This is a genomic window from Aeromonas sp. S12(2024), from assembly GCF_041402305.1.
In the GTDB taxonomy this organism is placed as follows: domain Bacteria; phylum Pseudomonadota; class Gammaproteobacteria; order Enterobacterales; family Aeromonadaceae; genus Aeromonas; species Aeromonas veronii.
Genome location: NZ_JBGLRB010000009.1, coordinates 57672 through 158274, shown reverse-complemented (window position 1 = coordinate 158274; position 100603 = coordinate 57672). Strand labels below are relative to the sequence as shown.

Sequence of the window (100603 nt, the reverse complement as noted above, 5' to 3'; positions counted from 1 at the left end):
GGAAGTCGAGAGCTTGAGCGATACGCATAAAAAATCCGAAACCAATCAACAGGTTTCGGATTTTCACACAACAGAAGGATCGGTCAATGGATCCTTAACTGATCGGCATTACACCCGACGGGTGGCTCATTGCGTTCACCAATACCACAAGCCAGATCATTATCAGCCCCCGGACGCCACTGTAAGGGTCATCCCGATACTCATGCGGTCACCTCTGGCGAGTAGCCGCAAACCGGGGTGACCGGCCAGGTGGTGGGCATTGGCGGCGTGACTCTGGGGCTCCAGACAGACGAAGCCACTCCCCTCATCGGGCTGATAGAGCATCAGGAAGGCACACTCGCTTGAAACCAGCAGCCGCTGCTGGCGGGCAGGATGGTCAATCTCGGCCTGACCGCGCCAGCCGCCGTAACAGTGGTTGAGCCATCCTTGCGGGCGAGCCCACTGGCGAAAATCGAGATGGGGCGCCAGCCTGCTCGACCAGTCGATCGGCAGATGATCTGCTCCCTCTTGCCAGACGCCGCTCGCCAGAAAACGGATGCGGGTCTGCTCGTCGCGCCAGAAGAAGGGGTGAAAACCCGCACCGTAGAGACAGGGGATCTCCCCAAGATGGGTCAGGCTGATCCGCGCCACCAGGCTCGCCCCCTGCAGCCGATAGTCGATCTCCGCCAGATAGTGAAAGGGGCCATTCTGGCTGGTGAGCTGCAGGGTCACCGAGCTGTCGGTCAACGCCACCGGTTGCCATCGCTGTAGCCAGCCATCCCCATGCAAAAAGAAATCGGGATCGAGCTCGCTCGCGGGCAATGCACAGGCCTCTCCCCACAACTCAAAACGGTTGCCTGCGACCCGGTTGGCCAGCGGCAACATGGGAAACAGCGCGCTCTGGCCGGGATGCCAGGGCTGTGCCGGGTCCGTGTCGCGCAGCAACGGGCGCCCTTTGTCATCCTCCAGCCCCAGCAGGCAAGCCCCTTGTGCAGAGACCCGCATCCGAAGATGCAGGTTGCCGAATGTGTAAACCGTCATGCCGAGGCGCTCGCCTTGGTCGGCGTCAGTTCGACCTTGCCCTGGGCCAGTTGGGCTTCCAGTGCCTCCAGCGTCACCCCTTTGGTCTCGGGCACCTTGCGATAGATAAAGATGAGACCGGCAAAACAGATAAGGCCATAGAGCAGGAAGCTGCCCGCAGCCCCCAACCCGGCATTGAGCAGCGGAAAGGTGTAGGTCAGCACGAAGCAGGCGATCCAGAGCGCCAGCGTACCGGCCGACATCGCCAATCCGCGCACCCGGTTCGGGAAGATCTCCGAGAGCAACACCCAGGTGACCGGCGCCAGGGTCAAGGCATAGATGGCGATGGCCGCTAATACCAGCAGCAAAAGCCGAGACTCGACCTAACCAAGTGTCCGGATTTAGTTGACCACTACATTTTGTAAAAAACCCACTTTGTAGTTGGAGGATAGACTCATTTGTTTATGGTTGACGCGTATAATGCAGGCCAGAACAAGGCAACATTGTGGTGAGTTTTCAGTCTGGCTCATCAGGCACTCGCCTACCTCTCCCCAACTCCCCCCGTAAAAATATTAGAAATACCCATGAGTCTCTGGAAAAGTAGATTAAAAAACACCCAACCATGTTCTTCCTCTTTCCTGCTCATCAGGTATAATCCGCCATCTTTTTTTGCATCAGTGACCAGCGACCCCCTATGACTGTCAACCGTTTTGACCCCAGCTCAGACAGCCTGACGCCTGCAACCACGCAGGCTCAGCCATCGGACAACCAACCTGCCCAACAAGCGACTTCCAGCATTATTAGGTCTCACCACCCAAGGATTGGTTTTGTGAGCTTGGGTTGCCCCAAAAACCTGGTCGATTCCGAGCGCATCCTGACCCAGCTGCGTACCGAAGGGTACGATGTGGTGCCCAGCTATGACGATGCCGAGCTGGTCGTCGTCAACACCTGCGGCTTTATCGACAGCGCGGTGCAAGAGTCGCTGGAAGCGATCGGCGAAGCGCTGGCCGAGAACGGCAAGGTGATCGTCACCGGCTGCCTTGGCGCCAAAGAGAACCAGATCCGCGAGATCCACCCCAAGGTGCTCGAGATCACCGGCCCCCACGCCTATGAAGAGGTGCTGGGTCACGTCCACAAATATGTGGAGAAGCCGCAGCACAACCCCTTCACCAGTCTGGTACCGGCCCACGGCGTCAAGCTGACCCCGCGCCACTACGCCTATCTGAAGATTTCCGAGGGGTGCAACCACCGCTGCACCTTCTGCATCATCCCCTCCATGCGCGGGGATCTGGTGAGCCGCCCCATCGGCGACGTGCTGGCAGAAGCCAAGCGCCTGAAAGAGGCGGGTGTGAAGGAGCTGCTGGTGATCTCCCAGGACACCTCCGCCTACGGCGTCGATGTGAAACACCGCACCGGTTTCTACGACGGCATGCCGGTCAAGACCAGCATGGTCGCCCTGTGCGAAGAGCTGGCCAAGCTCGATATCTGGGTGCGACTGCACTACGTCTACCCCTACCCGCACGTAGATGACGTCATCCCGCTGATGCGCGATGGCAAGGTACTGCCCTACCTCGATATTCCGTTGCAGCACGCCAGCCCGCGCATCCTCAAACTGATGAAGCGCCCGGGTACCGTCGAGCGCACCCTGGAGCGGATCCAGAAGTGGCGCGAGATCTGCCCGCAGATCACCCTGCGCTCCACCTTTATCGTCGGCTTCCCGGGCGAGACCGAGGAAGATTTCCAGATGCTGCTGGACTTTATCGACAAGGCGGAGCTGGATCGCGTCGGCTGCTTCAAATACAGCCCGGTCGAAGGGGCGCTGGCCAACGAGCTGCCGGATCCGGTACCGGAAGAGATTCAGGAAGAGCGCTTCCAGCGCTTTATGGAGCTGCAACAGCAGGTCTCCATCCGTAAGCTGGCCCGCAAAGTGGGTCAGGAGATGACCGTTATCATCGACGAGGTGGACGAAGAGGGCGCCACTGGCCGCTCCTTTGCCGATGCGCCGGAGATCGATGGTCTGGTCTACCTCAACGGCGAAACCGGCCTCAAGCCGGGAGACATGGTCAAGGTGCGGATCGACGAATCCGACGAATATGACCTGTGGGCCAGCCTGATCAGCTAATTGAGGCTCTACCAGCCAAATGAAAAAAGCGCCTGCGGGCGCTTTTTTATTGGCTCAATGTCGCAGGCAAAACCGCTGGCCTAGCTCAGGTCATGCAGCGCCTTGCCAAGGGGCGGCGTGAGGCGCAAGTCAGAGAAGCGCACCGCCAGCCCCTGCCGCTCCGGGGTGCAGCACATCACCCCGATAAAGCAGCGCTCGCTTGGCGGGAACGGGGCGAGGCGCAGCAGCGGCCACACCTTGCCATCGGTGGAGTATTGCAAACGCAGGCAATCGGCCAGCCGGGTCAGCCGCAGCCAGAAGCGGCGCGGATTGCCAGTGAAAATACCGGTGGCCCAGTCAGAGCGCGGATTGGTCAGCACGCTGCCGAGCATCGGCTGGGCATCGTTGTACTCGATCCCCGCTTTCAGCCAGTGCTCGTCGTCTTGCAGCAGCATCAGCCCCGCCTGATCGTAGAGGGTGGTGAACTCCCCCTCGACGCAGACCTGAAAGGTAAACTCCCCCGCCACCTCGCAGCCATAAAGATGCCCGCTGTGGCGCTCGAAGCCATACCAGGTACTGCGCCAAAAATCGGTCTGCTGGTCCGTGACTACCTGCAAACCATCGTCTGTCTGGTGCCACTCGGCCGGTTCATTGAGCCAGCGCCACTGCGTCCCTTCCATCATCTCGTTCAACTCCTGTTGTCTTGCCACCAGCGACCCGCCTACTTGCCCTGCTTGAAGAGGATGGCGGTGAAGTGGCTCTCTTTGGTGCGCGGGAAGTAGCGATCCTTGTAGCACTGCTGCTCACGGCTCTCGCAATGCACCCCGTTGCTCAGGGTGTAGCTGCCAGGGTCGGCACCCTGCAGGTTCTTCTGCAAACGGCTGGCCGCCTGCTCCCCGAGATGGGCGCGGGTCAGGGCGATAGAGATCCCCTGCGGGTCGGCGCAATAGCCGCCCTTCTTGTCGCACACCACCTTGGCGGCGGGAGAGAAAACGGTCGGAGCCGCGTGAACGCCCCCGATTAGCAGCAGCGCCACCAGCGCAGCCGAGCGTTTGAACATAGTGTTACCTTGATAAACCTTGCAAATCAGGGCGTTAATTTATCACTCCGCCACCGTGATGGCGAATTGTCGGCCTACCCTGAATCCGCTTGCCACGCCAAGCCCACATAGAGGCTTGGCGCCAGGCGGGCCGCCACCGCTGCGGGGCTGGCTTATCGGGGGGCGAACATGTGTAATAGCCGCCTGTACAAGTCAGTCAAAGAGTCCGCCATGCAACTCAAACCCCTTCTCAAGGGGCGCTTTCAGCCCCACTGGCAGGCCAGCCACGATCTTATCGAACAGGTGGTCATCTCCTGCGTCACGGAGCGGCGCCTGATCCCCGAGGGGGAACCCCTGATGCGTCAGGGGGAGCTATTGCGGGATCTGGTGCTGGTGCCGGGCGGGCGCATCGCCATGGGCCACACCGCCATGAATGGTCGCCGCTTTCAGCTCGGCACCCTTGAGTGCGACAACCAGCTGTTTGGCGAGATGGAGTTCTTCACCGGCTACCGCTGCCAGCTCGACATCATCGCCGAGGAGCCGCTGGAAGTGGCCCGCATCGATGGCGAGCAGCTGGAACAGGCGCTGGTCGCCCACCCCAAGGTGGCGCTCTTCTTTGCCACCGCCATTGCCATCGACTATCAGGACACGGTGGATATCTTCACCTGCCGCATGCTCTACCCCATCAGCTACAACATCGCCCTCGACCTCTATCACAGCCACTGCCACGACAACCCGGTGAGCGGCTTTCGCAAGGGATATCAGGAGGCGGAACGCTTCGGCACCACGGACAGGGTCTACCGGCGGGCGGTGAAAGATCTGATGGACAAGGGACTGGTGGAGCGCGGCGAGGAGGGGTTGCAGATCCGCGATCTGGCGGGGCTCAAGGCCTTTCTGGAGCAGCCATAAATCGCGGGTATCAGTCGCCGCCTGAACAGCAACAAGCGGAACAGCAACAAAAAAGAGGGGCGGTCGATACCGCCCCTCTTGCTGTTTACTCTCCCGCTCAGGCCAGACAAGGCTGGGGCCGGGCCATGCGCAGCGACGCCACCAGCATGGCGAGGATCACGCCGTAGATAAGCGGGATGGCGTACATCACCGCCTGCAGGCCGATCACCTGCTCGAACAGGGCGCTGATGGCCGGGCTGAACATGGCCCCCGCGCTGCCGCTGATGAGGATATAGGAGACGTTCTTGCTCGACGCCTGACGCACAAACGACACCCCGTAGGCGATAAAGGCGTTGTAGAGCGCCGCGCAAACAAAGCCGTAACCGTAGGTGAGGTAAGGCAGCTGGCTCAGGTTGTCAGTGGTGACGATAAGCGCCGTCATCCCCATCGCCAGCGTGATGATCACCAAGAGGAAGGTGCGGATCGCAACGCGGGTCACGATAGCGGTCGAGACCAGCGCGCCGAGCAGGGCCGCCGTCCAGTACTGGGTGATGATATTGCCCGCCTCCTCGAAGGGGATGCCGAACTTGTTCTTCACGAACATGGGCGCCCAGGTGAGGAAGGTGTAGAGCGCCAGCATGCCGAGAAAGAGCCCAAGCCCGCCGCTGATGATGCCGAGGTTCCACTCCGAGTGCTCGTTGCCAGCGCTCTCGCCGCCCGCCTCGCAGCTGCGGAAGTTGGTCAGCACCGCCACCAGCATGGTCGCCAGCGCCACCACACCCACCGCCAGATAGCTCCAGCTCCACGCCATGGCGTGAGTCAGGGTGTAGGTAGTGATAAGCGGGAAGACCACCCCAGCCACGTTGAAGGTGGCATCCTGCACCACCAGCATGGTGCTCTGCATTCGCGCCTGCCAGATGCTCACCACCAGCGTCCCCGCAATGCAGAGCCCCACCCCGCCGCACAGGCCGATCACCGTCATGGCCGTCATCACCACATAGAGCGAGCCGGTCAGATGGAGCGAGGCCGCCGCCAGCGCGATCAGGCCATAGCAGAGCAGCGTCATCCGCTTGAGGCCCACCTTCTCGATGAGGAAGAAGGCGGCAATGGTGCCCGCCAGTGCCCCGCCGTTGAGCAGGGAGAAGATGGAGGCCACCTGATTGACGTCGGCGCCGAACTTGGCGGCGATGGGGTCAATCAGCATGCCGAACTGGGTCGCAAAACCGGCCATCACGAAGTTGGCCAAGAAGCTGATGGCAGTGAGGGAGAGCTTATTGTTCATATTGGATCTCTCTTGGGGTCAGGGTGCGTGCAGGGTTGGGCGGGCCGCGGCGCTTACAGCGCGGTGTGCAACGCCAGCTCGATCATCTGGTTGAAGGAGAGTTGCCGCTCTTCGGCAGTAGTCTCTTCACCAGTCAGACAGTGGTCGGAGACGGTCAGGATGGCGAGCGCCTCGATCCCCTGCTGATGGGCCAGCCCGTAGAGACCGGCCACCTCCATGTCGATGCCGAGCACGCCGAACTTCTCCAGCGCCGGAATGAGGTTTTCGTCCGGATCGTAATAGAGGTCGCCGGTGAAGATATTGCCCACCTTGACCGGAATCGCCTTCTCCTGCGCCTTGGTAAAGGCCTTGTGCAGCAGAGCGAAGTCGGCCGAGGTGGCCATCTGGTAACCGGCGCTGCGCTTGGCGTTGGTCGGGGAGTCGGTGCCCGCCGCCTGCGCCAGAATGACGTCACGCATCTGCACGTGGCGCTGGGTCGCCCCCAGACTGCCGATGCGGATGATCCGCTTGACCCCGAAGTCGTTCACCAGCTCGTGGGCGTAGAGCACCATGGAGGGGATCCCCATGCCGTGGCCCATCACCGAGATGCGCTGGCCGTTGTAGTAGCCGGTGTAGCCCAGCATATTGCGCACATTGGTCACCTCGCGCGCATCGGTCAGAAAGGTCTCGGCGATATAGCGGGCCCGCAGCGGGTCCCCCGGCATGATGACGGTCTCGGCGAAATCGCCCGGGTTGGCATTGATATGAGCGGTCATTATTGTTGTGCTCCAGTTTGACTCGTGTGGATGAGGGCATCCTAGCCCCCGCCCCCTCGCCCCTTGCAGGACAAAAGTCCTGTTGCCCCGATCGAGATCCCAGTTCCGGCAACTTCTCAAGAGCCGCCCCCACGAGCCCCCTTGGCCGCCGCTTGTCTGCCCCCGCACACCCCACCCCAACCCAGCCCTGCCCCTGCGGCAAGCGAGCCGTCACTCGCCCAGCGATAACGCCCCTGCACCCCAAAAAGCGCGGGGGGCCTGATGGCCCCCCGCAAACACACCGGATGAGAAAATGCCTTACTTGGCAGCGCTATCCTTCACGCACTTCTGGACAAAGCTGTTCTTGGCCGCGCCAGCCAGCTTCTTGTCGGCCGCCGCCTTCTCGCACTTGGCCGCCGGATCCACTGCCGCGCCCGTCTTCACGCACTTCTGGATAAAGCTGTTCTTGGCCGCTCCGGCCAGTTTCTTGTCGGCGGCCACCTTCTCGCACTCACCGCTCGCGGCGCCAGCGGCATCTTTCACGCACTTGCCGACAAAGCTGGTCTTGGCGGCGCCATTAAGCTTTTTGGCCGCGGCCTGCGCCTCGCACTGCAACTGGGCTGTGTCGTTGGCAAAGACCGGATTGGCCAGCAGCACGCTGCCGCAGAGCAGGCCGAACAGGATGGTACGCTTCATGGGAGATCTCCTCTCTATCTGGTGATGTGTTTGCATGGTCATATTTGCATGACGATGTGTTGCAAATGGCTGTGATTGCAACAGCTGATTGTTGCCGCAGATCCCCCGCCTCGCCAGCTTGGGAGACGGCGCAGAGGGCAACCATCGCCCGCACTATAGCGCCGATTGGCAGAGCTGGATTGCCCCCAGCCAGCCCTCCTCAGCGGCAAACCCGCGACCCTATTCCAACCCACACCTGCCAACCCCAATAGCATCAAGGGTCATGGGAATCCTGCCTCCGCCCACACCCTTTTATTGAGCCAGCGCAAAAAATCAGTCATTACTGACACTTACGTCACTTTTTGACTGGTGAGCACAGATTCGATTGGCTTAACATAGCCATCCGGTGCCTATTCATCAGTGATGGGTTGCTGCCCTCGCTGGTTAATGGAGCATATTGGAAGCTGTAATCCACGGGCGGTAGCGTGGGTTTTGCACAGTGATTTATGCATTGCGTAGGTTGGCGCTGAGCGCAGCGAAGCCCAACACGCGTGCCCTCGGTCAGTTGGTGCCCATTCGGTGCAATCGAACAGACTGGATATTTCCGGAAAGGAGAACCATGCGCTATCGCCGAGCAACAACCAGTGGGGCATGTTGGTTCTTCACCGTCAACCTGGCTGACCGAAAACAGGGTCTGCTGGTACGTCATATCGACCTGCTGCGCGAAGTGCTCCGCCACGTCAAACAGCAACACCCCTTCGAGATCATTGCCATGGTGGTGATGCCAGATCATCTCCATGCCATCTGGCAACTACCACCAGATGACCGTGACTATCCCATGCGCTGGTCTCTGATCAAGGCAGGCTTTTCAAGGGGCATTGCCAAAACAGAGCGGATACGGGAGAGCCGACTCAGAAAACGGGAACGCGGTATCTGGCAACGCCGTTATTGGGAGCATCTGATCCGGGATGACAAGGATCTGCAAGCCCATGTCGATTACATCCATTTCAATCCGGTCAAACATGGTTATTGTGCCAAACCTGTCGATTGGCCTTACTCGTCAATTCATCGCCATATCGCCGCAGGATGGATAACGCCAGATTGGGCCATTGATAGTGACTCGGGTCGGGAATAATCGGCTCGGAATGTGTTGTAGGTTGGCGCTGAGCGCAGCGAAGCCCAACAAACGGGATAGATTACTTTCCAAACAAGATGAATTTTGACCATATAAAATCAAAAACCTAATCTAGCTTTCTCGGTAAACGTTGGGCTTCACTTCGTTCAGCACCAACCTACGATATTTAGCCCAACAAACGTAATATCCAAAATGTTGGGCCAATATACGACTTTAAAAAACCTAAAATTATGAGATAGATAATGCAAATAAAAAGATTTATTGCGACTGATGTACATGATTATTTAAACTTTGATGCAGTCTTTAGACCTGACGTTAACTTTATCGCAGGTTTAAACGGAACAGGTAAAACAACTGCATTAATAATCATTATGTCCCTGCTGACACCAGACATTAAAAAATTAATGGCCATAAAATTTTCCACCGCACGATTACTAGTCGAAAACGATAAAAAAATATACGACATTCAGTGTGAGAAAACCAAAGGAGAAATTATTTTATCATGTTTGGTGAATGGTAAAAACGTAGGAACTTATAGGCGGAAAAATCTCGAATCAATCGATAAAGAATATCACATGTCTAGCTGGCTTGATCATTTCTCAGAGAACGATGCCCAAGAGGTCATTGAAACCATACAATCTCTGTCACCTCCTATATTTTTAAGCCTTGACCGACGGTTTATTAAAACAACAAGAGAAAGCAAAGTTTCTATGTCTGCCTTATTTGAAGGAAGGCAGAAAAAAGTAGATGCTGAACAGGATAGTTTAGATGAAGCCATCTCAATTATATCCAAAGCAGTCGCAAGAGCACAAATGAGACAGTCAGCTGTTGATGACTCACTTCGCAATGACATTCTCAAAAATGCATTAAAGCCATATTTAAATGACAGAGAAGCCTTTAAAATACCTAATGCAGAACAGATAAATACTCTCAGAGAAAAGCACAACGCAATAATAAGCACATTAAAGCAACTCAAAATACCTAGCGAAGATTTTGAAACTTTTTACACAAGTTTCTTTGAAAGAATTGTCTCATTATCAACAAATAAAGATGGTTCTATAAATATAGACACAGATGATAAAGAGCATATACAGATATTTTCAGAATGGGTCATTAATCAAGCCCAGCTACGGAAAATCAATGAAATATTCACTTTGATAGAAAGACATAATCGTACTAGGGAAAAAATATATGGCGACTTAAACAGATTTAAAAATCTAATAAACTGTTTTTTAAAAGAAACGAACAAAGAAATAATACTTGGCTACAATGAGCAACCCAAAATAATGATAAACAAACAAAAAAGAGAAATAGACATATTATCATCTGGGGAGTCTCAAATATTAATTATGCTAGCACATCTCGTTCTTAATAAAGGCTTGCCAAGAAATGGGGTTTTTATAGTAGATGAACCTGAGCTATCTCTTCACATATCTTGGCAAGACATGTTTGTCGAATCAGTTCAAGCAGCCAACCCAGACCTACAGATAATTCTTGCTACACACTCCCCTGCAATCATTGGGGGGCGCAACGAAATGTATATCCCCTTAAATGGAGGCTCTTCTCAATGAGATATGGGCTCCCTCAATGGTCATCGGCAGCTCTAAATAGTATTGGACTCCATTATCGCCCCTTACAAGACATTGAAATTTATGTAGAGGATAGTGCCTCTGAAGCTTTATATACAAAATTAATATCCAAAGTCTTAGAGTCAGGAATAAAAATTAAAAAAATAATTCCATTAAATGGTAGAGATAAGGTAGTAACAAGATGTAGAGAGTACAGTGATAAATTCCCAGCCATATTTGTTATTGATGGCGATTTCACAATAGCCTTTGGTGATGACGATCATCAGATGCCGCGGTTATTTCGGCATCACTTATACTGTATGGAGAACTATCTTTTTTGCGAAAAGGCTAGTATTGAATTACTACAAGATGCATCCGGCAGATTATCACCTGAAGATGCAAAAGAAATTTTAGAGTGGGATGGCTTTACAAAAAAAATCACGCCATCATTAACTGAGCTGTTTAAGTTTTTTGCTATCTCTTGGAAAGTTAGCCCTGAAGATGCAACCATTTCAATTGGATATTACAACCTTTGCGAGAAAATAAGCAATAAGTATGGCCATGAGTTATGCGAAGAGAAAATAAATAAAACAATTGCTGATATAAAATCAAAAGTTATTGAAATCATGGGTGAGGATGAGTTTCAAAAAACCTATGATTTAGTTTCTGAGAATATATCTAAGTTACGGATGCCATTAGATGCAGTTTCAGGAAAAGACTACTTATTAAAAGCGCTACGTGATCATCTGGCCAGAAAAGGAGCCAACTATCCTATGGATGATGGATTTAAATTTAAGCTTGCTCGATATTGTGATCATCAGCCACTTTTTGAGTTAAAAGAAGCCATTGAAAAGACAGTTAAAGAAGGCATCTATACTTATGCCTCACAATAGCTAAACTTGGAGCAGTAAATTATTTACAATCAATGCAATGGCTACAAATATAACTTGAACTTTCAAAAGTTGACAAAAATGTAGAAATAAAAATCCCCCATTACTGGGGGATTTTTTTTCTATCGATTATCTCAGCTAAGCGGCTTAGCCCACCAAAAACGCCCTTAACCGGGCAAACTCCGCTGGCAAATTAACAGAGAGCAGCGGCAGTTCGGCGTGCTTGGCCAACGGGCCGGGCAGCGGTACATCGAGATGCAGGATCTCGTCCACCGACTCCTTGAACTTGGCGGGATGGGCGGTGCAGAGGAACACCCCCACTTCATCCTCGGCCAGCTGTTCCCCCAGCAGATCCCAGGCAATGGCGCCGTGGGGTTCGCAGAGGTAATCCAGCTGGTGCAGGCGTTTCAGCGCATCACGGGTCTGGGCGTCGTTACGCATGCCGGAACCCAGAGTTTCCAGTGCCCAGCCTTTGCGACGGCACAGCTCCTCTACCCGCGGCCAGTTGTTGGGGCGGCTCACATCCATGGCGTTCGACAGGGTTGCCACTGTCTGGTGCGGCTCCCACTGACCGGTTTTCAGGTAGCGCGGCACGGTGTCGTTGGCGTTGGTGGCGGCGATAAAGCGCTTCACCGGCAGCCCCAGCGCCTTGGCGATCAGGCCCGCGGTGAGGTTGCCGAAGTTGCCGGACGGCACGCTGATGACCGCCTTGGCACGATCGGCTTTCGGCAGCTGGGCTACCGCTTCGAAGTAGTAGCAAACCTGCGCCAGCAGACGGCTGATATTGATGGAGTTGGCGGAGTTGAGACCAATGGCCTTTTTCAGCGCCTCGTCGTCAAAGGCCTGTTTTACCAGCGCCTGACAGGCATCGAAGTCGCCATCGATGGCGATGGTGCGGATATTGCCGCCGAGGGTGCAGAAGAGCTTCTCCTGCAAGGGGCTGATCTTGCCCTTGGGATAGAGGATCACCACTTCAATCCCCTCTAGCCCGTAGAAGGCGTGGGCCACGGCGGCGCCGGTGTCGCCGGAGGTGGCGGTGAGGATGGTGATCTTGTCATTTGTTCTGAACGCCGCGAGACACTGGGCCATAAAGCGGCCACCGAAGTCCTTGAACGCCAGGGTCGGGCCGTGGAACAGCTCAAGGGCATAAGTGTTGTCTTTCAATTTCACCAGCGGCGCCGGGAAGGTGAAGGCGGCGTTGACAAGCTCGCTCACCTTGGCGGCGGGCACTTCGTCCCCCAGCAGGTGGCTCAGGATGCGGGCAGAGCGCTCGGCCAGCGGCAGATCGAGCAGGGCATCCACATCGGCGAGCGGTTCGAGTTGTTCGGGGAAGAAGAGCCCCTGTTCGCGACCCAAGCCCTGACGCACCGCCTGCGCGAAGCTCACCTGTTCGCTGTTGTCCTTGATGTTGTAGAGATTCATAGCTCGCTTCCTGTTACCCGTACCCCGGCCATGTCCAGTTTGCAGACCCGGGCAAATCCATCTTCGTTCTGCACAAAATGTGCTTCCATCCAATCCTTCATCCGCTCGGCCTGCGCCAGATCCTTCATCACCACAAACACGGTGGGGCCGGAGCCGGAGATGCCGGTAGCAAGCGCCCCGTTCTGGGCCGCCTGCGCCCGCACCTCGGCAAAGCCTTCGATCAGCGCCGCGCGGTAGGGCTCGGCAATCACGTCTTTCAGTACGCTCGCCGCCAATCCCTCCTGTCCGGTGTAGCTGGCGTGGACAAAGGCAGCCAGGCGGCGGCCATAGGTGAGGCAATCCTGACGGCGATATTGGGCCGGCAAAATGGCGCGGGCGGCAGCGGTCGAAACCACGGTACCCGGGTAGCAGACCACCCAGTACCACTGATCGAACACCGGAATGCCCTGACTGATAACGCCATGCTCTTCCAGCACCAGCTGCATGCCGCCGAGATAACAGGGGGCGACGTTGTCGTAGTGAACGGAGCCGGAGATCTTGCCTTCCATCTCCCCCATCAGCAGCAGCATGTCGTGTTCATTGAGCGGCGCACCGTGGAAGGCGTTGAGCCCCTCAAGGGCCGCCACCACGCTACAGGCGCTGGAACCCAGACCCGAGCCGACCGGCAGGTTCTTCTCCAGCACCATTTCGAGCGGCTTGAGTTTAAGGCCGCGCTTCTCCAGCGCCTCGCCATAGGCGACCCAGCAGTCATGGAGGATATTCTTTTTCGGATCGTCCGGCAGCTTGTGGGCGTAGCGGCCCACGGATGAGAGGGCAAAAGGCACGTCAGCCGCTTTTACCTGCACCCGATCGCCCAAGAGGGAGCCATCCACGGGGGCGAGCGCCGCCCCCAGTACATCGAATCCCACACTCAGGTTGGCGCTGGAAGCGGGTGCGTAGGCAACGACACTGCCGCCTTCCGTCATATAAGAGGGGTACATGTCTGAACTCATGCTTATAGCTCCTGCTTCCAGTTCTGGGTGCGCAGCACGTCGGCAAAGACGCCCGCCGCAGTCACTTCGGTACCGGCACCGTAGCCGCGCAGCACCAGCGGGATCGGCTGGTAGTAGGTGGAGAAGAAGGCGAGCGCGTTCTCCCCGTCTTTGACCTTGAACAGCGGCTCGTCACCACCGACCGCCTTGATGGCGACCTTGCACTTGCCACCCTCGATGGAACCCACATAGCGCAGCACCTTGCCTTCACGCTGGGCCGCGGCGAACTGGTCACGGAACCAGCCATCGGCCTCCGGCAGACGGGCCATAAAGGCTTCCACATCGCCGCTGGCATCAAAGCCCGGCGGCAGTGCCTGCTCGACTTCCACATCGGAGAGCTCCAGCGCCATGCCCGCCTCGCGAGCCAGAATGAGCAGCTTGCGCGCCACATCCATGCCGTTGAGATCGTCGCGAGGATCCGGCTCGGTAAAGCCGTTGCTGCGGGCGATTTGGGTCGCCTCGGAGAAGGCCATCCCTTCATCCAGCTTGCCGAAGATAAAGGAGAGGGAACCGGACAGAATGCCGTCGAAGGCGCGCAGCTTGTCACCGGCCTTGATGAGGTTTTGCAGGTTCTCGATAACCGGCAAGCCAGCGCCCACGTTGGTTTCATAGAGGAACTTGCGGCGAGTCTGGCGGGCGGTGCGGCGCAGCGCCTTGTAGTAATCGAGCGAACCGGTGTTGGCCTTCTTGTTCGGAGTGACCACATGGAAACCGGCGGCCAGGAAGTCGGCATACTGGACGGCAACTGCCTCGGAGGAGGTGCAGTCAACGATCACCGGGTTGATGATATGGCTATCTTCCACCAGCTTTTTCACCCCTTCCAGCGAGAAGCTGTCGCGGGCTTCCGCCAGCTGTTCGCGCCAGTTGGCGAGGTTCAGGCCATCCTTGTTGACCGCCATCTGGCGGCTGTTGGCGATGCCGACCACGCGAAGGCCAGTGCCCTGCTCGGCCAGTACCGGTTGCTGGCGGGCGATCTGATCCACCAGCGCGGCACCGACGCCGCCGACCCCGACCACAAAGAGATCGATAAACTGCTGGCTGCCAAAGAAGTTCTGGTGGCACGCCTTGATGGCTTCCGCCACCTTGCGATCCCGTACCACCGCCGAGATGGAGCGCTCGCTCGACCCCTGCGCGATGGCGACGATGTTGATGGAGGCTTGCGCCAGCGAGGTGAAGAAGCGGGCCGCCATCCCCTTGCTGGTGCGCATGCCGTCACCGATCAGGGAGATGATCGCCAGATCGCTGATGATATCCAGCGGCTCCAGCAGCTGGTTTTTGAATTCGAGCTCGAACTCGCGCTCCAGCACCTTGCGGGTCTTGTCGCTGTCGTAGCTGTGGATACAGAAGCTGACGCTGTACTCGGAAGAGGACTGGGTGATCAGCACGATACTGACCCCGGCGCGGGAGACGGCAGAGAAGATGCGACCGGCCATGCCGACCATCCCCTTCATGCCGGGGCCGGAGACGTTGAACATGCACATGCCGGAAAGATCCGAGATGGCCTTCACTTTCAGGTCATCGTCGCCGCTCTCGGGGCCGATCAGGGTGCCCGGCCCTTGCGGGTTGAAGCTGTTCTTGATGAGGCAGGGAATATGGAACTGGGCCACCGGCGCGATGGTTTTCGGGTGCAGCACCTTGGCGCCGAAGTAGGAGAGCTCCATCGCCTCCTTGTAGGAGAGGGTTTTCAGCAAGTAGGCATCCGGCACCAGACGGGGGTCGCAGCTGTAACAGCCTTCGACGTCAGTCCAGATCTCGCAGCACTCGGCATCGACGCAGGCAGCCAGCACGGCTGCGGAGTAGTCGGAGCCGTTACGACCCAGCAGCACGGTCTCGCCCTTGTCGCTGCCACCGGTAAAGCCCGGCATCAGGTAAAGACAGTCGCTACGCAGCCCCTTGGCGGCAAAGCGCAGGCGGGAGGCTTCGATATCGACGTGGGCTTCCAGATAGCCGCCGTCGGTGACCAGCAGCTCTTCCGGTACGATCAGCTCCAGATCCAGACCGCGCACACGCAGCAGTTCGTGCATAAAGGCGATGGAGAGGTTCTCGCCACGGCTCAGGATGCGCGCCTGCACGTTGTCCGGGCAGAGGCCCAGCAGACGGATGCCCTGCATCAGCCGCTCCACCTGATCCAGTTCGCTGGTGAGACGGGCCAACAGCGCCTTGTCATCGAGCGCCGGATAGGCCGCCTTCAACCCGGCCAGCAGGCGGGAGAAGATGCCGTTGACTTCAAACAGGGTGGAACTGGCATCCATGCCGCGACTGGTCTGCTCCACCAGCGCCACCAGATGATTGGTCACCTTGGCAGGTGCAGAGAGCACCAGGGCTACCTGAGATTGGCCGTGGGTGTTGACCGCGATATCGGCCACCCGTAAAAAACGCTCTGCATCGGCCAGTGAAGACCCGCCAAATTTCAACACTCTCATCGCTTTCTCTCCCTGTAAATCTATGAAATTCAATCTAAAAACCAATCCAACAAAAAGGCCCGTACTGGGTGGGTACGGGCCTTTTTTGATTTCTGTGCTTGTTCGTCAGCGCATCAACCGGCCCCAGTGCCACCTGTGGTGGTACCGGTAATAATGGTGGTGGTGATGATGACGTTGGTGAATAACTGCATGACGAACACTCGTTGACGAAGCTGGCTTTTAGCAATACCGCGGCTGGCCTTGGGCTGTCAACTTAAACCTCTTTGCCAAGTTTGCGCGCAAGGTCTTTGCAGAGCAGGTGGAGCATGTTCAAATCCCGCTGCGGCAGCATGGGCACCCGGTCCATTACCCATTGATGCAGTTTTTCATCCTGCGAAACCCCGAGTTCACCCAGCAATTCCGCTGTTTTGCTTTTAAGCACCCGAACCTGCCCGGCGTTATCAAAATTTTCTGCTACCGCAGCGGCACCGTCGGCGTTCAGCTCATCCATCAGCTGACTCATCTCGTAGGCGTAGAGCATGATCGCCTGCCCCAGATTAAGGGAGGGGTAGCTCACCTTGAGCGGCAGATAACTGATGAGATCGACCTCGGCCAGCTGCTCGTTGGAGAGCCCCGACTCCTCGCAGCCAAAGACGATGGCTACCTTGTTGAGTGAAGGCTTGCTGCGGATCTGCTCGCGGATCTCCCCCGGCGTGAGGTAGTGCTGGTAGCGACCGCGCTCACGGGCGGTGGTGGCGATAACCAGATCCATGTCCGCCAGCGCCTCGGGCAGGGTATCGAACGCTTCGGCCTGAGTCAGGATCTCCTGGGCACCGTGAGCCACCCAGCTCGCCTCCTCCTCTTCGTGTACCCGGCTAGCCACCAGTCGCATGGCATCGAATCCCATGGTTTTCATGGCGCGGGCAGCCGCCCCCACGTTCGCAGGTCGGGCAGGTGCCACCAGGACAAAATAGAGCTTCATCGGGTTTCCTCACAGGCCGGACGGCCTCTCAAACAGACAGCAAACAGTCGCTAAACCATCACCAAAACAGGGGCGCAATCTACCGTTTATCCCCGAAAATTGCCACTTGAACAGACGTTTGAATGTTGCGATAGTGGCCAGACGTGTGAACAAATTACACCCAATCCTTCGCGCTATCGGCCCGACAGATCACAAGGAAGAGAGAGATGCAGCAGCCATTGGAACAGGCCGTCGCCGAGACTATCTTGCAACGCTTCGAGTCGTTTTACAGCCGGTTTCTCGAGATAACCCAGGGCAGCAAGAGCCGCTTCGAGAACAGTGACTGGCTGGGGGTGCAGCTCGCCGGGCGCGAGCGTATTCGCCTCTATGACCACCATGTGGGGGCCACCGCCAGCTCCATTCGCCAGATGATGGGGGAGCACCACGCCACCCAGGAGCTGCTCAAGCGGGTCAAAAGTGCCTTCAGCGATCTGCTGCCCCGTTGTGACAACTTCGAGGTGGCGGAGTCCTTCTTCAACTCCGTCTATCGGCGGATCTTTCGCCATCGCAATATCCGCGACGAGAACCTCTATATCCACCCCTTTGTCAGCCGTGGCGAAAAACCGGACCTGAGCGCCCTGCTGCGGATCTATCGCACCGATCTCGCCCATCTGCCGCAGACCTTGAGCCAGCTTTTGGGGGATTACAGCTTCACCCTCCCCTACGAGGACAAGCAGCGAGATATTGTCGACATCCACCGCCATCTTGCGGAGAACGGCCCGCAAATTATCCATGACGAGCCGTTTGCCATCGAGCTATTGAAAGAGGTGTTCTACCGCAACAAGGGGGCCTATCTGGTGGGACTGATCCGGGCCCGGGATCAGGTGTTCCCCTTTATCCTGCCCCTGCTCAGCACCGGCCACAGCATCTATGTGGATACCGTCATCTTCGAGCCGGATCTCGCCTCCATCGTGTTTGGCTTCGCCCGCGCCTATTTCATGGTTTATGCCCGCGAACCAGCACTGTTTGTCGCCTTCCTGCGCCAGATCATGCCCCACAAGCCCGATTACGAGATCTACAACGCCATCGGCTGCCAGAAGCATGGCAAGACCGAGCTCTATCGCCACTACCGCCACCATCTGGCCCAGAGTCGGGATCAGTTCATCATCGCGCCGGGCATCAAGGGGATGGTGATGAGCGTGTTCACCCTCCCTTCCTACGATGTGGTGTTCAAGGTGATAAAAGACGAGTTCACCCCGCCCAAGGATGTGAGCCACGAGCAGGTGAAGGCAAAATACCGACTGGTTAAACAGCACGACCGGGTTGGCCGGATGGCCGATACCCAGGAGTTCACCAACTTCGAGTTTCCCCTCGATCGCCTCTCGCCCGAGCTCCTTGCCGAGCTCAAGACGGTGGCGCCGTCGGCGCTCACCATCAGCGACGACAAGCTGGTGATCAAGCACCTCTATACCGAGCGCAAGATGATCCCCCTCAACCTCTATCTGGACAAGGCGGACGAGCAGCAGACCCGCCTCGCGCTGGAGGAGTACGGCAACGCCATCAAGCAGCTGGCGGCGGCCAACATCTTCCCGGGGGACATGCTGTTCAAGAATTTTGGCGTCACCCGTCACGGCCGGGTGGTCTTCTACGACTACGACGAGATCTGCTACATGACGGAGTGCAACTTCCGCCAGATCCCGCCGCCCCGCTACCCCGAGGATGAGTGGAGCGCCGAGCCCTGGTACTCGGTGGCCCCCAACGACATCTTCCCGGAAGAGTTCGCCACCTTCCTGCTGCAAAAGCCACAGGTGCGGGAGATCATGTTGCAACTGCACAAGGAGATGTTCGACGCCAACTACTGGAAGATGCTGCAGAGCAACATCAAGGTGGGGGTGTTCGAGGATGTCTACCCCTACCGGCGCAAGAAGCGATTCAAATACCAGCGCGGCGGCTGATCCCGCAGCGCCCGCGCACATCGCTGCAACGAAAACGGGGTGGCCAAAGCCACCCCGTTTTGCCATCCGCTTTGCGCCTTAACTGCCGCGACGGCGGATCACCCCCTCCTGCATGGTGCTCGCCACCAGCACACCATCGCGGGTAAAGAACTGGCCGCGCACCAGACCACGACCGCTGCTGGCACTCGGGCTGTCTACCACGTAGAGCAACCAGTCGTCGAAGCGGAAATCCCGGTGGAACCACATGGAGTGATCGATGGTGGCCACCTGCATATCCGGCTCCCAGTACGACACCCCGTGGGGCTGCAGCGAGGTGAGCAGGAAGTTGAAGTCGGAGGCGTAGGCCAGCAGGTATTTGTGCACCCGCAGATCGTCCGGCATCTGGCCATTGGCCTTGAACCAGACGTGGCGCACCGGATCCTGCACCGTCGGCCGAATAGGGTCGACCAAGGTCACCGGACGCATCTCGATGGGCTGCTCGCAGAGGATCTTGTCCCGCAGGGAGGCCGGGATCAGGTTCTCGTAGGGGCGCACCAGCTCCAGCTCGCTCTTGAGCTCCTCCGGCGGGGTGATGCCGGTGGGCATCTGTGCCTGATGCTCGAAGCCGTCGGCCGGTACCTGAAACGAGGCGTTGAGATAGAAGATGGGCTTGCCGCCCTGAATCGCCTTGACCCGACGGGTGGAGACAGTCTGGCCATCGCGGATATTCTCCACGTCATAGACGATGGGACGGGTCACATCCCCCGGACGCAGGAAGTAGGAGTGAAAACTGTGAACCTGACGGCCGGTCTCGACCGTCTGCTTGGCGGCTGACAAGGCCTGCCCCATTACCTGTCCGCCAAACACGGCCCGCAGACCGAGATCCTGGCTCTGGCCCCGAAACAGGCCTTCCTCGATTTTTTCCAGCGCCAGCAACGCCAGCAGCTCATCAAGTACCTTGCTCATCGTTCACTCCTCTATCAGAGCCGCACAGGCTAACAAGCTCACCGGAGCAGAGCAACCGCAGCGGCGAGTCTACGGGCAAGCAGACGACAGAAATGCCCCTCAATTTCTCACCAACCCCCCTTTTACCAGCCAGGGGGGTTGATACAAAAAGGCCCGCACCAGTTGGTGCGGGCCTTTGCTTGGCCGACTGCGCGCTCTTTGACGAGCACGCAGTTCGCAACGGGTTGTCGGCTTACTTGCTGCCGGTACCGGAATTGCGGGTAGAGGCTTGCGGCTTGCGACGGGCGGTGGTGGCGCGAGCGCGGGGCTCTTTGCCCTGCATCTCTTTGTGACGCTGCACGGCGCGACGGATCTGGGCGGCCTGCTTGTGACGGCTGGTTTTGCCATCCTGCTGCAGATCGACTTTGGATTCGGTCTCCGGCGGCAGGTTGACCAGACCGCGCAGGTAGTTCACTTCCGGCAGTTTCAGCTCTTGCCAGCCGCCGCGCGGGATGCCGCGGTCCAGCTTGACGTCGCCGTAGCGGATACGCATCAGGCGGCTCACCTGCACTTCCTGAGATTCCCACAGGCGGCGCACTTCACGGTTGCGACCTTCGGTCAGGGTGACGTTGAACCACTGGTTCAGACCCTCACCGCCAGCCGGTTTGATCTTGTTGAACTTGGCCATGCCATCTTCCAGCTGCACGCCCTTGCGCAGACGCTGCAACATGGCTTCGGTGATTTCGCCAAAGACACGTACCGCGTATTCCCGCTCCACTTCGTGGCTCGGGTGCATCAGGCGGTTGGCCAGCTCACCGTCGGTGGTGAACAGCAGCAGACCGGAGGTGTTGACGTCAAGGCGGCCGACCGCGATCCAGCGGGCACCTTCCATCTTGGGCAGACGATCAAACACGGTGGGACGACCTTCCGGATCGTGACGGGTACACATCTCCCCTTCCGGCTTGTGGTAAGCCAGTACGCGGCAGATCACTTCCTCTGCGGCACGGGTCTTGACCTGGTGACCATCCACCCGGATCACGGCGTTCACTTCGACGCGATCCCCCAGTGTGGCGACCTTGCCATCCACACTGACCCGACCTGCGGTGATCAGGGCCTCCATCTCACGACGGGAGCCGTGACCCGCGCGGGCCAACACTTTTTGCAGTTTTTCACTCATCGGGGTTACCTGATTGTTGATCGCTGCCCACTGGTAAAAGGGGCAACGGGGTTAACTGTAACAAACGCCGGTTGGAGCACTCGCCACAGTTGAAAAATGTATATCTCGGTGACATTGGCACACTTGGGCGCCATTCACCGGGCATCGCTCTCCCCGTCCACCGCAGAGGGCAACAGGGGTTGCAGCTCCGGATCCAGCTCGGGGAGCTGCTCCAGACTCTGCAGATTAAAGTAATCCAGAAACTCTCTGGTGGTGGCGAGCAGTTCGGGGCGACCGGCCACCTCTTTGTGGCCAATGCTGCGCACCCAGCCACGCTCTTTCAGGGTATTCACTATCTGGCTCGACACCGCCACCCCGCGGATCGCTTCGATCTCGGCCCGGGTGATGGGTTGGCGATAGGCGATCAGGGTCAGTGTCTCCATTACAGCGCGCGAATAACGCGGCGCCCGCTCGCTCCAGAGCCGCGAGAGCTCTTCGGCATACTCCTGACTCGCCTGAAAGCGCCAGCCGGAGGCGACCTCTTTGAGCTCGACGCCTCGCGAGCTGTAATCTTGCCTGATCTCGGCCAACAGCAGCTGAACATAGCGACTGGTCACCGGATAATCGGCCAGCACGCTGCTTTTCAGCTCGCTGACATTGAGCGGACGACCGGCCACAAACAGCGCCGCTTCGATCAGGGTCTTGAGTCGTTCAGTGGGCAGTGCCACGGTTGCCCTCCTCGCTCTGCTCGGCCAATGCAAAATGGATTGGGCCAAGGGGTTCTGCCTGCAGGATCCAGATCAGTTGCTCCTTGCACAGCTCCAGCAGGGCCAGAAACGTCACCAGCACCCCCATGCGCCCCTCTTCGGCGCGCAGCACCTGCTCAAGGCGCAGGGTCTGCCCCAGGGTGAGCATGGCGAGGATCTCCGCCATGCGCACCCGGGTCGGGATCTGTTCGCGGCGGATCTGGTGATGTTCAAAATGAGTCGCGCGTTTTACCACACTTTGCATGTAAAGGGCGAGCTCAACCAGCGAAACATCGGGTGCCAGTGGCTTGAGGGCGCCAAAATCGGGGGGCAAGGCCGCGGCGATATAAATCTCCCGCTCCACCCGTGGCAGCTCATTGACCCGCTCCGCCCCTACCTTATAGCGCTCGTACTCCTGCAGGCGGCGAATAAGAGTAACACGGGGATCTTCCCCCTCCTCTTCGTCCTCCAGCTCCGGCGCCTTGGGCAGCAGCAGGCGGGATTTGATCTCCGCGAGCCAGGCCGCCATCAGCAGGTATTCGGCCGCCAGCTCAAGGTTGAGCCCCTGCATCAGCTCCACGTACTCCATGTACTGGGCGGTGATCTGCAGGATCGGCAGGTTGAGGATATCGAGCTGCTGGCGCCGGATAAGGTAGAGCAGCAGATCGAGCGGCCCCTCGAAGGTATCGAGGAACACCTCCAGCGCATCGGGTGGGATGAACAGGTCCTGAGGCAGCTCGTGATAGGGCTGCCCCAGGACTTTCGCGATGGGTAGCGCGGCGCCAGTCCCCGTCTCGGCGGAAGGAACTGTCACCGGTTCAGCGACATCACTCAAACGGAGTCGGGTCTCCGGCGCCGCGACGACGCAATACCGGCTCGTCGTCAGAGAAATCGACCACAGTGGTGGGCTGCTCACCCAGATAACCGCCGTTGACCACCAGATCGATCTGCTTGCCCAGCTTGTCGAAGATCTCTTCCGGATCGAACTCAGCCATTTCAGAGTCCGGGAGGATCAGTGTGGTGGAGAGCAGCGGCTCTCCGAGTGCTTCCAACAGCGCCTGGGCAATCTTGTTGTCCGGCACCCGGATGCCGATGCTCTTCTTCTTCTCGTTCATCAGGCGGCGCGGCACTTCCTTGGTCGCCTTGAAGATGAAGGTGTAGGCGCCCGGGGTGTTGTTCTTGATCAGGCGAAACGCGCTGTTGTCGACCTTGGCGTAGGTGGAGATCTCGGAGAGATCGCGGCACACCAGGGTGAAGTCGTGGTTGGCGTCGAGGCGACGGATGCGGCAGATGCGCTCCAGCGCGCCCTTGTCACCCATCTGGCAACCCAGCGCATAACCGGAGTCGGTCGGATAGACGATAACGCCGCCGTTCTGGATGATCTGTACCGCCTGACCGATCAGACGGGCCTGGGGGTTTTCCGGATGTACGTAAAAATGCTGACTCATAGCTTGTTCTCGCAATGGGGGCAGCAATACCTGCCCGCTCGTATGGTCACGGGTCAAAGACCCATGACACTACCTTAACCTGTTTGTGGCTGCTTCGCTGGCGCCGTTACCGGCTCGCCAGCAGCTCGGCATGTTGCTCGGTGGTGAGCCCGAAGTGACCGGGATAGGCCAACCAGACGGGCATCCCCTCTTTGGGCAGCCAGAGGTGGCGGCCCAGCTCGGTCCAGTTGGAGGGGAAGTGAAAATCCGATCCCACCGAGATATAGAGGTCGTGCTCCTTGGCCCATTGGCCCAGATTGGCCCGCTCCTGCGGGCTCTGTTGGGGCAGCGACACCTCCATGGCATCGCCACCGGCCGCCTTGAAGGCCACCAGCAGCCGCTTGATCCACTTGGCGGTGAGATCGTAACGGCTGGGGTGGGCCAGCACCGCCAGCCCACCGGCGGCGTGAATGGCAGCGATGGCTTCGCTCATCTCGGGCCACTCGGCCGGGGCATACCCTTTATTGCCACGGCTCAGGTACTTTTTGAATACCTTCTGCATGTTGTCGGCTACCCCGCGTGCCACCAGCACCCGGGCAAAGTGGGCACGGGTCACGGCGGCGTCACCGGCGAGCGCCTTGGCCTCTTCATAGGTGCCGGGAATGAGGCACTTCTCCAGACGACGCCCGATTTCCAGCGCGCGCGCCTCGCGACGGGCCAACTGACCGGCCAGAAAGTCGGTCAGCTGCGGATTTTTTTCATCCATCCCCAGCGCCACGATATGAATTTCGTGATGCTCCCAGCCGGTGGAGATCTCGACCCCGCTCACCAGTCGCAGCGGCAGTTGCTCGGCTTCGATGGTGCGGCGCACCTCATCAAGCCCGGCGAGGGTGTCGTGGTCAGTAACTGCTAACACCTCGACCTGTTTTTCGGCAGCGCGGCGCACCAGTTCGGCTGGGCTCAGCACCCCGTCGGAGGCAGTGGTATGGCAGTGAAGATCGAATCTCATCAGGTTATTCCGCTCTCGTGGTCAGGTCACCATTCATGGCAAATCGGTGAAAGAAGGCTAAAAAGCGACTTGACTTGGCCGCGGCTTTATCGTTTTCTGTAGGCACTTCATTGCAAACATCTTTTTACAGGACTTTATCATGCAAACGACTTCCATCCTGACCATCTGGTGGTGGCACACTCCCTGACATGCGGGCGTGTGGTCGTTGCTGTACCTGTAATCTGACAGCAAATTAAGAACCCAAAGAAAAAGCCCGCTGACCCCAGCGGGCTTTTTTATTATCCGGCAAATGGACCTGTGATGAAACCGAGAATTCAGACAAGCAAGCTGACCTGGCGATGGCGCCCCTGAACCAGCCACCCCGGACCAATTAAATTTTCAAGGAATTCAACGTCATGAACATCGGTAAAACGCATCACACGCAAGGGAACGCACTATGACAGCCACACATCGCCTTCCTCTGGGTGAATTCGATACCCTCAAGCTCAACGCCCCCTATGTGGCCGATCCGCTGGCGCTCTATACCCGCCTCTGTCAGGGCCGCCCCAACAACCTGCTGCTGGAATCGGTGGAGATCGACTCCAAGGCGGGTAAACAGAGCCTGTTGCTGGTGGATGCCTGCCTGCGCATCGAGTGCCGTGGTCGCACCGTGCGGGTGCGCAGCCTGAACGACAACGGCGCCCAGTTGCAAAGCCTGCTGGCCGAGCGGCTGCCTGCGGTGGTTGCCCGCTCGCTGGTCGATGGCGAGCTGCAACTCGACTTCCCGGCCTCCGATCGGGAGCTGGACGAAGATTCCCGCCTCAAGGGGAGCAGCGTGCTGGACGTGCTGCGCACCCTGCAGCGGGAGCTCGATTGCCAGTTGGGTAAAGAGGCGCTTTTTATGGCGGGCAGCTTTGCCTACGACCTGATCGCCTCATTTGAAGATCTGCCTGAAGTGCCGGAGGGGAGCAACAGCTGCCCCGACTACTGCTTCTATGTGGCCGAAACCCTGATCACCATCGACCATATCGAACGCACCACTCAACTGCTCGCCTGCATCTTTGGCGGCGACAGCGACGAGAGCCAGGTGGAAGACAGATACACCCGCCTGACCGAACGGCTCACCGACTTCAAACAGATTTGCCAGCAACCCCTCTGCGCCGAGCTGACCACCCAGCCCCTGACCGGTGGCATGAGCGTGGACAAGAGCGACAAGCAGTTCTGCGCCGAGGTGGAGAAGCTCAAGGGCTTTATCCGCCGTGGCGACATCTTCCAGGTGGTGCCGTCCCGCTGCTTCTCCCTGCCCTGCCCGAGCCCCCTGGCCGCCTATCGCCGCCTCAAGCAGACCAATCCCAGCCCCTACATGTTCTACGTGCAGGATGAGGGCTTCACCCTGTTTGGCGCCTCGCCGGAGAGCGCGGTGAAATTCTGCGCCGCCAGCCGCGATGTGGAGATGTACCCCATCGCCGGTACCCGCCGCCGCGGTTTCAACCCCGATGGCAGCATCAACCGGGATCTCGATGGCCGCATCGAGCTGGAGCTGCGTCAGGACGAGAAAGAGGTGGCCGAACACCTGATGCTGGTAGATCTGGGCCGCAACGACATCGCCCGCATCTCGGAGCCTGGCACCCGCTACGTCAAGGAGTTGCTGAAAGTGGATCGCTACAGCCACGTGATGCATCTGGTCTCCAAGGTGGTCGGCACCCTGCGCTCCGACCTTGACGCCCTGCACGCCTATCAGGCCTGCATGAACATGGGCACCCTCACAGGCGCACCGAAGATCCGCGCCAGCGAGCTCATTCGCATGGTGGAAGGCAAGCGCCGCGGCAGCTACGGCGGCGCGGTCGGCTACATCAACGGTGCCGGCGAGATGGATACCTGCATCGTTATCCGCTCGGCGTTTGTCAAAGATGGCGTGGCCCATGTGCAGGCCGGTGCCGGGGTGGTCTATGACTCCAAGCCGCAAGCCGAAGCGGATGAAACCCGCGCCAAGGCGGCCGCCGTGCTGGCCGCCATCGCCGCCAGCCATGGCACCTCCCTGCAAGCCCTGAGCGCCCAGCAGGAGCAACATAAGGACGTGAGCCATGACTAATATCTTTCTGCTCGACAACTTCGACTCCTTTACCTACAACCTCGTCGACCAGTTCCGCTCCCTCGGTTATCCGGTGCGGATCTACCGCAACAGCCTGCCGGCCAGCCGCATCATGAGCGAGATCGCCGCCTGCGAAGGGGACACCGTGCTGGTGCTCTCGCCGGGGCCGGGCGCCCCCCATGAGGCGGGTTGCCTGATTGATCTGATCAAACTGGCCCGTGGTCAGGTGCCCATCCTGGGCATCTGTCTCGGCCATCAGGCTCTGTGCGAAGCCTACGGCGGCACCGTCGGCGCGGCAGGCGAGATCGTCCACGGCAAGCGTTCGCTGATTGAGCACAATGGCCACGGCGCCTTCGCCGGTCTGCCAAGCCCGTTGCCGGTAGCCCGTTACCACTCGCTGGTCGCTACCTATGTACCGGAAGAGCTGACGGTGATTGCCCACTATCAGGGCATGCCCATGGCCATCGAGCAGCAGGATGAGCGGGTGCTGGGCTTCCAGTTCCATCCCGAATCCATCATGACATCGGAAGGGGCCCGTCTGCTGACTCAGGCGCTCGCCCATATCACCCGTCCAGAAAGCAGTGTGCGGTAAGGAGACCAACATGCATCATCATCTCAACACCCTCTATCAGGGTCAGTCTCTGAGCCGTGAAAGTACCCGCGACGCCTTCGGCCAGGTGGTACGTGGCGAAGTGGACCCCATAGTTCTCGCCAGTCTCCTGACCGCTCTCAAGATCAAGGGGGAGACCCCGGAGGAGATCGCCGGCGCCGCCGAGGCGCTGCTGGCCGAAGCGCGCGACTTCCCGCGTCCGGACTATGCCTTCTGCGATATCGTCGGCACCGGTGGCGATGGCCTCAACACCATCAACGTCTCCACCACCTCGGCGCTGGTCGCCGCCGCCTGCGGCCTGAAAGTGGCCAAGCACGGCAACCGCTCGGTATCGAGCAAGTCGGGTTCGAGCGATCTGCTCGACAAGATGGGCATCAAGCTAGACATGAGCCCGGCGCAGGCGCGTCGCTGTCTGGATGAACTCGGCATCTGCTTCCTGTTCGCCCCCCAGTACCACGCCGGGGTACGCCACGCCATGCCGGTGCGTCAGGCTCTCAAGACCCGCACCCTGTTCAATGTGCTGGGGCCGCTCATCAACCCCGCTCGTCCCACCTATCAGCTGATGGGGGTCTATGCCCCCGAGCTGGTGCGCCCCATCGCAGAAACCCTGCTGGCACTGGGGCTGAAAACCGGTATGGTGGTGCACGGCGCCGGGCTGGATGAAATTGCCATCCACGGCCCGACCCAGGTGGCCCAGATCCGTGACGGCGAGATCCGCGAGTTTCTTCTCACCCCGGCTGATTTTGGCCTCGAGACCTATCCGGTCAGCGCCATTCAGGGTGGTGAGCCTGAAGAGAACCGCGCCATCACCGCCGCCATTCTGGAAGGGCGTGGCACCCCGGCCCACAACGCCGCCATTGCCGCCAACGTGGCGCCGCTGCTGCTGATGGCGGGCAAGGCGAAAGATCTCAAGAGCGCGGCGGCCGAGGTGCTGGCGGTGCTGGCGAGCGGCAAGGCAGCGGATCTGGCTGCTCGGCTGGCTACTCTGAGCCATCAGGAGGCATGATGTCAGCCACCACGTTGCACAACAGTCATTCAGAACGCCCGCAGGGCAAGAGCCAGCTTCGCAAGGATAACGAGATGTCAGACCTTATTGCCCCCCATGCTTTTCTGAACATGGCCTCCATCAGCCAGACCATTCTCGGCAAGATCGTGGCGGCCAAGCAGGAGTGGGTCGCCGCCCGCAAGCAGGCCCAGCCGCTGGAGAGCTTCCAGAGCACGCTGACCCCCAGCGATCGGGATTTCGTCGGGGCGCTCAAGGCGGGCTCCACCCGCTTTATTCTGGAGTGCAAGAAGGCTTCCCCCTCCAAGGGCTTGATCCGCGACGATTTCAGCCCGGAGGACATCGCCGACATCTATGGCAAATACGCCACCGCCATCTCGGTACTGACCGACGAGAAGTTCTTTCAGGGGGATTTCGCCTTCCTGCCGCGGGTGCGCAGCCGCGTATCACAGCCGGTGCTCTGCAAGGATTTCATGATTGACCCCTATCAGGTCTATCTGGCCCGCCACTATCAGGCGGACGCCATCCTGCTGATGCTCTCGGTGCTAACCGACGAGGGCTATCGCGCCCTGTTCGCGGTGGCCAAGGAGCTGGGCCTGGGCGTGCTCACCGAGGTGAGCAACGAAGAGGAGCTAACCCGCGCCATCGCGTTGGGGGCGCCGGTGATTGGCATCAACAACCGGGATCTGCGGGATTTGAGCGTCGATCTGAACCGCACCAAACAGCTGGCTAAAGATATCCCGAGCGATCGGGTGGTGATCAGCGAGTCCGGCATCAATCACCGCGCTCAGGTGGCGGATCTGCGCCACCACGCCAAGGGCTTTCTGGTGGGCTCGTCATTGATGGCCGAGCCGGATTTGGAAGCCGCAGTGCGCAAGCTGATACTGGGCCAGAACAAGGTGTGCGGCCTCACCCGCGCCGAAGATGCCGCCGCCGCCCATCAGGCGGGCGCGGTGTTCGGCGGTCTTATCTTTGTGGCCAAAAGCCCGCGCTATGTGGACATCCCCGCCGCCCGCGCCGTGATGGCGGGCGCGCCGCTCGCCTATGTCGGGGTATTTCGCAACGCCCAGCCCGCCACCATCGCCAAGACAGTGGATGCGCTGGGGCTCGCCGCGGTGCAGCTGCACGGCGATGAGGATGCAGCCTATATCCATACCCTGCGGCCGCTGCTGCCCGCTGGCTGCCAGATCTGGAAGGCCGTAGGCGTCTCTCTCGGCAAAGAAAGCGGCGAACCGCTGCCCGCCCTCGACTACCCGGCGGATCGCCTGCTGCTGGATACAAAAGTCGGCAGCCAGAGCGGCGGCACCGGTCAGGCGTTCGACTGGGCCATGCTGGCCACGCTCGACAAGAGCAAGTTGATGCTGGCGGGGGGTCTTAATCCCGACAACGCCCTGCAGGCAGCGCAAGTGGGCTGCCTCGGCCTTGATTTCAACTCTGGGGTGGAGAGTGCCCCGGGCCAGAAGGATGCGCACAAGATTGCAGCCGCCTTCGGCGCACTGCGCAACCTGTAACGCAACCCTTTTTGATGTTTCGATTTAGCTAATACAAGGAAGAAGCCATGACCCTGCTCAACCCGTTTTTCGGTGAATTTGGCGGTATGTATGTACCCCAAATCCTTATCCCCGCCCTGCTCCAGCTGGAGAAAGCCTTCGTCGATGCCAAGGATGATCCCGCCTTTATCGCCGAGTTTCAGTCCCTGCTGACCGAGTATGCCGGTCGCCCGACCCCGCTCACCCTGACCCGCAATCTGACCAAGGGCACCAAGACCCGCCTCTATCTCAAGCGTGAAGACCTGCTGCACGGCGGTGCCCACAAGACCAACCAGGTGCTGGGTCAGGCGCTGCTCGCCAAGCGGATGGGCAAGAACGAGATCATCGCCGAGACCGGTGCCGGTCAGCATGGCGTGGCCACTGCACTGGCCTGCGCCCTGCTCGGCCTCAAGTGCCGGGTCTATATGGGTGCCAAGGATTGCGAGCGCCAGAAGCCCAACGTCTTTCGCATGAAGCTGATGGGCGCCACCGTTATTCCGGTGCACTCCGGCTCGTCCACCCTGAAAGATGCTTGCAACGAGGCGCTGCGTGACTGGGCTGCCAACTACGAATCGGCCCACTACCTGCTCGGTACCGCCGCCGGCCCGCACCCCTTCCCCACTATCGTGCGGGAGTTCCAGAAGATGATCGGCGAAGAGGCCAAAGCCCAGTGTTTCGAGAAGGAGGAGCGCTTGCCCGATGCTGTGATCGCCTGTGTCGGCGGCGGGTCGAACGCCATCGGCATGTTTGCCGACTTTATCGATGAGCCGTCGGTGCGCCTTATCGGCGTCGAGCCGGGCGGCCACGGCATCGAGAGCGGCGAGCACGGTGCGCCGCTCGGTCACGGCAGCAAGGGAGTCTTCTTTGGCATGCACTCCTACCTGATGCAGGACAATCAGGGCCAAATTCAGGAGTCCTACTCCGTCTCGGCGGGGCTCGACTTCCCCTCCGTCGGCCCGCAGCACGCCCATCTGGCCGCCATCGGCCGCGCCGAGTACCCCTCGGTGACCGACAAGGAGGCGCTGGACGCCTTCCAGGAGCTGGCCAAATCCGAAGGCATCATACCAGCGCTGGAGTCCTCCCACGCACTGGCCCACGCCCTCAAGATGGCTCGCAGTGAACCGGAAAAAGAGCAGGTGCTCATCGTCAACCTCTCCGGCCGTGGCGACAAAGATATCTTCACCGTCGCTGACATCTTTGAAAAAGAAGGAACCTTGTCATGAACCGTTACGCACAACTCTTCTCCCGTCTGGACGCGGCCAATCAGGGCGCCTTTGTGCCGTTCGTGATGCTGGGTGACCCCACCCCCGAATTGTCGCTGGCCATCGTCGATGCGCTGGTCGCAGGGGGCGCCGATGCCCTCGAACTCGGCATTCCCTTCTCCGATCCGGTAGCAGACGGCCCAACCATTCAGGGCGCCGCTCTGCGCGCCTTTGCCAGCCACACCACCCCGGACGACTGCTTCGAGCTGCTTGGCCGCATCCGCGCCAAGTACCCGCAGCTGCCCATTGGCCTGCTGGTCTACGCCAATCTGGTCTATGTGCGCAAAATTGACGGCTTCTACGAGAAGTGCCAGCAGGCAGGCGTGGATTCGGTGCTGGTCGCCGACGTGCCGGTGCAGATGTGCGCCCCCTACAAGGCGGCCGCCGACAAGTTCGGCATCGACAGCATCTTTATCGCCCCGCCCAATGGCGACGCCGAGACCCTGAAACAGGTGGCGGAGCTCGGCAATGGTTACACCTATCTGGTGAGCCGCGCCGGCGTCACCGGTGCCGAGACCAAGGCTGGCATGCCGGTGGAAGGTCTCATCAATACCCTGCGCGAGTTCAAGGCGCCCCCCGCCCTGCTCGGCTTTGGCATCAGCGAACCGGCTCAGGTGCGTGAAGCGATTGCCGCTGGCGCCGCCGGTGCCATCTCCGGCTCCGCCGTGGTGAAGATCATCGAGACCCACCACCAGAACCCGGAGCATATGCTGACTCGTCTGAAGGAGTTTGTGGAAGGGATGAAGGCCGCGACCAATAGATAAGGTTGGATTTGGGGTCAGCTGGTTGTGACCCAGATCGGCCAGTTCGCATAACTACGCCATAACCATGAGAAAGGGAGCCTGACCGGCTCCCTTTCTTTTTGTCGCTTCTCCCCGCTTGCAGCTCCCGGCTGTTTGCCTCCTCTCCCTCCGGGAGAGGGCTGGGGTGAGGGGGAATTGTGCATTCCAGCCAAGCAAGTTGCTCACTCAGCGCACGCCCTAATGACTAATTAATTGATCCAACACAGATTCCCGCCAATACCTGCTTCTCAACACACGACTCTCCCCCTTAAGATACCCGAATGACAATCAACCTCTCGGAAGAACGCCATGACAGCGATTGTTACTATCTCGCAGGTTAACAGCAGCAAACTGGGGGCTGTCACTCAGGGGCGGTAGCGTGGTGACGCAGCGTGTAGCAAAGTCCAACAGGCGAGCCTTATTGCGCCAAGCAGAACAAGGATGTGGCAGCTCCGTAAATCATGTTGATAGATATATCTAACGGTAAACGTTAGTCTTCACTGATTGAAGCGCCGCTCTACAATTATTAGCATTACAAATCAACATAAAGATATATGCATGATATCAAAACATATGTCATAAACTTCAAGTTTACGACCTCGTTAAAAATGAAAATGTAGCCAGTATCACATGGCATCCATTTTCTATTTAATAGTATTTTACATGTCCAACAATTATGTTTTCAGTACGAAATCTATAGAATAAAAAAGGGTAATAATGAGAGTTAGAGATCCCATTACTGAGCTAAAAGAGACAAAGCTTTATACTCAGCTATCATCTATCGACTCAGAGTATTCTGAGCGAATAACAACATTCATCCTTGCGATTGAACCTATTATGGCATCAATCAAGAAATATTTTCCATACTATACAAGGCATGATGTACATCATGGATATCAAGTTGTTCATAGAATGGAACAATGCCTACTTAGTTCTTGCTTTGACACGAAGTTGCCAGAAGCTTTTACAGCCCAAGAAATATTTTTACTTATTGCGGCAGCATATGCCCACGATCTAGGAATGGCTGTATTTCCTGGAGAGGAAGAGTCATTGAGAGACAAGCTTGGGCTTAGTTCCCAAGATGGTTGGGAGACTAGTGAAGCTCTTCAAAATCATTTAAGGAAAAACCATTCAAATCGTGGTGGTAAATATATAGAGAAGAATGCGGAGTCACTAGGAATTCCACGCAATCTTGTTTCTGCTTTGGACCTTATGATGAAGGCCCATAATTATTCAATTCCTCAACTTGAAAAAGAACTTTATCGCCCATTTGCCGCTGGTCAGAAAGAAAGTGACCTTGCTCAGTTAGCAATAATTGTCTGTGTTGCTGACGCTATTGAGTTTAGTGATACGCGCGTTGTGGATGGTGTTCTTGAGCGACTAGCTAAAGAACAAAGCTCTGCCGCAAATATATCTTATGCAGAAAATATGAAGCATGTATGTACCGGAGATAGTCTTGCAGTAACCCATGACGGTCGTATTATTGTGAGTGGAACCTTTACTGATGAAAATGTATTGGCTCTTGCCCATCGAACTTTTGACCAAATGGAAGAATGGATACAAGGTTATAGTGACATTGATCACCGTTCCAAGATTAGACGTTTGAAAATAAGAGGAGGGGCTTTTCATCGTGACTTAACACTCAGTCATGGAGAATTTCATCGCCTAGGGGTTAGGCTAAATAAGCGAAATGTTATAGACCTAATAGCATCTAATGCTGTTTGGAGACGAGATCAAGGTATAGCTCTTCGAGAACTAGTGCAAAATTCTGTAGAGGCATGTCGGTATAGAGAACATCATTCAGCGCCGTCAGATAAATATCGACCAGAAGTTAGTATTGTTTTCAACAGAGACAGCCATTCAGTCTCTGTCTCAGATAATGGTTGTGGGATGTCTGAGCGTACGGTTTTGAATAATTTATTAACTGTAGGTAGCAGTCGTTCCTGTGAAGTCACATACACTGAAAGTGACTATTCCCCAATTGCTCGTTTTGGGATTGGGTTCTGGTCTGTCTTCACGATTTCAGACATTGCTACAGTATCTACTGCTGCATTCGAAAATTATAGAGGCAAGCCCAATGAAGCTCAATGTGCACAGGGATTCGAGTTTAATGTTCAACTTGAAAATTTGAAAGATTATACGGTTTTTAGGCCTGTAAATAGAGCTTGTGGAACTTCTATCTATTTAAAACTCAAACCAAATGTAGTAATTGATGATGTTTATATTGCATTAAAAAATCAAATACTTTGTTCAATGGTTCCTTTGACTCTTAAGTTGGATGGAAATGAAGAACGTATCGAGGTGGAGATACCCGATGTAAATGAAAATTTACTTTTCGGAGTACGTCGCCAGAAAGCTAACAACCTAGACATTAAAGTCTTTACATTCCATGAAACAACGTCTAACACGTCATTAAAATTTGGTTTGGCATATAGAATGGAAAACAATAAGGCTACATTTACATCTGCACCGAATAAGAGCATGTTTGATGTAATGGAGGGTCATGGCATCCATATACAACGGTCGGCTATTTGTGGATTTTCGGTTCCTATTCGAGTATCTCCTTTTTGCATTGACGTACTTAGAGTTGGTACGTATCACATGAATTCACTCACGCCGAAAGGCTTTGAATTTTCTATCGATAGGCAGCAACTCAACAATAATTATGCAGAAAATCAATATACGGATGAAGTGCGTAACCTCTTTCACAAAGGGTATCGTAGCTTTCTCAAAAGTACAGATTCTTATGATCCTAAGACAATCCATACTTTGCAGAACGAAGCGGCAAGAAATGGCGGAAATGTTTATGATACATTCACGGATTCGGAACTTACCATAGCCTATCAAAACTACCCAGACTTAATATGCAATAAGCTGATTCCTGTTAAACCAACATCACGATTACAAGACTCAGTTATTAACGCAAAGTACATTAATTTAACCGAACTAGCTAACATAGAAGGTATAGTTTTTTGCCTGCAAGGGCAACGCAACTTACTAAATGGAGGAGTTTATTTCCCATTAGAAAGCCCCCAGGCACTTGAAATTTCTTATTCTTTCGCTCAGGATTTTGTTATAAACAATAATCCAAAAACACCAATCTACATTATGCAACCCGATCGAAATTTCTCTATGCTCTTTGACAATGACCCATTAGGTTCAGCAAACGTGCTATCTATATGTAAAGACTTAGACGTTAGTCTACTAAATATCAACCTGAGTAGAGTTAACTACCAGAACGGACCTATAAATGTGGTTCCCAATATTCATGGGCGCTGGTCTGGCACAATTTATTGGCGTGAATTTAAAACCCCAGACAACAAACCGTATTTATTTTTAGGACGTCACAGAGTTTTAATTAAGCCAAACACAAAACTTTATTCACACCTTAAAAACCTGGCTGATGACAATCGATTTGCAACTATTGCGAATACAATCCACTTATTACAAGAGGATGAAGCAGGACACAAACCTGACGCTTTATCTGAATATATCTAAGGAAGCTTTTTTAGCTAAAAATACATAATGTAAAAATCAGGACACCGAACTTTTTAAACAATACGTTGTATAGCCATAACAAAAAAGATGGGTGTCCACATTTTGATTTTTCTTCGCCACAATATGCCCGACAATTCTTTCCAATCCCACGCCTACCGCCCCCTGCCCCCCGCCATCCCATCAACACCAGCATCAATACAATCCCCGGCAGCCAGACCCAGTAGAGCTCGGAGAGGATCACCGCCTCACCTCGGGCGGTGAGGTACGTCTCCAGCTTGAAGGGGGCGACCCGGATCACCTGCCAGGGGGCGAAGAAGCGCTCGTCACGCCACGGCCAGAGCCAGCCAACCCCCTTGCCGCCAGTGGTGAGGGAATCGAGCAGGCTGTGGGAGAGTAGCGACACCAGCAGAAACGACCAGACGGTGGCGGCGCTGGCCCGAAATTGGCGATGAAACAGCATGGCCAATGTGGGCAGGGCAAAGGCGAACAACAGGGAGTGGGTAAAGCCGCGGTGACCAAAGACATGGCCGTAGGCGACCCCCAGTTTAAAGGCGAGCACATCGGCATCGGGCAGCATGGCGATGGCAACCCCCACCAGCAGCAGGCGGGGCGGAATAATTCGGCTGCCAAGCCCGAGTCCAAGGCAGAGAGGGACGGCAGCGTGGGTGACGATGGTGGGCATCGAGTGAAGCTCCAACTGAAAGCGTGAGCCTACCCTACCCCCGCTCGGTGAAGTGAAGGTGAAGTGCGCCCTCTTATGTTGCTGGTTTCCCCCTCGAATCCTTATCCATCAGTCATAAGAGGCGTCACACAGGAAAGCTGTTGCACGCGCTCCGAAGCAGGGGCCGAAATCCTGTGGTTTGTCCCTCTGTATTGGCTCGTTCGTTGTGTGTCGAACGCAGGCCCAATCAGCGTTGGTGCGTTAACTTGAAATGTTCATTTAACAGCGGCTGACATACAGAGCGGGATCGTGATAAGTAGTCTCTTCGATTCACATCACAGGGATAGTGACAGCGATGAATGTATCAAAAAGCGTCATGCGGATTGCGAGCGTTATCAGCCTCTGGTTAATGACAGGGGGCATGGCAGAGGCCACCTCTGCGCAGCCGCAGCAAGAGCCGTACGCGCTGATCTATAACGGGCCGGTTTCTGATGGGGATAGCACCAAGGCGATTGCGGATGTGGTCAAGCAGGTGGGCTTGCCGGTCAGGTATCTCTCCAATATCGGGGCGCTGCCTGCAGAGCTCGATAATGCCAGGCTGTTTATCGTTGGCGGTACTGAGGACGATGTTGAGCCGCTGCTCAACGCCTTCACCGCGGACGCTCGTTCGGCATTAAAAACCTATTTGCTAAGCGGTGGTCGATACCTCGGGATCTGTGGGGGTGCCTTTGTGGCATCCACCGGCTGGTCTGAAGAAGAGGGCTTTGTGCCGGCGCTGGGCCTTGTTCCTGCCACATCCGATGATTATGACGGCGACTTTAGCGCCAGGATCTTCCCGATCAGCTGGCTTGGCGAAGCGCGCCAGATGTATTACCAGGCCGGCCCGCAATTTACGCCGGTGCCAAGCCCCGAGCAGGTCAAGGTCATCGCCCATTTTCAAAACCATCATATTGCTGCGCTGATCAGCTCATACGGCAAAGGCAAGGTGGCCGTTTCCGGGCCACACCCCGAAGCCCCTGAATCGTGGAAAGCGAACGCGGTGGATGGCGACAAGATGGAGTCGAATATTCATCTGGCTGCAGGACTCGTTAACGAGTTGCTCTCCGAAGAGCCCGTCACCCATTCGAAGTAGTCGCGCCCCTACGCCCCTGGATGTGACCCCATTGCTCGGCCCGGAAGTCAGGTCATCCAATCGGCCGCAATCCATAAAAAAAACCACCGACCTGCAAAAGGTCGGTGGTTTTTTTATCGGTGGTAGATAACGGGTAGCCGATACAAAGGGTTCGCTACCTCAACTTTCGCCCGGGAACGAGCACTACTCTTCCTGCTCCTCCGGTTGTCTCTCCTCACCCCGTATCTGTAGCAGCTCTTCGACCCTGGCTTGCCACTTGTCGTGGGCCTGTTTGCGCTCCTGCTGCATAAATGCTTCTCGCATGGTGTCGATTTTCTGGTCAAGTGTTTCCATCAGAGTGTCTCCTTGTGTGACCGCGTAAAGACTGGCTGACGGCGCGTTGGCCAACCTGCTCCCCTAATCTGACACCGCTAATGCCGTTACTGCCCAATCAAATAATCGATTGGAAGTACTAAAACCAATCTAAAAATTCTTTTTCGTGTTTGTTCCACCACGCCAGCGCAAGGGGAAACAGGCCGCTCAGAGCGGGATGATCCGGCGCGCGGCCAACACGTTGTTGAGCGTAGTCGCCCCCTTTTCAGGGGAATGGGGCGCCGTTGCCCCATCCGTCCAGTGCCGGGTGCCGGCAGATTTCCGGGGTGTTGCTGTGCCCATGATCACACAGTCACAACTCTCGCCCTCCTCTCACCGCGCCCCCGCTTTTTATCATCTAGAGTTAGCGGGCAGTCCAAAGCTGCTGATTTATATACATTCGCCGCCAAGAGGGATCTTTTTTCATGACCGAGCATATCGATCTGCTACCTATCAGCACGGATGATGAGCAGGACGCAGGCAACCGTTACCTCTACTACACCGAAGGGGATCTGGCCCGCATTCTTGCCAATCTGGAACAGCTGCGCCACGCGGTGTTTCCGGCCGCCATCGGAGAGAGCGAAACGGGCGCCGCCGTGCCCCACAACTTTCCGTCCGTCTGTCTGGTGGGGCTGGGACGCTGCGGCTCCAACATCGCGCAGGATGTGGCCTCGCTGGTCTACAACGCCCGCAGCTTTTATCTCAATGAGTTCAACAGTGAAGAGCAACGCAAGCGGGAGAAGGAGTTTGGTCCGGTAAGCTGGATCCGGCGCAACCTGCGACTGCCAAACAACGGGGCCCGGCCGGTCTTTCTGATCGAGCCTATGGTGATGCTGGGGGATCTGGACAAGGACATCGATGGCCGCATCCGCCACTCCAATCGCAGCGGCGAAGGTGGCTCCTTGCGTGACTACGCCAAGATGCGGGTGATGGACTTGTCGGAGATCCATGCGGGAGGCGCGGGTAACGCCCCCATCCTTGGCCAGTATCTGGCCAAGATCATCCTCAACAAGAGCCCTCACTACTTCGCCAACTCCGAGTGGCAGGCCATTCATACCTATCTGGTGGACTCCTGCGGCATCAAGGCCAACCAGTCCCGCCTCTATTTCTACATCTTCAGTGCCGGGGGCGGCACCGGCTCCGGCATGGCCTCCGAGTTCGGGCTGGCCCAGCAGTACTCCTACATGAGCAAGACCTTTTCGCCCCCGTCAGAAGAGGAGGAGCACCTCTCCCTCGGGGAACACTTCATGTTCGACCCTATCTTCACCAGCGGCATCTGCATCCTGCCCAATATCTGTGATCGGGGTATCGAGATCTCGGAAGCGCTGCACATCAACGCTGGGCGTTTGCTGTGCAAGTATCTGGCCGAGGAGTGGGACTTCTCCTATCACTTCGACAACGAGCAGGCGTGCGATGCCAGCATGCTCAAGCGGATCAGGCCCTGGAATGCCATGATGCTGATCTCCAACGACATCATGCGCTACGCCGAAGAGAGCGACGATGGCGAGATCCAGCACGTTGACGTCAACACCATGGAGAAGTACGCCAACCAGTACATCTCCCAGCAGATCTTTAACATCCTCACCGCCCAGGCCGTCACCACCGACTACGACGAGAACTATTTTCGCCGGGCGGGCATCGATATCAGCGAGACCATTCGGCTCGATGCCAACGACCTCTTTATGAGTCTGGCGGGGCCGGTGGCGGTGGCGTATGCCGAGTCCATCTCGCCCCCCGGCGGCCTGTTTGACAAGGAAGACGGGCTCAATGTGGACGATCTCTTCACCCGCTCCATCGAGCTGCCCCACTTCAACAAGATGACCCAGGCCATCGAGGGGATCAGTCTGCTGCCCATCGAGGCGGGCAACTATCGGGAGTATCTGGACGACTATGTGAAAAGTGGCCATGACCCGGCCCACCTCAACGAGCTGCACTTCTTCAAGAACTGCTCCTCTGTGGTGTCGATCATCTCCCTGCCCAAGGAGTACAAGCTCTCCTATATGGATCTCAACCGGCTCAAGTCTCACCTCAACGGGCTCTTCCCCAATACCACTCTCAAGCGCTATGCGCTGGTCATCGGGGCGTCGGCCAACATCTCTCTCACCACCCTGATCGTCAAGAGCCCCTGCCTGAGCGATGACTTCCTGACCCTGATCGTGGCCTTTATCAAGCGCTGCTTTGCCAAGGATCACTATCGCTTCGATGAGCATCTGGACAAGGCGGTGATCGAGATGATCTGCAATGAGGAGTGGAACGATGCGCTACTCGACAGCATGCTCAACGAGTTCGAGAACCCGGCCAAGATCCTCGATACCAACTGGTACGCCATCAAGCCCATGTATGAGAAGAAATATCGGGAGCTTATCCGCGAGAAGGAGAAGTTCGTCTCCATCAACGATATTCGCCTCAGTCGTGAATCGGTGAAAAAGGCGCTGCTCTATCTGCGGGAGATCTATCGCCACCGGGTCAGCAAGACCCGTATCCTCTCCCTCAACCCACGACTGGGGGAAGCAAACGCTCGCTAGCACCCTGCCCATAAAGTAAAGCGCCCGCCCCACATGGGGCGGGCGCTTTTTTACTGGCGCAGCCTGGCTTTATCTCATCAGAGGGAGACAAAGATCCCGGCCAGGGTGGCGCTCATCAGGTTGGCCAAGGTCGCCGCCAGCACCGCCTTGAAGCCCATATTGGCCACATCGTGGCGGCGCTCCGGCGCCATGGTGCCGATGGAGCCAAGCTGCACCGCAATGGAGCCCAGATTGGCGAAACCGCACAGCGCGAAGGTGATGATGATCTGGGTATGGGCGCTCAGGCCCTCCTTGATATTGGCAAAGTCCAGATAGGCGACGAACTCGTTCATGATCACTTTCTGACCAATCAGGGATCCTGCCGCCATCATCTCGCTGGCAGGTACGCCAATCAGCCAGGCCACCGGGGCAAACAGATAACCCAGCAGCTGCTGCAGGGAGAGATTGGCCCAGCCGAACCACTCACCGACGGTAGTGAGACCGGCGTTGATCATGGTGATGACGCTGACAAAGGCGAGCAGGATAGTGCCGATGGCCACCGCGATCTTCATGCCACCCATGGCGCCGCCCGCCAGTGCATCGATGGCGTTGCTGTAGTCGCTCTTGTCGAGGGTGATCTCGGTCTGATCGCTCACCTGCTGCTGCTCCGGCACCAGCAGTTTGGCCATCAGCAGGCCACCCGGCGCCGCCATAAAGGAGGCGGCGATGAGGTACTTCAGATCCACACCCAGACCGGCGTAACCGCCCAGCACCGAGCCCGCCACCGAGGCCATGCCGCAGGTCATCACCGCAAAGAGTTCGGAACGGGTCATACCAGCGAGGAAGGGACGAATAAGCAGCGGCGACTCCCCTTGCGACAGGAAGATATTGCCGGTGGCCACCAGTGACTCGGCGCGGCTGGTGCCGAGCAGGCGGTGCACGGCGCCGCCCAGTACCCGGATCACCCACTGCATGATGCCGAAGTGGTAGAGCACGGCGATCAGCGCGCTGATAAAGATCACCAGCGGCAGCACCCGCACGGCGAAGATAAAGCCGTTGCTGGCGAGATCACCAAACACGAAACGGATGCCGCTGTCGGCAAAGCCGAGCAGGGCGGAGACGCCATTGCTCATGGCACCGAGCATGATTTGTCCGGGGGGGAAATAGAGCACCAGGGCAGCAAAACCGGTTTGCAGGGCGAGCGCACCCAGCACGGTTCGCCAGCGGATGGCTCGGCGGTTTTCACTCGCCAGCCAGGCGATAAACATCAGGGCCAGCATACCGACCAGACTCAATAACAGTGTCATCTTGCACCTATGAAGAGAGGAGTTTCATATGGCAAGTCTGCAGACAGGCGTCGCGGGCGATCCGGCGGGAGAAGTGCCGACCCACGCGACACGCAGACCACAAACCTACAGGTTAGTGGCGGGTCCCATCCTGGGGTCATTCACGTTCCGGGTGACAGCATGTATCGGGTGACGCCAGCACCGTCGCAGGGGGAGATGCGGCCGGGTGGCAGGTCGGGCGGCGATGGTACAGTGATCATCGTCACAGAAAAAGCGGTAAAACGATTGGCCGGAGTAACTTTTTCAACTTGTTCACACAACGAAACAGGGCCAGCGTGATGCTGGCCCTGTTTCAATCAGTACTTGAGTACTCAGATGATTACTTGAGGCGCTTGCCGCTCGCGTCCACCACCTGCTCGCCATCTTCCTTGGCGAAGGCCCCTTTTTGCTGATCGGGCAGAATATCGAGCACCACTTCTGACGGACGGCACAGCTTGGTGCCAAGCGGCGTAACGACGATGGGGCGGTTGATTAGGATGGGGTGAGCCAGCATGGCATCGATCAGTTCATCATCACTGAAACGATCTTCCGCCAGCCCGAGCGCCTCGTAGGGGGGCACGTTCTTGCGCAGCAGAGCCCGCACCGGCATGCCCATGGCGGCGATCAGCGCCACCAGCTGGTCACGGGAGGGGGGCGTCTCCAGATAGTGGATGACAGTGGGCTCCACGCCGCTGTTGCGGATCAGCTCCAGGGTGTTGCGGGAGGTACCACATTCCGGGTTGTGATAGATGGTGATTGCACTCATTTGCGTCTCTCTCATTAATCAAGTGAATAGAAAATGGATAGCATCAGTTCGCGGCCATCAGTTAACGGCCCAGCCCCGCTTCGTACCAGGGTTTGCTGGCGTTAACCACCCGCACCACCAGCAGCATGACCGGTACCTCGATCAACACGCCAACCACGGTGGCGAGCGCCGCGCCGGAGTGAAAGCCGAACAGGCTGATGGCGGCGGCCACCGCCAGCTCGAAGAAGTTGGAGGCGCCGATCAGGGCGGAAGGACAGGCGACCGAGTGCTTCTCCCCTACCTTGCGGTTAAGCCAGTAAGCCAGCCCGGAGTTGAACAGCACCTGGATCAGGATCGGCACCGCCAACAGGGCGATGACCAGCGGCTGCTCAATGATGGCGTTGCCCTGAAAAGCAAACAGCAGCACCAGAGTAAGCAGCAGAGCCGCCACTGACCAGGGCTGGATGCGGGTCATGACGCCGTCAAAATGGGCCTCTCCCTTTTTCAGCAAAGCCTTGCGCAGCAGTTGGGCGATGATGACCGGGATGACGATATAGAGCACCACAGAGGTGAGCAGGGTATCCCACGGCACTATGATGCTGGAGACCCCGAGCAGCAGCGCCACCAGAGGGGCAAAGGCAAACACCATGATGAGGTCGTTCACCGCCACCTGCGACAGGGTGAAGTAGGGATCGCCGTTGGTGAGACGACTCCAGACAAACACCATGGCGGTGCAGGGGGCGGCCGCCAGCAGGATCAGCCCCGCTACGTAACTGTCGAGTTGATCCGCCGGCAGCCAGTCGGCAAACAGCACACGGATAAAGAGCCAACCGAGGAAGGCCATGGAGAAGGGCTTGACTAGCCAGTTGATAAAGAGGGTGACCCCAATCCCCTTGAGATGCCCCTTCACCTGATGCAGGGCGCCAAAGTCGATCTTGAGCAGCATGGGGATGATCATCACCCAGATCAGCAGCCCCACCGGCAGGTTGACCTTGGCCACCTCCATGGCGCCGATCGCCTTGAAGAGATCCGGCAAACCCTGCCCAAGCCCAATCCCCACCAGAATGCAGAGGGCGACCCAGGCGGTCAGATAACGTTCAAAAAAGCCGATGGCAGGCACGGCCTTGGCATCACATGTTGCAGACATCACAGCTCCCGATGCGGCGCAATTCCGCATCTTCTATTGGTTCAAAACACGGGTTTATAACAAGTAACGGCATATTCAAGCCGCCCCGGCTGCTGGCCGGGGCGGCGACTCAATGGTGCTGGCAGAGGCGGCCTAGGGCATCGGGCCCCACCGGCTCCTCGGCGAGCAGCGGCACCACGGCGTAGCGGCTGGCGTGTTGCTGCTCGACCGCCTCGATATGGGGCAACTGGCGCTCGGCCCGCAGTTGCAGCAGCGGTGAGCTGACCGCAGCTTGCTGCAAGCTGTGGTTGATCAGCCAGCCCCAGGGCTCGATGCCGGCCCGGCGCAGATCGGATTGCAGATTGGCCGCCTCCTGCACTGGCGTCGGCTCGGGCAGCGTCACAATCAGTACCTTGGTCTGTTTGGGATCCTGCAACTGCATCATGGGGGTAGTGAAGTGCAGCCCCTTGTTTCCCATCTGGCGAGCGATCTCCCTGTGGTAGGCGCCAGTGGCGTCGAGCAGCAGCAGGGTGTGGCCGGTAGGGGCTGTATCCATCACCACGAAGCGCTTGCCCGCCTCGCGAATGATGCGCGAGAAGGCCTGAAACACGGCGATCTCCTCGGTACAGGGAGAGCGCAAGTCCTCCTCCAGCAGTGCCCGCCCCTGCTCGTCCAGCGCCGCCCCCTTGGTGGCCAGCACCTGAGCGCGGTAACGCTCGGTCTCGGCGTGGGGGTCGATGCGGCTCACCTCCAGATGATGCAGGCTACCTGCCAGCGTCTCGCTCAGGTGCGCGGCGGGATCCGAGGTGGTGAGGTGCACCGGCAAACCGCGGCTCGCCAGCTCCACCGCCACGGCGGCAGCCAGGGTGGTTTTGCCCACCCCGCCCTTGCCCATCAGCATGATAAGGCCGTGACCATCGGCGGCCAGCTCGTCCACCAGCGAACTCAACTCGGGCTGGGCTTGCTTGACAGTGGACTGTGCGGTCGATAATTGAGCGGCTGTTCCCTCTGATTGCAGAAACAGCCGCAAACTGTCGAGCCCTACCAGATTGGTGGCCAGCAGCGGGATATGATCCTGCGCCAGCCCCTTTATCCCTTGTGGCATCTGGGCGAGAGCCTGTTGCTCGCGCTGCCAGAGCGCCATTGCCAGCGGATCTCCGGCAATGGCGCCTTCGGGGAAGAGGCCATTGATCACCAGTTGCTGGTTCAACAAGCCGATGGCGGCCAGCTCCTCGTGGGTGCGGGCCACTTCCCGCAGAGTGGATTGCTGGGCCCGCGCCACCAGCACCAACCGGGTGCGAGTGGCATCAGCCAGTGCGGCGACCGCCTCGGCATACTGGCTGCGCTGTTTCTCCAACCCCGCCAGCGGGCCTAGGCAGGAGGCATCCCCCTTGCCCTGCTCCAGAAATTCGCTCCAGGCGCCCGGCAGTTGCAGCAGCCGGATGGTGTGGCCGGTTGGCGCCGTATCAAAGACGATATGGTCATACTCGGCCAGCAGCGTTTGGTCAGTCAGCAGGGCGGTGAATTCGTCAAAGGCGGCGATCTCGGTGGTGCAGGCGCCGGAGAGCTGCTCCTCGATGCTGCGTACCACGCTCTCGGGCAACTTGCCGCGCACCGGCCCGACGATCCGCTCCCGATAAGCTTTGGCCGCCGCGGGGGGATCTATCTCCAGCGCCGACAAACCGGACACAGCGGCGATGGTGGTGACGCGATTGCCGATCTCGGTGGCAAACACCTGCCCCACGTTGGAGGCAGGATCTGTGCTCACCAGCAGCACCCGCTTGCCAATATCACACAGCGCTACCGCACTGGCGCAAGCCAGCGAGGTCTTGCCCACCCCGCCCTTGCCGGTGAAAAAGAGAAACGGCGGTGGATTGGTCAGAAAATGGTACATAGCCTCTCCCGAATGGTGCGTCACGACTCAGCAGCAACCGCTGCCAGAGCAGCAGCCGCCCTTGACGATCCCCTTGATGGCCGCTTGTGGCGCAGGCAGCCCGGCATAACGAGCCAGCTCGCTGCGGCTCGGATAACGGCCGGTCAACACCACCTGTCCCTCCACCAGCACCAGCGGCAACCCCTCCTCCCCAGCGTGGGTCAGAAAAGCACTGACGGCAGGTGTCTCGGCAAATTGCATCGGCTGCTGGGCCAGATTGAAACGCTCGATGGCAACTCCCTGCTCCTTGGCCCAGGCAAGGTCGGCTGCGAAGGTGACCAGTGCCTGATCAACCTCGGTACCACAGACACCGCTGGAGCAGCAGAGGGCGGGATCAAAAATCTGAATGGAGGACATGACATTACTCCTTGTTGCAGCAGGGCTGCGCAGGCAGAACATGGGGGGAGCAGGCTGACTCGGCACGCATCACGCCGCACGCCTCGGGATGACCGGCGCAACACTCCTCGGTGAGGTAGGCGATCACATCCAGCATCAGGGGAATATTGGCGCGGTAGCGCAGAAAGCGCCCCTCCTGCTCCACCGACAGCAGACCGGTGTTGAGCATCGCCTTGAGGTGAAACGAGAGGGTATTGGGGGCAATATCGAGCTCGCTGGCCAGTTCACCGGCGACCCGCCCCTCCAGCCCGGCCTTCACCAGCAGCCGCCATACATCGAGCCGGATGCCGGATGCCAGCGATTCAAAGACCTTGGTGGCCATCTCTTTGTTCATCTTCACTCCCCTTGGTGCGACCTTTTCATTTCAACTATACAAGAATTATTGAAATGATCAAGGTACGTACCGAAGCGAAGATACGAGGTACTGGTATCAAAGCGGGCTGACTGGAGAATCGACGAGTGAACAACCGTTGCGGACAACCACACAGGGTTCATTGCAGATAAACAGACGCCCTCCAGAGGGAGGGCGTATCAGAGCGTTTGACCCGCCAGCACAGTCAGCGCTGTCGGGGCAATCAGACAAACGCGTGCCTTATTTGGCAGCAGGCACCGCGTTAAAGGTGAGCAGGGCCGCCTTGTTGGCATCGCTCAGAGTCAGCTGGTTGCCGTTGATGGAGTAGATTGCCACCTTCTCCAGCTTTTGCAGGAACTCGGTCTCTTTGTTCATGGCGTCGCCGATGCACATCATGCGAGTGGAGCCCATGGCGCCCAGCGTCAAGACACCGTCACCCTGCTTGGTGATACCGCCAAAATAGCGGTTGCAGCCGCCCTTGCCCGCCACCTTACCGTCGACCACTTGCAGGGTGAAGGTATCGCCGGTGGCGCCTTGCAGCTGCCAGCTGGATGCTTGCAGTTGAGCCATGCTGGAACCTGTTGCCATTGCGCAGCCCCCCAGTGCCAGCGCGGCCAACAGAGTCAGTTTCTTGTTCATGGATTCACCTCTTAATGATTAGAGCCATCAATACGGCAGCCTGTTTATCATGGCTGGCGCCCATGCCAAAGGATTTTATTGTGATCTCCCTTCACTTTACTACCAGCTGGCATGTGCCATGCTTAGGCTCAGTTCCGGACCCAGGGAGGGGAAACGAATGGTCAAATCACTCATCATCACACTGCTTGCAACCTGCGCCAGCATGGCTGTTCAGGCCGCCGACTGGGCAGTGGTTCAGCCGCAATCCAACCCGTCTCTCTATGTCAAAAGTTACTCGGGTGTACTGCTCAATGGCCATAGCCATCACAGCGACAGTTTTGATCTCTGGCTGGTCAATAGCGGCTATCAGTATCCGGTGGTGGATGATGTGACCCTCTTTATGGAAGCGGGCCCGGCGGTAGCGGATCAGAATCGCACATCCGGTTTCAATATGAGTTCGGGGGTACGCTACCAGCTCTCTCCGGTATTCAATATCGGCAGCCAGATCAAGCATCTTGATCTTAACAAGGCCAGCACCCTGCTGGAGCTCAACTCCAGCCTGCTGCTGACCCCCAGACTCTCCCTCACCGCCAACTACGGCGTCAGCGCCATCACTGCCGATCAGGCGCTGAGCCTGGGAGTCGGCTTCAACTTCTGAATCAGATCAGCGGCGTGGCGCTCACCACCACGCCGTTGCGATCCGCATAGATGTAATCCCCTTCGTGGATGGTCACACCGGCAAAGCTGACCACGGCCCCCAGCTCTCCCAATCCCCGCTTCTCGGTCTTGACCGGACAGGCCGCCAGCGCCTTGACCCCGAGCGCCAGTGTCGCCAGAGTGCCCACATCCCGCGCCGCGCCGTGGATCAGGATTCCCTCCCACCCCTGCTCCACCGCCTTGACCGCCAGTTGATCGCCAAGCAGCGCACGGCGCAGCGAGCCGCCACCGTCAATCACCAGCACCTTGCCGTGACCGGGGCGGGTCACCAGATCCCGCACCAGACTGTTGTCTTCATAACAGGAGAGCGTTACGGCGCGACCATAAAAGAGGGCCTTGCCGCCAAAATCCTGAAACACCGGGTCGGCCACTTGCAGCAAGTCGCCATGTTGATCGCAGAGGTCGGGCAGGAGATCCAGCATGATTTGATTCCTTTCAGATACATGAAGGTGTTCATTCTTTCATCAGGCAAGGTTTCTGGCAATCCAGAAGGATTCAATATTGCCCAAGCAAACGGCTGATTTATCCGTCAATACTGGTGTCAGCCAGAGCTGGCCATCCTCCACCCAGTAGATGGCGTTCTGGCCAAAACGGGCAGCCAGCTGACGGGCTTGTGGCAGAGATAGCGCCACCGCCAGCGATGACTCCTGCCAGCGTTCGTCCGGGTCAGATCCCCAAAACGGCCCCACCACGGGCACCTGCAAATCCACGGTCAGATGGCGCCACAGCGCCCGTTCCCGCCGCATATTGCGTCGTTCTGTGACCCACTGGCTGGCCGGATTCCAGGCTGTGATGATGGCAAAGGCAGACCAGTCTGGTGGCTCAAATGGCGCGATAAAGCAGATTTTCTTGTAGTTTTCCCACAAATTCATGTCAATCACATGTTACATTCCATTACATTTTGTAGGGGCGAAAACCCGGTTCAGGCCAAGTATGATGCTGCTGTACCAGGGTTTGACCTATATCAAATCAGAGTTAAAAAGTTGCTATCTGACGGCAAAGAGTGTTGTTATGCTCCTGTTAACTGATAAAATGCGGCCACTTTCGTAATGGACGACCTTTCCAGGCTCTGCTCGACCAGACTTGTCGGGAACCTATAAGTGGCACAGGGATACTTGCCGGTACTGATGCCTAATTCGCGATATTCCGACCTGACTCTCATACCCAGGATGACGTAATAAATTTTCAGGATCAGTCAGGAAATCGGTTTGAAACGCCAAAGAGTGTTAAATTTAAGATAATTAACTGATAAGAATCTGGGAATACTCATGCAAACACCACACATTCTGATCGTCGAAGACGAGCTGGTCACACGCAATACCCTGAAAAGCATTTTTGAAGCCGAAGGCTACATCGTGCTCGAAGCCAACAACGGCGACGAAATGCACCAGGCCCTCACTTCCCACACCATCAATCTGGTGATCATGGACATCAACCTGCCGGGCAAGAACGGCCTGCTGCTGGCCCGTGAGCTGCGTGAGAACGACAACATCGCCCTGATGTTCCTGACCGGTCGTGACAACGAAGTGGACAAGATCTTGGGTCTGGAGATCGGCGCCGATGATTACATCACCAAGCCGTTCAACCCGCGCGAGCTGACCATCCGTGCCCGCAACCTGCTGAGCCGCACCATGAACGTGGCTGCCGGTGGCGAAGAGAAGAAGCTGGTTGAGCGCTACCTGTTCAACGGCTGGGCGCTGGATATCAACAGCCGCGCACTGGTCAGCCCGACTGGCGACATGTTCAAGCTGCCGCGCTCCGAGTTCCGCGCCATGCTGCACTTCTGCGAAAACCCGGGCCAGATCCAGACCCGCGCCGAGCTGCTGAAGAAGATGACCGGCCGTGAGCTCAAGCCCCACGACCGTACCGTTGACGTGACCATCCGTCGCATTCGCAAGCACTTCGAAAGCGTCAACGATACTCCGGAAATCATCGCCACCATCCACGGCGAAGGCTACCGTTTCTGTGGTGAGCTGGAGCAGGAATAAGCTCCCTCTACGCTGTTGATCTGAAAAGGCGCCTCGGGCGCCTTTTCTGTCTCTGCGGTTTGCCTTAAAGCTGAGAAACCGTTAGCGTGACGTCGAACGGCGCACAAAATAGATGAAAAACAAAAAGCCCACTCGCAGGAGTGGGCTTTTCGCTTTGAAGCTGGAGCGGGCAGCGGGAATCGAACCCGCATCATCAGCTTGGAAGGCTGAGGTAATAGCCATTATACGATGCCCGCCTGGCATCTGAAATTTGGAGCGGGTGATGGGAATCGAACCCACGTATGCAGCTTGGGAAGCTACCGTTCTACCATTGAACTACACCCGCGTCAGGGCTCCTACTATATGCATTTTGCCGCCGAGCGCAATGGCGCCTTTGCCACTTTTTTCAATAAATCAATCTGTTCGGACAAGGATTGAACAGACGGTTGCTTTTTCAATCAAACATTTTCAACACAGATAATTTACAAGGTTGCCAAGGCCAAACGGCAAGGATAGTCTTGCGCCACTCGACGCGAGGATGGTGGTAATGGATAAAAAAACGCAAAAACGTCTCTATGGCTGGTTGCGCAAGCAATCGAGTCACGGTCGCCGCTGGATCACGATATCCATCGCTTTTGGCCTTGGCCAAGGCATTCTGATGGTGGCGCAAGCCTGGCTGCTGGCGACCCTGTTGCACGGCTTTATCATCGAAGGCTCAACGCCTGAGCAATCCATCACGCTCTTTATTACCCTGCTGCTGGTGACGCTTGGCAAAGCGGCGCTGGCCTATGGCCGGGAAGTGGCCAGCTTCAAGGCGGGCAGCGCGGTGCGCCAGACCATCCGCCAGCTGGTGCTCACGCGCTTGAGTCGTCTCGGCCCTGCCTATATCCAGCGCCGTCCGGCCGGTAGCTGGGCCAGCCTGTTGCTGGAACAGATTGAAAACATGCAGGATTTCTTCTCCCGCTATCTGCCGCAGATGGCCATCGCCGTCTTTATTCCGGTGGTCATTCTGGTGGCTGTATTCCCGGTCAACTGGGCGGCGGGCCTGATCCTGCTGGGCACGGCGCCCCTCATCCCCATCTTTATGATCCTGGTAGGTGTGGGCGCCGCCGATGCCAACCGCCGCAATTTTCAGGCGCTGGCCCGTCTTTCCGGCCACTTCCTCGATCGCCTGAAGGGGCTGCGTACCCTGCAACTCTTTATGCGTACCCAGGCAGAAGGTGACGCCATTCGCGACGCCTCAGAAGATTTTCGCGAGCGCACCATGGAAGTGCTGCGCCTGGCATTTTTGAGCACCGCCGTGCTGGAGTTCTTCGCCGCCATCTCGGTAGCGCTGGTTGCCGTCTACTTCGGCTTCTCTTATATCGACCATCTGAACTTTGGTAGCTATGGGGTCAAGGTCACCCTATTTACCGGCCTGTTCGTGCTGTTTCTCGCCCCCGAGTTCTACGCCCCGCTGCGGGAACTGGGTGCCCACTACCACGCCAAGGCGCAGGCTATCGGCGCTGCCGAGCAGTTGCTTGAATTCCTCGAAGCCGAGGTGAGCGAACCGGCCGCAGGCAATGCACCGTTCCATGCCGACAGCCCGGTCAAGGTAGAAGCCAAAGGACTTGAAGTGCTGAGCGCCGAAGGCAAGGTGCTGGTCGGCCCCATCGACTTCACTTTGGAAGCCGGTACGCGTACCGCCCTCATCGGCGTCAGCGGCGCAGGCAAGAGCTCGCTGGTCAACGCCCTGCTCGGCTTTGCCCCCTATCGTGGTGAACTCAAGGTCAACGGACAGGAGCTTGCCACCCTCGACATGAGCCAGTGGCGCCTGCAACTGGGCTGGCTCTCGCAAAACCCGCAGCTGTTCCACGCCTCCTTGCGTGACAACCTGCTGCTGGCCAAACCAACGGCCAGCGATGCCGAGCTGGAAGATGCCCTGAAACGGGCACAGGCGTGGGAATTTGCCATGGAAAAGGGGCTCGACTATCCGGTCGGCGATCAGGCCGGCGGCCTCTCGGTCGGTCAGGCCCAGCGCCTCGCCCTGGCGCGAACCCTGCTCAAATCAACCCAGCTGATGGTGCTCGATGAACCGACCGCCAGTCTGGACCGCCACTCCGAGCGCGCCATCATGACCACCATTGAGCAGGCGATGGCTGGCCAGACCCTGCTGATGATCACCCACCGCCTCGACCAGCTTACCAAGATGGACAAGATAATGGTGCTGGCCCGCGGCCAGCTGGTGGAGCAAGGCAGCTTCCAGCAACTTAGTTCTGGGCAGGGGCCTTTTGCCCGCCTGCTCTCCCAACGTTCCGGAGGTTCTCTCGATGAGTGATCTGTTGCCATTTCTGCGCCTCTATCGCCAACACTGGCTCAGCCTCACCATTGGTTTGCTGCTGGCGCTGGTGACCCTGGCCGCCGGCATGGGGCTGCTCTCCCTCTCCGGCTGGTTCCTCTCCGCCGCCGCCGTGGCGGGGATGACAGTTGCGACGACCCATGCCTTTAACTACATGACCCCCGCGGGCGGCGTGCGCTTCTTCTCCATCGTCCGTACCGCCGGTCGCTGGGGTGAGCGGGTAGTGAGCCACGACGCCACCTTCAGGGTACTGACCCGACTGCGGGTCTGGTTCTGGCAAAAACTCTCGCCGCTCTCCACCGGTACCCTGGCCGGTTTTCGTCAGGCGGATCTGCTCAACCGGCTGGTGGCCGACATCGATGCGATGGACCACGTCTATCTGCGGCTGATCACCCCCATAGGCGCGGCCCTGCTCAGCACCGCCGGACTGGTCTTCTTCCTGTCGTTTTTCGACAGTCGCCTCGCCCTCACCCTGGGGGCCATTCTGCTGTTTGGCATGATTGCCCTGCCGCTGGTGTTCTACTTCCTCGGCCGTCGCCCCGGTCAGGCGCTGATTGCGGAAAAATCGACCTTGCGCACCCGGATGGTGGACTATCTGGATGGTCAGGCCGAGCTGCAGATGTTTGCCGCCGCCCCCAAGGCGCTGGTTGAGCTGCAACAAGCCGAACAGGCGCTGCTTGCCGCGCAGGCCCGGATGGCCAAGGTGAGCGGGCTGGCCAACTTCTCGGTGCAACTGCTGAGCGGCTGGACCCTGACCCTGATGCTCTGGCTGGCCGGTCATGGGGTTGCGGGTGCGGCGCCCGACCCCATTACCGCATTGATGGTCTTTGCCACCCTGGCAAGCTTCGAGGCACTGATGCCACTGGCGGGTGCTTTCCAGCACCTCTCCACCAGCCTTACCTCGGCACGCCGCCTGAACGAGATCCTGCAAGAGGCAAAAGCCCCCGTGTGGGGCGACGAACAGACCCATGCCACCTCTGGCGTACTGCAGATCAATGACCTCTATTTTGGCTACCCCGGCAACCCCCAGCCGGTGCTGCGTGGCTGCACCCTGCAATTGCACGCCGGTGAGAAGCTGGCGCTGCTGGGTCAGACCGGCTGCGGCAAATCGACCCTGATGGGGCTGCTGACCCGGGAGTGGAGCCCGCAGGCTGGCAAGATCCTGCTCGATGGCAAGCCGCTCACCGACTACAGCGAAGGGGCGCTGCGCGCCTCCATATCGGTGGTGAGCCAGCGGGTGCACCTGTTTGCCGATACCCTGCGGGGCAACCTCAAGCTGGCCGCCCCGACCGCCACTGACGAGCAGCTGATTGCGGTACTGACCCAGGTCGGACTGGCCAATCTGCTGGAAGATGAGGCGGGCCTCGACGCCTGGCTCGGTGACGGCGGCCGCCCCCTCTCCGGTGGTGAGCGTCGCCGTATCGGCATCGCCCGCGCCCTGCTGCACGATGCGCCGCTCTGGCTGCTGGACGAACCAACCGAAGGGCTCGACAGTCAGACCGAGCGGGAGATCATGGATCTGCTGTTCCGGCTCGGGGCAGATCGCACCTTGCTGCTCATCTCCCACCGCTTGCTGGGGATGGAGCAGATGGACCGGATTGCCCTGATGGAAGAGGGACAGATCCGCCTCTGCGCCCCTCACAACGAGCTGCTGGCGGATGATTACTACCGCAGCCTCTATCAGCGGCTGGCTCCTGTTTGATATCAGCCTGATATCAGGCTGATGGGGGTCACACCCTGACAACCGGGCGCAAAACGGGGCTGGTCGCCGCAGGCGGCTGGCCCCTATAATGTTCCCCTCATTATTCAACAAGATGCCGACATGGAGCGCCTGCGCATTTCTACTGTCCTCATCACCGACACAAGATACGAGACGATGAAACGCCTGATCCTGATGATGCCCCTGATTGCCTCCGGCTGTGCCAACTACGCCTTCAACAGCAATCTGGATAAAGAGAACTTCGACGAATACTTCAAACCCGGTAGCGTGCGCATCTATGAACAGGATGAGCTGGCGGACCTCAACTACCTCTACCTCGGCACCATCGAGGGTGAATCCTGCCAGGCCGATGCCAACCAGCCGGTGCCCAACGCCGGTGAAGCGCGCACTCTGGCCCGCCGCCGCGCAGCCGACATGGGCGGCAACGGCGTCACCATCGACAAATGCGCCGAGTTCAGCGACACCCCGGGCTGCCTGAAACAGGTGATCTGCTACGGGCAGGCGCTGAAAGTGGCCGAAGAGAAGTAACCCGCTGTCATGGCCCTCGCTATCGTTCGCCTTGGCAGCCCGCGCCTGCCCGATGAGGGGCTGCGGATCGGCACGGTGCGCCGCCCGCCCCGCGGCGTACCCAAGAGCGAATTTGCCAGCCAGCATTGGTACGATGTCTGGTTTCCCAACCTGGCCCCCAGCAGCGAAACCATGAAGCTGGGGCAGGCAGCCGAAACGCCCGCCCAGTGGGCGGCGTTTGGCAAACAGTACAAGGCCGAGATGGCGCAACCTGCCGCCAGGCACGATCTGGCGCTGCTGGCCGCCCTCTCTCATACCACCAACCTGTCGGTGGGCTGCTACTGCGAGCAGGAGTCCCGCTGCCATCGCGCCATCTTGAAAGAGCTGCTGGTAGCCGCGGGGGCCGCCATCCGCTAACTCGGTGAGCGACAGCGATACGATGGGGAATCGCGTCAGCCTGTATTCGGCAACCATCAGACATTGGATAGACAGAGAGGGCATCCCGCGGGATGCCCTCTCTCGTTGTATTCACACCTGCCGCGCCACGTTCGGCAGCAGCGGCTCGATGCACTCTCTCTTATTACAAACTGGGCTCCAGCAGCTGCTGCCGCAGCAAAGCCTCCTCGGCCTGAGTCATGGCATGTTCCGCTACCCCGGCGGCAGGCTCGATGGCCAGCCAGTGGGCAAGGTCGGCGGCGGTCTCCTCCAGCGGCCGGAAATTCAACCCGTGGACGATGGCCGCCTCGGCGCTTATAGAGCCGTAACCGGCAAACTCCGCCTGCACGCAGGGCAAGAGGGTGGGATAGCTCTGCCAGGGCTCGATTCCGGCAGCCATCAGGGTCGACCAAGGCAACCATTCGGGCTGGATGGGGCGGGCGGGCTGCAACCGGGCGCTCAGCCGCTCCAGCCAGTCGCAGAGGGTAATGCCGGGCTTGAGCAAGTTGAATGTGCCCCCCAACTGCTGCTCGGCGGCCCGCAGCACAAACTCGGCACAGTCGCGCACATCGAGATACTGCAAGCGATCCTCGCCACTGCCCGGCAGCAACCAGGGCCCGCCCTGCTGCACCCGCTTAATCCACCAGGCCATGCGACCTGAGGGATCATGGGGGCCGCACAGCACGCCCGGGCGCAGGATACAGAGCCGATCGCCCCAGCGGGTGCGATACTCCTGCTCGCACAACACCTTGAGCGGGCCATAGTCAGTGGGCATTTCACCTTCGGGGATAGGGTGCAGCGGCGCCGACTCATCCATCCCGGGCATTGAAAAATCGCGATAGACGCTGATGGTGGAGATAAAGATCAGCCGTGCGCAGCACCCTAGCAAGGCCGCCGAGAGGCTCGCCGCCTGCTCGGGGCGATAGCAGCAGGTGTCGATGACGAGATCCCACTGCAACCCGGCCCCTTGCAGGGCGCTCAGGCTCTTGTCCCTGTCGCCGGTGAGCTGCACCAGATCGCGCCAGTCTGGATGCTGGTGCAGGCCACGGTTGAACAGCGTCACTTCATGGCCCCAATCCAGCGCCAGCGCGGTGAGGTGACGCCCCAAAAAGCCGGTGCCACCGATAATCAGCAGTTTCATCCCTCTCCCTCCCCCTTCGGCGCGAGTGCGCACATTTCATCCTGACACGCCAGTTGCCTCCACCCTACGCAACTTGACGGTATGGCACAGCCCCCGACTGGCCGGGATGGGACAGGGATCACGGCAGCGCCGCAAAAAAGGGCGTACTGAGGCCAAGCCTGCGTTTTGGGGCCGCCTGTGCTAAATTGCCGGGGTTTTCAGTCAGGATCCGCCATGAAGTTCGAAATCGACACCCTCGGGATCATCCGCTCTCCCTACAAGGAGAAGTTCGCCATCCCCCGCCAGCCCGGACTGGTCAAATCGGCCCGCGCCCGCCTCGAGCTGCTCCCCCCTTACGATCAGCCGGATGTGCTGCGCGGCATCGAGCAGTTCTCCCATCTGTGGCTAAGCTTCGTCTTTCACCAGACCATGGCGCAGGGCTGGCACCCAACGGTGCGTCCACCCCGCCTTGGCGGCAACGAGCGGGTCGGCGTCTTTGCCACTCGCTCCACCTTCCGCCCCAATCCGCTTGGGCTCTCAGTGGTCGAGCTACACGGGATCGGCCGTGAGCGGGGCAAGCTGTGGCTAGAGCTGGGGGCGGTGGATCTGCTCGATGGCACCCCCATCGTCGATATCAAACCCTATATTCCCTATGCCGACAGCCTGCCGGATGCCCGTGGTGGTTTTGCCCCCGACGCCCCCACCCCGCCGCTGGCGGTGAGCTTCAGTGCCGAGGCAGAGCAGCAGTTGCAACCTTGGCTCAAGGCTCACCCCGAGCTGCGCCAGCTGGTGAGCGAAGTGCTGGCGCAAGATCCGCGCCCCGCCTACAAGAAGGGCAAGCCCGATGAGAAGGAGTACGGGGTGCGGCTGTTTGACTGCAACGTCCGTTTTCGCATCAGCGAGCCGGATTGCGTGGTGCTGGCCATCGAGCCCGCCTGAACCTGGGCGGGCCAACATCACTGATGCTATTTCACGCCTTCTTCACGTCACAAGGGGCTTAATGAGCCTGAAAATTGTGTGGCATTGATCAGACTATCCACCCGGTTGCCAGTGATACCATGCAGACAGTAGAGGGCACCTCCTCTCTGACTGAGGCCAGCCGCAGGCTGCCGGTTGATGGCAAGCATGGCAGCCTGCCTGTTGCCGCCAAAGGATCTGGCTTCGCCCCGACACACTTGAGTGCGGGGATGCCACACGGATGTGACAGCACTTCGAAGGAACAAACCTATGCTGATGAACAGTGAACAACGTTATGGCACCCTGAATATCGGGCTGCACTGGCTGACCCTGTGGGCCATGATCGCCGTCTACGCCCTGATCGAATTTCGCGATATTTTCCCCAAAGGGGACCCTGGCCGGGATCTGATGAAGGAGTGGCACTTTATGCTGGGGCTGCTTATCTTCGCCCTGGTGTTTGTCAGACTGGCGCTGCGCTGGAGGAGCCCGACGCCCCGTATCGTGCCCGAGCTCTCCCCGATCATGCACAAGCTGGCAAAACTGGCCCATCTCGCCCTCTACGGTTTTCTGATTCTCACCCCGCTGTTTGGCTGGCTGCTACTGAGCGCCGCGGGCAAGCCCATCCCCTTCTTCGGGCTTGAGCTGCCATCCCTGCTCTCCCCAAGTCCGGATCTCAAGGGACTGATCAAGGAGGTGCACGAGACGCTGGGTAATATCGGTTACGCCCTGATCGGCCTGCACACGGTGGCGGCCCTCTATCACCACCATATTCTCAAAGACAACACCCTCACCAATATGCTGCCGCCGCGCCGCAGCTAACGGGTGACAGGAAAACAGAGAGGGGGCCATCGTGGCCCCCTCTCTGTTTTCCTGAACAACCGTCATCTGCACCGCTGGCAAACGGCATCACGCCTGCTTGGCCAGCTCCTCGGTCGGCTTGCCTTTCGGCTCGTGCGGCAGCTTTTTCACATTGTTCTTGTTCTCTGGCTGCTTGTTCTCGGGCGATCGGTTTTCAGACAAGGCTTGCAACACGGGATCGGCCTTGCCGGCCACGGTGGGCTGGGACTGACCGACAAAGTTGCCGCCCTTGCAGATGGAGAGACTGCCCCCCTTGAAGATCCCCTGCATCTTGCCGCTCTCCAGGATCTCCACCTCGGCGGAGGTGCACGTCCCCTCCAGCAGACCATTGATGATCACGTGAGGCGCACTCACCTCCCCCTCAACGCTACCGCCCTGCATGATGCGCAGCACACCACCGCTGAGCTGGATGGTGCCATTGACCTGACCGCGCACCTCCAGATCCCCCTCCACCTGCAACTCGCCCTTGAAGCGTGCACCGGCTGCAATCACGGTGGCTGACGCAGTAGCCGCACCACCTTTGTTCTTCCAAACATCCGTACTCTCTCCACCAACCACACAAGCAGAACCAGCGGCATCGGCGCCACTGGCCACAGAAAACAGGGCGACCCCAGCACGTAGAGCAGCAAGGCTGCCCCCCAGCAGAGCCAGACAATATAGAGGAGGTCGCTGCGCTCACGCTGTTGCAGTCGCGCCAGCAGCCTTCCGGCCATCTCTCTCATCACATCAAACCTTTCGCAGCATGGCTGCCGACCAGCATGCCATCGACAACCCGGACCATGGTTAAACGACCAGTTGGCGCGAACTCTGAAGTCCCGCTGATTCAGTCCCGATACAGCCGGGATGCATTAGGATTCGAATTGACTCGAAGCGACATACACTTTCTAATTGACAGCCTGGATCCCTATGACCGCTCACATCATGAAAATTCTGTTGGTCGAAGACGACAAGCTGCTCAATCACCACCTCTCCTCTCTGCTGACCGAAGCCGACAATCAGGTCTACAGCACCGACCAGGCCGGGATTGCACTGCACTACGCCGCCGACTATCCCATTGATGTGGCCATCATTGACCTCGGTCTGCCCGATATGGACGGCCTGCAACTGATCCGGCAACTGCGTGAACGGCAGATCCCCTTCCCCATCATTGTGCTGACCGCCCGTGGCAACTGGCAGGACAAGGTCGAAGGACTGGAAGCAGGTGCTGATGACTATCTGGTCAAACCGTTCCAGAAAGATGAGCTGCTGGCCCGACTCAATGCGCTGGTGCGCCGCAGTGCCGGTTTTATCTCGCCCAGGGTGAAGGCCGGTGATTACGAGCTGGATCTCTCCCGCAAGGAGCTGACCATCGCCGGTGAAGTGGCGGTGCTCACCAGCTTTGAATACCTCATTCTGGAGTACCTGATGCGTAACGCCCGTCAGGTGGTCTCCAAGCAGCAACTGCTCGACCAGCTCTACGGCGACGGCGAAGGGGACCCCAACACCATCGAGGTGATGGTGAGCCGCCTGCGCAAGAAGCTGGATCCGGAAGGGACGATTCAACCCATCTCCACCATCCGGCGTCAGGGTTACATCTTCAACCTCTCCTGTAACTGATGCCGTTTCATCTGCCGCGCCCCATCAAGATGATCCGCAGCTCACTGCACATCAAACTGCTGCTCAGCTCGCTGCTGGTCATCGCGCTTATCATGGGGTTTGCCGTCTACGCCCTCTACCTCGGCCATGTCGAGGAGCAGACCCAGAAGGCCAGCGCCCGGATGCAGGAGAACCTGGCCAAGCTGTTTTCCTCCACCGAGCCGGATGACAAGGGGTCGAGCGTCGAGCTGGGGCGGATATCCCGTGGTGCGGGGGATCGCAACCTCGATACCCTGATCTGCCGCGCCGATGGCGATCTGGTCTGGTCGAGCCTCCATATGCCGGAGGTGATCAAGGCCAAACAGACCATTTGCGGCGATCTGATGAAGTATCTGGGGGGGATGGATCTCGACTACTTCTTCAAGAAGCACACCATCAAGAACGGCGAGAGCTACTTCGTCTACAGCCTGCGGTTTATCCGCAATCCCGGCAGCGGCACCACCGCCTACTACGTGGTGATGATCGACTCGGCCAAACGCTATCACGAAGAGTCCCGCACCTACCTCTACCAGACCGCCAAACAGGCGCTGCTCGCCTATATGCTGCTGGCCGGGCTGCTGCTGCTCACCACCTTCTGGAGCCTCAGCTCACTGCGCACCATCGCCCGTCAGATCGACGATATCCGGGCCGGCAAGCGCGATGACCTCTCGAGCGATTTTGAGCGGGAGCTGGCCCCGTTGACCGACTCCATCAACCAGCTGCTGGAGAACGAACGCCAGCAGACCCAGCGCTACCAGCACGCCCTCAACGATCTCGCCCACAGCCTTAAAACCCGGCTGGCGCTGATCCAGATCACCACCCGCGAAGTGAAGCTGGGGCGGGAGATCCACGACAACATCAATGAGCAGATCCTCACCATGGATCAGATGATCCAGTATCAGCTCAGACGGGCCGTGACCGGCCGCCAGCGCCTTGCCAGCAAGGGCACCGAGCCGGTGCCGCTGATTGAAAAACTGCTGGCCAGCCTGACCAAGGTCTATCGCCACAAGAAGCTGCAAACCCACTTCAAGTTCGATGATGACGCCCTCTTCCACGGCGAACAGGGCGACCTGATGGAGCTGATGGGCAACCTGCTCGACAACGCCTGCAAGTTTGCCATCAGCGAAGTGAAGGTGACGGTGCGCCGCCATCTCGAGCGGCTGCGTATCGAAGTGGAAGATGATGGCCCGGGTATCGAACCGGCCAAATCGGAGCAGATCTTCCAGCGCGGCGTGCGGGCCGACAGCTCGCCGGGTCAGGGCATCGGACTGGCGGTGGTGACCGAAATCGTCCACAGCTATGGCGGCCAGATCCGGGTCGATGAATCCCCCCTCGGCGGCGCCCGCTTTACCCTGGATCTTCCCTGACACCGGATAGGCCCGACCACGGGCCCTCTGCCACCCGCTACACTGCCCTACCCAGGGTTAAAAACTCCTGCCTGACACTACCCAATTCAGCAATATGCTATCGAGATGCTTGAGATGTGAGGCATCTCGGTTAAGCTATGGCCGACTCGTTTGTTAACCATTTGATGGACCTGTAATCGCACTATGGAAAACATGTTTGAAAGATTGATGTACGCATCCCGCTGGATCATGGCCCCCATTTATCTTGGGCTCAGCCTCATACTGCTGGCACTGGGAGTGAAATTCTTTCAGGAGATCCTCCATATCCTGCCCAACATACTGGAGATGAAAGAGGTGGATCTGGTGCTGGTCACACTGTCGCTGATCGATATCACCCTGGTGGGGGGACTTATCGTGATGGTGATGTTTTCCGGCTATGAGAACTTCGTCTCGCGCCTCGATGTCGGGGATGAGGGCGACAAACTGGTGTGGCTCGGCAAGCTCGATGCCGGCTCCCTGAAAAACAAGGTCGCCGCCTCCATTGTCGCCATCTCCTCCATTCACCTGCTCAAGGTGTTTATGAATGCCGAAAATCTCCCTAACGACAAGATCAAGTGGTACCTGCTGATCCACATCACCTTTGTCCTCTCGGCCTTCGCCATGGGCTACCTCGACAAGCTGACCCGCAAATAGTAGCCAGCCTGCGATAGACGATATGCCCGATAACACGACATGGATCGGGCATATCGTGCGACCACTCTTCAAAGTCGAGGCCACTATGATCCGCCCATTATTAACAACCGATCTGGATGCCGCCGTCGAGCTCTGGTATCAGGCATCGGTGCAGGCCCACGACTTTATTCCCGCCGACTTCTGGCATGCGCAGCGTGCAGCGATGCGGGATATCTATCTGCCCGCCAGCGAGAGCTGGGTTTATGAGGAGCAGGGGCAGCTGGCGGGCTTTATCTCTTGGTATCAGGGCTCTGTTGCCGCCCTCTTCATCGCCCCGAGCTTGCAATCACAGGGGCTGGGTCGCCAGCTGCTCGAACACCTCAAAGCCCAATATGGCCAGCTCGAGTTGACGGTCTACGCCGAAAATGAGCAGGCGCGGCGCTTCTATTGCCGCAACGGTTTTAAAGAGGGTGAGCAACAGTTATGCGAGCATAGCGGCCACCCCGAGTTGGTGATGCATTGGCAACGGGGATAAGCGGAGCGCCAACATAGATGGCCGCCCGCCTTGGCCGGTATTGGGGCCGCCTTGAATGCCATGACAGCATTCTCTACAATGACCCACTTTTTATTCATTTCGGGTTATATCGATGAGCGATACCAGCACCAAACCGGCTCTGCCGGATCACCTCTCCTGCAATCCCCGCAGCCCTCACTATGTGGCCGCCTGCTTCGAGCACCCGATCGGTATTCGCCTGAACGGCAAAGAGCGCACCGATGTCGAGGAGTACTGCATCAGCGAAGGTTGGGTGAAGATCCCCTCCCCCAAGGCGCTGGATCGCCGTGGTCAACCCATCCTGATCAAACTCAAAGGCACCGTTGAAGCCTTCTACAGCTAAACAGCGCGCTGCAGTTTGATAAACAACAAGGCCACCCTCGCGGTGGCCTTGTTGTTTCCGGTATTGGTACTGGAGTCAGCGTTATCTAAGCGGCAACCACCAGCCCACATTTCTCGCTGGGCAGCTCTTATACCCCTAAGCGGTCGCGCAGGGTGTACCAGGCGGCGCCCGCGGCGGTGAAGGGGATGCGGAACAACCGACCACCCGGGAAGGGGTAGTGCGGCAGTTTGGCAAAGGCATCGAAGCGCTCCGCCTGACCGCTCAGCACCTCGGAGAGCAGCTTGCCCGCCAGATGGGTGCAGGTAACACCGTGACCGCTGTAACCCTGCATGTAGTAAATGTTGGGGCCGATGCGACCAAACTGCGGCAGCCGTGACAGGGTGAGCAGGAAGTTGCCGGTCCAGGTGTACTCCACCTTGACGTCGGCCAGCTGCGGGAAGGTTTTCAGCATCTTGGGGATGATCAGCCGCTCGATATCCGCCGGATCCCGCGCGCCATAGACCACGCCACCGCCATAGAGCAGCCGGTGATCGCCGGAGGTACGGTAGTAGTCGAGCAAATAGTTGCAATCCTCCAGACAGTAGTTTTGCGGCAGCAGTGAGCGGGCTCGCTCCTCCCCCAGCACCTCGGTGGCGATCACCTGGGTGCCACAGGGCATGCTCTTGCTGGCCAGTTCCGGCACCAGATTGCCGAGGTAGGCATTGCCGGCCACCACGATAAAGCGCGCCTTCACCGCTCCTTTGGCGGTCTTGACCAGCGCCGGCTGACCCGGAGTAATACTGGTGACGGCGGACTGCTCGAAGATCTGCCCCCCCTGGATGCGGATCGCTTCGGCCTCCCCCAACGCCAGATTGAGAGGGTGAATATGGCCGCCGCTCTTGTCGAGCAGGGCGCCGACGTAGCGATCGCTCGCGACCACCTCGCGCACCCCCTTGGCATCAAGCAGCTCCAGCTGGTCGTTGCCCCACTTCTGCCAGCGGGCGTATTGGGATTTGAGCTCGTGGAACTGTTTTTCGGTCTCGGCGGCAAAGACCCCCCCCTCCTGCAGATCGCACTGGATGTTGTAGCGCTTGATCCGCTCGCGGATGATCTGGCCCCCCTCAAACAACATGGAACCGAGCAGCCTGGCCTGATCCGGCGGGCAGTTCGCTTCTATGGTGTCGATGTCGCGGCTGTAGGAGTTGACGATCTGGCCGCCATTGCGGCCGCTGGCGCCAAAGCCGACTCGTGCGGCCTCCAGCACCACCACCTTGTAGCCCTTCTCTACCAGATGCAAGGCGCTGGAGAGGCCGGTATAGCCCGCCCCGATGACGCAGACATCGCACTCCAGCTGCTCGGTCAATGTCGAATAGGGCGCGTGTTTATTGGCGCTGGCTGCGTAGTAACTGTTTACATGTTCGGTCATGATCCCTGTTTCCTTACCGGTTCGGTTGCCAAACTACTGTCAGGATTAAAAGCTCGCCGGGGTGTGGGCGCTGACGATGCGACAGGTCTCCCCCGACGGATTGCTGAAGCTGTGGGGCTCGCCGGTGTCGATCACATAGCTGTCGCCCGCCTCCAGCGGATAACTCTGGCCCGCCACCGTCAGGATCACCGACCCCTCCAGCACGGTGCCGACCTCCTCCCCCTGATGGGTCACCTGACCGCCGGTGTCGGTGCCGGGGGGATAGGTCTCCAGCATAAAGCCGAGCTGGCGGCGGTTGTTGCCGTTGTGCACCAGCTTGAGGGAGACCCCCTGACTGCCCAGCTCGATCAGCTGATCAGCCTTGATCACCACCTCCGGAGTGCGGCTCTCCTCCTCGGCGAAGAAGCGCGACAGCGGCAGGCCGTAGATGGTGAGCAGCTTTTGCAGGGAGGCGACCGAGGGGCTCACCTTGTCCTGCTCGATCATGCAGATGGCGCCATGAGTCAGGCCGCTCAACTCGGCCGCTCGCCGCTGGGAGAGCCCCAGCTGATGGCGCACCGCCGCCAGCCGTTCCCCCATGGTGCGCGCCCCGGCGTCAGCCCCACTCAACGGTCGAGCCACGCCCTCCCGGCTCTGTGGCCCGCTCATGAAAAGCCCCCTGCTGCGCTATCTCTGCATCCTTGCATCATCAGCCTCTCCTGCTTGCGCGTGATCGCATCGGATCAGGCGCTGCCTGTTTACCCTGCTGGTTAAAATAGCCGACCAGCTTTCCCTTGCCGTTCACTATGTTACACAGCACAACCGTTCATTATTTTGCACACCTGATTTACCATCTCCCGGTCGTCTGCCCACTTGCAGCCTGCAAGCGAGCCGGATAAAGCGCGCTACACAGCCCATTTTCTAGCATGGCGCCCCCCGGCAATTCAAATATATTTAACACTTGAAAAACATTTCAGCTCAAATTATGGTCTTCCTGTGCTTATTATTTTATACGGCAGCGGCGCAGGAAGGGTCGGCTCACTCCGGCAACCAGCTGCTCTGACCCACACTCGAGGCTTCTCATGTCAGGAACAACATCCCACTCCAGCTTGATCACATCCCGCGCCTATATAGATGGACAGTGGTGCGAGGCCGCCAGCGGCCGCACCTTCGAGGTCACCAACCCCGCCAGCGGTGCCGTCATTACCCAGGTACCCGACATGGATGCCGAGGATACCCGCCGCGCCATCGCGGCCGCCCACGCGGCGCAACCCGCCTGGGCAGCGCTGACCGCCAAGGAGCGCAGCAACAAGCTCTACGCCTGGTTTGCCGCCATCACAGCCCACAGCGACGAGCTGGCTCGCATCATGACCTGCGAGCAGGGCAAGCCACTGGCGGAAGCAAAGGGCGAGGTGGCCTATGGCGCCAGCTTTATCCAGTGGTTCGCTGAAGAGGGCAAGCGCGCTTATGGCCGCACCATCCCGGGTTTTAGCGGCGATCGCCGGTTGGCCACCATCAAGCAGCCGGTCGGGGTCGTCGCCGCCATCACTCCGTGGAACTTCCCCATTGCCATGATCACCCGCAAAGCGGGCCCGGCGCTGGCCGCCGGTTGCACTATCGTCATCAAGCCTGCCGCCGAGACCCCGCTCTGCGCGCTGGCACTGGCGCTGCTTGCCGAGCAGGCGGGGATCCCCGCCGGTGTCATCAATATCGTCACCAGCCATCAGGCGAGCGCGGTGGGCAACGAGCTGTGCAGCAATCCGGTGGTGCGCAAGCTCTCCTTCACCGGCTCTACCCGCATCGGCAAGCTGCTGATGCGCCAGTGCGCCGACACCATGAAGCGCCTCTCGCTGGAGCTGGGTGGCAACGCCCCCTTTATCGTCTTTGACGACGCCGACCTCGACGCCGCCGTGGCCGGGGCGCTCGCCTCCAAATACCGCAACGCCGGGCAGACCTGTGTCTGCGCCAACCGGATTCTGGTGCAGGCCAGTGTCTATGACGCCTTCGCCGAGAAGCTGACTGCTGCCGTCAGCGCCTTCAAGGTGGGGGATGGCATGGCGGAGGGCACCCAGATTGGCCCGCTTATCAACCCGGCTGCCGCCAGCAAGGTAGCCGAGTTGGTGCAGCAATCGGTCGCCGCCGGTGCCGAAGTGCTGCTGGGGGGCGAAGCTCACCCCGCTGGTCCCCTCTTCTACCGCCCCACCATTTTGGGCAAGGTGGATAAAACCAACCCCATCCTGCAGGAGGAGATCTTCGGCCCGGTCGCCCCGCTGGTGCGCTTCGAGACGGAAGCCGAGGCCATCGCCATTGCCAACGACACCCCTTATGGCCTGGCCGCCTACTTCTATGGCCGCGATATCGCCCGGGTGTGGCGCGTCGCCGAGCAGCTGGAATACGGCATGGTCGGCATCAACGAGGGGATTATCTCCACTGAGCTGGCCCCCTTTGGCGGCATCAAGGAGTCGGGTCTGGGCCGGGAAGGGGCCGCCGAGGGGCTGGAGGAGTATCTCGAGACCAAATACCTCTGCTTTGGCGCCATTCGCTAGGGCAGCAACAGAGAGACAAGGCGCCGCCGATCTGGCCCGATGGGCTGATCGGCGGTGATGGGCGCCAAAACGCCTGCCACATTTTCAGGGAATATCGGGGGCTGCGGCCCCTCAGGGAGGAAAGATGAGTCAGCCAGAATCAAACAAGGCGTGGCAAGCGCGCCGCGAAGCGGCCGTGGTCAACGGCGTTGGCACCCTGCTGCCGGTCTTTATCGACCGGGCGCAAAATGCCGAGTTGTGGGATGTGGAGGGCAACCGCTACATCGACTTTGCCTCCGGTATCGCCGTGCTCAATACCGGCCACAACCACCCGAAAGTGGTGGCGGCGGTGCGCGAGCAGCTGGAAAAATTCAGCCACACCTGCTTTCAGGTCACCCCCTACCCGGGCTATATCGAGCTTGCCGAGAAGCTCAACGCCCTGGTGCCCGGCCCGACCCCGAAGCGCACCCTGTTTCTCTCCACCGGCGCCGAGGCGGTCGAGAACGCCATCAAGATTGCCCGTGCCCACACCGGTCGCAGCGGCACCATCGCTTTCAAGGGGGGCTTTCACGGCCGCACCATGATGGGGATGGCGCTCACCGGCAAGGTAGTCCCCTACAAGACCGGCTTTGGCCCCTTCCCGGGGGAGGTCTACCACATCCCCTTCCCCGCCGATTATCTCGGGGTGAGTGAAGAGGATGCCCTGCACGCCCTCGAGCTCTGTTTCAGTGCCGATATCGAGCCGAGCAGGGTTGCCGCCATCATTATCGAGCCGGTACAGGGCGAAGGGGGCTTCTACCCCGCCTCCCCGAGCTTTATGCAGAAGCTGCGCAGCGTCTGCGACCAGCACGGCATTCTGCTCATCTGCGACGAGATCCAGAGCGGCTTCTGTCGCACCGGCAAGACCTTCGCCACCGAGTATGCCGGCATCGAGCCAGACATCATGACCCTGGCCAAGAGTCTGGCGGGGGGCTTCCCCCTGTCAGCCGTGGTGGGCAAGGCGGAGATCATGAACTCGGCCAAGCCGGGGGGCCTGGGTGGTACCTATGCCGGTTCCCCCATCGCCTGCGCCGCCGCGCTGGCGGTATTGCAGGTGATCGACGAGGAGAAACTCAACCAGAAAGCGCTGGATCAGGGGGAGCAGATCAAGGCGGGGCTGGAACGCATAGCCGAGCGTTTTGACTGCATAGGTCAAATTCGCGGCCCCGGTGCCATGGTGGCCATGGAGCTGGTGAAACGCCGTGATGCCAGCCAACCCGATCCCGACCTCACCAAGCGACTGGTGGCCGAGGCGGGCAAACGGGGTCTGGTCCTGCTCTCATGCGGGGTGCGCGCAAATGTCATCCGTTTTCTCGCCCCCCTGACAGCCCCTGCGGCAGTGATTGACGAGGGGTTGCAACTCCTTGAAAAATCACTGGAGGCCGTGCTGGCCTGACCAGCAGGAAAGTGACCACTTACCTGTGCAAATAAATGCAATTTTGCCCCCTTTTTTTCTTGTCAAGGGGGCCCTGCAAATGCACAATGCGCCGCCACTGAAAGAACCGATGTAAAACAATGGCATCGGTTCTTTTTTAGACAGTGAACACACCCATAAACGAGGCCGGATCACCCCCGGAAAAGATAGCGAGATTGGCAGCAGTCTCCCGACACCAAGTCTAGTGAGGAACAACATGGGGCATCTCAATGCTTTCCAACCGGCCATGGCCGGTGTGCGCCGCCCTGGCGCCCTTGATTCCCGGGCCTCTCTCCCGGTTTCGTTGATGGACCGTGCCACTCTGGCACTGCATGAGGAACATGCATAATGGCGGCCCAGCAGGTTGGTCTGAAAAAGACCCTCAAACTGTGGCAGGTCGTGGTTATGGGACTGGCGTACCTCACCCCCATGGCGGTGTTCGACACCTTCGGCATCGTTACCGAGATCACCGAAGGCCATGTGCCGACCGCCTACCTGTTTGCCCTCATCGGCATGCTGTTCACTGCCCTGAGCTACGGCCATCTGGTGCGCAAGTTCCCGTCAGCCGGCTCCGCCTATACCTATGCCCAGAAGGTGTTTCATCCCTATGTCGGCTTTATGGTGGGCTGGACCTCCCTGCTCGACTACATGTTCATGCCGATGATCAACATGCTGCTGGCCAAGATCTATCTGGAAGCCCTCTTCCCGAACGTAGAGCCCTGGACCTATATCTTCGGTCTGGCGGCGGTGATGACCGCCCTCAACCTGCGCGGCATCAAGCTGGTGGCCAACTTCAACAGCCTGATCGTGGTGATGCAGTTCAGCATCATCGCCATCTTCATCGGCCTGATCGCCTGGGGCGTTCACAACGGTGAAGGGTTGGGGACCGTGGCCAGCAGCCGTCCCTTCTTCTCCGAGCAGATCCAGGTGTCGCCGCTGCTGATGGGGGCCTCCATCCTCTGTCTGTCGTTCCTCGGTTTTGACGCCATCAGTACCCTGTCGGAAGAGACCCCGGACGCGGATCGGGTGATCCCCCGCGCCATCGTGCTGACGGCGCTGATCGGCGGTGTGCTGTTCGTTACTACCTCCTACTTCCTGCAGCTCTACTTCCCGGACATCTCCCGCTTCCAGCATCCGGATGCGGTATTGCCGGAGATCGCCCTCTATGTCGGCGGCAAGCTGTTCCAGGCGGTGGTACTGGTCTGCACCACAGTAGCGGTGCTGGCCTCGGGGCTCGCCTCCCACGCCGGTGTATCGCGCCTGCTCTACGTGATGGGTCGTGATCGCGCTCTGCCCGCCCGCTTCTTCGGCTACATCCATCCGAAGTGGCAAACCCCGGCGTTCAACGTGCTGCTGGTCGGCCTGCTGGCCCTCTCTGCGGTGTCGCTGGATCTGGAGATGGCGCTGGCACTGATCAACTTTGGCGCCCTGGTGGCCTTCACCTTCGTCAATCTGGCGGTGATTGCCCACTTCTATGTGAAGCTGGGCCGCAACAAGAGTCTCAAGGATCACCTGATGTATCTGCTGCTGCCGCTCTGTGGCGCCGCCTGCATCGGGGTGCTGTGGCTCAACCTCGAGCCCTCTTCCTTCGAGCTGGGGCTGATCTGGGCGGCGCTAGGGGCCATCTACCTGTTCCTGCGCCTCACCGTGTTCCGCATACCGCTGCATACCGCCGACAAGGTGGAGATTGCCCAGTAACCGCTGGCGCCCCTCCCCCCGATAGCGAACAAGGAGCCTGCGGGCTCCTTGTTGTTTTTGCGGTGCTCTGGTGGCCAACAGCACGGGTTGCCAGAAATGCGGTTTCTGCAGGAAGTGTGACTGATTTCAAATAACTACCCAGCCGGACTGCTCGCCGGGCCATGGCCCGAGCCGCGTTGCCTTCTATCCTCAGTCATTAATGTGAATGGATATGCAGCCACTCTTTATCCACTTCAACCCCTCCCATCCCCCGCCAGCCGATAAGTTCGCTGGACTCGAGCCCGGGGGGACGCCGCCAAATATGATCAGGATCAATGTTGAGGCGCTATGCACCCTGCAGCCCCGATTTGCCGATTTTTCATACGCCACGACAGGGTTCTCTTCCCCCCCGAAAAAGGGGGAGCGGCTCGGGGAAAGCTGCAGGGGGCGAGTGACCACTTACCTGCCCCGTACGTATGCAAAAAAATGCGTTAATCCGCCCTTTTTTGCTTGTCAAGGGGGCTGACCGAATGCACAATACGCCGCCAATAAAGGACCGATGTTCACTGCGACATCGGTTTTTGTATTTTTGAAGTGCAGTACAAACCCACCACAAGAGGCCGGAACGTTTCCGGAAGTGATATTCGAGATTGCCAAACAATCTCCCGACGTTGAGAGGATAACAATGGGGCGTTTTAATGCTTTCCTGCCGGTACAGCCCGGTATGCGCCTCCCCGGCGCCCTTGATGTACAGGCTTGCGAATCCATCGTATCCCTGCGCTCGTTGCAAGCACGTGCTGCGGCACTGATTGAGGAGAAAGCGTAATGGCATCGCAAAACGCCAAGCTGCTCAAGACCCTTACCCTGACACAAGTGATTGTGATGGGTCTGGCCTATCTGACCCCCATGGCTGTCTTCGACACCTTCGCCATCGTCGGTGACATCACCGACGGCCGGGTCGCCACCGCCTATCTGCTGGCTCTGGGTGGCATCCTGCTCACCGCTTTCAGCTACGGACATCTGGTACGCAAGTTCCCCTCTGCGGGCTCTGCCTATACCTATGCCCAGAAGGTGTTCAACCCCTACGTCGGTTTCATGGTCGGCTGGTCATCCCTGCTCGACTACATGTTCATGCCGATGATCAACATTCTGCTGGCCAAGATCTACCTGACCGCCATGTTCCCGGGCGTCGAGCCCTGGGTGTTCATCTTCGGTCTGGTGACCGTGATGACCTTCCTGAACCTGCGCGGCATCAATCTGGTGGCCAACTTCAACGGTCTGATCGTGGTGATCCAGCTGGCCATCATCACCCTCTTTATCGGCCTGATGGCGTGGGGCATCTACCACGGTGAAGGGGCTGGCACCCTGATGAGCAGCCGTCCGTTCCACTTCGAGTCAGCACAGCTGGTACCGCTCTTTACCGGTGCGACCATCCTCTGCTTCTCGTTCCTGGGCTTTGACGGTCTGAGCTCCCTCTCCGAAGAGACGCCGAACGCTGGCAAGGTGATCCCCAAGGCGATCGTGCTGACTGCCCTTATCGGCGGCATCATCTTCGTGGTGGTCTCCTACTGCCTGCAGCTCTACTTCCCGAGCCTTGCCCGCTTCCAGCATCCGGACGCGGTACTGCCGGAGATCGCCCTCTACGTTGGCGGCACCTTCTTCCAGTCCGTGGTGCTGGTCTGCACCACGGTCGCGGTACTGGCCTCCGGCATGGCGGCTCACGCCGGTGTGTCGCGCATCCTCTACGTGATGGGGCGTGACCGCATGATCCCGGAGCGGGTGTTTGGCTACATCCACCCGAAATACCGCACTCCGGCCATCAACGTGCTGATGGTGGGCGGTCTGGCCCTCTCCGCCGTGTCGTTTGATCTGGATACCGCACTGGCGCTGGTCAACTTCGGCGCACTGGTGGCCTTCAGCTTCGTCAACCTGTCGGTGATCGGTCAGTTCTGGGTGCGCGAGAAGCGCAACAAGACCCTCAAGGATCACGTCATCTACCTGTTGATGCCGTTGCTCGGCGCCGCCACCATCGGTGCTCTGTGGATCAACCTGGAGCAGAGCTCGCTGGAGCTGGGCCTGATCTGGGCTGGCCTCGGCGCAACCTATCTGTTCCTGCGTCTGGCGGTGTTCCGCATCCCGTTCCGTCAGTACGAAGAGGCGGCTGACGCCTGATCCTTTGCGGATAACGGATAGACAGAAGGGGAGCCATGGCTCCCCTTCTTGCTGCCGGTCTCTTGCCGGTCACACGGGCTTGGGCCCGCTCGGCTTACTGCTTGTCCAGTACGGCGGTCGCCGCAGCCTTGAGCGGATCGCGAGCGATGGTCTTGGCATCCTGCTCCGCCTTGTGCAACTGCTGGTTTGCCTTGTCCATCTTCTGCTGCATACCGTTGCCGCTTTCCTTGAGGTCGGCACGCTTCTCGCCCAGCAGGTCGTTGCGGCCTTTTTGCACCTCAGCTTTCACCTTCTCTTTCTCCTGCTTCACCAGCTTGCTGGTATCACAGTTGCCCTTGACTCCCAGAGTAGCATTCACCGCTTCGTTTTTGAGGGCCTTGTCGAGATTGCAGTCGGTTTTCAACAGGCTGGCCTGTGCCCCTGCCGAGAGCAGCCCCAGCGACAGAGAGAGGATCCATGCACGCATCATCTTGTTTACTCCTGCTTGCCAATAAAGGGGCGCAGTGTAGCGATCACATTCCGGCTGACAAGGCGGCAGTGCATTCGTCCCCCCTTTTGCCACCCCAGAGCCAACCGGCTCGGTCAGCGCCTGTCGCCGCAGTTCGTCGTCATAAAAACATCATCGAAATGTCACGTTGTCATATTTCTGTCATTAACCATTGATTAAATGCGCGGGTCATCAACAACCCAAGACGGAACGACCGTCTCAAGAGGCTTTATGCAACACCATCACTCCTTGTCACAGCCGCCCGCGACCCGCGCCCTGTTCAACTGGATGAGTGTCATCGTACTGGTCTACCTGATCCTGGTTGCCGTGGGCGCCATCTCCCACGGCTTCAAAGATTTCTCCGGCGGCGCCGAGGGCGCCGCCCAGATCTTCGCCTTTGCCAACAACCCCTTTGTCGCCCTGCTGCTGGGTATTCTCGCTACCGCGCTGGTGCAATCCTCCAGCACCGTCACCTCGGTGATCGTCGGTCTGGTGGCTGGGGGCCTGCCCATCAGCATGGCCATCCCCATGGTGATGGGTGCCAACCTCGGCACCACCATCACCAACACCATTGTCTCCATGGGCCATGTGCGGGATCGCGCCGAGTTCCGCCGCGCCTTCGCCGCCGCCACTGTGCACGACTTCTTCAACCTGCTGGCGGTGTTCATCTTCCTGCCGCTGGAGCTGATGTTCGGTCTGCTGCAACACAGCGCCGAGTGGCTGGCCAACCTGCTGGTAGGCTCCGCCAATATGTCGATGAAGGGCATGGATTTCATGAAGCCGCTGACCGCACCAGCCCAGCAGCTGATTGACAGCGCCGTTGCCTTCCTGCCGGGCAAGGGTGCCGCCATCGCCACTATCGTCATCGGTATCCTGCTGATCCTCGCCTGCGTCACGTATCTCGGCAAAGTGCTGCAACAGGTACTGGTTGGCCGTGCCAAAGAGGTGCTGCACAAGGCGCTGGGCCGTGGCCCGCTGACCGGCATCACCTCCGGTGCGCTGGTGACCATCATGGTGCAGTCCTCCTCCACCACCACCAGCCTGATGATCCCGCTGGCCGGCGGCGGTGTGTTCAGCACCCGTCAGCTCTACCCCTTCACCCTGGGAGCCAATATTGGGACCACCATCACCGCCCTGCTGGCTGCCACCGCCATCAGCGGAGCCGGTGCCCAGCTGGCCCTGACCATCGCGCTGGTCCACGTGCTGTTCAACCTCTTTGCCGTGGTCATCATCTATGGCATCCCCTTCCTGCGCGACCTGCCGGTACGCGCCGCCGAGGGGCTGGCCCGGGTAGGCAGCGAGAACAAGCTGCTGGCTCTGGGTTATGTAACGGGTCTCTTCTTCGCCCTGCCCGCCCTGATGATGGTGGCCGCCAAGTAAGCGCCGCCGCCATGACAAGGGGCGAGTCACCGACTCGCCCTTTTTTGCGTCTGCGTCGCCGGGCTTTGCCTGCCCGCTCACATCCTCCCGCCCTGTGGCTCGCCATCAGGGGCGGTGCGCGATAAGATGGCGCCCTCATTGCACTTTTTACATTTCATGGAACAGGAAAAACCGATGAAATTCATACTGATCGCGCTGCTCATCGCCGGTGTGGCCTACTACTTCTACTCCAGCAGCAACAACAAGAAGCTGGCGGCCGACAACGTGCGGATTGGCGCCGAGTTCCTCGCCAGCAACAAGGAGAAGCCGCTGGTGACCACCACCGCCTCCGGCCTGCAGTACGAAGTGCTGACCCCGGGCACCGGCACCGTTCACCCCACCGCCACCAGCAAGGTGAAGGTGCACTACGAGGGCAAACTGCTGGACGGCACCGTCTTTGACAGCTCGGTCGCCCGTGGCGAGCCCATCGAGTTTGGCCTCAATCAGGTGATCGCTGGCTGGACCGAAGGGGTGCAGCTGATGGTGGAAGGTGAGAAGACCCGTTTCTACATCCCTGCCAACCTCGCCTACGGCGACCGCGCCGCTGGCAAAATCCCGCCGGGATCAGTCCTGATCTTTGACGTGGAGCTGCTGGGTATCCAGTAACTCGCTCTGCCATGCACCATCAGCAACAAGGCCAGCATTATGCTGGCCTTGTTGCTATGGGAACCTCACTCCCCCTTGGCGATCCCTTCCCGGCGCGGATCCGCTGCGCCAAACCAGCCGCCAGCGTTGCGCTCAACCCCCTGCAGGCCGGAGGTCTGCTCGTTCAATACCACCTCGTGTCCCCTCGCCTTCAATCCCTCGACCACCGACATGGGGGTGCGTCCCGCTTCCAGCTCGGTGGGGCCGTTGCGGCTGCCGAAGTTGGGCAGGTTGATGGCCTGTTGCAGGTTCAGGCCCCAATCCTGAGTGCCGAGCAGGGTCTTGCCCACGTAGTTGATGATGGCGGAGCCCCCCGGCGAGCCCAGCGTTATGGTCAGCTCGCCGCTTGGCTTGTCAAACACCAGCAGGGGTGACATGGAGGAGCGGGGCCGCTTGCCCGGCTCCACCCGGTTTGCCACCGGCAGACCGGCAGCATCCACCGAGGTGAAGGAGAAATCGGTGAGCTGGTTGTTGAGCAGGTAGCCGTTGACCATCTGACGCGATCCAAAACCATCCTCGATGGAGCTGGTCATGGAGATGGCCATCCCCGCCTTGTCGACGATCGAGACATGGCTGGTGGAAGGGAGTTCCGGGGTCGCATCCTTGCCGCGCGCCAGCGCCAGTGGCGGCGTACCGGGCTTGGCAATCCCCATGGAGTGCTGACCGACAAGTTTGCCGCGTTCGGCCAGATAGCCCTTGTCCAGCAACCCCTTCACCGGCACCCTGACAAAATCGCTGTCGGCGACGTACTGGTTGCGATCGGCGAAGGCCAGACGCGCCGCTTCGCTGTAGAGGTGGATAGCCTCGCTGGAGGCTGCCAGCCCCCCTTCCTTCGTGGTGATCGGCTTGAGGGCTGCCATATCGCGGCTCTCCAGCATGCCGAAGATCTGGCCGAGTGCCAGGGTGCCGGATGAGGGAGTGGGGAAACCGCAGATCTTGCTCTGGCGATAGTCAAAGCAGAGGCCATCACGCACTTTGGCCTGATAGCTGGCCAGATCGGTGGCCGCCAGTACCCCGGGATTGGTGGGATGCTGGCGAACCTTGGCCACCATGGCATCCGCCAGCGGCCCCCGATAGAAGGCATCTGCCCCCTCTGTGGCCAGAGTGCGCAACACCTTGGCCAGCGCCGGGTTGGTCAGCCGGGTGCCCGCCGTTTTGGGGCTGCCATCCGCCTGATAGAAGTAGGCTCGCGCCTGCGGATCCCGTGCCAGATAGGGATCCTTGGCCAGCAATGTGGCCAGCCGTGGACTTATCACAAATCCTTGTTCTGCCAGCGTGATGGCGGGCTCGAACAGCGCAGCCCAGGGTAGCTTGCCATAACGTTGATGGGCCAGTGCCAGAGCGCGCAGGGTGCCGGGCACGCCGACCGAGCGGCCCCCGACCACCCCGTCATAAAACGCCAGCGGCTTGCCATCTTGCATAAACAGCTGGTCGGTGGCGGCAGCCGGCGCCGTCTCGCGGCCATCCACCGCACTCACCTTGCGGCCATCCCACACCAGCAGCAGCGTCCCGCCACCGATCCCGGAGGATTGCGGCTCCACCAGTGTCAACACCAGCTGCACCGCAATGGCGGCATCGACGGCACTGCCACCGGCCTTGATGATTTGGTAACCCGCATCCACCGCCAGCGGGTTGGCGGCAGCCACCATGAAGTCATGGCCCTGCCAGCCCTGTTTGTCGGTCCAGCCACTGGCGGCTTCGGGTGCGATCAGGGTCTGGGCTGGCGGGGTGTAGTGAAAGCCATTGTCACTGGCACAACCGGCCAGCAGGGCAAGGGCGACAGCCAGCCCCAGAGGTTTGCGCAACATGACACTCTCCTTGTCTGTTTTATGACCATGAAGAGGGACTATGTCACGATTGGCGCTGACAGCTCAAGTTATTGAACAAGATCAATGTCTTACTCATCTATCAATAATGGCTATCCGTAACAAACATAAAAAAACCGCCCGAAGGCGGCTTTTACGATGGGATGACAGAGGCCAAACAGGCGCATGTCCGGTTAGATGGACTGCTCTTCGCCACCCAGGGCGGCAAACAGCGCCGGGATAAACTGGGACAGCTCGGCGGTGACCAGCGCGAAGTCGGCATCCAGACGGGCGGCCGGATCTTCGCTGGTGACGTCGTCGTTCTGCTCGCGCAGCTCTTCGCTGAATTTCAGACGCTTGATGGAGAGATCATCCCCCAGCACGAAGCTGACGGTCTCGCCCCAGTTGAGGGCCAGCTTGGTCACCAGCTTGTCATTGGCCAGGTGGTTCTTGATTTCATCCGTCATCAGATCCTGCTGCTTGCAGCGGATGATGCCGCCGTGCTCCATGGCGCTGCGCAGCTCGGCTTCATCTTCCAGAGTGAAGGAGGCGGGCAGGTTGCCCTCGTTCAACCACTCGGTCATGGTGATCTCCGGCGGGTTCTTGAGAGCCACCGGCACCACCGGCAGGGAGCCGATGGATTTGCGCAGCAGTGCCAGCAGATCATCCGCCTTCTTGGCAGAACCTGCATCCACCACCATCAAATTGTCGGCCGGATTGATCCAGGCGAAGGTCTGGCTGGTACGACTGAAGGCACGGGGCAGCAGGGTGTGGAGGATCTCCTCTTTCAGCGCTTCCTTCTCTTTCTTCTTGAGGGCGCGACCCTGTTCGAACTCGATCGCCTCTACCTTCTCGGCCAGCATCTCCTTGACCACGGTACCGGGCAGCATCTTCTCCTCTTTGCGGGCGCAGATGAGGATGTGGCCGGAAGCAGAGTGGGTCAGGGTTGAGCCGAATTTGCCAAGGGGCTTGACCCACCCGAAACGGGAGATGTCCTGACTGCCGCAAGGGGTGAAGGCACAGGCTTCCAGCTGGATTTCCAGCTGATCCACGGTCAGGTCAAAGGGGCGGGTAAAGCGATAAATCTGCAGGTTTTTAAACCACATGGCGTCCTCGGTCTCTAGATTGTCCGGCGGGCATTGTACTAGAGAGGCGCTTTGTGATCAGCCAATCATTCTCGCTAAATAAAGGGCGATCGACCTCACAGGGTCTCATTTATGTCACCTGTTTGTTCATCAAGTTCTCCTAGACTGCGAAAGTAAATTGTTAATAAGGATGAAGGTATGTTGCGGCCCAGTCGCCCGGAAGACATGGAAGAGATCGTCGAAATCTGGTTGCTGGCCTCCCTGCAGGCCCACGATTTCGTCGATGCCTCCTGCTGGTGGCAGGCCCAGGAGGATCTGCGTACCCGCTATCTCGATCGCGCCGCCATCTGGGTGTTCGAGGAGCGCGGCGATCTGCTCGGTTTCATGGCACTGGTGGACAACTATCTCGCCGCCCTGTTCGTGCGCCCCGACCGTCAGGGCCGCGGCGTCGGCCACGCCCTGCTGCAGGAGGCCAAGCGTCAGGGGGCGTCGCTCCACGCTCGGGTCTTTGTCGAGAATGATCAGGCGGTGCGTTTCTATCGCCGCCACGGCTTCGTCATTGAGGCCGAGGAGTCCGATCCCCTCACCGGCCACCCCCAATACCGGATGTGCTGCGAACCAGCCTGAATCGATGCCAGCCCCCTGTTTTACTTGAAAAAAGCATGGGGCATCCTCATCTTGTCTTCATCGGGTGCCACAGGCACCGTCCCTGCAACCGGGCTGCTTTCCAATGAAAATCCTCCATACCGCCGACTGGCATCTTGGCCATCAACTCCATGGTCATGACCGCCGTTTTGAACACGATGCCTTCCTCGACTGGCTGAGCGACACCCTCAAGGCGCGCGAGATCGACGCCCTGTTGGTGGCGGGCGATCTGTTCGATACCGCCAATCCTCCCGCCAGCGCCTGGCAACAACTCTACCGTTTTCTGGCGCGGCTGCGCGCCGAGATGCCCCACCTAAACATGGTGCTGATCGGCGGCAACCACGACTCCCCCTCCAAGCTCGATGCCCCCCACGAGCTGCTGCGCGCCTTTGATCTGCATCTGGTGGGCAGCATCAGCCGCGACAGTGAGGGCAAGCTCGAGACCGACCGCCTGCTGGTACCGCTGCAAGACAAAGAAGGCAAGATTGCTGCCTGGTGCGCTGCCGTGCCGTTCCTACGCAGCAGCGATCTGCGGGTGGAGCAGTTGGCAGAGGGGCAGGACAGGCTGATCGAAGGGGTACGGCAGGTCTACGCCGAGGTACTGGCCGAAGGGCGCGCTCGCTGCGGGGAGGATCTGCCGCTCATCGCCATGGGCCATGCCTATCTGGCGGCGGGCCAGCTTTCCGAGCTGTCGGAGCGGCGGGTGCTTGGTGGCAACCAGCACGCCCTGCCTGCCGAACTCTTTGCCGGTGCCGACTACACAGCGCTCGGCCACCTCCATCTGGCCCAGAGCCCAGCCGAGGGGGTGCACTACAGCGGCTCGCCGCTGCCGCTTTCGCTCGCCGAAGCCAACTACAACCATCAGGTGCTGGAAGTGACCTTTGCGGAGGGTAAACAGGCTGGGCTGGAGCGGATCCCGGTGCCGCGCGCGGTGGAGATGATCCGCCTGCCCCAGAGCACCCTCGACGACGCGCTGAACGCCATCGCATCGCTCGAACTGCCTGATTGTCCACAAGAGGCACAACCTTTCCTCGAAGTGCGGCTGCTGCTGCCCAAGCCCGAAGCCCGCATCCGCGAACGGATTCTGGCCGCCATCGCAGACAAGCCGGTACGCCTGGCCCGCATCAGCACCCAGTATCAGGGCTCGGGAGAAGGACTGGCCGATGGTCGCGAGCGGCGCAGGCTCGATGAGCTCTCCCCCACCGAGGTGTTTCGCCTCTGCTATCAGCGCCAGTTTGAAGGGGAGCCCGAGGCTGGGCTGGTTGCCTCGTTTGAAGAGATCCTGGAGCAGGTGAAGGAGTCAAACCAATGAAAATCTTGTCTCTGTCAGGTGAGAATCTGGCCAGTCTGACCGGCCCCTTCACCATCGACTTTACCAGGGGGGCGCTCGGCGCCGCCGGTCTGTTTGCCATCACCGGCAATACCGGCGCGGGCAAGAGCACATTGCTCGATGCCATTTGTCTGGCCCTCTACGACGAGATGCCGCGCTTTATCGCCAATCGCAAGAACGTGGCCGAAGTGGGCCGCATGGATGACGAGGAGAAACTCAAGGCCAACGACGTGCGCGGCATCCTCAGTCGCGGCCACGCCAGCGGCTTTGCTGAGGTGCAGTTTCGTGGCTGCGATGGTCGCATTTGGCTGGCCCGCTGGGCGGTGCGCCGGGCGCGAAACCGCTCGGAGGGGCGTTTTCAGGCGCAGGAGCGCACCCTGACCGATGTGGAGTCAGGGCAGGTTTTCTCCGGCAGCAAGCGGGAGCTGCAGGATCGCATCGACGAGCTGGTGGGTCTCTCCTGGGAGCAGTTCCGCCGCGCGGTGATCCTGCCGCAGGGGGAGTTTGCCGCCTTCCTCAAATCGGACGCCAACGAGCGCTCCGCCCTGCTCGAACGGATGACCGGCACCGAGCTCTACTCCGCCATCTCCATCCAGACCTATGAACGGGCGCGGGAAGAGCAGCAGAAGCTGGCCACCATAGCCCAGCGCCTCGGCGACGTGGCGCTGATGGATGAAGCGACCCGCGAACAGTGGGTAAACCAGCAGATAAGCCTCTCCACCACCCTCAAACACGAGCAGCAACAGCAGCAGCTGATGCAGGACTTGCGCGACCTCAACAGCCGCATTGCCGCCCAGCTGCAGGGCTGCGCCGAGGGACAGGCGGCGCTCGATGCCGCCCTGCAGGCCCACGGCGCCGCGGCCCCCGAGCGCGATGAGTTTGCCCGTGCCGAACAGGCCCAGGTAGCCCGCGCCGATCACGACGAGCTGGCCCGCCTCACTCTGGAAGTGCAGCAGCAGGAGAAGGTGATCGCCGAGCTGGGGCCGGAGCTGGCCAAGCTCGAGGAGCAGACCCAACAGAGCGCGCTGACCGAGCAGCAGCTGCTGGCGGAGAAGATCGCCGCCGAGCGGGAATGGGGTGCCCTGCAACCCGAACTCAAGCGGGCGCAGGAGCTTGATACCCGCATCCGGGAAAAAGTGCAGCAGTTGCAGAAGATCCAGCAGGAGGGGGCACAGGAGCGAGAAGTGCAACTCACCCTCGAGCAGGGCTGGCGCGAGCAGAGCAGACAGGTGGAACTGCTCAAGCAGCAGCACCAGCAGTGGGGACTTTGGCTCGAAGAGCACAAGGAGCTGGCACCGGTGGCCCGCCAGTGGCAGCCCCTGCTCACCGCCATGCAGGATTGGGCAGAGGATGCCAACAAGCTGCAGCAACTGCTCACCCTGCGGGATCACAAGCTGCGCGCCCTGCAACAGTTGCAGCGCCAGCTGGAGCAAGGCCAGCAGGAGCGCGACTACTGGCAACATGAACAAGCTCGGCTGCAACAGCAACAGAACGAGTTGCAGGAGCAGCAGTGGGAGAGCCGCCTCGCCAAGGCGCAGGAGCAGTGGCAGCAGCAGACTGAACAACTGGGTCAGCTGCGCCAGCTGCTGGAGCTGGCCGATTATGGCCGCAACCACGGCGAGCAGCATGGCCGCTTGCAGCAGGAGATTGCCCAGCTGGAGCAGGCGCTGGGCAAGCTCGCCACCCTTGGCGAAGAGCTGGCCCCCGCCCGCGAGCGGCTCGCCCTGCAGCGGGATGAGGCGCGCCACGCGCTGGAGCAGTCTCGCGCCATCGCCAGCTTCGAGCAGTATCGCCATATCCTGAGCGATGGCGAACCTTGCCCGCTGTGCGGTTCCGGGGAGCACCCCTACAGCCAGAGCCAGCCGCAGGTGGCGGGGATCCTGGGTCAGCTGGCGGAGCGGGTCAGAAGCCTCGAACTCGAATGGGAGCGGCTCAACCATCAGTACATTCAGTGCGAGAGCGAGCGTCAGGAGCTGGCCCGCCAGCTGGCGGTGCGTCAGCAACATCTGCCGGAGCTGGAAACCCGCGCCGAGCAGCTGACCCAGCGCTGGCAACAGCTGGGTGGCGATACCCTGCTCGGCCATCCGCTGCCGCTGCGCCAAAGCCCCATTGAGTGGAACGAGCTGATGAGCACACTGCTTGGCCGTGGCCAGGCGCTGGAGCAGGGGTTGGCCCAGAGCCAGCAGCAGCTGCGTCAGGCCCAGCTTGGCCAACAACAGCTGCAAGGGGTGCGTCAACAACTGAGCCAACTGGCTGCCCAGCACCAGCAGTTTGACCAGCAGTGGCAAGAGGCCGACCGCCAGCGCATCGCACTGGAAGGGGAAGTGAAGGGGATGGGCGAGCAGGAGGCGACCCTGCGCCAGCGCCTCGAACAGGGTGCCCACCGCCTCGACGAGCAGATGGGCGGCCAACCGTGGCGCCAGTGGCTCGGCAGCCAGCAGTGGCACGAGTGGCAGCGAGCCTGCGAAGCCTGGCTGCACGGCCAGAGCGAGTGGGAGCGGCTGGCCAGCGAGATCGCCAGCCTCACCCCGGCCCTGAGCGCACAGGAGGCGCGCCTGCAGACCCAGCGCGAGCTGCTGCACAAACTGGAGCGGGACTACAAGGAGCACGAACAGCAGCGGCAGGGGCTGCTCACCAGCCGCAGCGGTTGTCTCGGTGGCGAGGAGATCCCGCTGGTCGAGAATCGCTGGCAACAGCGACTGCAACAACTCGCCAGCGAACTGGAGCTGATGCAGAGCGGTGCCCGAGTTTTGCGCGAGCGGCAGACCGAGCTCAAGACCCGCCTCACCCATGTGGAGCAGGAAAAGCAGACCAGCAGTCGCCGCAAGCGGGAGGTGCTGGGGCGCTGGGCTGCCCACGCCAGTACTCTCGGCATCGCCGAATACGACCTGCGCCGTCTGCTCGCCATCAGCCCCGATGAACTCAAGGCTCGCCGCACCGCCCTGCAAGGATTGGAAGATGCCCTTGGTGAGGCGCGTACCCGCCTCGCCGAGCGGCAACGGGCACTGGCACTGGAGGAGAGCAAGCGGGATCGCTATCGCGAGCACCACCCCGAGCTGGCCGCCCTGCCGGATGCAGAGCTGAGCGACCAACTGGCGGCACTCGATGCCCGTTGTCGCGCCCTTGAAGAGCAGCTGTTCGAGTGCAAGAGCAAGCTGGCACAGGCCGAAGCCGCAGCGCTCAAGGCGGGCAGCCTGCAACAGGAGCTGTCCGCCCAGCAGGCGGTGGCCGACCACTGGCAGCAGCTGTGCGATCTGATCGGGCAGGCCAACGGCGCCAAGTTCCGCACCTTCGCCCAGAGCCTCACCCTTGAGCGCCTGTTGCTGGAGGCCAACGCCCAGCTCGCCGAACTATCACCGCGCTACCGGCTGGAGCGAGTACCCGGCACCGATCTGGCGCTGCAAGTGGTGGATCTCGACATGGGGGACGAGGTGCGCTCGGTGGACTCCCTCTCCGGTGGCGAGAGTTTTCTGGTGTCGCTGGCGCTGGCGCTGGCCCTCTCCAGCCTCTCGTCACGGCAGACCCAGGTCGAGTCGCTCTTTATCGACGAGGGGTTTGGCACCCTCGATCCGGACAGTCTGGATCTGGCGCTCGCCAGCCTCGACTCCCTCCAAGCCGCCGGTCGCCAGATCGGGGTCATCTCCCACGTCCAGACGCTGGTGGAGCGGATTGGCGTGCAGATCAGGGTCGAAGCCCTCGGCGGCGGCGAGAGCCGGGTAGTGGTCCCCTGAGTAGCATCAGCTCAATCACCAGTACCATCGGCTAAATCACTACGCCGGAAATAACAAGACCCCGCCAATTGGCGGGGTCTTGTTGAGAGGCTATCAGCCGAAGCGGTAGGCGCCCATATAGAGGCTGCCACCATCCCAGCTTTCGTGCAGCCGGGTGGGCGCCACACCATCGGCCGCCCCCAACGCCACAAAGAGCGGGCGCAGGTGGTCATCGTGGGGATGGGACTCCACTGCTCCGGGGGCCTGCCGGCGATAGTCGAGCAGCGCCAGACGATCCTCATCGGCCATCTTCTGCTCCAGCCAGTCGACAAACTGGCTGGCCCACTCCGGCACTGGCGAGCCTTCCGGTGCCAGCGCCCGCAGGTTGTGGGTGATGGCGCCAGAGGCGAGGATGCCAATCCCCTGACTGCGCAGCGCCCCCAATACCTCTCCCAACTGCCACAATTGGGCCGGGGTGAAGCTCGCGGGAATGGAGATCTGCACCAGCGGGATCTCGCTGTTTGGGTCGATCAGGGAGAGCGGCGACCAGACCCCGTGATCCAGCTCGCGCCGCACCGGGGTGGCGGTCAGTCCGGCCAGTGCCAGCTGGTCGCTCACCCCTTGTTGCAGCAACTCGGGGCTGCTGGCAGACCAGCGCATCCGGTAGAGGGGCTCGGGAAAGCCGTAAAAGTCGTACATCAAGGCCGGTTTGGGCTCGACGTTGATCTGCAACTCGCGGCTGAACCAGTGGGCGGAGATGACCACCAGCCCCTTGAGCTCACCCAGACGCAGGGTTCGCAGAAAGCGGGTGGCGGGTTGCTCACGCAGCACCAGATCCGGTGCGCCGTGAGAGATAAACCAAACGGGGGCGAGGGACATAAAGCGGACTCCAACAAAGTATCTGGGGCGATACCGGAGGGGATATCGCTGTTGGAATTGATTATCCCCCCGCCATGAAAGGTGGACAATCCAGCAAGATAGATAAGAACTATCAACTAATGGTTGATAATTCACGCTTTCACGACCGGTAAGCAGCAATAGATATCAAGGCTGCGGCGCTTCCGGCTGCGGTCGGGCTGCACGAAGCGCCATCCGGGTCGCGGCACTGTGATCCTGCCACTCTCGCCACGCCAATCCCTCGGCGGCCACCTCCCCTTTCACCGGATGGGAGAAGATCGCCAGCAGACCGGCATTGTCAGGCCAGTAGCGGGCTGGCAGTGTCTGAACCAGCAGCAGGGCGGCGCCCAGCAAGAGCAGAGCCCATCCGGTTTCATGGCTGTTTTTCATCCCGGCCTCCTTCACCCGTGCGCCAATGAACTAACATTTTTGCGCAAGCCGGTGACAAGACGGTGACAGCGGACGGGTGGTCATTTTACAACATCTGAACCTCAACCCGGCCAAACAACCACAGATGGCAACATTTGTATCCCTTCAGCCCGAACCTGTGGCCGTATGCTCTAAAATGTGACTCACAGGAAAACGTTATCCCTGAAAAGAAAACGTTATCTGGTCAAAACGTTGTTTCTGGATCATAAAAAGATTCCAAAAACTGGTGTATATTGCTCGGCGGAAATTCCTTAACCATGAAGATTGACATGAAAAAGACCAAAATTGTCTGCACCATCGGTCCGAAGACCGAATCCAAAGAAATGCTGGCCAAAATGCTGGACGCCGGCATGAACGTCATGCGCCTGAACTTCTCCCACGGTGACTACGCCGAGCACGGCAGCCGCATCAGCAACCTGCGCGCTGTGATGGCCGAGACCGGCAAGCACGCAGCTATCCTGCTGGACACCAAGGGTCCGGAAATCCGTACCATGAAGCTGGAAGGCGGCAACGACGTCGCGCTGGTCGCTGGCCAGACTTTCACCTTCACTACCGACCAGACCGTGGTTGGCAACAAAGACAAAGTGGCCGTGACCTATGCAGGTTTCGCCAACGATCTGCGCGTCGGCAACCGCATCCTGGTTGATGACGGCCTGATCGGTCTGGACGTTATCGAAATCACCGAGCGCGAAGTTATCTGTAAAGTGCTGAACAACGGTGATCTGGGCGAGAACAAAGGCGTTAACCTGCCGGGCGTCTCCATCAAGCTGCCGGCCCTGGCCGAGAAAGACAAGCGCGACCTGATCTTCGGTTGCGAGCAAGGCGTTGATTTCGTTGCTGCTTCTTTCATCCGCAAGAAAGAAGACGTTCTGGAAATCCGTGAGCACCTGAAAGCCCACGGTGGCGAGAACATCCAGATCATCTCCAAGATCGAAAACCAGGAAGGTCTGGACAACTTCGACGAGATCCTGGCTGTTTCCGACGGCATCATGGTTGCTCGTGGCGACATGGGTGTAGAGATCCCGGTTGAAGAAGTTATCTTCGCCCAGAAGATGATCATCGCCAAGTGCAACAAAGCCCGCAAAGTGGTTATCACTGCCACCCAGATGCTGGACTCCATGATCAAGAACCCGCGTCCGACCCGCGCCGAAGCTGGTGACGTGGCCAACGCCATCCTGGACGGTACCGACGCAGTGATGCTGTCCGGTGAATCCGCCAAGGGTAAGTACCCGCTGGAAGCCGTGACCATCATGGCCACCATCTGCGAGCGTACCGATGCTGTGATGCCGTCCAACCTGTCTGCTGCCAACGACAGCAACAAGCTGCGCATCACCGAAGCCGTATGTAAAGGCGCCGTAGAGACCTCCGAGAAGCTGGACGCCCCGCTGATCGTGGTCGCGACCGAAGGCGGCAAGTCTGCCAAGGCCATTCGCAAGTACTTCCCGAAAGCCTGGATCCTGGCTATCACCACCAACAAGAAAACTGCTGCCCAGCTGGTTCTGACCAAGGGTGTGGTTGCCCACGTGGTTGACAGCATCGCCTCTACCGACGATTTCTATCGCATCGGTAAAGAAGCCGCGCTGGAAATCGGCATGGGTCTGAAAGGTGACGTGGTTGTGATGGTCTCCGGTGCTCTGGTACCGAGCGGCACCACCAACACCGCTTCTGTTCACGTTCTTTAATCAGAGCTGAACGAGTTGAAAACGGCGCCTGCGGGCGCCGTTTTTTTTGTCCCTCCCCCCTGCTTACCTGACAAGCCCGGTGTTAGAATCCACGCGAATTTAATCTATGCGGGAAATCTCCCGAATATCGCGTAATAACCCGGAAGTTATATGCCCTCAATACGTTTTAAAAGAGTCTCGGCCACCCTGTTGCCGCTGCTCTGTCTCCTCGCCAGCCTCTGCGTCCCGCAAGCCATGGCGCAAGATGTCCCCTCTCGCAACGCAGTTCAGCGAGCGCTGGATGGTCTGGGTAAATCAGAGACCCTGACCGTCAGTCAGCAAGCGGATCAGAAGTTGCTGACCGAAACCCTCGGCCTGCTCGACAGCATCGACAAGGAAGAGGCGAAGGCCAAGACCCAGGCCCAGCGGATCCGCAACCTGCCCACCGAACTCAGAGAGATCAGCGCCAAGCTCGATGCCCTGACCAAGGGCAAGAGTGCCGAGCAGATCAAGAGCGAATACGCCAGCATGAGTCTGGCAGAGCTCGACAGCCGTCAGCCGGAAGTGCTGGCCAACATGCAGGCGGCCCAGGAGGCCCTCGGCGCCATCGGCAGCCAGCTCACCAGCTTGCAGACCCTGCCGGAGCGGGCCCAGGCCAGCATGAGCCGTGCCTACCAGCGCAGTCAGGAGATCCGTACCCGCCTCAACGCAGGTGAAAGCGTCTCCAGCGCCGAGAAGATGAAGCTCGGTGCCGAACTGGCCCTGCTCGACCTGCAACTTGCCCACCTGCAAAAGGAGCTGGATAACCGTACCAGCATGCAGGATCTGGCGATCAAGCAGCGCGACTACCAGAGTGCCCGTCTCGCCAGCGAAGAGCAAAAACTGCAGCTGTTGCAGGATCAGAGCAGCGCCAAGCGCCTCGGCGACACAGAGAAAACCGCCGAGCAGACCGGTGAACTGGTGGCGACCGAAGACAGCCCGCTGGTGCAAAAAGAGCAGGAACTCAACCACCAGCTCAGCCAGCAGCTGATCGGTGCCACCACCAGCCTCAACTCGCTGGTGCAAAAAAACCTGCAAGCCAAGAGCTGGCTGGAGCGCGGCATCCAGACCGAGCGCAACCTCAATGAACAGGTGCAGATGCTCAAGGGCAATCTGCTGCTGTCACGCATCCTCTATCAGCTCTACCAGCAGCTGGAAGCGGCACCCACCATCGCCGTCAAAAACCTGGAAGAGCAGATCGCCGATCTGCATCTGGCTCAGTTTGAACTGAGCCAGCAGCGTGACCAGCTGTTCCAGAAGAACCTCTATCTGGACAATCTGATCGCCGGCAGCAAGGATCCGGTCAGCGAAGAGGACAAGGAGAGCCTTGCCAAGCTGCTCGATACCCGCATCAATCTGCTCGATCAGCTCAACCGCCAACTCGACAGCCAGCTCACCAACGCCATCAGCCTGCAGCTGACCCAGCAGCAGCTGGCGCGGGTCTATGCCTCTATCGAATTTACCCTGCAGCAACACATCTTCTGGGTAAGCAGCAACAAGCCCATCGACAGCAAGTGGTTTATCAACTGGCCCGCCCAGGCCTACAAACAGGCCTCCGACTGGGTATTGAAACCGGACTGGAAACGCTGGCGCGAAGAGCTGCTGGGGATCTCCCTGCTCGCCTTCCCGCTGCTGCTGATCGGCGGCCTGCTGGTCTGGAAACGTCCGGCGCTGGTTGAGCGCGAGAAGAAGATCACCAAGGACCTTGGCCGTTTCCGTCAGGACAGCCAGTGGCACACCCCGCGCGCCCTGCTCTATACCGTGCTGCAACGCCTGCCGGGCAGCATGTTCATTCTGGCTGGCGGTCTGCTGCTCACCTACTGCGGTCTGCTCAGTCCCAAGCTGATGTTCCAAATCACCCTGAACCTCGCCCTCGGCTATCTGGTGTTCAGCGTCTATCTGGCGGTGATGCGCCCGGGTGGCATCGCCGAAACCCACTTCCGGATCCCGAAAGCGGAGCTGCAGGCCAAGCGCAACAGCATGCGCTACATCTGGTTGCCACTGCTGCCGCTCATCATGCTCGCAACCAAGGCGGTGGTTGAACCCTCCACCCTGGGCAACGACGTGATCGGTCAGGCCATGACCCTGACCCTGCTGGGGCTGGCCGCCTATCTGGTGTTCCCCATCTCCCGCGCCCGCATCAAGGGCGAGGCGAGCATGCAGAAGTCGCTGATCGCCATCGCCCTGGCGCTGGCACCGGTGGCGCTGATCGTGCTGGCCGTGCTCGGTTACTACTACACCGCGCTGAAGCTGACCGGTCGCCTGATCGAATCCTTCTACCTCATCATCATCTGGAGCCTGGTCTACCGCACCGCCCTGCGTGGTCTGGAGCTGGCTGCCCGTCGTCTGGCCTACCGTCGTGCGGTGGCCAAGCGTGAGCACAAATCTTCGGAAGATGCGGAAGGTGGCGAATCCATCGAAGAACAGCCCATGGATCTGGAGGATGTCAGCCAGCAATCCCTGCGTCTGACCCGTACCGTGCTGATGCTGATCTTCGGCGTCGCCTTCTACTGGCTCTGGTCCGATCTGGTCGCGGTCTTCTCCTACCTCGACAGCATGGTGCTGTGGCACCGCAGTGAAGGCACCGGCGCCAACGCCGTGCTGTTCCCCATCAGCCTGAGTGACGTGCTGATCGGCTTCCTGCTGCTCGGCGGTGCCTGGTCACTGGCGCGCAACCTGCCGGGCTTGCTGGAGGTGCTGGTGCTCTCCAAGCTCAACCTGGCTCAGGGTACCGCCTACGCCATCACCACCATGCTCAACTACGTGCTGATCGGCTTTGGCTCCCTCACCGCTCTCTCCATGATGGGCGTGCAGTGGGACAAGCTGCAGTGGGTAGCGGGTGGTCTGTCAGTCGGTATCGGTTTCGGCATGAAGGAGATCCTCTCCAACTTCGTCTCCGGCATCATCATCCTGTTCGAGCGTCCGGTGCGGATCGGTGACACCGTCACCATCGGCTCATTCTCCGGTACCGTCTCGCGGATCCGCATTCGCGCCACCACCCTGACCGACTTCGACCGCAAAGAGGTGATCATCCCCAACCAGCAACTGATGACAGAACGGCTCATCAACTGGTCGCTGAGTGACACCGTCACCCGGGTGATCGTACGGGTGGGCGTGGCGTACGGCTCGGATCTCGAGCTGACCCGCACCCTGCTCAAACAGGCGGCCGACGAAAACAGCCGCGTGCTGAAAGATCCGGCCCCCATCGTCTACTTCCTCACCTTTGGCGCCAGCACTCTGGACCACGAGCTGCGCTTCTTCGTGAGCGAACTGGGAGACCGCAACCCGGCGGTGGACGAGTTGAACCGCAAGATCGACCAGCTGTTCCGCGAGAATGGCATCGAGATCGCCTTCAACCAGATGGATGTCTACATCAAGAACATGCAGGGCGAAGAGCAGAAGGTGGAGTCCAACTCCGCCGCCCTGCCGCCGCCCGCGGAAGATGGCAAGCAGCCAGCCTGATAGCGAACTGCACGGTTCTGATGGTAACAGCCGCTCACCCAGGTGAGCGGCTTTTTTATGCCAGTTTATGGCGATAGAGACAGTGATCCATTGCCAGCATCAGTGAAAGCCACGCCACAGTGCGGCCATCGCACTTGATAAAATATAAAGAGAAATAAAAGTCTAAAAACAAACACTTGCCCTACACCACTACTTACCGCATGGATGAAACCTGCGCCCTTCTCCCCTCACCGCGCCCCCCATACCGCGCTCGCTCCGGCTCCCGGATTTTTATAACTTTTTTTAATTTTATTTGAGTGTCCTCTTCATCCTGACCATTGCAAAGTGGCGCCATTCCAGCGCCGGGCCCTGTGACCACCGCCCGGCTGACACCGACTTGCTCATTTGATAATTGAAAGGATCCGAGAGATGAAACACCCCTTGATGGTAATGGGAATAGCCGCCTGTCTGGCATTGAGCGGCTGCCAGAATATGGATACCAAGAAAGTCCTGATAGGTGCAGCTGCGCTGGGTGCCATCGGCGCCGCTGGCTATTACGCCGGGAAAAAGCACAGCGATAACAAACACGAGCATGATGGCCAGCATGACGATAGCGATGACCAGCATATGGCCACCAGCAAGATGCCCCGTTACTGCTCGGGGGAAGCGGCCAGCAAATTCCATGTCTCCCCGCGCGATATCACCACCGAGTCGGCAGAAGAGAACGGCCACAGATACAAGGTCTATGGCCAGTACGAGACCGACGATGATGCGGTCGACTTTACCTGCACCTTCAATCACGACGGTCGCTTCCTCTCGGTCGTTCGCAGCTGATTGGCCAGCGGTTACAGCCAATTCACCACCGACTCCCCATACAGGACACTCACGATGAAACAGCAACGCAGCATGATCGCCAGCCTCATTGCGCTGGCCCTGCTCGGCCTCGCGCCATGCGCCGGTGCCGCCAGCGGCCACTCCGGGGTGGATCTGGCCAGCATGGATAACAGCGTGCGCGCGGCGGACGATCTGTTTCGCCACGTCAACGGCAACTGGCTGGCCCAGACCCAAATACCGGATGACATGCCGGGGCAGACTATCGGCAATCTGTTGGCGGACAAGTCGCTGGAGGATCGCAAGGTGTTGCTGGAGGAGCTGCTCAAGCGCCCGCAACAAGCCGGAACTCCTCGCCAGCAGATAGCCGACCTCTACGCCAGCTATCTGGATCAGGCCGGGCGGGATGCCAAAGGGCTGACCCCCATTCAACCACTACGTGACGAGATCATGGCCATCCATGATAGCGCCTCGCTGGCCACCTACTTTGCCCGTGTTAACAAGCTGGGGGGCGGCGCTCCCTTTGGTATCGGGTTCATGGCCGACAAGAAGCAGCCTGACAGCTACGGGATCTACCTGCAGCAATCCGGCCTCGGTCTGCCGGATCGGGACTACTACCTGAAAGCAGATACCGCCAGCAAGGCTCTGCGGGCCAGTTACGAGCAGTTCATTACCGCCCTGCTCAACCATGCCGGCGTCGAGGGGGCAAGCAAACAGGCCCATAGCATTCTGGCGCTGGAGACCCGCCTCGCCAGCCTGCAGTGGGACAGAGTCAAGCTGCGGGATGACAACCTCACCTACAACAAACTGCCCATCGCTCGCCTCAGTCAGTTGCTGCCCACCCTGGATTGGCAACGCTACCTGACAGAGGCCGGTATCGCCGGGGAAACGGAGACCATCGTCAGTGAGCCGGACTATCTGGAGAAGCTGGCCGCAGTGATGCAGGAGACCAGCATCGCGCAGTGGCAATCCTACTGCCTGTTCCATCTGCTACGCACATATGCGCCCTATCTCGACAGCCAGAGCAATGCCCTGCACTTCGCGTTCTACGGTACGACACTGAGCGGCATCCCCCGGCAGCGGGAGCCCTGGAAGCAGGCCATGGAGGTGCTGGACGACTATCTGGGTCAGGCGGTGGGCAAACTCTACGTGGAGCGCTACTTCCCGGCCGAAGCCAAGGCACAGATGGCGACCATGGTACGCAATCTGATCGCCGCCTATCGCCAGGAGATCGGTGGGCTCGACTGGATGTCTGCCCCGACCAAACAGCAGGCGCTGGCGAAACTGGAGCAGGTACGGGTCAAGATCGGCTATCCGGACCAGTGGCAGGATTACAGCGCAATCGAGATCCGTCCCGATGATCTGGTCGGCAATGCCCAGCGCGCGGCCACGGTGCGTTACAACGAGCACCTTGCCCGCCTCCATCAACCGGTGGATCGGGAGGAGTGGTTCGACAATCCGCAGACGGTGAACGCCTACTACAGCCCGAACAACAACGAGATCGTCTTCCCGGCCGCCATACTGCAACCGCCCTACTTCGATCTGAAGGCGGATGATGCGGTCAACTATGGCGCCATCGGCGCGGTCATTGGTCACGAGCTGAGCCATGGTTTCGATGATCAGGGGGCCAAATTCGATGGCAACGGTGCCTTGCACAACTGGTGGGCTCCGGCCGACCTCAAGGAGTTCACCGCCAGAGCGCAAAAACTGGCAAAACAGTACGACCGTTTCGAGCCCATCATGGGGGAGCATGTCAACGGCCAGCTGACCCTTGGCGAGAACATCGGCGATCTCGGCGGCTTGACCATCGCCCACAAGGCGTACCGGCTCGCCCTGGGCAACCGCCTGCCAGCGGTGCTCGATGGCTTCACTGCCGAGCAGCGTTTCTTTATCGGCTGGGCGCAGGTGTGGAAAGGAAAGTACCGGCCCGAGCTCGCTGCCGTTCTGCTCAAGACAGATCCCCACTCGCCGCTGGAGTACTGGGTCAATGGCGTCGTCGCGAATATGCCGGCCTTCTATCACGCCTTTGCCATCAAGCCGGGAGACAAGCTCTATCTGCCACCTTCCGAGCGTGTGAAGATTTGGTGACCACCAGCAGGGGCCCTGGCCCGAAAAGCTCCAGCAGATGGACCACCTCCACCTGAGCTGAAGATGACCGACACAGGGAGTGTCTGTTTTACCCTGCCTGGTTTTTCCCGACCCACATGTGCCTGACCATGTGGGTTTTTTTGACCCTTTTGCCCCGCCGTTTCTCCTCTGCCTGCCCAGCTTTCACCCGATACGGCCACGGCAAACAACCCCGCCATTTTCTCGCCTTTGCCATTGGCTGAAAAACCGGCGGCGTAACCGCCATAAATCGGTTTACCACCACACTGGTCTGACCTATGGTAAAGCATATAAAAGATGCATCGTGGAGCTGCTTTTCCTATGAATGACCGAGAACTGCAACAGATCCTGTTTCGCTCCTTCGATGTGATCCCGCTGCCTATTCTGGTGTCAGAATCCATTGCCCGTCACGATGGCTGCTCACCCGACATGATCCCGCAGCGGCGCCACCGCTTCCTGAATAAAGCCTTTATTGAGCAGCTGGGCTACAACCTTGACGACCTGCCGGACATGGCCTCCTGGTTTCAGGTCGCATACCCGGATGAAGGGTATCGCCGCACCATCATCGACTCCTGGCACTCCCAGGTGGAACAGAGCTTGTCGCAAGGGCTGGAGGTTGCCGAAATGCCTGCGCTGATCCGCTGCAAGAGCGGTCAGTCGCGCTGGTTTATCGTCACTGCCCAGCTGGGAGCCGATGCCATCCCGGATGGCCATATCGTCACCTTTCGCGATATCCACGACCTGCAGTGTATGGTGGAAGAGGTGAGCCGCCTCTCCTGCACCGATCCACTCACCGAACTGACCAACCGGCGCGGCGCCCAGCAACAGCTGCAGGCCCTTTGGTTGCAAGGTGAGCCCCTCTCGGTGGTACTGGGAGATATCGACCATTTCAAACAGGTCAATGACCGCTACGGCCACCCTGCGGGTGATGCCGCGCTCTGCGCCGTCGCCCACGCCATGGCGAGCCAGCTGTTGCCGGGGGAGAGTCTGGCCCGTTGGGGCGGAGAGGAGTTTCTGCTGATCCTGCCTGGTTGCGATATTGAACAGGCAGCACGGCGCGCCGAACACCTGCGCCAGCATGTCAGTACCACCCGCTTGCCATGGCAGGGGAAGCAGCTATCCCTCACCATCAGTCTGGGGTGTGCCAGCATGAAGGGGCAGGAGGGCATCGACTATCTGCTGATGATGGCAGACCGGGCCCTTTATCAGGCCAAGGATCAGGGCCGTAACCGGGTTGTCATCTCGACGGAATAGAGTGATCACCAGAAAGGAAAGCCGACTCGCGGCCATAAAAAAACCGAAGCACAAGGCTTCGGTTTTTTACTGCGCAACTGGCGTGAAGCCAGCCGGGCATTACTTCTTGATACGGATAACCGGGGTCTCGCCCACAGTCACGGCACCAGTCATTTTGATCAGCTCTTTGATCTCGTCCATGTTGGAGATGACAACCGGAGTCAGGGTAGACTTGGCTTTCGCTTCCAGAACGGCCAGATCGAACTCGATGATGGTGTCGCCGCGCTTGACCTGCTGGCCTTCCTGAGCGATACGCTTGAAGCCTTCGCCTTTCAGTTCAACGGTGTCGATACCGAAGTGAACGAACAGCTCGATACCGGAGTCGGATTCCAGAGAGAACGCGTGGTTGGTCTCGAAAATCTTGCCGATGGTACCATCGCACGGAGCAACCATCTTGTTGCCAGCCGGCTTGATGGCGATACCGTCACCAACGATCTTCTCGGCGAAGACAACGTCAGGCACATCTTCGATCGGCACGATTTCGCCAGACAGCGGAGCAAAGATTTCGATGCCGCCGGTGTCAGAGCTATCGTCGGAAACCAGTTTCTTCAGTTTATCAAACAGACCCATATAAAGCTCCTAGAGATGATTTGTCGCTGTTTGCAGCCGATCTTAGCAGACTGCTTTCTGCTTAATAAAGTTATCTACGCATGCTTCGATTTCAGCGGCGGTGGCAAAGCTCAGTGCTTGATCAGCCATTGCCTTCACATCTTCGAAGTTGGTGTTGCGGATAAGCTTCTTGATACGCGGTACAGAGATGGCGCTCATGGAGAACTCATCCAGACCCATACCCAGCAGCAGCAGGGTAGCGCGCTCGTCACCAGCCAGTTCACCACACATACCGGTCCACTTGCCTTCGGCGTGGGACGCATCGATAACCATCTTGATCAGGGTCAGGACGGAGGGTGACAGCGGGTTGTACATGGCGGAGATCATCTCGTTACCACGATCGACAGCCAGAGTGTACTGGGTCAGGTCGTTGGTACCGATACTGAAGAAATCCACTTCCTTGGCCAGATGATGAGCCATCACGGCAGCGGCCGGGGTCTCGATCATGATACCCACTTCGATGGATTCATCAAAGGCTTTGCCTTCGGCACGCAGTTCGGCTTTCAGCGTCTCTACGGTCGCTTTCAGGCTACGGAACTCTTCGACAGAGATGATCATCGGGAACATGATGCGCAGTTTGCCGAAGGCAGAGGCGCGCAGAATGGCCCGCAGCTGAGCATGCATGATGTCTTCGCGGTCGAAGAAAATACGCACGGCACGCCAGCCCAGGAAGGGGTTCATCTCTTTCGGGAAATTCATGTACGGCAGCTCTTTGTCGCCGCCAATGTCCATGGTACGCACGATGATCGGCTGATCCGGCATCGCTTCGGCCACTTCTTTGTAGGCTTTGAACTGCTCTTCTTCGGTCGGCAGCGCGTCACGGTCCATAAACAGGAACTCGGTACGGTACAGACCCACGCCTTCGGCGCCATTGCGGATGGCACCTTCGGTATCCTTGACGGTACCAATGTTGGCGCACACTTCGACCTGGTGACCATCCAGCGTGATGGCAGGCAGATCTTTCAGCTTGGCCAGCTCATCTTTCTCGGCCTGGAACTGAGCCTGGAACTTCTTGGCTTCGGTCAGTTGTTCAGCGGTCGGATTGATGATGATCTGGTTGTTGATCGCATCCAGCACCAGCATGTCACCGTTCTTGACGCGCTCGGTGATATCGTTGGTGCCTACCACGGCCGGCAGCTCCAGGGAGCGGGCCATGATGGAGGTGTGAGAGGTACGGCCACCGATGTCGGTGACGAAACCCAGCACATATTTCAGGTTGATCTGAGCGGTTTCAGACGGAGTCAGGTCTTTGGCGACCAGGATCACCTCTTCGTCGATGGTGCTCAGGTTGACAACGGCGATACCCAGTACGTTCTTGACCAGACGGGTACCGATGTCACGGAAGTCGGTAGCGCGTTCGCGCAGATAAGGGTCATCCAGCTCGGCCATCATCTTGGCGTACTGTTCGATCACCTCATAGATGGCTTTGTCAGCGGAAGCCTTGTTGTCTTTGATGAAGGATTTGATATCCCCTTCCAGCTCCTCATCTTCGAGCAGCATGATGTGGCCTTCGAAGATGGCCTCTTTTTCCTCACCGAAGGTGCGACCGGCCATCTCTTTGATGGCTTCCAGCTGGGTAGCTGACTTGGTACGAGCTTCGAGGAAACGGTTGATCTCGGCATCAATCTGGTCAGCAGAGATTTTGCCCTGATTGATAACGATTTCATCTTCTTTAAGAAGAAGCGCCTTACCGAATGCGATACCGGGGGACGCAAGAATGCCAGATATCATAATCCTTCCTATTAAAACGACTGTGGGGGAGGAATCTAAAGCTGGATTACTCCAGCTCGTCCATCAGGGCAACCAGCTTCTCAACAGCTTGCTGAGCATCCGGGCCATCAGCCTGGATAGTTACGTTGGTACCCTTGGTCAGGCCCAGGGTCTGCAGCTTGAACAGGCTCTTGGCGCTGGCGGACTTGCCACCGGAGACCACAGTGATCTCGCTTTGGAATTCTTTGGCTTCTTTCACGAACTGAGCTGCCGGACGGGTGTGCAGGCCGTTTTCAGCAGTAATAACAACAGACTTCTCGTACATGGTTTCACCCCATATTATTGATATTTTTTGGTGGATTGGTCGTTTTTGAAGCAACCTGACCCACCGTGTCAGTATGGATATGTTGTAAAGTAACGAAAGCAGACCCGCAATGGTTTAATCCAGGTCAAGTTTCTGTGCAGTAATCGGCGCGCTGGTTGGCAATTTTCAGTTATTGGGCTACAAGCCGCATCAGGACTGGCCTGAAATTATTTTATAACGAAAAATAACACTTTGTTACTTTGTGATACCCAGCCAGCAAACACCGCGTGACGCCGCACAGGATATGAGATTTAGAGCGGAATGTCTGCTTTTTTTCTCACTCCGGAACTTGTTATTTTACCCCAAAAAATAAGGATCAAGTGACACTAACAGGGGTTGAGTCTAGCCCATAAAGAAGCGGCGCTCCTGGGAGCGCCGCTGTTTTGAAAGATTCCGATCAGTTACTGCTGCAGTTCCTGCTCGCTGAACACCCCGGCAAACAGGGCGCTGGAGAGGTAACGCTCCGCCGCGCTCGGCAGGATGACCACTATGGTTTTGCCTGCAAATTCCGGCAGCTCGGCCAGACGGCTGGCAGCCACCACCGCCGCACCGGAGCTGATACCGGCCAGGATCCCCTCCTCCTCCATCAGGCGGCGAGCCATCTCGATGGCTTCATCGCTGGTCACCTTCTCCACCCGATCGATGAGGGAGAGGTCCAGGTTGCCCGGGATAAAGCCGGCTCCGATCCCCTGGATCTTGTGGGGGCCCGGTTTGATCTCTTCCCCAGCCAGCTTCTGGCTGATGACCGGCGACTCCGCCGGTTCGACCGCAACAGAGACCACCGCCTTGCCTTTCGTCTGCTTCAGGTAGCGGGAGACACCGGTAATGGTACCGCCGGTACCGACCCCGGCCACGAACACATCCACTTCGCCGTCAGTGGCAACCCAAATCTCGGGGCCGGTGGTCTTTTCGTGGATCTCCGGGTTGGCCGGGTTTTCAAACTGTTGCAGCAACACATACTTGCCCGGCTCGGATTCGAGGATCTCGTTGGCTTTGGCAATGGCCCCCTTCATGCCGAGCGGCCCTTCGGTCAGCACCAGATTGGCACCGAGCGCCTTGAGCAGCTTGCGGCGCTCCAGGCTCATGGTGGCCGGCATGGTCAGGGTGATGGAATAGCCGCGAGCTGCCGCGACAAAGGCCAGAGCAATACCCGTGTTGCCGCTGGTGGGCTCGATGATCTCCTTACCCTTTGTCAGGATGCCGCGCTTCTCGGCATCCCAGATCAGGTTGGCACCGATACGGCACTTGACGCTGAAGCTGGGGTTACGGCTCTCGATCTTGGCCAGCACGCGGCCTTTGGTAACACGGTTGAGACGAACCAGCGGGGTGTGACCGATAGTCTGGCTGTTGTCCTCAAAAATTTTGCTCATGGCGCTATCCCTGTGTTTGTTACGACGATGAAACAAGATTACCCTGTGGTTTCTGAATGAGAAGTGACTATTCGTTATAACCATATGGTATTACAACATATAGAGCTTATTCTCTCTGGCCCCTGACTCAGGGCGCCAATCGTCAAAGGAACCGACGTTATGGGATTTTCAGGAAGCAGCCAGTATCTCGCCTCCGATGCATTGAAGATGGCGGTCAATGCCGCCATCACCCTCGAAAAACCGCTGCTAATCAAAGGGGAGCCGGGCACCGGCAAGACGGTGCTGGCGGAAGCGGTCGCCGACCATCTCGGCACCGACCTCATTGCCTGGCATATCAAGTCCACCACCAAGGCCCAACAGGGACTCTACGAATATGATGCGGTGGCCCGGCTGCGGGACTCCCAGCTCGGCGACCCCAGAGTGGCCGATATCAGCCACTACATTCGTAAAGGCAAACTGTGGCAGGCCTTCAGCGCCGAGCAGCGACCTGTGCTGCTGATCGACGAGATCGACAAAGCCGACATCGAATTCCCCAACGATCTGCTGCTGGAGCTGGACCGGATGGAATTCGACGTCTACGAGACCGGCGAGCGAGTCAGGGCGCGCCAACGTCCGGTGGTCATCATCACCTCCAACAACGAAAAAGAGCTGCCGGATGCCTTCCTGCGCCGCTGTTTCTTCCACTACATCCGCTTCCCCGACAAGGCCGAGATGCAGGCCATCGTCAAACTCCACTACCCCGACCTCAAGGAGAGCCTGCTTGGCGAGGCAATGGATCTCTTCTTCGAGCTGCGCGAGGTAGAGGGGCTGCGCAAGAAGCCCTCCACCTCGGAGCTGCTGGACTGGATCCGCCTGCTCTTGGCCGACGATATCGCCCCCGAGGCGATGCGCGCCCGCGAGCCCGGCAAGCTGGTGCCCGCGCTATATGGCGCTCTGCTCAAGACCGAGCAGGATTTGCATCTCTTCGAGAAGCTCGCCTTTTTGGCCCGACGCGGCAGCTGACCCATGCTGATCGACTTTTTTACCCACCTGCGCCGCCACAAGCTCCCCTGCAGCCTGCGCGAACTGCTGGACTTGCACGCCGCGCTGGCGGCCCGGCTGGTCGCTGTCGATATGGAGGAGTTCTACCAACTCTCCCGCTGCCTGCTGGTAAAAGACGAGGCCCACTACGATCGCTTCGATCGCGCCTTCGCCGAATACTACGAGGGGCTGGAAGCCATCCCCCTGCTGCCGGAAAACCTGCCCGAGGAGTGGCTGCGCAAGGAGTTCGAACGACTGTTGAGCCCAGAGGAGAAGGCGCTGCTCAAATCCCTTGGCGGACTCGACAAGCTGCTTGAAACCCTTAACCAGCGCTTAAGCGAGCAGAAAGAGCGCCACGCCGGTGGCAACAAGTGGGTGGGAACCGGTGGCAGCAGCCCGTTTGGCCATGGCGGTTTTCACCCCGAGGGGGTGCGCATGGGTGGAGAGGGGCAGCACGGCAAGGCGGCCAAGGTGTGGGAGGCCCGTCACTATCGCAACTTCAGCGATGACTCGCCGCTCGGCCAGCGCGCCATTCAGCTGGCGCTGCGCAAACTCAGGCGTTGGGTGCGCAAAGGCAATCCCGACGAGCTGGATCTCGACGACACCATAAAAAGTTCAGCCCGCCAGGGCTGGCTCGATGTGAAGCTGCGGCCCGAGCGCCACAACGGGGTGAAGCTGTTGGTTTTCTTCGATGTGGGAGGTTCCATGGATGCCCACGTGGCCGAGGTCCAGCGTCTCTTCTCTGCGTTGCGCCACGAGTTCAAGCATCTGGAGTACTTCTATTTTCACAACTGCCTCTACGACTTCGTCTGGAAGGATAACGCCCGCCGCTTTGAGGAGCGGTTCGATACCCTGCGCCTACTGCGCACCTATGGCAGTGACTACCGGGTGATCCTGGTGGGGGATGCCACCATGGGCCCCTACGAGATCACCTGGCCCGGCGGCAGCGTCGAGCAGTGGAACGAGGAGTCGGGTCAGGTGTGGCTCACCCGATTGCAGCAGCACTTTCCCAAACTGGTGTGGATCAACCCCACTCCGCGGCGGGAGTGGCTCTGGCATCCCTCCATCAAACTGATGAATGACGTGGTTGGCGGACGGATGCATCCGCTGACCCTGGCGGGTCTCGCCGCGGCGATCGACCAGCTGTAACCCTCTCACCCCTATAAACCGACAAGCCGGGAACGCACCCGGCGAGGAGCAAAGATGACCTCTATCGTGATCAGTGGCTCAGGCCTCTATACCCCACCCTTTGCCGTCAGCAATGAAGAGCTGGTGGCCGCCTTCAACCAGTATGTGGATCTCTACAACGAGGAGAACGCCTCCGCCATCGACGCCGGCCAGCTCCCCGCCAAGCAGCACTCCAGCTGCGAGTTCATCGAGAAGGCCTCCGGCATCAAGAGCCGTTATCTGGTGAGCCGCGAAGGGGTACTCAACCCCGACATCATGCAGCCGCTGCTGGCGGAGCGGCCCGATGAGATGCCCTCCATCATGGTGGAGATGGCGGTGGCCGCCGCCGAGCAGGCACTGATCGCCGCCGGCCGCGAGCCCGGCGAGATCGATCTGGTAATCGTCGCCGCCTCCAACATGCCGCGCCCCTACCCGGCTCTGGCCATCGAGCTGCAGCACTATCTGGGGGCGAGCGGCATGGCCTTTGATATGAACGTGGCCTGCTCGTCTGCCACCTTCGGCATCAAGACAGCCGCCGACATGCTGGCGGCAGACACAGCCAAACTGGCACTGGTAGTCAATCCGGAGATCTGCTCGGGGCACCTCAATTTCCGGGACAGAGACAGTCACTTTATCTTCGGCGATGCCTGCACCGCTGTGCTGCTGGAGCGGGAGGCCGATTGCAAGATGGCCAATCCGTGGCAACTGGTGGCCAGCAAGCTGGTGACCCAATACTCCAACAACATCCGCAACAACTTCGGCTTTCTGAACCGGCTGAGCCCGCGCACCCGCTACGGCGACGACAAGCTGTTTCGCCAGCAGGGGCGCAAGGTGTTCAAGGAGGTGTTGCCGCTGGTGTGCGACCAGATAGCCAACCAGCTCGATGAGCAGGGCTGGCCTGCCGAGAGCCTGAACCGGCTCTGGCTCCATCAGGCCAACCTCACCATGAACCAGTTCATCGGCCGCAAGCTGCTCGGTCACGATGCCAGCCAGCAGGAGGCGCCGGTCATTCTTGATAGCTATGGTAATACCAGCTCGGCGGGTTCCATCATCGCGTTTCATCTGTACAATCGCGACCTTCCTGCGGGTGCTCGCGGCGTACTGTGCTCCTTTGGCGCTGGCTACTCCATCGGTAGCCTGCTGCTGCGGCGCCTGTAATGGCGGGCCTCCCGCCGACATAACAATAACCAGCAACATGGGTGGGAATATGCAGAGGATCACGGGGCGCTGCGCCCTGCACTACGGGGTAACCCTGTCACTATTTTGTCTCTATGGCTGGCAGGTTTGCCCGTTTCTCGAGAGTCTCACCCTGCCCCAGTTGCTGGGGCCGACCCTGGTGACGTTCGCCATCATGTTCGCCGTGCGCAATTGGCTGCTCTCAAGAAGGCCCTTGGCGCGCAACGGGCTGGACGGGTTTGGACTGGAGGTGGGTTTCTACCTGCTGGGAGCACTGCTGCTCTCGGGCTACAACGCCCTGACCCACGACTTCCCGCTGGAGAGTCACCTCAAGGTGCTGCTGGGGATGACCACCCTCGGCTTTCTGGTGGCGGCCGATCTGACCCTGGAGCGGGATTGGAATCGGGCCAGAACACGGCAAGCCGAGCAGAGCCTGGCACTGAGCCACCCGCTGGCCATGCCGCTGCCACGCAAGTTCACCCTCTTTACCCTGGCGACCCTCACCCTGCTGGGCGGCGTCTTCTTCTTGCTGTTCAACAAGGATCTGGAGTGGCTGGTGACGGTGGAGCGCAGCCTGCCGAGGGTCGATGCGCAGCACTACATCCTGTCGGAGATCGCCTTCGTAATGACGGTGACCTTCTGCTATCTCGCCCTCATTATTCACGGTTATGGTCGCAATCTCGGCCTATCCCTGCGCCAGCAGACCAGCACCATGGCCAGAGTACAGTGTGGTGACTTCGACGCCCGGGTGCCGGTCACCCGGG

The 100603-nt window shown here is 59.2% G+C and carries 88 protein-coding genes, 2 tRNA genes, 1 pseudogene and 1 other annotated feature (1 of these 92 running past the window's edge); of the genes and pseudogenes, 47 read left to right on the top strand and 44 right to left on the bottom strand.

Annotated features, from left to right (window positions below):
• Positions 1-162: 162 nt before the first annotated feature.
• Positions 163-1020, bottom strand: a complete 858-nt coding sequence (locus ACB035_RS11005) for an aldose 1-epimerase (RefSeq protein ID WP_371167286.1) — start codon at positions 1018-1020, stop codon at positions 163-165.
• A complete protein-coding gene (locus ACB035_RS11000; protein ID WP_371167285.1) occupies positions 1017-1367 on the bottom strand; it encodes an MFS transporter in 351 nt (116 codons plus the stop codon). Before ACB035_RS11000 ends, ACB035_RS11005 begins: the two co-directional genes overlap by 4 nt.
• A gap of 326 nt (positions 1368-1693) precedes the next feature.
• Between ACB035_RS11000 and rimO the strand changes: the two genes are divergently transcribed.
• The gene (rimO, locus tag ACB035_RS10995; RefSeq protein ID WP_371167284.1) at positions 1694-3121 is read left to right on the top strand and encodes a 30S ribosomal protein S12 methylthiotransferase RimO; all 1428 of its coding nucleotides are present in this window, start codon (positions 1694-1696) and stop codon (positions 3119-3121) included.
• 80 nt (positions 3122-3201) lie between these two features.
• On the opposite strand, the gene ACB035_RS10990 is transcribed toward rimO, so the two are convergent.
• Both ACB035_RS10990 and ACB035_RS10985 read right to left on the bottom strand, forming a co-directional pair.
• Positions 3202-3783 (bottom strand): DUF1349 domain-containing protein, encoded by a 582-nt coding sequence (locus ACB035_RS10990; RefSeq protein WP_371167283.1) that lies wholly within the window; start codon positions 3781-3783, stop codon positions 3202-3204.
• A 38-nt stretch (positions 3784-3821) separates the two neighbouring features.
• Positions 3822-4160: a YcgJ family protein gene (locus tag ACB035_RS10985; protein ID WP_371167282.1), complete on the bottom strand. Its 339-nt coding sequence runs from the start codon at positions 4158-4160 to the stop codon at positions 3822-3824.
• A gap of 210 nt (positions 4161-4370) precedes the next feature.
• On the opposite strand from ACB035_RS10985, the gene ACB035_RS10980 reads away from it, so the two are divergent.
• The gene (locus ACB035_RS10980) at positions 4371-5048 is read left to right on the top strand and encodes a Crp/Fnr family transcriptional regulator (protein WP_201948472.1); all 678 of its coding nucleotides are present in this window, start codon (positions 4371-4373) and stop codon (positions 5046-5048) included.
• A gap of 97 nt (positions 5049-5145) precedes the next feature.
• Here the strand turns inward: ACB035_RS10980 and tsgA are convergent, their stop codons facing one another.
• From tsgA to ACB035_RS10965, 3 genes are all read right to left on the bottom strand, one after another.
• A complete protein-coding gene (gene tsgA / locus ACB035_RS10975) occupies positions 5146-6309 on the bottom strand; it encodes an MFS transporter TsgA (protein ID WP_371167281.1) in 1164 nt (387 codons plus the stop codon).
• Positions 6310-6362: 53 nt separating this feature from the next.
• Positions 6363-7064, bottom strand: coding sequence for a purine-nucleoside phosphorylase (deoD, locus tag ACB035_RS10970; RefSeq protein WP_005303072.1), 702 nt, complete (start codon positions 7062-7064; stop codon positions 6363-6365).
• Between the two features lie 297 nt (positions 7065-7361).
• Positions 7362-7739, bottom strand: a complete 378-nt coding sequence (locus ACB035_RS10965) for a hypothetical protein (protein WP_162632637.1) — start codon at positions 7737-7739, stop codon at positions 7362-7364.
• Between the two features lie 598 nt (positions 7740-8337).
• On the opposite strand from ACB035_RS10965, the gene ACB035_RS10960 reads away from it, so the two are divergent.
• The 3 genes from ACB035_RS10960 to ACB035_RS10950 all read left to right on the top strand — a co-directional run bounded on the left by ACB035_RS10960 (position 8338) and on the right by ACB035_RS10950 (position 11314).
• Positions 8338-8853 carry a transposase gene (locus tag ACB035_RS10960; RefSeq protein ID WP_371167280.1) on the top strand — a complete coding sequence of 172 codons (516 nt, stop codon included), beginning with the start codon at positions 8338-8340 and terminating at the stop codon, positions 8851-8853.
• 242 nt (positions 8854-9095) lie between these two features.
• A complete protein-coding gene (locus tag ACB035_RS10955; RefSeq protein ID WP_371167279.1) occupies positions 9096-10424 on the top strand; it encodes an AAA family ATPase in 1329 nt (442 codons plus the stop codon).
• Positions 10421-11314: a DUF4435 domain-containing protein gene (locus tag ACB035_RS10950; protein ID WP_371167278.1), complete on the top strand. Its 894-nt coding sequence runs from the start codon at positions 10421-10423 to the stop codon at positions 11312-11314. The genes ACB035_RS10955 and ACB035_RS10950 overlap by 4 nt, the downstream gene beginning before the upstream one ends.
• Positions 11315-11458: 144 nt before the next feature.
• On the opposite strand, the gene thrC is transcribed toward ACB035_RS10950, so the two are convergent.
• From thrC to ACB035_RS10930, 4 genes are all read right to left on the bottom strand, one after another.
• Positions 11459-12733 carry a threonine synthase gene (gene thrC / locus ACB035_RS10945; protein WP_371167277.1) on the bottom strand — a complete coding sequence of 425 codons (1275 nt, stop codon included), beginning with the start codon at positions 12731-12733 and terminating at the stop codon, positions 11459-11461.
• Positions 12730-13725 (bottom strand): homoserine kinase, encoded by a 996-nt coding sequence (gene thrB / locus ACB035_RS10940; protein ID WP_371167276.1) that lies wholly within the window; start codon positions 13723-13725, stop codon positions 12730-12732. The genes thrC and thrB overlap by 4 nt, the downstream gene beginning before the upstream one ends.
• A gap of 2 nt (positions 13726-13727) precedes the next feature.
• Positions 13728-16187, bottom strand: coding sequence for a bifunctional aspartate kinase/homoserine dehydrogenase I (gene thrA / locus ACB035_RS10935; protein ID WP_371167275.1), 2460 nt, complete (start codon positions 16185-16187; stop codon positions 13728-13730).
• Between the two features lie 48 nt (positions 16188-16235).
• Positions 16236-16368 (bottom strand) — a sequence feature (Thr leader region).
• A 72-nt stretch (positions 16369-16440) separates the two neighbouring features.
• Positions 16441-17148: a tRNA/rRNA methyltransferase gene (locus tag ACB035_RS10930; protein WP_021231205.1), complete on the bottom strand. Its 708-nt coding sequence runs from the start codon at positions 17146-17148 to the stop codon at positions 16441-16443.
• 206 nt (positions 17149-17354) lie between these two features.
• Here ACB035_RS10930 and aceK point away from each other — a divergent pair, with 206 nt between their 5' ends.
• Positions 17355-19082 carry a bifunctional isocitrate dehydrogenase kinase/phosphatase gene (gene aceK / locus ACB035_RS10925; RefSeq protein ID WP_371167274.1) on the top strand — a complete coding sequence of 576 codons (1728 nt, stop codon included), beginning with the start codon at positions 17355-17357 and terminating at the stop codon, positions 19080-19082.
• Between the two features lie 78 nt (positions 19083-19160).
• Here aceK and tesB read toward each other — a convergent pair whose 3' ends face one another.
• The 6 genes from tesB to ACB035_RS10895 form a co-directional block, all read right to left on the bottom strand.
• Complete coding sequence (gene tesB / locus ACB035_RS10920) at positions 19161-20027, bottom strand: acyl-CoA thioesterase II (protein ID WP_005338122.1); 867 nt, start codon at positions 20025-20027, stop codon at positions 19161-19163.
• Positions 20028-20259: 232 nt separating this feature from the next.
• Positions 20260-21183 (bottom strand): 23S rRNA pseudouridine(2605) synthase RluB, encoded by a 924-nt coding sequence (gene rluB, locus ACB035_RS10915; protein WP_005338124.1) that lies wholly within the window; start codon positions 21181-21183, stop codon positions 20260-20262.
• Positions 21184-21317: 134 nt separating this feature from the next.
• Positions 21318-21890, bottom strand: coding sequence for an SMC-Scp complex subunit ScpB (gene scpB / locus ACB035_RS10910; RefSeq protein WP_371167273.1), 573 nt, complete (start codon positions 21888-21890; stop codon positions 21318-21320).
• Positions 21874-22743 (bottom strand): ScpA family protein, encoded by an 870-nt coding sequence (locus ACB035_RS10905; protein WP_180349349.1) that lies wholly within the window; start codon positions 22741-22743, stop codon positions 21874-21876. Before ACB035_RS10905 ends, scpB begins: the two co-directional genes overlap by 17 nt.
• Complete coding sequence (locus ACB035_RS10900; protein WP_005338129.1) at positions 22736-23356, bottom strand: L-threonylcarbamoyladenylate synthase; 621 nt, start codon at positions 23354-23356, stop codon at positions 22736-22738. Before ACB035_RS10900 ends, ACB035_RS10905 begins: the two co-directional genes overlap by 8 nt.
• A 106-nt stretch (positions 23357-23462) precedes the next feature.
• Positions 23463-24344 carry a PHP domain-containing protein gene (locus tag ACB035_RS10895; RefSeq protein WP_371167272.1) on the bottom strand — a complete coding sequence of 294 codons (882 nt, stop codon included), beginning with the start codon at positions 24342-24344 and terminating at the stop codon, positions 23463-23465.
• Positions 24345-24780: 436 nt separating this feature from the next.
• Between ACB035_RS10895 and ACB035_RS10890 the strand changes: the two genes are divergently transcribed.
• The 7 genes from ACB035_RS10890 to ACB035_RS10860 all read left to right on the top strand — a co-directional run bounded on the left by ACB035_RS10890 (position 24781) and on the right by ACB035_RS10860 (position 35099).
• A complete protein-coding gene (locus ACB035_RS10890; protein ID WP_371167271.1) occupies positions 24781-26415 on the top strand; it encodes an anthranilate synthase component 1 in 1635 nt (544 codons plus the stop codon).
• Complete coding sequence (locus ACB035_RS10885; RefSeq protein WP_182970681.1) at positions 26408-27007, top strand: aminodeoxychorismate/anthranilate synthase component II; 600 nt, start codon at positions 26408-26410, stop codon at positions 27005-27007. The genes ACB035_RS10890 and ACB035_RS10885 overlap by 8 nt, the downstream gene beginning before the upstream one ends.
• A gap of 10 nt (positions 27008-27017) precedes the next feature.
• Positions 27018-28031, top strand: coding sequence for an anthranilate phosphoribosyltransferase (gene trpD, locus ACB035_RS10880; RefSeq protein WP_371167270.1), 1014 nt, complete (start codon positions 27018-27020; stop codon positions 28029-28031).
• The gene (trpCF, locus tag ACB035_RS10875; RefSeq protein ID WP_371167289.1) at positions 28031-29539 is read left to right on the top strand and encodes a bifunctional indole-3-glycerol-phosphate synthase TrpC/phosphoribosylanthranilate isomerase TrpF; all 1509 of its coding nucleotides are present in this window, start codon (positions 28031-28033) and stop codon (positions 29537-29539) included. Before trpD ends, trpCF begins: the two co-directional genes overlap by 1 nt.
• A 47-nt stretch (positions 29540-29586) precedes the next feature.
• Positions 29587-30780, top strand: a complete 1194-nt coding sequence (trpB, locus tag ACB035_RS10870; protein ID WP_005338139.1) for a tryptophan synthase subunit beta — start codon at positions 29587-29589, stop codon at positions 30778-30780.
• Positions 30777-31583 (top strand): tryptophan synthase subunit alpha, encoded by an 807-nt coding sequence (gene trpA / locus ACB035_RS10865; RefSeq protein ID WP_024942557.1) that lies wholly within the window; start codon positions 30777-30779, stop codon positions 31581-31583. The genes trpB and trpA overlap by 4 nt, the downstream gene beginning before the upstream one ends.
• Positions 31584-32318: 735 nt before the next feature.
• Positions 32319-35099, top strand: a complete 2781-nt coding sequence (locus ACB035_RS10860) for an ATP-binding protein (protein WP_371167269.1) — start codon at positions 32319-32321, stop codon at positions 35097-35099.
• Positions 35100-35268: 169 nt separating this feature from the next.
• Here ACB035_RS10860 and ACB035_RS10855 read toward each other — a convergent pair.
• Positions 35269-35781 (bottom strand): annotated as a pseudogene (locus ACB035_RS10855) (metal-dependent hydrolase); the annotation flags it as partial.
• A gap of 334 nt (positions 35782-36115) precedes the next feature.
• On the opposite strand from ACB035_RS10855, the gene ACB035_RS10850 reads away from it, so the two are divergent.
• Positions 36116-36892: a BPL-N domain-containing protein gene (locus ACB035_RS10850; protein ID WP_371167268.1), complete on the top strand. Its 777-nt coding sequence runs from the start codon at positions 36116-36118 to the stop codon at positions 36890-36892.
• Between the two features lie 183 nt (positions 36893-37075).
• Here ACB035_RS10850 and ACB035_RS10845 read toward each other — a convergent pair whose 3' ends face one another.
• On the bottom strand, positions 37076-37225 hold the full coding sequence (locus ACB035_RS10845; RefSeq protein WP_005338159.1) for a hypothetical protein: 150 nt from the start codon (positions 37223-37225) through the stop codon (positions 37076-37078).
• A 443-nt stretch (positions 37226-37668) separates the two neighbouring features.
• On the opposite strand from ACB035_RS10845, the gene ACB035_RS10840 reads away from it, so the two are divergent.
• The gene (locus ACB035_RS10840) at positions 37669-39768 is read left to right on the top strand and encodes a hypothetical protein (RefSeq protein ID WP_075115664.1); all 2100 of its coding nucleotides are present in this window, start codon (positions 37669-37671) and stop codon (positions 39766-39768) included.
• A 77-nt stretch (positions 39769-39845) separates the two neighbouring features.
• On the opposite strand, the gene ACB035_RS10835 is transcribed toward ACB035_RS10840, so the two are convergent.
• The 7 genes from ACB035_RS10835 to ACB035_RS10805 form a co-directional block, all read right to left on the bottom strand.
• Positions 39846-41054 (bottom strand): NupC/NupG family nucleoside CNT transporter, encoded by a 1209-nt coding sequence (locus ACB035_RS10835; RefSeq protein WP_371167267.1) that lies wholly within the window; start codon positions 41052-41054, stop codon positions 39846-39848.
• 358 nt (positions 41055-41412) lie between these two features.
• Positions 41413-41838 (bottom strand): glutaredoxin-dependent arsenate reductase, encoded by a 426-nt coding sequence (arsC, locus tag ACB035_RS10830; protein ID WP_371167266.1) that lies wholly within the window; start codon positions 41836-41838, stop codon positions 41413-41415.
• A gap of 61 nt (positions 41839-41899) precedes the next feature.
• A complete protein-coding gene (gene arsB, locus ACB035_RS10825) occupies positions 41900-42964 on the bottom strand; it encodes an ACR3 family arsenite efflux transporter (protein WP_064341225.1) in 1065 nt (354 codons plus the stop codon).
• A gap of 109 nt (positions 42965-43073) precedes the next feature.
• The gene (arsA, locus tag ACB035_RS10820; RefSeq protein WP_371167265.1) at positions 43074-44837 is read right to left on the bottom strand and encodes an arsenical pump-driving ATPase; all 1764 of its coding nucleotides are present in this window, start codon (positions 44835-44837) and stop codon (positions 43074-43076) included.
• 27 nt (positions 44838-44864) lie between these two features.
• Complete coding sequence (gene arsD / locus ACB035_RS10815) at positions 44865-45233, bottom strand: arsenite efflux transporter metallochaperone ArsD (RefSeq protein ID WP_005347398.1); 369 nt, start codon at positions 45231-45233, stop codon at positions 44865-44867.
• 4 nt (positions 45234-45237) lie between these two features.
• Positions 45238-45606, bottom strand: a complete 369-nt coding sequence (locus tag ACB035_RS10810) for a helix-turn-helix transcriptional regulator (RefSeq protein WP_005338181.1) — start codon at positions 45604-45606, stop codon at positions 45238-45240.
• 258 nt (positions 45607-45864) lie between these two features.
• Positions 45865-46263, bottom strand: coding sequence for an META domain-containing protein (locus tag ACB035_RS10805; protein WP_371167264.1), 399 nt, complete (start codon positions 46261-46263; stop codon positions 45865-45867).
• A gap of 157 nt (positions 46264-46420) precedes the next feature.
• Between ACB035_RS10805 and ACB035_RS10800 the strand changes: the two genes are divergently transcribed.
• Positions 46421-46900, top strand: a complete 480-nt coding sequence (locus ACB035_RS10800) for a hypothetical protein (RefSeq protein ID WP_371167263.1) — start codon at positions 46421-46423, stop codon at positions 46898-46900.
• A gap of 1 nt (position 46901) precedes the next feature.
• Here ACB035_RS10800 and ACB035_RS10795 read toward each other — a convergent pair whose 3' ends face one another.
• Together ACB035_RS10795 and ACB035_RS10790 are read right to left on the bottom strand one after the other, a co-directional pair.
• Positions 46902-47381, bottom strand: a complete 480-nt coding sequence (locus tag ACB035_RS10795; RefSeq protein ID WP_371167262.1) for a putative 4-hydroxy-4-methyl-2-oxoglutarate aldolase — start codon at positions 47379-47381, stop codon at positions 46902-46904.
• Between the two features lie 42 nt (positions 47382-47423).
• A complete protein-coding gene (locus tag ACB035_RS10790) occupies positions 47424-47831 on the bottom strand; it encodes a DUF3293 domain-containing protein (protein WP_100654214.1) in 408 nt (135 codons plus the stop codon).
• 396 nt (positions 47832-48227) lie between these two features.
• Between ACB035_RS10790 and arcA the strand changes: the two genes are divergently transcribed.
• Positions 48228-48947, top strand: a complete 720-nt coding sequence (arcA, locus tag ACB035_RS10785; RefSeq protein ID WP_005338193.1) for a two-component system response regulator ArcA — start codon at positions 48228-48230, stop codon at positions 48945-48947.
• 161 nt (positions 48948-49108) lie between these two features.
• Here arcA and ACB035_RS10780 read toward each other — a convergent pair.
• Both ACB035_RS10780 and ACB035_RS10775 read right to left on the bottom strand, forming a co-directional pair.
• Positions 49109-49183, bottom strand: a tRNA-Gly gene (locus ACB035_RS10780).
• A gap of 15 nt (positions 49184-49198) precedes the next feature.
• Positions 49199-49272, bottom strand: a tRNA-Gly gene (locus tag ACB035_RS10775).
• Positions 49273-49473: 201 nt separating this feature from the next.
• Here ACB035_RS10775 and cydD point away from each other — a divergent pair.
• From cydD to ACB035_RS10755, 4 genes are all read left to right on the top strand, one after another.
• Entirely contained in the window at positions 49474-51243 is a 1770-nt protein-coding gene (cydD, locus tag ACB035_RS10770; RefSeq protein ID WP_371167261.1) for a cysteine/glutathione ABC transporter permease/ATP-binding protein CydD, read from the top strand.
• On the top strand, positions 51236-52966 hold the full coding sequence (gene cydC, locus ACB035_RS10765; protein WP_371167260.1) for a cysteine/glutathione ABC transporter ATP-binding protein/permease CydC: 1731 nt from the start codon (positions 51236-51238) through the stop codon (positions 52964-52966). Before cydD ends, cydC begins: the two co-directional genes overlap by 8 nt.
• A gap of 174 nt (positions 52967-53140) precedes the next feature.
• A complete protein-coding gene (rcsF, locus tag ACB035_RS10760; protein ID WP_013723982.1) occupies positions 53141-53512 on the top strand; it encodes an Rcs stress response system protein RcsF in 372 nt (123 codons plus the stop codon).
• A gap of 9 nt (positions 53513-53521) precedes the next feature.
• Positions 53522-53908: a DUF488 domain-containing protein gene (locus tag ACB035_RS10755; protein WP_058057756.1), complete on the top strand. Its 387-nt coding sequence runs from the start codon at positions 53522-53524 to the stop codon at positions 53906-53908.
• A 163-nt stretch (positions 53909-54071) separates the two neighbouring features.
• Here the strand turns inward: ACB035_RS10755 and ACB035_RS10750 are convergent, their stop codons facing one another.
• Positions 54072-55067, bottom strand: a complete 996-nt coding sequence (locus tag ACB035_RS10750; RefSeq protein ID WP_371167259.1) for an NAD-dependent epimerase/dehydratase family protein — start codon at positions 55065-55067, stop codon at positions 54072-54074.
• A gap of 213 nt (positions 55068-55280) precedes the next feature.
• Between ACB035_RS10750 and tsaA the strand changes: the two genes are divergently transcribed.
• Both tsaA and ACB035_RS10740 read left to right on the top strand, forming a co-directional pair.
• Entirely contained in the window at positions 55281-55985 is a 705-nt protein-coding gene (gene tsaA / locus ACB035_RS10745; protein ID WP_019445624.1) for a tRNA (N6-threonylcarbamoyladenosine(37)-N6)-methyltransferase TrmO, read from the top strand.
• Positions 55986-56273: 288 nt separating this feature from the next.
• Entirely contained in the window at positions 56274-56822 is a 549-nt protein-coding gene (locus tag ACB035_RS10740; protein WP_371167258.1) for a cytochrome b, read from the top strand.
• Between the two features lie 87 nt (positions 56823-56909).
• Here ACB035_RS10740 and ACB035_RS10735 read toward each other — a convergent pair whose 3' ends face one another.
• Positions 56910-57353, bottom strand: coding sequence for a polymer-forming cytoskeletal protein (locus ACB035_RS10735; RefSeq protein WP_371167257.1), 444 nt, complete (start codon positions 57351-57353; stop codon positions 56910-56912).
• Positions 57350-57583: a hypothetical protein gene (locus ACB035_RS10730; RefSeq protein ID WP_371167256.1), complete on the bottom strand. Its 234-nt coding sequence runs from the start codon at positions 57581-57583 to the stop codon at positions 57350-57352. The genes ACB035_RS10735 and ACB035_RS10730 overlap by 4 nt, the downstream gene beginning before the upstream one ends.
• 199 nt (positions 57584-57782) lie before the next feature.
• Between ACB035_RS10730 and ACB035_RS10725 the strand changes: the two genes are divergently transcribed.
• The 5 genes from ACB035_RS10725 (at position 57783) to ACB035_RS10705 (ending at position 61389) form a co-directional block, all read left to right on the top strand.
• Positions 57783-58457 carry a response regulator transcription factor gene (locus ACB035_RS10725; protein ID WP_041201856.1) on the top strand — a complete coding sequence of 225 codons (675 nt, stop codon included), beginning with the start codon at positions 57783-57785 and terminating at the stop codon, positions 58455-58457.
• Positions 58457-59842: an ATP-binding protein gene (locus ACB035_RS10720; protein ID WP_371167255.1), complete on the top strand. Its 1386-nt coding sequence runs from the start codon at positions 58457-58459 to the stop codon at positions 59840-59842. Before ACB035_RS10725 ends, ACB035_RS10720 begins: the two co-directional genes overlap by 1 nt.
• Positions 59843-60025: 183 nt before the next feature.
• Positions 60026-60514, top strand: a complete 489-nt coding sequence (locus ACB035_RS10715) for a TIGR00645 family protein (protein WP_042009950.1) — start codon at positions 60026-60028, stop codon at positions 60512-60514.
• A gap of 85 nt (positions 60515-60599) precedes the next feature.
• Positions 60600-61028 (top strand): N-acetyltransferase, encoded by a 429-nt coding sequence (locus ACB035_RS10710; protein WP_371167254.1) that lies wholly within the window; start codon positions 60600-60602, stop codon positions 61026-61028.
• A 112-nt stretch (positions 61029-61140) separates the two neighbouring features.
• Positions 61141-61389, top strand: a complete 249-nt coding sequence (locus tag ACB035_RS10705) for a DUF3297 family protein (RefSeq protein WP_005338226.1) — start codon at positions 61141-61143, stop codon at positions 61387-61389.
• A 127-nt stretch (positions 61390-61516) separates the two neighbouring features.
• Here ACB035_RS10705 and ACB035_RS10700 read toward each other — a convergent pair whose 3' ends face one another.
• Entirely contained in the window at positions 61517-62794 is a 1278-nt protein-coding gene (locus ACB035_RS10700; RefSeq protein ID WP_371167253.1) for an NAD(P)/FAD-dependent oxidoreductase, read from the bottom strand.
• A gap of 45 nt (positions 62795-62839) precedes the next feature.
• Positions 62840-63442: an HTH-type transcriptional regulator PuuR gene (gene puuR / locus ACB035_RS10695; RefSeq protein WP_158112887.1), complete on the bottom strand. Its 603-nt coding sequence runs from the start codon at positions 63440-63442 to the stop codon at positions 62840-62842.
• A gap of 413 nt (positions 63443-63855) precedes the next feature.
• Between puuR and ACB035_RS10690 the strand changes: the two genes are divergently transcribed.
• The 5 genes from ACB035_RS10690 to ACB035_RS10670 all read left to right on the top strand — a co-directional run bounded on the left by ACB035_RS10690 (position 63856) and on the right by ACB035_RS10670 (position 70600).
• Entirely contained in the window at positions 63856-65319 is a 1464-nt protein-coding gene (locus tag ACB035_RS10690; RefSeq protein ID WP_371167252.1) for an NAD-dependent succinate-semialdehyde dehydrogenase, read from the top strand.
• A 124-nt stretch (positions 65320-65443) separates the two neighbouring features.
• Positions 65444-66733, top strand: coding sequence for a 4-aminobutyrate--2-oxoglutarate transaminase (gabT, locus tag ACB035_RS10685; RefSeq protein ID WP_371167251.1), 1290 nt, complete (start codon positions 65444-65446; stop codon positions 66731-66733).
• Positions 66734-67099: 366 nt separating this feature from the next.
• Positions 67100-68449, top strand: a complete 1350-nt coding sequence (locus ACB035_RS10680) for an APC family permease (RefSeq protein WP_201909390.1) — start codon at positions 67100-67102, stop codon at positions 68447-68449.
• 538 nt (positions 68450-68987) lie between these two features.
• Positions 68988-69254, top strand: a complete 267-nt coding sequence (locus ACB035_RS10675; protein WP_021230505.1) for a hypothetical protein — start codon at positions 68988-68990, stop codon at positions 69252-69254.
• The gene (locus ACB035_RS10670) at positions 69254-70600 is read left to right on the top strand and encodes an APC family permease (RefSeq protein WP_021230506.1); all 1347 of its coding nucleotides are present in this window, start codon (positions 69254-69256) and stop codon (positions 70598-70600) included. The genes ACB035_RS10675 and ACB035_RS10670 overlap by 1 nt, the downstream gene beginning before the upstream one ends.
• 94 nt (positions 70601-70694) lie before the next feature.
• On the opposite strand, the gene ACB035_RS10665 is transcribed toward ACB035_RS10670, so the two are convergent.
• Positions 70695-71069 carry a hypothetical protein gene (locus ACB035_RS10665; protein ID WP_005359057.1) on the bottom strand — a complete coding sequence of 125 codons (375 nt, stop codon included), beginning with the start codon at positions 71067-71069 and terminating at the stop codon, positions 70695-70697.
• Positions 71070-71318: 249 nt separating this feature from the next.
• Between ACB035_RS10665 and ACB035_RS10660 the strand changes: the two genes are divergently transcribed.
• Entirely contained in the window at positions 71319-72467 is a 1149-nt protein-coding gene (locus ACB035_RS10660) for a sodium:phosphate symporter (protein ID WP_005359054.1), read from the top strand.
• Positions 72468-72641: 174 nt separating this feature from the next.
• Positions 72642-73112 (top strand): FKBP-type peptidyl-prolyl cis-trans isomerase, encoded by a 471-nt coding sequence (locus ACB035_RS10655; protein ID WP_005347462.1) that lies wholly within the window; start codon positions 72642-72644, stop codon positions 73110-73112.
• A 65-nt stretch (positions 73113-73177) separates the two neighbouring features.
• Here the strand turns inward: ACB035_RS10655 and ggt are convergent, their stop codons facing one another.
• Positions 73178-74959: a gamma-glutamyltransferase gene (gene ggt, locus ACB035_RS10650; RefSeq protein ID WP_371167250.1), complete on the bottom strand. Its 1782-nt coding sequence runs from the start codon at positions 74957-74959 to the stop codon at positions 73178-73180.
• 191 nt (positions 74960-75150) lie between these two features.
• On the bottom strand, positions 75151-76062 hold the full coding sequence (gene rdgC / locus ACB035_RS10645; RefSeq protein ID WP_371167249.1) for a recombination-associated protein RdgC: 912 nt from the start codon (positions 76060-76062) through the stop codon (positions 75151-75153).
• Positions 76063-76239: 177 nt separating this feature from the next.
• Between rdgC and ACB035_RS10640 the strand changes: the two genes are divergently transcribed.
• From ACB035_RS10640 to ACB035_RS10630, 3 genes are all read left to right on the top strand, one after another.
• Entirely contained in the window at positions 76240-76668 is a 429-nt protein-coding gene (locus ACB035_RS10640) for a GNAT family N-acetyltransferase (protein ID WP_005338252.1), read from the top strand.
• A 103-nt stretch (positions 76669-76771) separates the two neighbouring features.
• A complete protein-coding gene (locus ACB035_RS10635) occupies positions 76772-77998 on the top strand; it encodes an exonuclease SbcCD subunit D C-terminal domain-containing protein (RefSeq protein ID WP_371167248.1) in 1227 nt (408 codons plus the stop codon).
• Positions 77995-81747 (top strand): AAA family ATPase, encoded by a 3753-nt coding sequence (locus tag ACB035_RS10630; RefSeq protein ID WP_371167247.1) that lies wholly within the window; start codon positions 77995-77997, stop codon positions 81745-81747. The genes ACB035_RS10635 and ACB035_RS10630 overlap by 4 nt, the downstream gene beginning before the upstream one ends.
• A 93-nt stretch (positions 81748-81840) precedes the next feature.
• On the opposite strand, the gene ACB035_RS10625 is transcribed toward ACB035_RS10630, so the two are convergent.
• Together ACB035_RS10625 and ACB035_RS10620 are read right to left on the bottom strand one after the other, a co-directional pair.
• Positions 81841-82605, bottom strand: a complete 765-nt coding sequence (locus ACB035_RS10625; protein ID WP_371167246.1) for a class III extradiol ring-cleavage dioxygenase — start codon at positions 82603-82605, stop codon at positions 81841-81843.
• Between the two features lie 165 nt (positions 82606-82770).
• Entirely contained in the window at positions 82771-83013 is a 243-nt protein-coding gene (locus ACB035_RS10620) for a hypothetical protein (protein ID WP_335841457.1), read from the bottom strand.
• A 308-nt stretch (positions 83014-83321) separates the two neighbouring features.
• On the opposite strand from ACB035_RS10620, the gene pykF reads away from it, so the two are divergent.
• From pykF to ACB035_RS10595, 5 genes are all read left to right on the top strand, one after another.
• Positions 83322-84734: a pyruvate kinase PykF gene (gene pykF, locus ACB035_RS10615; protein WP_031227651.1), complete on the top strand. Its 1413-nt coding sequence runs from the start codon at positions 83322-83324 to the stop codon at positions 84732-84734.
• Between the two features lie 150 nt (positions 84735-84884).
• Entirely contained in the window at positions 84885-88214 is a 3330-nt protein-coding gene (gene mscK, locus ACB035_RS10610; RefSeq protein WP_371167245.1) for a mechanosensitive channel MscK, read from the top strand.
• Between the two features lie 408 nt (positions 88215-88622).
• Positions 88623-89027 (top strand): hypothetical protein, encoded by a 405-nt coding sequence (locus tag ACB035_RS10605; protein ID WP_371167244.1) that lies wholly within the window; start codon positions 88623-88625, stop codon positions 89025-89027.
• Between the two features lie 54 nt (positions 89028-89081).
• On the top strand, positions 89082-91112 hold the full coding sequence (locus ACB035_RS10600) for a M13 family metallopeptidase (protein WP_371167243.1): 2031 nt from the start codon (positions 89082-89084) through the stop codon (positions 91110-91112).
• Between the two features lie 339 nt (positions 91113-91451).
• Positions 91452-92384 carry a GGDEF domain-containing protein gene (locus ACB035_RS10595; RefSeq protein ID WP_371167242.1) on the top strand — a complete coding sequence of 311 codons (933 nt, stop codon included), beginning with the start codon at positions 91452-91454 and terminating at the stop codon, positions 92382-92384.
• Positions 92385-92483: 99 nt separating this feature from the next.
• Here ACB035_RS10595 and crr read toward each other — a convergent pair whose 3' ends face one another.
• From crr to cysK, 4 genes are all read right to left on the bottom strand, one after another.
• Positions 92484-92993, bottom strand: a complete 510-nt coding sequence (gene crr / locus ACB035_RS10590; RefSeq protein ID WP_005338264.1) for a PTS glucose transporter subunit IIA — start codon at positions 92991-92993, stop codon at positions 92484-92486.
• Between the two features lie 42 nt (positions 92994-93035).
• A complete protein-coding gene (gene ptsI / locus ACB035_RS10585) occupies positions 93036-94763 on the bottom strand; it encodes a phosphoenolpyruvate-protein phosphotransferase PtsI (RefSeq protein ID WP_058058331.1) in 1728 nt (575 codons plus the stop codon).
• A gap of 46 nt (positions 94764-94809) precedes the next feature.
• Positions 94810-95067 carry an HPr family phosphocarrier protein gene (locus ACB035_RS10580; RefSeq protein ID WP_005338266.1) on the bottom strand — a complete coding sequence of 86 codons (258 nt, stop codon included), beginning with the start codon at positions 95065-95067 and terminating at the stop codon, positions 94810-94812.
• A gap of 440 nt (positions 95068-95507) precedes the next feature.
• Positions 95508-96476: a cysteine synthase A gene (gene cysK / locus ACB035_RS10575; protein ID WP_371167241.1), complete on the bottom strand. Its 969-nt coding sequence runs from the start codon at positions 96474-96476 to the stop codon at positions 95508-95510.
• A gap of 159 nt (positions 96477-96635) precedes the next feature.
• Here cysK and ACB035_RS10570 point away from each other — a divergent pair, with 159 nt between their 5' ends.
• The 4 genes in view from ACB035_RS10570 to ACB035_RS10555 are tightly spaced (at most 54 nt apart) and all read left to right on the top strand, a layout consistent with a single transcriptional unit that may run on beyond the window.
• Entirely contained in the window at positions 96636-97478 is an 843-nt protein-coding gene (locus ACB035_RS10570; protein WP_104015371.1) for a MoxR family ATPase, read from the top strand.
• 3 nt (positions 97479-97481) lie between these two features.
• Positions 97482-98645 carry a VWA domain-containing protein gene (locus ACB035_RS10565; protein WP_371167240.1) on the top strand — a complete coding sequence of 388 codons (1164 nt, stop codon included), beginning with the start codon at positions 97482-97484 and terminating at the stop codon, positions 98643-98645.
• Between the two features lie 54 nt (positions 98646-98699).
• The gene (locus tag ACB035_RS10560; protein ID WP_371167239.1) at positions 98700-99821 is read left to right on the top strand and encodes a beta-ketoacyl-ACP synthase III; all 1122 of its coding nucleotides are present in this window, start codon (positions 98700-98702) and stop codon (positions 99819-99821) included.
• Positions 99822-99870: 49 nt separating this feature from the next.
• Positions 99871-100603: the 5' portion of an HD domain-containing phosphohydrolase gene (locus ACB035_RS10555; protein ID WP_371167238.1), read on the top strand. It continues 713 nt past the right edge of the window; only the first 733 of its 1446 coding nucleotides appear in the window; its start codon is at positions 99871-99873; its stop codon lies off the right edge, out of view.

What these genes read in the sequence shown, in the direction of transcription:
- trpA (WP_024942557.1), top strand. Translation starts at nt 30,777, where the DNA reads ATGAACCGTTACGCACAACTCTTCTCCCGTCTGGACGCGGCCAATCAG.
- ACB035_RS10700 (WP_371167253.1), bottom strand. Translation starts at nt 62,794, where the DNA reads ATGACCGAACATGTAAACAGTTACTACGCAGCCAGCGCCAATAAACAC.
- ACB035_RS10620 (WP_335841457.1), bottom strand. Translation starts at nt 83,013, where the DNA reads ATGAAAAACAGCCATGAAACCGGATGGGCTCTGCTCTTGCTGGGCGCC.
- gabT (WP_371167251.1), top strand. Translation starts at nt 65,444, where the DNA reads ATGAGTCAGCCAGAATCAAACAAGGCGTGGCAAGCGCGCCGCGAAGCG.
- ACB035_RS10655 (WP_005347462.1), top strand. Translation starts at nt 72,642, where the DNA reads ATGAAATTCATACTGATCGCGCTGCTCATCGCCGGTGTGGCCTACTAC.
- pykF (WP_031227651.1), top strand. Translation starts at nt 83,322, where the DNA reads ATGAAAAAGACCAAAATTGTCTGCACCATCGGTCCGAAGACCGAATCC.
- ACB035_RS10985 (WP_371167282.1), bottom strand. Translation starts at nt 4,160, where the DNA reads ATGTTCAAACGCTCGGCTGCGCTGGTGGCGCTGCTGCTAATCGGGGGC.
- ACB035_RS10630 (WP_371167247.1), top strand. Translation starts at nt 77,995, where the DNA reads ATGAAAATCTTGTCTCTGTCAGGTGAGAATCTGGCCAGTCTGACCGGC.
- deoD (WP_005303072.1), bottom strand. Translation starts at nt 7,064, where the DNA reads ATGACCGCTCATATCAATGCCAACCCGGGCGATTTCGCCGAGACCGTC.
- ACB035_RS10890 (WP_371167271.1), top strand. Translation starts at nt 24,781, where the DNA reads ATGACAGCCACACATCGCCTTCCTCTGGGTGAATTCGATACCCTCAAG.
- puuR (WP_158112887.1), bottom strand. Translation starts at nt 63,442, where the DNA reads ATGAGCGGGCCACAGAGCCGGGAGGGCGTGGCTCGACCGTTGAGTGGG.
- arsA (WP_371167265.1), bottom strand. Translation starts at nt 44,837, where the DNA reads ATGTACCATTTTCTGACCAATCCACCGCCGTTTCTCTTTTTCACCGGC.
- ACB035_RS10860 (WP_371167269.1), top strand. Translation starts at nt 32,319, where the DNA reads ATGAGAGTTAGAGATCCCATTACTGAGCTAAAAGAGACAAAGCTTTAT.
- thrC (WP_371167277.1), bottom strand. Translation starts at nt 12,733, where the DNA reads ATGAATCTCTACAACATCAAGGACAACAGCGAACAGGTGAGCTTCGCG.
- thrA (WP_371167275.1), bottom strand. Translation starts at nt 16,187, where the DNA reads ATGAGAGTGTTGAAATTTGGCGGGTCTTCACTGGCCGATGCAGAGCGT.
- tesB (WP_005338122.1), bottom strand. Translation starts at nt 20,027, where the DNA reads ATGAGCAAGGTACTTGATGAGCTGCTGGCGTTGCTGGCGCTGGAAAAA.
- ptsI (WP_058058331.1), bottom strand. Translation starts at nt 94,763, where the DNA reads ATGATATCTGGCATTCTTGCGTCCCCCGGTATCGCATTCGGTAAGGCG.
- ACB035_RS10740 (WP_371167258.1), top strand. Translation starts at nt 56,274, where the DNA reads ATGCTGATGAACAGTGAACAACGTTATGGCACCCTGAATATCGGGCTG.
- ACB035_RS10835 (WP_371167267.1), bottom strand. Translation starts at nt 41,054, where the DNA reads ATGACACTGTTATTGAGTCTGGTCGGTATGCTGGCCCTGATGTTTATC.
- ACB035_RS10790 (WP_100654214.1), bottom strand. Translation starts at nt 47,831, where the DNA reads ATGAATTTGTGGGAAAACTACAAGAAAATCTGCTTTATCGCGCCATTT.
- ACB035_RS10845 (WP_005338159.1), bottom strand. Translation starts at nt 37,225, where the DNA reads ATGGAAACACTTGACCAGAAAATCGACACCATGCGAGAAGCATTTATG.
- ACB035_RS10950 (WP_371167278.1), top strand. Translation starts at nt 10,421, where the DNA reads ATGAGATATGGGCTCCCTCAATGGTCATCGGCAGCTCTAAATAGTATT.
- ACB035_RS10840 (WP_075115664.1), top strand. Translation starts at nt 37,669, where the DNA reads ATGACCGAGCATATCGATCTGCTACCTATCAGCACGGATGATGAGCAG.
- cydC (WP_371167260.1), top strand. Translation starts at nt 51,236, where the DNA reads ATGAGTGATCTGTTGCCATTTCTGCGCCTCTATCGCCAACACTGGCTC.
- cydD (WP_371167261.1), top strand. Translation starts at nt 49,474, where the DNA reads ATGGATAAAAAAACGCAAAAACGTCTCTATGGCTGGTTGCGCAAGCAA.
- ACB035_RS10885 (WP_182970681.1), top strand. Translation starts at nt 26,408, where the DNA reads ATGACTAATATCTTTCTGCTCGACAACTTCGACTCCTTTACCTACAAC.
- ACB035_RS10795 (WP_371167262.1), bottom strand. Translation starts at nt 47,381, where the DNA reads ATGCTGGATCTCCTGCCCGACCTCTGCGATCAACATGGCGACTTGCTG.
- ACB035_RS10805 (WP_371167264.1), bottom strand. Translation starts at nt 46,263, where the DNA reads ATGAACAAGAAACTGACTCTGTTGGCCGCGCTGGCACTGGGGGGCTGC.
- ACB035_RS10990 (WP_371167283.1), bottom strand. Translation starts at nt 3,783, where the DNA reads ATGATGGAAGGGACGCAGTGGCGCTGGCTCAATGAACCGGCCGAGTGG.
- ACB035_RS10930 (WP_021231205.1), bottom strand. Translation starts at nt 17,148, where the DNA reads ATGAAGCTCTATTTTGTCCTGGTGGCACCTGCCCGACCTGCGAACGTG.
- trpB (WP_005338139.1), top strand. Translation starts at nt 29,587, where the DNA reads ATGACCCTGCTCAACCCGTTTTTCGGTGAATTTGGCGGTATGTATGTA.
- ACB035_RS10980 (WP_201948472.1), top strand. Translation starts at nt 4,371, where the DNA reads ATGCAACTCAAACCCCTTCTCAAGGGGCGCTTTCAGCCCCACTGGCAG.
- rdgC (WP_371167249.1), bottom strand. Translation starts at nt 76,062, where the DNA reads ATGTGGTTTAAAAACCTGCAGATTTATCGCTTTACCCGCCCCTTTGAC.
- ACB035_RS10850 (WP_371167268.1), top strand. Translation starts at nt 36,116, where the DNA reads ATGAATGTATCAAAAAGCGTCATGCGGATTGCGAGCGTTATCAGCCTC.
- trpCF (WP_371167289.1), top strand. Translation starts at nt 28,031, where the DNA reads ATGTCAGCCACCACGTTGCACAACAGTCATTCAGAACGCCCGCAGGGC.
- trpD (WP_371167270.1), top strand. Translation starts at nt 27,018, where the DNA reads ATGCATCATCATCTCAACACCCTCTATCAGGGTCAGTCTCTGAGCCGT.
- ACB035_RS10560 (WP_371167239.1), top strand. Translation starts at nt 98,700, where the DNA reads ATGACCTCTATCGTGATCAGTGGCTCAGGCCTCTATACCCCACCCTTT.
- ACB035_RS10960 (WP_371167280.1), top strand. Translation starts at nt 8,338, where the DNA reads ATGCGCTATCGCCGAGCAACAACCAGTGGGGCATGTTGGTTCTTCACC.
- rluB (WP_005338124.1), bottom strand. Translation starts at nt 21,183, where the DNA reads ATGAGTGAAAAACTGCAAAAAGTGTTGGCCCGCGCGGGTCACGGCTCC.
- arsD (WP_005347398.1), bottom strand. Translation starts at nt 45,233, where the DNA reads ATGTCCTCCATTCAGATTTTTGATCCCGCCCTCTGCTGCTCCAGCGGT.
- ACB035_RS10755 (WP_058057756.1), top strand. Translation starts at nt 53,522, where the DNA reads ATGGCCCTCGCTATCGTTCGCCTTGGCAGCCCGCGCCTGCCCGATGAG.
- mscK (WP_371167245.1), top strand. Translation starts at nt 84,885, where the DNA reads ATGCCCTCAATACGTTTTAAAAGAGTCTCGGCCACCCTGTTGCCGCTG.
- ACB035_RS10580 (WP_005338266.1), bottom strand. Translation starts at nt 95,067, where the DNA reads ATGTACGAGAAGTCTGTTGTTATTACTGCTGAAAACGGCCTGCACACC.
- ACB035_RS11005 (WP_371167286.1), bottom strand. Translation starts at nt 1,020, where the DNA reads ATGACGGTTTACACATTCGGCAACCTGCATCTTCGGATGCGGGTCTCT.
- ACB035_RS10600 (WP_371167243.1), top strand. Translation starts at nt 89,082, where the DNA reads ATGAAACAGCAACGCAGCATGATCGCCAGCCTCATTGCGCTGGCCCTG.
- arsC (WP_371167266.1), bottom strand. Translation starts at nt 41,838, where the DNA reads ATGAGTGCAATCACCATCTATCACAACCCGGAATGTGGTACCTCCCGC.
- ACB035_RS10720 (WP_371167255.1), top strand. Translation starts at nt 58,457, where the DNA reads ATGCCGTTTCATCTGCCGCGCCCCATCAAGATGATCCGCAGCTCACTG.
- ACB035_RS10605 (WP_371167244.1), top strand. Translation starts at nt 88,623, where the DNA reads ATGAAACACCCCTTGATGGTAATGGGAATAGCCGCCTGTCTGGCATTG.
- ACB035_RS10800 (WP_371167263.1), top strand. Translation starts at nt 46,421, where the DNA reads ATGGTCAAATCACTCATCATCACACTGCTTGCAACCTGCGCCAGCATG.
- rimO (WP_371167284.1), top strand. Translation starts at nt 1,694, where the DNA reads ATGACTGTCAACCGTTTTGACCCCAGCTCAGACAGCCTGACGCCTGCA.
- ACB035_RS10595 (WP_371167242.1), top strand. Translation starts at nt 91,452, where the DNA reads ATGAATGACCGAGAACTGCAACAGATCCTGTTTCGCTCCTTCGATGTG.
- ACB035_RS10690 (WP_371167252.1), top strand. Translation starts at nt 63,856, where the DNA reads ATGTCAGGAACAACATCCCACTCCAGCTTGATCACATCCCGCGCCTAT.
- ACB035_RS10635 (WP_371167248.1), top strand. Translation starts at nt 76,772, where the DNA reads ATGAAAATCCTCCATACCGCCGACTGGCATCTTGGCCATCAACTCCAT.
- cysK (WP_371167241.1), bottom strand. Translation starts at nt 96,476, where the DNA reads ATGAGCAAAATTTTTGAGGACAACAGCCAGACTATCGGTCACACCCCG.
- ACB035_RS10570 (WP_104015371.1), top strand. Translation starts at nt 96,636, where the DNA reads ATGGGATTTTCAGGAAGCAGCCAGTATCTCGCCTCCGATGCATTGAAG.
- tsgA (WP_371167281.1), bottom strand. Translation starts at nt 6,309, where the DNA reads ATGAACAATAAGCTCTCCCTCACTGCCATCAGCTTCTTGGCCAACTTC.
- rcsF (WP_013723982.1), top strand. Translation starts at nt 53,141, where the DNA reads ATGAAACGCCTGATCCTGATGATGCCCCTGATTGCCTCCGGCTGTGCC.
- ACB035_RS10680 (WP_201909390.1), top strand. Translation starts at nt 67,100, where the DNA reads ATGGCGGCCCAGCAGGTTGGTCTGAAAAAGACCCTCAAACTGTGGCAG.
- ACB035_RS10710 (WP_371167254.1), top strand. Translation starts at nt 60,600, where the DNA reads ATGATCCGCCCATTATTAACAACCGATCTGGATGCCGCCGTCGAGCTC.
- ACB035_RS10640 (WP_005338252.1), top strand. Translation starts at nt 76,240, where the DNA reads ATGTTGCGGCCCAGTCGCCCGGAAGACATGGAAGAGATCGTCGAAATC.
- ACB035_RS10730 (WP_371167256.1), bottom strand. Translation starts at nt 57,583, where the DNA reads ATGAGAGAGATGGCCGGAAGGCTGCTGGCGCGACTGCAACAGCGTGAG.
- ACB035_RS10665 (WP_005359057.1), bottom strand. Translation starts at nt 71,069, where the DNA reads ATGATGCGTGCATGGATCCTCTCTCTGTCGCTGGGGCTGCTCTCGGCA.
- aceK (WP_371167274.1), top strand. Translation starts at nt 17,355, where the DNA reads ATGCAGCAGCCATTGGAACAGGCCGTCGCCGAGACTATCTTGCAACGC.
- ACB035_RS10715 (WP_042009950.1), top strand. Translation starts at nt 60,026, where the DNA reads ATGGAAAACATGTTTGAAAGATTGATGTACGCATCCCGCTGGATCATG.
- ACB035_RS10810 (WP_005338181.1), bottom strand. Translation starts at nt 45,606, where the DNA reads ATGAACAAAGAGATGGCCACCAAGGTCTTTGAATCGCTGGCATCCGGC.
- ACB035_RS10895 (WP_371167272.1), bottom strand. Translation starts at nt 24,344, where the DNA reads ATGAGATTCGATCTTCACTGCCATACCACTGCCTCCGACGGGGTGCTG.
- ACB035_RS10675 (WP_021230505.1), top strand. Translation starts at nt 68,988, where the DNA reads ATGTTCACTGCGACATCGGTTTTTGTATTTTTGAAGTGCAGTACAAAC.
- ACB035_RS10670 (WP_021230506.1), top strand. Translation starts at nt 69,254, where the DNA reads ATGGCATCGCAAAACGCCAAGCTGCTCAAGACCCTTACCCTGACACAA.
- ACB035_RS10565 (WP_371167240.1), top strand. Translation starts at nt 97,482, where the DNA reads ATGCTGATCGACTTTTTTACCCACCTGCGCCGCCACAAGCTCCCCTGC.
- ACB035_RS10705 (WP_005338226.1), top strand. Translation starts at nt 61,141, where the DNA reads ATGAGCGATACCAGCACCAAACCGGCTCTGCCGGATCACCTCTCCTGC.
- thrB (WP_371167276.1), bottom strand. Translation starts at nt 13,725, where the DNA reads ATGAGTTCAGACATGTACCCCTCTTATATGACGGAAGGCGGCAGTGTC.
- ACB035_RS10625 (WP_371167246.1), bottom strand. Translation starts at nt 82,605, where the DNA reads ATGTCCCTCGCCCCCGTTTGGTTTATCTCTCACGGCGCACCGGATCTG.
- ACB035_RS10750 (WP_371167259.1), bottom strand. Translation starts at nt 55,067, where the DNA reads ATGAAACTGCTGATTATCGGTGGCACCGGCTTTTTGGGGCGTCACCTC.
- arcA (WP_005338193.1), top strand. Translation starts at nt 48,228, where the DNA reads ATGCAAACACCACACATTCTGATCGTCGAAGACGAGCTGGTCACACGC.
- ggt (WP_371167250.1), bottom strand. Translation starts at nt 74,959, where the DNA reads ATGTTGCGCAAACCTCTGGGGCTGGCTGTCGCCCTTGCCCTGCTGGCC.
- ACB035_RS10965 (WP_162632637.1), bottom strand. Translation starts at nt 7,739, where the DNA reads ATGAAGCGTACCATCCTGTTCGGCCTGCTCTGCGGCAGCGTGCTGCTG.
- ACB035_RS10660 (WP_005359054.1), top strand. Translation starts at nt 71,319, where the DNA reads ATGCAACACCATCACTCCTTGTCACAGCCGCCCGCGACCCGCGCCCTG.
- ACB035_RS10955 (WP_371167279.1), top strand. Translation starts at nt 9,096, where the DNA reads ATGCAAATAAAAAGATTTATTGCGACTGATGTACATGATTATTTAAAC.
- arsB (WP_064341225.1), bottom strand. Translation starts at nt 42,964, where the DNA reads ATGTCTGCAACATGTGATGCCAAGGCCGTGCCTGCCATCGGCTTTTTT.
- ACB035_RS10900 (WP_005338129.1), bottom strand. Translation starts at nt 23,356, where the DNA reads ATGAGTCAGCATTTTTACGTACATCCGGAAAACCCCCAGGCCCGTCTG.
- crr (WP_005338264.1), bottom strand. Translation starts at nt 92,993, where the DNA reads ATGGGTCTGTTTGATAAACTGAAGAAACTGGTTTCCGACGATAGCTCT.
- tsaA (WP_019445624.1), top strand. Translation starts at nt 55,281, where the DNA reads ATGAAGTTCGAAATCGACACCCTCGGGATCATCCGCTCTCCCTACAAG.
- ACB035_RS10725 (WP_041201856.1), top strand. Translation starts at nt 57,783, where the DNA reads ATGAAAATTCTGTTGGTCGAAGACGACAAGCTGCTCAATCACCACCTC.